Genomic DNA, 115,343 nt, shown 5'->3' with positions numbered 1-115,343 from the left:
TTATAATTAGACACAAATTAGAAACATTTTAAAGGCTATTTATTTTATTGAACGCAAATCGAGGAGCTATCCTAAAAAGAAAATAAAGCAACTTTACTTTAGCAATTCTTATTTCTGTTTGATTTCGAGATATACTTTTTAGCATTTCAGAAACTGCTTTTTGAGGAGAAATGGCAATCTTCGGAGGATTTCCTTTATGCCAAGGCGTATCAACTACAGGAAATAATATTTCGATAATTTTAACTTGCTCTTGTTTCAGTTGTTCTCTCAAAACTTGAGTAAAAGAATGCAATCCCGCTTTTGCAGCATTATAAAACGGATAAGTTGCTCTCGGAACGTAAACCAATCCAGTAGTAATATTGATAATTTTAGGATTCGGATTTTGAATTAAAAAAGGATACAGCAATTTTATCAGTCGTATTGGCGCATTTAAATTGACGGAGAATTCATCAACCATTTTTTCTAAAGAAAAGGGATCGTTCATAAAATGAATTTTATGTACAATAGCTGCATTATTGATCAAAACATTAATATGGGGATAATTAATTCGAAGCCATTCCGCAAAATCTTCGCATTCAGATTCCTTCGCAATATCACATTTGTAAACAACCAAATCGGGCAATTGCTTTTGAGCTTCTTTCAGTTTCTCTAAAGAACGGGAACAAGCAATTACTTTATTTCCTTTCTCTATCAGCTGACGGCACATTTCAAGTCCTAAGCCAGAACTTCCACCAGTAATGACAATGGTGCTATTTGAGATTTCCATAATTTCATTTTTTTAAAATTAGAAATCAAAAATAGTTTGCGTTGTAAAGAATTACATTGACCTATGTTAACTCTTGATTTTTCTTTTGAGTCGGCTAAGAGACTCTGGCTGAATGCCTAAATAAGAAGCTATAATTTGCTGTGAAACTCGATTTTCAACATCTAGAAATTCGGCAGTAAAAATTTCATATCGTTTTTCGGCATCTAGAAGAAGTAATTCTCTTTCTCGCTTTTCTTTTATATAAAATGCTTTTTCGAGAATTTGAATTAAAAAGAGATTCCAAAAAGGATTTCTTTCTTTCATTCCAATCCAATCTGAATATTCAATTTCTAAGATTTCAGAATCTTCTAAAGCTTCTATAGAAAAATAGGAAGGTGTATTATAAATCATAGCCGAATAAGAACTTATAAAATTCCCTTCGGCTATAATATTTTTAGTGAATTCGTTTCCGTTTTCGTGAGTGTAAACATATCGAAACAAACCTTTTACAAGAAAAGCCATTTTACGAGGCACTTGGCCTTCTTTTATAAAATAATCTCCTTTGGCTATTTTGTTAAACTGAGAAATAATCAATAACTCTTGTAATTCTTTTTCTGGAAGAGCTAAATGCTCCAAAAATGATTTTTTATCTTCATTTTCCATACTTGAATTATTTGTTTTTTTTAATGAATTCTGCTTCGAATAGCTCTGTCAAATGTTTGATAATTTTAGCTTTTACTTCGTCTTCATCTACTTTTTCTACACCAAGTTCTACATTCAAAGAAGTAACGCCTTTTCCGCGAATGCCACACGGGATAATATTATCAAAATATCCCAAATCGACATTTACGTTTAAAGCAAATCCGTGCATCGTTACCCATCTTGAAGCGCGAACGCCCATTGCACAAATTTTACGGGCAAACGGAGTTCCTACACCAAGCCAGACTCCAGTTTCGCCTTCGCTTCTGCCCGATTCCAAACCATACTCTGCTAAAGTTAGAATAATCGATTCTTCTAACAATCGCAGGTATTTATGAATATCGGTAAAGAAATTTTCTAAATCAAGAATCGGATAACCGACAATCTGTCCTGGTCCGTGATAAGTAATATCGCCACCGCGGTTGATTTTATAAAAAGTCGCTCCTTTGGCTTCGAGCTGTTTTTCGTTTAATAATAAGTTCTCCAAATCGCCACTTTTTCCTAACGTATAAACATGCGGATGTTCTACAAAAAGTAAATAATTTGGCGTTGGCAGATCTAGTTCTTCTCTTCTGTTCTTGATTTTTAAATCGACTATGTCTTTAAAGATTTCCTCTTGATATTCCCAAGTCGATTTATAGTCTTTTTTGCCAAGATCCTGAAGTTGGATTTTTTTGTTCATTTTAGTTATTTTTCAAACTCAACATCAAAGTTAAGTTTGTCAGGATTCTCCATATAATCCGTAAAAGAATATTGAATTGTAATTGATTTTCGATCGTCGCTAAACAAAGCATTCGGATTAGAGACTTTCTTTATCTTTTTTGGAAAATGATATTTTACAATATAATTAGAAGAAGCAAACATCATTTTTGACATATCGCCAGCCGTATCTTTTGCTTTTGCTGCCAGTTTTTGCTGATCGATTACTGCTTTTCTTGTAAATTTTTTTCCGTCGTACGTATAACTTAATTTACTTCCGTTGTCTCCAAAACCACTGCCAAGCGGCGTAGCATTTGCAGTTCCTTCTAATTTCTGTAATGTTCCTAGAGTTTGTAAAATATCTTGCAACTCATTTACATTTTTAAAATCAGTTCCCATAGTCATTAGAAACTGTTTTTTCTCTGAGCTCATTTTTGTGGCTACTACAAAATTTTCCAGTTTTTTAAGCTCTTTCTGCGTTTCTGGTGACAGCTTAGCAATACTGTCTTTTTTCTCTTCAAATATTTGTTTGAAAGTAAAAGTTGTATCAATATCTTTTTTAGCGTCTCCCATCTGACCGGCAATTTGATCTCCTGCCATTTCCATTAAAGCAGAACCGTCCATGTCTACAGAGAATTTTCCTGTTCCGTTTTCGTTGATCGTAATATTTTCGGTAAAAGTGCAGCTGGTTAATGTCGCTATTAAAAAAGAAAAACTAAGTAATTGATATAATTTCATCGTAGTATATTTTTTACCAAAGATACAAAGAGTATTTTCAATTGTTTTATTATGCCTTAAGTATCTTGATTAATTCTCAAATACTACTTTGAAATCCATATCTTTTTCATCGTCTGGAAGTTCTTTTATTGGAATATCCAGCGTAAAACTTTTTCTATCCTTTGAAATGACTGCATTCTTAAATGAAACCGTTTTTATCCTTTTTGGAAAATGATATTCCAAAGAATACTTACATTCCTTCATATATTCATCCATTTGTTTTGTAAAGATATTGTCTTCCTCTTTCTCCTTTTTCTTTTTTACTTTCTTTGATTTAACAGCATCTCCTTCTACCAATATCTTTTCAAAGACTTTTCCGTCATAGTTATAAGTAAATCTACTTTTTTTCTTTTCATCTTCTGGAACTGCACTTAAAGCTCCTAATTGTTTACCTGGTCCTAATTTTGGCATTGCTTCAAGCCCCTCAAGAGGCGAAACCATATTTTTAAGACTGTCTGATGATGGAAAATTATATTCCATATTAAATTCAAATTGTTTTTTATCTTCATTTACTTTGAATGCAACTTGAAACTTTTCAAGTGCCTTTATTTTTTGCTGATCCTCTTTTGATAGTTTTGCAATACTGTCCTTTGCTTTTGCAAAAACCTCTTTAAAAGTAAAAACAGTATCCAATACCTGCTTCTTTTTTATCGAATCATTGCTTTTAAATCCCATTTTAAACATTGGAGACATGTCAAATCCGTATGAAAAAGTCCCTGATCCATTTTCATTTATGGTCATCTTTTCTTTAAACATGCAGCTTGTCGTACAAATTAATACAATAAAACAGAGTAAATATTTTTTCATATTTTTAGATTTAGGTTGTTCGGGCGAAGATACTAAGTTTTTAGTCGCTACGCTCCAACTAAAACTTGTTCTGAAAACATAAACTTCTAAACTAGCCCCGATAGAAGCGGTATCCTTTTTCTTGCTTCTTTAGCAAGGAAAAGATACAAGCGGATAGCGGGACTAAAGTTGATTGAAACCCAATAATTTGATGCTGCAAAAAATCTAAAATCTGCATTCTAAAATCTACATTCTTTTTTTTATCTTTGCACACTTAAAAAATAAAGCAAAAATGGCATTATCAGAACAAGAAATCATTAGAAGAGAAAAACTTCAGAACTTACGCAACTTGGGTATCAACCCTTATCCGGCAAATCTTTTTCCTGTAGATCATACATCAAAGCAGATAAAGGAAACGTTTGAAGAAGGTAAGAAGGTTATTGTTGCTGGACGTTTGATGAGTGTTCGTGATCAAGGTAAAGCTTGTTTTGCTGAGTTACAAGACAGCGAAGGACGTATTCAATTGTACGTAAACCGCGATGTTTTGTGTGAAGGCGACGATAAAACTTTATACAACCAAGTTTTCAAAAAATTAACTGATTTAGGAGATTTTATTGGTGTTGAAGGTGAATTATTTACTACTCAAGTTGGGGCAAAATGTATTCGTGTAAACGGTTTTACATTTTTGAGCAAAACTTTACGCCCTCTTCCGTTACCAAAAGTGGACGAAGAAGGAAATGTACACGACGCTTTCAACGACGCCGAATTGCGTTACAGAATGCGTTACGTAGATTTAACGGTAAATCCGCAGGTTAAAGAAACTTTTATTAAACGTACAAAGTTATTTACTGCAATGCGTGGTTATTTTAACGACGCTGGATATTTGGAAGTTGATACTCCGGTTTTACAATCAATTCCTGGTGGAGCTTCTGCGCGTCCGTTTATTACGCATCACAACTCGCTTGACATTCCGCTTTACATGCGTATTGCAAACGAATTGTATTTAAAAAGATTAATTGTTGGTGGATTTGAAGGTGTTTATGAGTTCTCTAGAAACTTCCGTAATGAAGGTATGGACAGAACGCATAATCCTGAATTTACTGCAATGGAAATATATGTAGCCTATAAAGACTACAACTGGATGATGGAATTTGCTGAAGGTTTATTAGAGCATTGTGCAATTGCCGTAAATGGAACGAGTGAAGTTACTTTTGGCGAGCACACAATCAACTTTAAAGCGCCTTATGCTCGTGTTACCATGACGGATTCTATCAAGCATTTTACTGGTTTTGATATTTCTGGAAAAACAGAACAGGAATTATTCGAAGCTGCTAGAGGAATGGGAATTGAGGTTGACGAAACAATGGGTAAAGGAAAACTAATTGATGAGATTTTTGGAGCTAAATGCGAAGGAAATTATATTCAGCCAACTTTTATTACCGATTATCCGAAAGAAATGTCTCCGCTTTGTAAAGAGCACCGCGATAATCCAGATTTGACGGAGCGTTTTGAATTAATGGTTTGCGGAAAAGAAATCGCAAATGCATATTCTGAATTGAATGATCCAATTGACCAAAGAGAGCGTTTTGAAGATCAAATGCGTTTGGCTGCAAAAGGTGATGATGAAGCAAATGGAATTATCGACGAAGATTTCTTAAGAGCTCTTGAATACGGTATGCCTCCAACTTCTGGAATGGGAATTGGAATGGATCGTTTGATTATGTATTTAACTAATAATGCTTCTATTCAAGAGGTTTTATTGTTCCCACAAATGCGTCCAGAGAAAAAACAAGCACAAATTGAGTTGACTGAAGAAGAGAAAGTAATTATTACTCTTTTGAAAGGAAATGAAAATAAAATGGATTTATCTCAGCTAAAAGTTTCTGCTAACTTAAGCGGTAAAAAATGGGATGCTTCTATGAAAAATTTATCTAAACACGGTTTGACTAAGGTTGTCGTTGATGGTGAGTTTAAGTTTGTGGAACTAGTTGGGTAAATTCCTTTAAAATCATATAAAATTTAAAAAGGAGCTTTTATTGAAGCTCCTTTTTTTATTACTTGTCTTTTTGATTTTCCAAATAAACAACCAATTCATCTACATTAGTGAATGGATTTAAATTAAAAATTTCTATATCTTCATTATTTTGAACAACAGTTAACCTGCTCTTTTCAGTATTAGATTTTGCAATTGTTATTTTATCTTTTAAAATTGAATAATGTTTGAAATTGTTCTTTTCATAATTCTCCATTCCAGCACATTTCTTTAGTTCTCTTTCCAACTCTGCTTCTGATGCAAAAGCCTTCGTAGAGTTTTTATAATGAAAAAGATACCATAACTCAAAACAAATACTTGAAAAAACAACTTTGATATTTTTATCAGAAGCTAATTTAAAAGCCTCATCTCTCTTTGCTTGATTATCATGATCAAAAACTACAAATATTTCTTCAAAACCATCTCGTTTTGCTTTCTTTATTGCCTCTTCAACAACTCCTTTACAATCAACTTTATTACTTTGAAAAATATTTACTGCAATAGTTTTTGGCAAACCCAAATCTTCTTTAAAAGCGTTAAAGTAATTTTTCTCAGTTAACCCTTCACAAAGGATTAAAACTTTTGAATTGAAATTTCTAATTTTAAAATTATTCTTAGGTCTCTTAGCCATGATTATGAATTTATAAATTCAATTAATTCATGTCTAAAAGTTTCTTTTGCAATATTTGGAACTGCACCTAGCCTTCCTTCAACATACCACTTTTCAAAATTACCCTCTCTAATTCCTTTAATATCAGAAACTGTATATAATTCTGTTTCACCTTTTGAATTTTTCTCTACTAAATTAATCTGATCTCTTCGTAAATTATTTTCAGGGCTTAATAAGATTGTATCATGAGTTGCAAATATAAATTGTGCACCATTTTTATTTACTTCTGGGTCATTAAACAGACTTAATATATATTGCGCTATTTCGGGATGTAAACTTCTTTCAAATTCATCAACCACAATAACATCTCCATATCTTAAAGCCAAAAAAATCAATGGAGAGAAGGATATAGTTCGTTGTGTTCCTGAAGACTCATCTGAAAACTCGAATTCAATTCTCTCATTCTTATCATTCAAATGTATCGTTTTTATGCCCCCATCTTTTTCAACAAAATCAACAACTTGCGTATCTAACTTTTGTATTAAAGATCTTGACAAATCTAAAATTAAACTTTCTCCCTCAAAACTCCTGAATAGATGTCTGTTTGCTGCCTCATTGAATCTTTCTGAATGAAAAAGATCGGTTGTAAATATAAGTAACAAAGAAATTCTTTCATAAACACTTTTAGCTATTTCAACATTTTCAATAGCTGCCTTACCCAAAAACAATTGGTTTTCAGTAGTCCTCTGCTTTATTGTTTCAAAAATACCTTCATACCCATTACCCTTATTAAATGTTTGTTCATTCCTTTCAAAAACTTTAACTTTTAACCCTTTAGGATAAAAGAAAAGCGATTCGTTCATAACTTTTTTTTGAAAAACTTCAACAGAATAAGTATGTAAAACATTTTCAATTAAAATGTCAAGCGAGAAAGAAGATGGTTTTAACATGTTTGCCTCACATAAGTGAAATGGATTAAATAATTTGATAGTATCATTTGGTTTATTATCAGTGGAATTTCTGATATATTCTTTAAACTCATGAAGAGCTCTGATTATATTACTTTTTCCACTTGCATTTGGCCCGTATATAGCAGCAGATGTTAGGCCATAATAGTCTTTATTTTTAGTTGCATCAGGATTTATCTTCTTGATTACGTTTGCTGAATTTTTTAAATCAGCTGGTATCATTGACAATTCTATCATTTCATTTATGGAACGAAAATTAGATACTCTGAAGTTTAACAACATCACTTAAGGGTTTTATTTGTAAATATATTGCAAATATATGCTTTATTTAGACTCTAAGTACTTAACAAACTCTTAATTTCAAAAAGCATTTAAAACGAATACTTCTCCATTTTCTGCTCATAAATATCCAAAACCTTTGTACTTTCTTTTGGAACTTCGCCATTCCATTTTTCTTCTATCGAAGGATTTGAAGGGTATTTTCCGCTTTTCAATTTAACCAAATGATACAATCCTCCACTTTTCATTAAGAGATCAGAAAAATTTTCGGTTGAAGTTGGAGCAATCAAAATCGGAAAATCAGTTACGGAAAATTTATTGATTAAACTTACATTGTTATTTAAAATAAAGCCTGAGCAGCCACCGCTTCCGCAGAAATACGAATTGGAAAAACCGACGAAATATTCCTCTTTCTTGTCATTATTTAAATCGAAAGCATCATAAAAGAAAAAACGCTCTTCTTTTTTTAATGATGGTAGATCGCTTTTTAAAAGAACCAAAAGTTGCTCTCTTATCATATTTACCGTTTCTATATCTTTTACAGGTTTCTCGTTCAAATTTGCTGTGCCTGCAACTGTTTTAGACAATGTATCAAGGGCAATTGCTTTTACTATATTTTCTTTCCTTTTATCCTTATTTTCACAAGAACAAAGCACCAAAAATCCGATTATGGTTACGATTATATTTTTCATAATTTGAAAATTTAAATTTCATTCACTCCTTTTCATTCCTTTAAATTACAAAAAATATTCGACAAAGCGTTTTCTAAACCAAAAGAGCAGCTTTATTTTCAATATCGTTTTCTGCCAATAATGATTTTATATTATTGAAAGTCACTAATGCAATCTGCGTTAAAGCTTCGTTGGTAAAAAATGCCTGATGCGCCGTAACTAAAACATTTGGAAAGCTCATTAAGCGTTGAATGGCATCATCCTGAATAATATCTGCAGAAAGATCTCTGAAGAATAATTTTTCTTCTTGTTCGTAAACGTCAATTCCTAAATAACCAATTTTACTTTCTTTTAAACCTTCAATGACAGATGAAGTTTCTATTAATCCGCCACGGCTAGTATTGATGATCATAACGCTTTCTTTCATAAAAGAAATTGAAGTTGTATTGATTACATGTTTCGTCTGATCGTTTAGTGGACAATGAAGTGAAATAATATCACTCGATTTGAAAATCTCTTCTAAACCAACAAAAGAAATTCCGTCTTTTTTCATTTCTTCACTTTCTACAATATCATACGCCAAAACTTTACAGCCAAAGCCTATTGCTATTTTAGAAAATGCTTTTCCGATATTTCCAGTTCCGATAATTCCGATTGTTTTTCCGAACAAATCAAAACCCAACAATCCATTTAGAGAGAAATTCTGTTCACGAACACGATTATAGGCTTTATGCGTTTTTCTGTTTAAAGTTAAAATCATAGCCATTGCGTGTTCTGCAACTGCTTGCGGAGAATAGGCGGGAACACGGCAGACTTTTATATCATATTTTTTTGCTGCTTCTAAATCAACATTATTAAATCCAGCACAACGTAAAGCAATTATTTTTACCTTTTTTTCGGCCAGTTGTTTTATCACAATTTCGTTCACAATGTCATTTACAAACACACAAACAATTTCGCATTCTTCAATTAAAGCAACTGTTTGCGGGTTAAGCTGTGTTTCAAAAAAAATCAATTGAAAACCAAAATTTTCATTGTATTGATTAAAAAACGTTTTATCGTAAGGCTGGGTCGAGAAAAAAGCAATTTTGTTTGCGCCAAGATTTGAGCTCATAATTTTATGTTTTATTATTTCTAAAATTTCCTTTTGGCAGATAATACAGCCATCCAAAACCAATCAAAAATAAAGTAAGAGAACCTACAAATGCTGGAATTAAAATTTCTTTATTATGATCTAATGCATTATTTAAAGCGGCATACAATAACCAGATTTGAATACTTACATTTAAGATTAAAACAAATATTAAAGTAGACAGAATAACATTCAACTTATTCGGATTTGCCTGATTTTGACTTCTTCTAAATGTACTCATAATTTTTATTTTAAACGATTAACTTTCTTTATTTTCAAAAGCTTTCACAAAAATCTTTTCTCCTTTTAAAACTACTTCTAATTGAGGCAAAGCTCTCGGCGGAGGTCCAGCAATAACATCTCCAGTCAAAGCATCAAAAGAACCTTCATGGCACGGACAATGAATAATTCCCGAATTTGGTTTATAATAAACCGCACACGAAAGATGCGTACATTTTTGCTCGAAAGCTCTAAACATACCGCTCTCCAAATGCACCAAAATATACGGAATAGTGCTTCCTTCAATCACAAAACCTCTTGTTCCGCCTAACGGAATATCTTTTATTTCACATACAAAATGTTCGCCGACAACTTCTTCACCTGGCAATAGATACGCTTTTGCAGCCACCAACCCGCTGCCAACCATTAAACCGCCAGAAACCAGCGTTAGGAATTTGGCAAAATCGCGCCGGCTCACTTGCGTGGATTCTTGTTTTTTATATGGAAAATCCTTCTTCCAGTTTTCTTGTAAATTATCTTCTTTAGACATTGGATTTTAGATTTAGAATATTCGTAATTCCGTACTGCCTTTTGGCATCATGATATTTACTTTTGTATTTACGCGTTCTTTTCCAAAAACAAATGAGTTTACTGGAGTACTATTTGGACGCATTTCTTCTATCTGAGCGCGAGTTCCGTAAAACAATGCGCCACTCGGGCAAACCGTTGCACACATTGGTTTTTTGCCAACACTTGTTCTGTCGTAACACATGGTACATTTCATCATCAAATCGTATTCTTCCATTTTCTTCGGAACTCCAAACGGACAGGCCATTACACAGTTGGAACAGCCAATGCAGCGTTCTGTATTGGCAGTATGAACCACTCCAAATTCGTCTTGCGAAATTGCATCGGCTGGACAAACATTAGCACAAACTGGATCTTCGCAATGCATGCAAACCTGAACCGTGGTCTGAATGGTAACTTCACGTTCTACATAATTGACATGAATCATCGATTCCTGACCGTTGGTTTCACATTCTGCACAAGCCATTTCGCAAGCTTTACAGCCTATGCATCTTTGTAAGTCTACAAAAAACTCTTCGTTTTTATTATAATTGGTTACATTCATAATTACTTGTTTTTATAGATTAAACACTTGCATAAGCATTTGATTTCTCTGATGAATTTTCTATTTCTCCTAATGGTTCCAACTTACAGGCACAGACTTTAAATTCTGGAATTTTAGAAATCGGATCTAAAGTTCCAGGCGTTAACTGATTAGCCGATTTCTTCCCTGGCCAGTGATACGGAATAAAAACGGTATCTTTTCTAATCGTTTCTACAATATTCGCAGGAAAAATTCCTTCTCCTCTTCGAGTTGAAACTTTTACCAATTCTCTCTGCTGAATATTGTATTTCTGAGCCATTTCAGGATGAATTTCTAACATCGGTTCTGGAAACTGATCTACGAGTTTTCCAATTCTTCTAGTTTGAGTTCCGCTTAAATATTGCGAAACCACACGTCCTGTTGTTAAGGTTATCGGATATTCTTCGTCAGTAACTTCGCCCGGCAGTTTGTACGGTGCGGGATTGAAATGCGCTTTTCCGTCTGGAGTTTTAAATTTCCTGTCTTCCCACAATCTCGGTGTTCCTGGATGATCTTCTGTCGGACAGGGCCAAAAAACGCCCATATGATCTTCTACTTTTTTATACGTAATTCCAAAATAATCTGCTGTTCCTCCTTTTGAAGCTACACGAAGTTCATTAAAAATAGCTTCACTATTGGCATAAGTAAACTTGTCTTTTTCTCCCAATCTTTCAGCGATTTCCAATAAAATAGAAGTGTCTGTTCTTGCTTCTCCCGGAGGTGTCACTGCTTGTCTTATCCTAATTACTCTTCCTTCTGCAGAAGTTGTGGTTCCTTCTTCCTCCTCCTGTAAAGATCCAGCGAGAACAATATCGGCGTGGCGCGCGGTTTCATTCAAAAAGAAATCGATACAGACGTAAAACTCTAATTTTTCAAGAGCCGAACGCACATAATTATTGTTTGGAAGCGAAACCAGCGGATTGAAACAAATCGAAATCAATCCCTTAATTTCGTCTCTGTGAATCGCTTCAATAATTTCATAAGCCGTAAGCCCTTTTCCAGGAAGATCTTTTTCATCGATTCCCCAGACCTCAGAAATGTACTTTCTATGTTCCGGATTTTCAATGTCTCTATTTCCCGGCAATTGATCGCATTTGTGTCCATGTTCTCTTCCGCCCTGTCCGTTTCCTTGTCCCGTAATGGTTCCGTAACCGCAATAAGGTTTTCCAATTCTGCCTGTTGCCAAAACCAGATTAATACAGCCTACCACATTGTCTACACCTTTTGAATGGTGCTCAATTCCGCGAGCGTGAAGCAGAAAGCTTGTTTTTGCTTTTCCCCACAACTCGGCTGCAGCTTTTATTTTTTCTTTAGAAATACCTGTAATCTCTTCTGCCCATTCTAAAGTATACTCTTTTACAGCATCAATAGTTTCCTGAAATCCCGAAGTATAATTATCTATAAAATCATGATCGAGCATATCATGATCCACTAAATATTTCAGCATGGCACCGTATAAAGCCGAATCTGTTCCTGGTCTTACATCGAGATGAATATCAGCTGTTCTTGCCAATGGAATAACACGCGGATCGACTACAATAAGTTTTGCACCTCGATCTCTGGCCTTCCAAATCCAATGGGTTAAAGTTGGAAATGTCTCACTAATATTCGCTCCTGCGACAATGATAACCTCAGCATATTCTAAATCTGAATAATTATTAGAAGCGCGATCCAACCCAAATGCTTTTTTATTTCCCGCGCCCGCACTTACCATGCAGAGACGTCCGTTGTAATCTAAATTTCTGGTTTTTAAAGCGACTCTGGCAAATTTTCCAACCAAGTAGCTTTTTTCATTCGTAAGCGAAACTCCTGATAGCATCGAAAAAGCATGTTTTCCGTATTTTTCCTGAATTCTTTTGATTTCAGAAACGGTTTTATCCATCGCATCATCCCAAGACATTTTTTCAAAACCTTTACCTTCCTCTCTTTTTATTGGATGTAAAAGTCTGTCGGGATGATTATTTTGAAGATAGCGCTGAACCCCTTTTGGACACAGACGGCCTTCATTGAAAGGAAATTCCATCCAAGGTTCAAAACCGACCACTTTATTGTCTTTTACCGTTAATTGGATTCCACACTGCATGCCGCAGAAACAGCAATGTGTTTTTACCGTTTTGTCTGGCTCGTCACGCCCAGGGTATCCTTCTTTTGGTGAATAATTCAAATGCGGACCAAAATCTTCGATTATTTTTTCAGTTGATACGGGTAGTTTTGCCATGTCTAATTTTGTTTTTTTTGTTTCAAGTTTCAAGTTTCAGGTTCTGTGCGTGACTTTAAACTTTAAACCTGAAACTTTTTTTTCTATCCAAATAAATTTCCACCTTCTAATCTTGCTTTTAAATGTGCTTTTGCCAAACGGTCTCTTTTTCCTTCCGGACTTAAGTCAAGATGCGAATTGCCTTCATCATCGCTAAAATCAAAACCCAGCTGTTTTGTCACTATTTTTAAGTCATCAATATGAAGCTGTGTGGCAAAAGGTTTTCCTGTTTCGGGACAGATTGCCATTCCTTTTTTCATTCCTTCCTTTTTATATATATGTGCTCCAATCTGAGCTGGACGCTGAATAATGTGGAAGAATTTCCCAAACGGAATCCAGATCAAAAACATAATAACCGTAACGGCGTGAATTACAGCTAGGAAATCATACGCAAATCCTTTCATGAACTGATAGGAATATGTCAGGCATAAACCTGTTACTGAAATTGCTATTAATAAAAGAAGTGGCAGTAAGTCTCCTTCAAAGGTTTGTGTCGCAATTAATCCCGGATTGGTTAAACGGCGTCTTAAATAATAAAGAGAGCCAATAATAACCAAATAAGAAGACCAGTTTAAGGCATGAAAAGTCAAAAATGCCATTATGGAACCCAATTCAAAATCCATCACTTTAAAACCAAAAAAATGGGCTTCGTAAACTGAAATGGAATTTGGAGCCAAAGTAAAATGAATCCATCCAAATGTCAGCGGAAAAGTTATGGCAAAAGCAGATAAACAGCCAATTGCAATACAGAAATGCGCTATCCAACGGTATTTCCCTCTTGGGTAAATAATTTTTTGAAAAGCAATATTCTCAACCGATTCTTTCGTCAGAAACCATAAATGCGAGAATACTTTTCCTGTAAATAGAAAATTGATGCCGCGTTTAAAATACATCCACGTTGGCGGGCGCTGCAGCCAAACGGTATAGCGATAGACAACTCCAAAAAACGCAAATAGAGTTCCGAAGAGATAGGTTACTAGTGCCGCATCAAAATTCTGCAGTTTTCTTGATCCATAAAAAACCAATACAACCATAAAAACCGAAGCTGCCGTCGCAATTAATAACGCTTTCGTATTAAATGTTCTTTCTTTCATCTTAAATTAAAATTTAATGATTGCCTATTAACTTGGCTTCTCGCAATTTTTACGATTGTAAAACCACCAATTGATAGCCGTTGCCAATACTGTATATAAAGCAACGCCAATAAAAAACTGATTTACAGTGCCATTTGCAGAAATATTATTCCCTATCAATTTAGAAAAAATAAAAGGTCCAAAAGCCGCGATTGCCGCTGTCCAACCGATAACTCCTGCAGCTTGGCGCGCATTTTCTTTAAAAATGATTGGATATTGTCTAAAGGTTCCCGCATTTCCAATTCCTGTAAAAAAGAACATGGCTAAAATTACCGTTACAAAAAGAGGAAACTGCTCCATACTTGTAGGCGCAACTAATCCTTCTGTTACTAAAAGTATTGATCCCACTAAAATTCCCAGACCTGTAATGGTCGTTAAAATTGCTCCGCCAACTTTATCTGCAACAAATCCAAACGCAATTCGGCTGGCAGAACCTAATAATGGACCGTAGAATGCATACACTAAAGGATCTGGCGGATTTGGAAAATCTCCATAAAGATATTTTATCATCAAAGGAAAAGCTGCCGATAAACCTGCGAAAGTTCCAAAAGTCATGATATAGGTAATAGTGCAATACCACGTATGTTTATTGGAAAAAATATCCATTTGCTCTTTTACAGACGCCATCATTGGAATACTTTTTAAATAAAACCAGCTTAAAATTGCCATAATTATTAAAAAGGGAACATACCAAAATGCTGCCGACTGCAAGTAGATTTCTGATTTTTTAACTGCCGTATTATCAGGTTTAATATTATCTAAGATTTTTTCAGCCAATTTCGGATTTGCATTGGCAATGGCTTTTGCTTTTGCTTTTATAGGTAAAGCGTTAAAAATAGCTACATTATCAGTAGAGTTTACGGCATTACTTACTGAATCTTTGACATCTTGCTTTATGTTGGCAAGTATTTTTGATTGCATTTCTACATCAAAAGTGGCAAAAACTTCTTTTTGTTTTTCTAAACTTGATGTTTGCAAAAGAGCTAGTGTTTCTTTAGGATCAACGCTTGTAAAAGTAGAGGCCGCGCCATAAATTCCAACACCGATTATGAGAGGTGTTACGAATTGCGCGATTGAAACCCCAAAATTTCCAATTCCGGCCTGTAAACCCAAAGCCGTTCCTTTTAGTCGTTGCGGAAAAAACAGACTTGTACTGGGCATATAGGAAGAGAAATCTCCGCCTCCAAAACCTGTTGTAAAAGCTAAAACTGCAAAAACCCAAAATGGCGTATTTACATTCATAATAGCAAAACCAATTCCGATTACGGGAATTAATTTAAGCAGTGTTGCAAATGATATTACATGTCTTGTACCAAATATGGGTAATATAAAGGTGTGGATGATTCGAAGAAATCCTGCTGCTATCCCTGGAATTGCGGTTAGCCAAAACAGCTGATCTTTAGAAAAATTAAAGCCTAAGCCTGGTAATTTTACAGCAATAACGCTCATCATAAACCAAGAAGCAAATGACAAGGTTAGCGTTGCTGTAGTAATTATCAGCGTCCGCCATGCTATTTTACTTCCGCCATTATTCCAAAAGGTTTCATCTTCTGGTTCCCATTTGTCTAACCAAGTTTTCATTTTTTTCCTTTTTTATAATTAATGATCCTCTATATGTCTTGTAAAATCTGGTGATTTTCTTCTCATAGCCTTAATTATTGTCCTATGCATCCATAAAAGGCAGAGCACAGAAAGTATAAAAATGAAAATCCATGAACTGGTCCAAAGTCCAGTATAATCGAGTAAGTAGCCAAAGATTATCGGTCCAAAAAAACCGCCTAACCCGCCAATAAGACCGACCATTCCGCCCACTACTCCAATTTCATTAGGAAAATATTCGGGAATATGTTTATAGACAGCCGCTTTTCCAATTCCCCACGAAATACCGATAAGTATCACCAAAACAAGATATACCCAAAGATTAGCACTGAAGTTAATCTGGGTAATTCCTCGTGCTAATAATTCTTTCTTTTTAACTTCTTGATTTTGTTTGACAACGATTTCCTGCCAAGAGTTTTTTACGGGAAAAACAGCATTATTTTCTGTATCTGTTTTTTTCTTAGCCGTAATTTGATGGACTTTTCCATTTACAACAATTTTATCAGCAGCAATTTCTGTAACCGTTCCGTTATTTGATGCCAGAACGCCAGGTCCAGCAGTAAATATTTCCATCTTTGGAAACATGAGCAGAAAACTTATAATTATGGAAGATCCGAGTACCCAATACATCACTTTTCTTGCTCCAAATTTATCTGAAAGATAGCCTCCAAAAGCTCTAATGATACCAGAAGGCAGACTGAACATTGTAGCAAACATTCCACCCATTACTAAAGTTGTACCGTAAACATTCATAAAATTAGGAAGCAGCCATTGTGAATAGGCAACAAAAAAACCGAAAACTAAAAAGTAGTACGTTCCAAAACGCCAAACTCTAGTTTTCTTTAATGGAGATAGCAATTCGCCCATTGTTTTTGAAACGCCTTGATTGGTTTTATTTTTAGCAAAAACAATGAATAACAAACCTATAATTACGAGCGAAGCGCCATAAATGATCGGGAGCATTTTCCAGCCATTTACTGGATCTTTTTCTGAAAAATTATTCAATAAGGTAGGTGCAATGAAAGTAGTAATTGCTGCACCAGCGTTTCCCATTCCAAAGATTCCCAAAGCTCTACCTTGCCATTCTTTTGGATACCAAATTGAAGTATAGCCAATTCCTACTGCGAAACTCGTTCCTACTAATCCGAAGAAAAAACTCAGAACGGCAAAACTCCAGAATGAATTAGCAAAAGGCAAAAGAAAAAGCGGAATGGAACACAATAAAAGCAATACAGAAAATATTATTTTTCCTCCGTATTTATCAGTTAAAATTCCTACTGGCAATCTCATAATCGATCCTGTAAGCACAGGAATTCCTAAAAGCCATCCGATCTGCACAACATTCCAGTCAAAAATCTCCTTATCAACTAAAAAAGTGACCAGTACTCCGTTAAGTGTCCAGCAGGCAAAACAAATTGTAAATGCTAAAGTGTTTAAAAAAAGAATACGATGCGATAAGGAAAGATCTGCCATAGAATAAAGTATTAAATTATGTTTTTGAAAATCTATTACTGAAATATGGGATAACCTAAAAAAGCCATTCGTAAATAACTGAATAGCAATAGTTTTCTAAAATTATAAAAAATATCTTAAGTAAAACACTTACAATTCTATATTTAGCTAAATATTAATCTTATTTAAACTCATTCTTAAAAAGAACTGATCTTCAATTTGTTAAATAATCTATAATTTTAAAAGTCAGATTAAACCTGTTTCTATTCCTAAAGTCTAATCGGTATAACAATTAAAAAAACTTAACATGAAAAAATTATTTATCGCGGCTATGTTATTTGTTGGAATAGCAAGTTTTGCACAAGAAACAGATCAGAAACCATCACGTGAGCACAAAGAAAGAATGACTCCGGAACAACGTAATGAAAAACAGCTTCAAAAATTGACAACTGAATTAAGTTTAGATGCTAATCAGCAAGCTCAAGTGAAACAACTTTTGGCTGACAGAAGTGCTAAAGCAGAGAAATTTAAAGAAGCACGCAAAGAAAGAAAAGACAGCAATGTAAAACCTACTGCTGAAGAAAAAGCAGCTTTCAAAAAACAAATGGAAGATGAAGTTGCGGCTAACGATGCTAAAATGAAATCGATCTTAAAAGCTGATCAGTACACAAAATGGAAAAGCTTGCAAGAAGAAAAAAAAGACAAAATGCGAGAAAAAGCAAAAGAACATAGAAAAAGCAATGATTAATTTGCAGCAAAAAAAAGGAGGCTTAAAGCCTCCTTTTTGTATTAAAATGTTTTAGATACTTTATCAATCGCATTGATTGTAAAATCTAAATCTTCATAAGTCAATGCATCTGTAATAAACCACGTTTCGTATGCTGACGGCGCAATGTAAACACCTTCTTGCAATAATCCGTGGAAGAATTTTTTGAAGGTCTCGTTATCTCCTTTTGCTGCAGTTTGAAAATCAATAACTGGATCTGCATCAAAGTGAACCGAAATCATAGAACCCACTCTATTGATTGTAAACACAACATTGTTCGCTTTTAAAACTCTGTCAATTCCTGCTTCTAAATAAGCTGTTTTTTCTTCTAAACGAGTAAAGATTTCTCTATCAGAATCTAGTGCTTTTAACATTGCCAATCCAGCCGCCATTGCCAACGGATTTCCTGATAATGTTCCTGCTTGGTAAACTGGTCCAAGAGGCGCTAACTGATTCATGATTTCTTCGCGTGCAGCAAAAGCTCCTACTGGCAATCCGCCACCGATAACTTTTCCGAAAGTTACGATATCGGCATCAATGCCATATAATTCCTGAACACCGCCGCGAGCTAAACGGAAACCTGTCATGACCTCATCAAAAATCAATAAGATTCCGTTTGCAGTACACAAATCTCTTAAACCTTGCAAGAAACCTTCTTTTGGTACAATACATCCCATATTTCCGGCAACGGCTTCAATAATAATTGCAGCAATTTCTCCTTTATTAGCTTCAACCAATGTTTTTACATTTTCTAAATCATTGTATTTTGCTAACAAAGTATCTTTTGCAGTTCCTTCTGTCACTCCTGGACTGTTTGGCGAACCAAATGTTACAGCGCCACTTCCTGCCTGAATCAAGAATGAATCAGAATGTCCGTGATAACAGCCAGCAAATTTGATGATTTTATCTCTTTTTGTAAATCCGCGAGCCAAACGAATCGCGCTCATACATGCTTCTGTACCTGAATTTACAAAACGAATTTTATCGATATTTGGAACCATAGAAACGGCCAAAGCAGCGATTTCAGTTTCCAACTCAGTTGGCATTCCAAATGAAGTTCCCAACTTCGCTTTTTCAATCACAGCATCAACAACGGGCTGATACGCATGACCTAAAACCATTGGACCCCAAGAGTTGATATAATCGATTAATTTGTTTCCGTCTTCATCATATAAATAAGCACCTTTAGCACTTTTTACAAAAATCGGAGTTCCGCCAACGGCTTTAAATGCTCTTACTGGTGAATTTACTCCTCCTGGAATTACTTTTTCTGCTTCAGCAAAAAGCTGACTACTTCTTTTATATAACATTATAATATTAGATTTCTGATTTTAGATTTTAGATTGATTCAAACTGAATCTGAAAACTGCCACTGATACTGAACACTATCCCTAAGCTTCGGGACTGAACACTTATTTTACTTTCAGCCTCTGTCCTATCGAAATAGCATTATCTGTCAGATTGTTTTTTTTCTTTAAATCTTCAACCAATAAATTGAATTTTTTTGAAATTGAATATAGTGTATCTCCTTTTTGAACTTCGTATAAATTCGGATCATAAGGATTCATATTTATTTTAGGATCAGAAATAGCTACTGAAGATGAACTTCTTGTTGGAGCCGAAGTATTAATTGGCACATAGTTTTTTCCTGTAACCTGACAATCATATTGATGCAAGTTGTAACGCTCAATATAACTAATTAATTTGTCTGGATATTTTGGATCTGTTGCATAACCGCAAGCTCTTAAACCTTTTGCCCAAGCTTTGTAATCGTCTTTTTCATACGTAAAAAGCGATTCATATCTTTTTTTCCCAACTAAAAATAAAGCATGGTCTCTATACGATTCAGATGCCTGAGGGTATTTTCTAAAACATTCCTGAGCCGAATCATCGTCATGACGAACACTTTCGCCCAACCAATCTTTATGGCATTTAATTCCGAAGTGATTGTTAGCTTCAACAGCCAAATCACCGCGTCCTGCACCCGATTCTAAAATTCCCTGCGCTAGAATAATACTTGCCGGAATTCCATAAGTTTTCATGTTTCCTACCGCAATTTCTTTATACTGTAAAATGTAATTATTGATTAAATCGCTAGTTACAACTGTTTTTGAAGTTGACTGAATAACCTCTGTTGTATTATTTGTAGAAGGATAATTTTTACCGATTGGTTTTGCGGGAGTGCCTCTTTTTGTAGCAGCTGTTCTAGATTGAACTGCAGCCGCTTTTTTAGTCGTCGCGATGGCAGGCTTACTAGAAGAGCAGCTTGCTAAAGCTAATATTACGAGAAGTAATACAATTTTTTTAATCATTGGTTGTAAGTATTGGTAATTTCTTCTGCTTCAACTTTATATTCATTCCGTCAATTCCCTGCAATCCGCCTGTGTGAATGAGTAAAATTTTGGAATGTGCAGGAAAATAATTTTTACCGATTAAATCTATAACGCCAAAAACCATCTTTCCTGTATAAATTGGATCTAAAGGCACTTTTGTTTCTTCAAAAAAAGTATTGATAAATTCAATTAATTCTAAATTTATCTTGCCGTAACCTCCAAAATGATAGTCAGAAATTAAATTCCAGTTATCTTTTTTTGCAAAAATACGAATTTCATCTTGTAAAAAGTCACCTTTTAACGCTGGAAAGCCCAAAATTTTCTGATTTGGCAGCGAACTATTAATTAATCCCGAAATCGTTCCGCCTGTTCCAACCGCACAGCAAACGAAATCAAAAACAGAATCTTCGTCGGTCAAAATCTCTTCACAGCCTTTTATTGCCAGTTCGTTTGTACCGCCTTCTGGAACTAAATAGAAATCTCCAAACTTTTCTTTTAGTTTATCTATAAAAGAGTTTTCGCTTTTTAATCGATACTCTTCTCTCGAAACAAATTCAAATTTCATTCCGTTTTCTTGAGCAAATTTTAAGGTTGGATTTTCTTCAATTTTATCTAAAAGTTCATCTCCGCGAATAATTCCGATTGTGTTAAAATCTTGTTCTTTTCCGGCATAAGCAACCGCTGCAATATGATTGGAAAATGCACCGCCAAAAGTCAGCAAAGTGTTTTTATTATCGGCTTTCGCCTGAAGTAAATTGTACTTTAGTTTTCTGAATTTATTTCCCGATACAAACGGATGAATTAAATCTTCGCGCTTTATGGTCAAAGAAATAGCATTCGGAAACTGAATATTTATGAATTGATTGAAAACTGGATTCATTTTGATTTTATGTAATTCAGAAATTGGAAAAAAGATCTGTTTTTCAGATAATTTAAATCCGTTTCTTTAGTATAGGCTTCTCTTTCAAAACTAATATTTCGGTACGCTAAATCTTTGTTTTTGTATTGAATAAGTCGAATAAAAAATTCTAAAATGTACCAGATAAAAAACGGAAGAACTAGCATTTCAAGCTGTTGTCTGAGATGTATTTTTTCATGATTGACGAATGCACCGTTTGCTTTATCAAAATCATATTTAACCAAAACGAAAGGAAACAAAGCCATTCCTCGATATCCTTTCGGAATTAAATATTTAGCAACAATCAGAAACATTGGCTGTAAAATTTATAAATTTGTAGCTATAAAATTGTTCGATTTCAATAAAATCATAATCAAATATTTTTATTTTTGATTTTAGTTATTCGAAAAAGAACGCGAAGCAGATTTATGAAAGAGCAAAGTAATGAAAATAAATTAATCGAAGGCGAAGATTTTTACTATACGCCCGAAGGTTATAAATGCTTTACCGAAAAACACCATCTAAAACGGGGTTACTGCTGTAAAAGCGGCTGCCGACATTGTCCGTATGGATATGATAAAAAAACAGGACGAATAAATAAAAATTAGAATACCACAAAATGAAGGTTTTTATAAATAAAAATATACCCGAAGCCGGAATTAAACTGCTTGAGCAAAAAGGAATCAACCTTACGATAAACCCAACTGAAAATGCTTTGTCAAGAGAAGAATTTATAAAAATCTGTCAGGAAAACGATGCGCTTTTGAATGTTGGAACTAATAAATTGGATGAAGATTTTTTTGAGCAATGCCCGAATTTAAAAGGAATTTCTTTGTTTTCTGTCGGATTTGATTCGGTTCATATTCCGTCAGCGAATAAACGAAAAATTCCTGTTGGCAATACACCCGATGTATTAAGCCGTGCTACTTCTGATGTTGCTTTTTTATTGATGCAAAGTGTGGCAAGAAAATCATTTTTTAATCATAAAAGAATTCTAAATGACGATTGGGGAAGTTTCGATCCGTTAGCCAATTTAGGACAGGAACTTTATGGCAAAACGCTTGGATTTTTTGGTTTAGGAAGAATTGGTTTTGAAATGGCTAAAAAATGCAAAACCGCATTTGGAATGAATATTATTTACCATAATCGTTCTCACAGTGAAAATGCTGAAAAAGAATTGGATGCGAAATTAGTAGATTTTGAAACTTTACTTGCCGAAAGTGATGTTTTGAGCATTCATTCTAACTATAGCGAAGAAAATAATGAGCTTTTCAATAAAGATGCTTTCGCAAAAATGAAAAATAGTGCGATTTTCATCAACACAGCAAGAGGGAAATTTCAAAATGAAGAAGATTTATTCGAAGCTTTAACTAACAATATTATTTGGGGCGCTGGATTGGATGTGACCAATCCCGAACCTATGAAAGCGGATAATCCGTTATTATCGCTTCCGAATTGTTGTGTTTTACCGCATATCGGTTCAGCAACTTACGAAGCTAGAAACGGAATGGCGGTTTGTGCCGCACAAAATATAATTGCGCTTTTTGAAAATAAGAAAATGCCGTTTTGTGTTAATGAGGAAGTTTATTCTTAATTAGAAAATGTGCCAATTTGAGAATTGGATAATTATTTAAAATTCCAATTTTTTAAATTCCAAATTCCAATCTAAAACCAACAATCTAAAACCAACAATCTAAAAATCAACAATCTAAAATCTAAAATATAGACATGGATATTCGTTCAAGAAAGTTTAAGATTACGATTTATAAGTCGTATCACAGGTCGGATATCCGTTATCCCTAGTTTTTTAATTAGAAAAAGTGACAATTTGTGAATTAGATAATTATTGGAAAATTCCAATTTTGAAATTCCAAATCCCAATTAAAAATATAATATTTCGCTCCGCTGGAGCTTTATGTCAATGATTATAATTTCTCTATAAATATTTCGCCTTTCCAAGGCTGAGAAACTTCATTAGGAATTAATTTGCATAGAAGTTATTCACACAAAAAATTCAAGGATAAAAACTCCAGAGGAGTTTAATATTTATAGAATTACAACAGTCACATGTAGAAAAAACCCCAGCGGGGCGACATATTTTCAAACAACAATGAGTTAAGCGACAGTTAGGAAAATCTAAAATCTAAACTCATAAATCTAAAATTTAAAAAAAAATGACTTTCAGAGAACAAATACAACAAGGAATACCTTCTATATTACCGCCAAAGCAAACATTCGATCCCGCAATCAATCATGCTCCGAAACGAAAAGAAATTCTTTCGGCAGAAGAAAAAAAACTGGCTTTAAAAAATGCTTTGCGTTATTTCGATCCAAAACATCATGCCGAATTAATTCCTGAATTCTCAGAAGAATTAGAAACTTACGGGCGTATTTATATGTATCGTCTTCGTCCAGATTATAAAATGTACGCAAGACCAATCGATGAATATCCTGGAAAATCATTGCAAGCAAAAGCGATCATGCACATGATTCAGAACAATCTGGATTATGCCGTTGCGCAACATCCGCACGAATTGATTACGTATGGCGGAAATGGAGCGGTTTTCCAAAACTGGGCACAATATTTATTGACGATGCAATATTTGTCTGAAATGACAGATGAGCAGACTTTAACGATGTATTCTGGACATCCGATGGGATTATTTCCTTCGCATAAAGAAGCACCAAGAGTTGTGGTTACCAACGGAATGGTTATCCCTAATTATTCTAAACCTGACGATTGGGAAAAAATGAATGCATTAGGCGTTTCGCAATACGGACAAATGACAGCGGGAAGTTATATGTACATTGGTCCACAGGGAATCGTACACGGAACAACTATTACCGTTTTGAATGGTTTTAGAAAAATAAAACAAAATCCAGAAGGCAGTTTATTTGTAACTTCAGGTCTTGGCGGAATGTCTGGTGCGCAACCAAAAGCTGGAAATATTGCAGGCTGTATCACGGTTTGTGCTGAGGTAAATCCGAAGATTACTAAAATTCGTCACGAACAAGGATGGATTAATGAAGTGGTAACCTCAACTGAAGAATTGGTTACCAGAGTACATTCGGCGAAAGCCAAAAAAGAAACGGTTTCTATTGCTTATTTAGGAAATGTAGTAGATGTTTGGGAATGTTTCGATAAAGAAAATATCAAAATTGATTTAGGATCAGACCAGACTTCGCTTCATAATCCTTGGGCGGGAGGTTATTATCCGGTCGGAATTTCTTTTGAAGACGCCAACAACATGATGGCTGAAAATCCAGATTTATTCAAAGAAAAAGTTCAGAAATCTCTGCGCCGACATGCCGATGCGATTAACAAACATACTGCAAAAGGAACATACTTCTTTGATTATGGAAATGCCTTTTTATTAGAAGCTTCACGCGCTGGAGCTGATGTTATGGCAGCAAATAATATCGATTTTAAATATCCAAGTTATGTTCAGGATATTATGGGTCCAATGTGTTTCGATTACGGATTTGGGCCTTTCCGCTGGGTTTGTACTTCTGGAAAACCTGAAGATTTATTAAGAACAGATGCTATTGCGTGTGAGGTTTTAGAAGAAATGGCAAAAACGGCTCCAAATGAAATTCAGCAACAAATGCAGGATAACATTAAATGGATTAAAGGTGCGCAGGAAAACAAACTAGTTGTAGGTTCACAAGCTCGTATTTTATATGCTGATGCTGAAGGAAGAATCAAGATGGCCGAAGCTTTTAATCAGGCCATTGCAAAAGGAGAAATTGGTGCTGTGGTTTTAGGACGCGATCATCACGATGTTTCTGGAACCGATTCTCCGTATAGAGAAACTTCAAATATATATGACGGATCTCGCTTTACGGCCGATATGGCAATTCATAACGTAATTGGAGATAGTTTTAGAGGAGCAACTTGGGTTTCTATTCATAACGGCGGCGGAGTTGGCTGGGGAGAGGTTATAAACGGTGGCTTTGGTATGGTTCTTGATGGTTCTACTGAGGCTTCAAAGCGTTTAGCATCAATGCTTTTCTGGGATGTTAACAACGGAATTTCAAGAAGAAGCTGGGCTCGAAATGAAGGTGCTGTTTTTGCTATAAAACGTGCCATGGAAGTTGAGCCTTTATTAAAAGTAACTTTGCCGAATCTAGTCGACGAAAGTTTGCTTTAACTAAAACTGAACATTTAATTTTTGAATATATGAAAACACTAAAGTTAATTCCGATTTTACTGCTGCTGGTACTTACTTCATGCAGTACTGTGACTGTTTATTCTGATTATGACAAAACTGTCGATTTTGCACCTTATAAAACATACGCTTATTTTAAGCCCGGAATTGACAAGGTTGAAATATCAGATTTAGACAAAAGAAGAATTCTACGCGCTATCGATGATCAAATGCAGGCTAAAGGTTTTACGAAAAGCGAAAATCCTGATTTATTGATCAACATTTTTACTAAATCAAGGGAGCAAGTAGATGTAAACCAATTTAGTGCTGGCTGGGGTTACGGCTGGGGCTGGGGTTGGAATCCGTGGATGATGTACGGAGGAAACCAGACAACTGTTTCTACTTCTACTGAAGGGACTTTATACATTGATTTAATCGATGCTAAAAAGAAAGAAATGATCTGGCAAGGTGAAGGAATTGGAACTTTGACAAGAAACATCGATAAAAAAGATGAAAGAATTGCTGAGTTTGTAGGCAAAATTTTAGCACAATACCCGCCAGTAAAAAAATAATTATTTACATTTGCTTTTCAATCAGCTAGAAAAATGAAAAACTATACTAACATTATTATCGCTATTATTAGCATTATTGCAATTCAGCAGTAGTGGCGAGGTGTTATATAAGTATGTAAAATATAATCTATAGAAACCTCCCAATTGGGAGGTTTTTTATTTTTAATGATAAAAAAGTTAGCCACGAATTACACGAATGTTCACTAATTTTTATTCAGTTTGAGAATAAAAAATTCGTGCGTATTCGTGAAATTTGTGGCAAAAGAGAAAAGATATTTAACCACAAATTGCACAAATTTTCGCAAAATTATTTTTCTGCATATGAAAAAAATTAGTGAACATTCGTGCAATTCGTGGCAAAAAAACAATATTATCTGTGGCAAAAAAACCTAAACACTATGAATCTATTTAACGAAGTATTAAACGCAAAAAAGCAGCTCGAGGATGTCGTTGCTGCCACTCCCCTGACACAAAATTTAAATCTTTCAGACGAATTTGAATCGACTATTTTATTAAAAAGAGAAGATTTACAAATTGTTCGTTCGTATAAAATTCGGGGTGCGTACAATAAGATTTCTTCATTGAATGAAAAAGAAAGCACCAACGGAATTGTGTGCGCCAGTGCTGGAAATCATGCTCAAGGCGTTGCTTATTCCTGCAATCTTTTAAAGATTCCTGGTAAAATTTACATGCCAAAAACCACTCCGAAGCAAAAGGTAAAACAAGTACAGCTATTCGGAAAATCATTTGTCGAAATTGTTTTAACAGGAGATACTTTTGATGATGCTTATGCTTCTGCAACGGCAGATGCTATTAAAAACCATAAAACATTCATCCATCCTTTTGATGACGAAAAAGTAATTGCAGGGCAAGGAACTGTTGGCTTAGAAATCTTAGAAAGTTTTAAAGAACCAATCGATTATGTTTTTGTTCCCATCGGCGGCGGCGGACTGGCATCTGGTTTGTCTGAAGTTTTCAGGCATTTAAGTCCGCATACCAAAATAATTGGGGTTGAACCCAAAGGAGCGCCTTCTATGAAAACTTCAATCGAAGAGAATAAAAATACCGCTTTAAAAACAATTGACAAATTTGTCGATGGCGCAGCGGTAAAACAAGTTGGCGATAAAACTTTTGAAATCTGCCGATACAATCTAGAAGATATTATTCTGGTTCCAGAAGGCAAAGTTTGCACTACCATTTTAAGACTGTATAATGAAGAAGCAATGGTTGTGGAACCTGCAGGCGCTTTGACAATTGCTGCTTTGGATTTTTATAAAGAAAAAATTAAAGGCAAAAATGTAGTTTGCATTGTCAGCGGAAGTAATAATGATATTGAAAGAACTGCCGAAATAAAAGAGCGTTCTTTGCTTTACGAAGGCTTGATGCATTATTTTATGATTCAGTTTCCGCAGCGACCTGGAGCATTAAAAGAGTTTGTCAATAATATTTTAGGTCCAGATGATGACATCACTTATTTTCAATTTGCTAAGAAAAACAGCCGCGAAGTAGGTTCTGTTGTGGTTGGTTTAGAATTGAAAAACAAAAATGATATTATGCCAATCAAACTGAAAATGACCGAAAATGGCTTTGAATTTCAATACTTGAACGACAATCAGGATTTGTTTACACAATTAATTGGTTAAAATAAAAAACAAAGGCTGCCAGATGGGATGGCAGCCTTTTCAAATTCAATACAAATTACTAATTGAATTGTGGATGTAATTATTGTTTCAAGATTTTTTTCGAATAAGAGCCTTTACTATCATTCACTTTTACAATGTAAACGCCTTTTGGCAATCTAGAAATTTCGATTTTAGTTTGATTTCCTTTTACAAAATTTACATTCTTCTTTAAAACTGGCTGTCCAGTGATATTGAAAATCTGAACATCAGCATCTCCTTCGTGATTGGTATCAATTTTTAAAGAATCATCTGCTTCATCAACAAAAACCGTCATATCATTTGGACTTGTATTCTCAACTGCAACAGTTTCTACCGCCAAAGCACTTTTTGCAGCCGAAGATTCAACTTGCACCAATTGCCACTGCTGATTTAAACCTCCAGTATAAGCCCAAACCTGAATGTTAGCGCCATTTGCTGTAGAAACATTCTCCACATCTAGCGATTTGCCGCTGTTTACATTTATAATTTTATAATATCCAGTACCAAGACTTGTTACCGTCCATTTAAATTCGTTTGAAGCTGAGAAGCTTTTCTGCTGTACTTTTAAGCCATCGCCAGTTCCATTATTTTCAACAGCCAAATACATTCCTGTTGATTTTACGATGATGTAATAATTGCCGCTTCCGTCAGAAACAAATTTCCAACGCTGGTTACTTCCGCCTCCATTTGTAATATCGTATTGCTGAATTCTGCTTCCACTTGTTGTAGCATTATCGGCAACATCTAAACCTTTGTTACTATTTCTAGAAATAATGTTGTAATAACCTGGAAAACCTGTTGAACCTCCCGTTACAGTTATTGCACTTGTAGCCGTTTTAGCTCCATCAACAGTTGTTGCAGTAATAGTAGCATTTCCTGCGGCAATTGCAGACACCAATCCGTTTGAATTTACTGTTGCTACTGAAGTATTGCTTGAACTCCAATTTACAGCTGTATTCGTTGCATTGCTTGGCGAAACTGTAGCTGTCAATTGTTGTGACTGCCCTGCCGCAATTGTCGCTGAGGTTGGGCTTACACTAACTCCTGTAACTGCTATCGGATTAGAAGCTCCCCAATTAAATGTCACCGCAGAAGAAGCTGGAACCGCATAATTAAATGCTGACGATCCTGAAACCACTTTTATCGTATTGGCTGATCCGGCTGAATTGTAAACTACCAATGCGGTAGATCCATCAGGATTTTTAAAGCCGACAGAAAGAATGCTTCCGCTTGAACTTGAAGCTGCAATTCTAACTGCACCTGGTTTTACAAATTTTGAAATCTGCCCAATAATGTAATACGCCACATTTTTAGTATAACTGGTACTATTGTTTACGGTAATTGCTCCTAAACAAGTAGTGCAGCCTCCAGGTGTTCTCGGCCCCATACTTGGATTATTAGCAGCATTCCATTCTAAAACTGTTTTAGACCAGTTTGTTGTGCTTCCGATAACTACATTTTGCATGTGCCAGCCAAAATCACCGCCAAAGTTTCCTCCAGAACCTGTATATTGTTCTGTAAAATAAACGTTTTTATTAGTAGCATTTTTTACCGTTGACATTGCCGAAATGTTCCCTAAATACAAGTGAAATGCAGCGCCATCAACATAACTGCTGTTATTTAAAACATCAATTGGATAAGCTGTATTATCGCAATTATGATCGAAAGCAATAATTTTTACATTTCCGAAACCAGCTGCCGCCATTTGAGGCCCTAATTGCTGATTGATAAAATTCTTCTGTTCTGTAGAATTCATCAGCATACTCGGCTCGTTGTGCGGATTTTCAGGTTCGTTTTGAGGAGTAATGGCCCAAATCGGAATTCCCTGTGCCTGCATTGCCTGAAGGTATTTTACAAAATATTTTGCATAAGCCGCATAATATTGTGTCTGCAGACTCCCTCCTATCCATGAACCATTCGTTTTCATCCATCTTGGCGCTGACCATGGTGTTGCTAGAATTTTAATGTTTGGATTTATCAGCTGGATTTTTTTAATGATAGGAATTAAATAGGTCAAATCTGGCCCATTTAAACTAAAATTGTTCATATTTGTATCTCCAGAAGTTTCATTGTAACTATAGGAAGAACTGCTTAAGTCTGAAGCAGCGATACTAATACGAACTACACTAGCGTTTAATCCAGTAGTAGGATTGTATAAATCATTCAGTAATTGGTTTTGCTGAGTCGCAGCCATTCCAGCAATGACTTCACAGCTTCCTTCGGTAAGGGTGTATCCGAAGCCGTCCATAGTTTGATAAGTAGTTCCTGCATTTACTGTTACAGTGGAAGGATTGGTTCCTGAATTGGTTCCGAAACTTACTGTTGACTGTTGTTGAAGCAGTTTACTTTGATCTCCTGAGGTTATCCAAGGAGTTACCGTCTGAGCATTTAAGCTGTTCATAAATAAAAGCGTACTGCAACATACAAGTTTCAACGCTTTACATACCCGATCTGTAGGTGTTTTAGTAGTTTTGTGCATTTTTTGTGGTTTTGGTTTGATAATTAGTTTTTTCTTATTTAATCCGTTTTATTTTACTAAAACATCACAATATTAAGAGTATTTTTACAGCATTCTTATTTTTTAAACTTTACAAATACACATCAATTTAAAAAAATTGATATAACAAAAACTCATCGAATTGTTTTTCAAAAGACTGAAAAACAATATTTTAAAAAACAAAAAATCATAAAAAACTTACCCATAAAAACCGAAATAACTCATCATAAAATAAAAAATCTATACAAATCCTTACAAATTGTCATTTTACCAGCAATTAAAGGGTATATGACAATTATCAGTTAAGCAAAAGAAAGATAAATTGTATTTTTGCAGTTTACCTTAAATACAATAAAATGACAGCTTTAAAAGATATTTCTACTATAGAAGACATTCAGCAAATGGTAAACAGCTTTTATGCTAACGTTAGAAAAGACGATTTAATAGGTCCAATCTTTAATGACAAACTGCAAGACCGTTGGGAGCCGCATTTACAAAAAATGTATGGTTTCTGGCAAACCATTTTGTTTGATGTTCGCGCTTATTCTGGAACTCCATTTCCGCCACACAAGCAATTGCCTGTAGACAAAACCCATTTTGACCGCTGGATTGCCATTTTTAATTCTACAATTGATGCCCAGTTTGCAGGGCCAATTACGGAAGAAGCCAAAATGCGCGCAACCAATATGGCTTTTATGTTTAGCCATAAAATTGAATATTTTAGAAATGCAGAGAACGAGCTTAGGAACTCAACAAAAAAATCTTAGAAATTTTCTTTCAAATAACAACCAGAGCTTTATATTTGAATAAATGAATTAACCCAAATCTATATTCTTTTATTTATGAAAAAAGTAATCCTACTTATTATTATCTGTTTCTCTTTTTTAAGTCAATCAAAAGCACAATCTCAAACTCCTGCCTCTAATCTATACAAAGGAACTTTTGACGGAAAAACTCCCATTACATTATATATTCAAACAAGTGAAAACCAATGTAATGCCGAACTAGATTACGCCTCAATGTATCGTTACAAATCAAACAAATGGATTCAGGTTTATATTACTCAGAATAAAAAAATTGAAAATGAATTTGTTATGGTCGAACACGGTTTCAGCGGTGTTTTGATTTTAAAGAAGGTTGGCAATACTTTTTCTGGTTTATGGATTAGTCCCGACACCAAAAAACAGTTAAAAATTGAATTGAAAGAAGTTTCAATGACAAAAAAAGAGATTGAAAAATACACAAGCGAAATGGAAAGAGTAAGTTTTGATAATAACGATTGTTAAAAAGCACTTTACTGCTAAAACTTCAAAATCAATAAAAACGCAACAAAACTCACTTTCGAATAAAAATTTTGTGATAGATGGTAAAAAATCGAGCTGTAAATTCGTAATTTTACAATCTAATCTACATCGTTTGCGAAATGAATCCAAATATTGAAACCAATCCGTTATTAGAGCGATTGCCTAAACATTTACAGCAATTTATTAAACCTCAAGATTATAGCGATTACACTCCTATTAATCAGGCGGTTTGGCGATATGTTATGCGCAAAAATGTAGATTATCTCTCTAAAGTAGCGCATCATTCTTATTTGGAAGGTTTACGCAAAACAGGAATCGAAATTGATTCTATTCCGAGTATGTACGGCATGAACCGAATTCTGAGCGAAATTGGCTGGGCTGCGGTAGCCGTTGACGGATTTATTCCGCCAAATGCTTTTATGGAATTTCAAGCGTATAATGTTTTGGTTATTGCTTCAGACATCAGACAATTAGAACATATTGAATATACTCCAGCTCCAGATATTATTCACGAAGGTGCCGGTCACGCTCCTATTATTGCCAACCCTGAATATGCTGAATATTTGAGACGTTTTGGCGAAATTGGATGCAAAGCGATTTCTTCTCATAAAGATTATCAGATGTACGAAGCGATTCGTCTGCTTTCGATTTTAAAAGAAGCAGAAGATACACCGCAGGAAAAAATCGACGAAGCTGAAAAAGCAGTTGCCGATTTGCAAAATGATATGGGCGAATTATCTGAAATGGCTCAAATTAGAAACCTGCATTGGTGGACGGTTGAATATGGATTGATTGGAACTGTTGAAAATCCGAAAATTTACGGTGCAGGATTGCTTTCTTCAATTGGCGAAAGCGCCCATTGCATGACCGATAATGTGAAGAAAATCCCTTACGATATTTCGGCTGCCAATCAAAATTTTGATATTACGCAATTGCAGCCTCAGCTTTATGTAACGCCTACTTTTTCTTATTTGAGTTTGATTTTGGAAGAATTTGCCAATAAAATGGCTTTACGAACTGGAGGGCTTTCGGGAATTCAGAAATTGATTCAATCGAATGCTTTAGGAACGATTGAGTTAAGCACAGGTTTACAAATTTCAGGAGTTTTTACCAATGTAATTGAAGAAGATCACAAACCGGTTTATATTCAAACAACAGGAAAAACAGCACTTTCTTACCGCGAAAAAGAATTAGTCGGCCACGGAACTCTAACGCATCCACACGGATTTGGTAGTCCGATCGGGAAACTGAAAGGTTTTAATCTGGCTATTGAAGATATGAGTCCGAAAGATTTGCAAGCTTATAGCATTGTTGAAAATGAAACTGTAAAACTGGAATTTGAAGGCAATATTATTGTTGAAGGTGAAATCATTACAGGATCTCGAAATCTACACGGTGAAATCATTTTAATTAGTTTTAGAAATTGTACCGTAACCCATGGAGAAACTATTTTGTTCGAGCCAGAATGGGGCAATTATGATATGGCGATTGGTAAAAAAGTGATTTCTGCTTTTTCTGGCCCAGCCGATATGAATAGTTTTGATTTAATTAATATCGTTCCTTCAACAAAAACGATCAAAGCAAAACATACTGACGAACGCGACGAATTGGAGATTTTATATGCTTCTGTTCGCACCATTCGTGAAAACAAAGAAAACAAAACGGAGCTTCAAAATATCTTTCATAAATTAAAAGAAAATCATAAAAATGACTGGTTGCTTTCTGTCGAAATAGTTGAACTTCTAAGAGATTCTAATGAAACGGAATTATTACAAGAAGTTTTAAATCATTTAGAGCAATTGAAAGCAAAACGCCCTGAAGTCGCTCACTTAATTTCTGGCGGATTAGAATTGATTTTTTCTAAAGAAACGGTGTAAATTATTGCACGCAGATTTTACAGATTTAAGCGGATAAGCGCAGATTTTTTAATCTCACAGAGGCGCTAAAACGCAAAGATTTTATTTTTAGATGCCGTTTATTCGGTCTTTTTGTCATTTCGACGAAGGAGAAATCTTCACGAGAAACTCCACAAAGATTGACGATTCTGATTGTCGAGCTACTGGCGGAGATTTCTCCTTCGTCGAAATGACAAGATTAAGAGAAAACCTTTATAGCTCTGTTACTTTGCCCTTTATCCCTTAAAACTACAATTTAAGATCTTCTGTAAATTCTTTTTCAGATTCGATAGTTTTGCCGTTGTATTGGAGTTTCCAACCCATTGAATTGGTTAGAATTAAAATCTTAGACAACTCGCTGATTAGTCTGTTTTGGGCATTTTTTTTAAGTGTAGAATTTTCGATTTTTTTAGCCAGGTTTGCTTTTACCGATTTGTTGATTTTATTGTAATCGTCTCCCGTAAAAGGGTTCAGTTTGCTTTGTTCTACATCGTAAAACTTAATATCGGGATTGATTTTAATTTCTTCTTTAGGAATATTTAAAATCGTGATGGTTTTGTTTTTCTCATCAATATCATATTTCATTTGATGCAAATCGTAAGCAACTGTAACATCGGCATTGACCACAATTAGCGCTTTCTTTTCAAAAGAAATCATATCTAGAAAATACTTCTGCTGGTTTTTATACGTCACAACTTCAGAGAAATGACCTTCGGTAACTACTAGTTTCCCAACGTTAAGTATCTGCTGCTGAATCAAATTGGTATTATATTCCATATCAGAATCATCTTCTTTTTTGAATTGGCAATATTTAAAAGCCAGAACAATCAATAAAACAATAACACCAACACCTATAATTCTCTTGATCAAGTTTTGCATTCTCTAAAATATTTTAGACCAATTTAGTTATTTTTTAGTTTTTTTCGCCACGAAATTATTTCTTTTTCGCCACGAATTCACGAATTTTCGCTAATCTCTTTGCGATGAATATCTTCTTATTTCACAAAAATAAAATTTGAATAATTCGAATTTACATCTAAACATATTAAAAATAATTCGTGAATTCGTGGCTATAAAAAACCTAAAACGGATATCCAATTGCAATGTTCAAAATGAGATTATCTTTTCTCCAAGAACTGTTTCCAAAATTAATATCATCAATTACCCATCTTTGTCCGTCTGGCAATGCTGGATTTCGAAGCGGGATGGCTAAATCGGTTCTTAAAACTAAAAACGACAAATCGAATCTTAAACCAACTCCAGCTCCAATAGCAATTTCTTTCATAAAATCTTTTGAGATTTCTGCTCCTGGTTTGTCTGGATCGGCATGCAAAAGCCAAATATTTCCTGCATCAAAAAATACTGCACCTCTCACAATACTAAACAATTTAGCTCGATATTCGGTATTGAATTCCAACTTCAAATCGGCAGATTGATCGGGTGTATAATTAATATTTGTACTTTCTGGTATAACATAACTTCCAGGTCCCAATGTTCGCGCTCTAAAGGCACGAATACTGTTGGTTCCTCCTACAACAAATTGTTTGGATGTTGGCAGCGTTCGGGAATTTCCGTATGCAAATCCAGCACCAACAATCAATCTGCTGGCCAATTCACTTTCTTTTCCAAGCTTCATATAATGTCTAAAATCGGATCTTATTTTGACATATTGGCTAAATGGCACATCAAAAATTGTTTTTTGATTATTATTATAATCTGCTCCCGTAACCAAACCTGTAATATTTCCTGCTAAATCCAATTCGCCATTAAAATATATGGTATGCTTTCTTCTTTTCTGCATCGTATTGGTATACGTATAATTGTAAGTTGGGCCAAAAATCAATTGTTTTTCAATCACTTTTCCTAATGCTGGATCGTCATCAATATCTTGCTGATATTCTGGTGTCACATGATTTGGACTAACATAGGTCACATCGATTACATTCAATTGATGTTCTTTTCGAATGTTTTCTTTCCATAGATAACCAAACGAAGTATTAAAAGAATTCAACGCATAAAGCTGTGTTCTTTTTTGATATTCGTAACGAATTGTTGCTTTGGTTCTTGGCACATATTCGCTATTTCCCTCGATATTAAATGGCGTAATAAATCTTGGCCAAGTGAGGCTAACTTCAGCTCCAAGTTTATAAATATTTTTTCCTTTATTTGGTCCTCCAAGCTGGAAATCGGCACCTCCAAAAACTGAAGCTGTAAACACTTCTGCTCCTTTCAGAAAGTTTCTATTATTCCAATTCAGGTTCACTTCCGTTCCCGTATAACTTGCCGAATTTGTTTTCCCTAAAACTTCAACACGAATGAATTTCTTTGGTAAAAGTGTTAGGAAATAATACGAATCTAAAGCATTATCAATACTGTCAGAAGGTTTAAATTCGTTTTTAACAAAACTGAATGTTCCAAGATTGACGAAACGATTCAATGTTAGATTATGATCTTTTCTATTGTATAAATCGCCTTTTTTGAAATAAATGGTTCGGTCAAAAACTCTTGGTTTAAAAGTATCTGCGGTATCAATAATCGTGAAATCTTTGTATTGTTTAATGTCTCTCTGCCTGTAAACCATACTATCGTTTGCCAGCGAATAATTTGGGTACACAAATATTTTATTGATTTTATAAGCTCTGAGTGCTTTTGCAGGCGTTTCATTTTTGATTACGATTTTAATCTTCACTTCATGATCGCCCTTACTGCTGTCAACCTGCGCCAGAAGGTAATCTGGATTAAAATAATAATATCCCTTCTCTTTTAATCTCGCATCAATACGTTCTCTTTCGGCTTTTATTAGATCTAAATCATAAGGTTTTCCAACTTTTAAAAGACTTCTTCGGCTTGAACGACCAATTATTTTTGACATTTTAAGCGAATCATCTGGAAAAGTCACGCTTTTGATAATGTATTGTTTTCTTGGCGTTACAACATATTCTGCGGTTGCTCTTTTGTTTCTAACGGTAGAATCGGCACTGACACGGGTTTTAAAATAGCCTTTGTTTTCAGCATAATTTCGTAAAACCGATGCATTATAATCTAAATCGACTTTACTGAAAAGAACAGGTTCTTCTCCTACTTTATTTTTAAGCCAATATCTAAATCCTTTTTCTTTTTTAGGCGTTCCTGCAATATTATAAAACCATAATTTTGGACGTAAACCTAAGAAGGTTTTATTTGGTTTTGGACGCAATAAACCTTCCAATTCAGTCTCTAGTGCTTTTCTATCTTTCTTTTTAATGGCCGAATCTTTGACTTTTACTGAACCTCCAACATATAAAAAATCACCTTCTGGAAGATATTTTGTGTTGCTGCATCCTAAAACAAAAAATAAGGAAAACAGTGCCACACATTTTGTAAAATAGTTTGTTGAATGTTTATGTTTTTTGCTCATTACCTTCAATTTTGTTTTCTTCCTGATTTTCCTGCAGTTTCTCTTTTTCCTTTGCTTCCTTTTTTTTCTGCTTTTCTTTCTCTTTTCTTATTTTTTCTTCTTTAATCAATTCTTTCTCAGCCTCGGTACGGTGGAAAAGTTCTCTGAATTTATTGTAACTCATCGTGATAATAAATCCGACACCCGTTTCTACCACTTGACCCTCAACGGCAACCTGATATTGGTTTTTTCTGTAGGCACGAACAACATAACGCCCGTCCTTAGTCAACTGATAATCTAGAGCAACGTCGCCGGCAATATTGGTACTTTCTTCATTGGCGCGCTCCTGTCCTTCAACACCAAAACTGCTTCCTACGGTAACTTTCAATCGGTCGTCTAATAATCTTTTAGAAACTTCTACATTTAAATCGGTACGGTTTTCCATAGTTCCCGTTGTATAATCTTCCGTAGATTCTAAATCAAAATTGACTTCAAAACCTGTAATAAGATCACTTGCCAAATTGTTTAATTGCTGCGAAAGTATTTTACTCACACTCTGTCTTGCCAACGTTTCTGCACTTGTACCGCCACTCTCGCTCGCAAACGGATTTTCGCCTACAAATCGGTTTAATAATAAAAGTGCAAAAACCTGTTTGTTTAATTCTGCCGGATCTTGTTCGAGCTGTTTTAACTTGGTTTGCGTAGCTGAGACAACGTCTGAAGAAACATTATAATTTCCATCTGGAAGTTCAATTCCAAAAGAAATTTCTGGTTTCATCAATTCGCCATTCATTTTTAATAAAGTATTAAATGGCAATTTTTGTTTATACGTATTTCGAATTGCAGGTTCTACACTTGCCAATTGATTTCCAAGCAAATCAATTGGAGCTGTTTCTACTTTATAGATTGCCGTAATATTGACATTGGCAAGTGTCGGTTCGCCATTCCAAGTAATATAACTGCCTTTTTGAAGATCGAATTTTCTTTTAATTCCATTAAAGTTCATTTCGTAAGCACCTTCATTGAACTCATATTTCCCTGTCAAAGTAGTTTTACCCGACTGATCGATTCCTCCAACCAATTCTGCTTCACCTTTTAATCTTAGATAGTCACCATTTCCTTTATCGATAATCAAATTCAGTTCGGCTTCTTTGTTGATAGTAATGGCAACGTTCACGTTCATGCCTTTTAGCTCCGACTGATTCAGTTTGTTCTGCATTTCAACAGTTTGTTTCAGATACATATTATCTTCATCCACAAACTCTACAATTCCTTCACGATCTGCAATTGAAGGATCTGACTGAGGCAGCACCACTGTAAATTTGGTCTCTTTATTGATTTTAACTGTTCCGTCTACAACAGGACTGTCCAGATTACCTTTGATGTTTAATTTTGTATCTAAAAATAAATCTCCATAGAACAAATCGTTGTCTTTTGCTTTAGAATTTATCGCTCTAAAATCGTCTGCTTGAACTAATAAATCAAAATTGTATGCTTTAAAATCAGTCGTTTTAATGTCTCCGTCTACAAATAATTCGTTGTCATTTTCATCTAAAAGCGAGAATTTATCAAAAGAAATAGTTCCGTTGTTAATGGCTATTTTTTCTTGTTTTACCTTGAAATAAGAATTCAGCTGAGTCACTCTAAAACCAGCATCATTAAAATTTAATTCTCCATTAACTTGAGGTGCTGACGTATTTCCTGTGACTTTAAAATTTCCAGACAAATAGCCGGTTCCTTCTGTAATATTATCCATACTGAAACCTTGAATGCTTTTGATATTCAACTTATTGATTACTAAATCCAAATCAAAATTTCCTGCATCCAACTGATAATCCCCAGTTAATTTTAAGTCATTTCCTTCGTCACTCAATATTACATTTGCAGCAAGCGTATTGGCCGTTTTATTATCTACTTTTATTTCTAAATCACCAACTTTTGATCCTTTAAAAGTAAAATCATCAATTTTTAAATCTGAAGTAAAAGTCGGGCTCGTCATTACGTTTTCGACTACCGCATTTCCATTCAGCATACCTTGCATTAGTAATTCGTCTTTTTTAACCATGTTCATAATGGTCTCAATTTTGAAGTTTACAAAATCGACTTGCAAAGGTGCATTGTCCTGCGTTCCTTGAGACTGAATTTTTAACTCATTTCCGTCATTACTCAAAATAAATTTATTGACATAAAGTCGTTTATCTCCAATTTCAATTGTGTTTTCTGGATCGACATTCCATTTGTCGTAATTTAGAATAAAGCTCTCAGGATTCAGTTTTACAATGTTTTTAGAATCTTCAGCTTTAAATTCGCCCGCAATAAAATATTGCTGTTTTTGCTTGGCATCTTGAACCTCAAGCGCATAAGTCAAAATATTATTCTGAACTTGCCCGCTCAAACTTGTAAACGGAATTTTTAAAGAACCGCTTTCAATTGTAGCCACAGAAACGGAATATTCTAAAGCATTTTCTTTGGCTTCAATATTGATTTTCCCATCAGAAATAGTGTTGTTGGCATAAACAATTCTCGGAATCGTTCCTTTTACTTCTAAAGAATCTGTCTGATTATTATATTTTCCGCTGATTGTAAATGGTTCTAAACCTGTCAATTTTGGCAGTAATTTAAAAAGCACTGGATCGTTGTCAACCTTCAGCATAAAAGCCAATCTTTGCTCATCAGACTCTGCGTTGACTTTCGGGTTTTTCAAATCAATATATTTCGATAATGATTTTTGAATGGAATTGGCCAAAGTCGTCAATTTATATTTTCCAACCACTTCTGCTTTTAGAAACTGAGACGAAATTTTTATCGAATTGCTGTCCTTATCCGCGAAAGCAAAAACACGGATAGAATCTAAGACAATTGGTTCGGCAGCTTGCAGAATCTGAATATTAGATAGAAACACTTTTCCGTTTAAGAAATCAGGATTGCTATTGGTGATATCGGCGTCAACATTTCCGCGAAGTTTCATCGGGCCGGCATGCAGATTCAGTTTTTCCAAATCGGCAATATCCAAATTCAGTTTTAATTTTACAGTCGGGTATTTCTCTTTTGTATCTCCGCTAGCGGTTAATTCAAAATTCAAGTTTGGATCTTTCATTCCAGATTTTACTGCAAAAGAGCCATTTTCGATATTTCCTTTTAAAGCCAAATCTTTATAAGTATATCGATTAAAAACCGCTTTCTGTACCAAACCATCAATCGCTGCATTTGCGGTTTTTGGATCTAAACCATTTCCTTTAACTTTCGCTTTAAGCGTAATTTTTCCGATCGAATCGTTTTTTATTAAACGTCCTAAATCAAATTCTTGCAGCGAAACCGTTGCATCGTATTTTTCTCTTTTTTTAATGCGCTGATCAAACAAAGCATCGATTTTTGCATTTCCGAAACTGCTGTTTAAAGCTAAATTGGTTTTGAAATTTTGAACCGAACCTTTGAATTTTCCCTGAAGATTTAACTGCGAAGGCAATTGAATGTTTTTCGGAATTGTTCCTGCTGGCACAAACATATTAATGTCTTTTGAAGTACTCGAAATCTTCTCGATATTCAAATCATAATAGGCTTTTTGAGCATCAGGCAGTCCGGCAATCTTCCCCGAAAGGGAAACTTTTGTAGTACCGATTCCGCTCATTTCAAATTTCGAAATATCCAAATTATTTACTTTTCCACTTACGCGGCTATCCACATGCAGAATCGCATTTGGATTGCTTTTAAACGGATTCTGTTTTTGCAAATCTGGAACAAAAAGCAAAATATCTTTAAAACCAATTTTTGACTGTTTTAAATTGGCATCAATGGCAAGATTCCCCAAATCTTTCTGAAGCGATTCCAATGATTTGTATTGCGCCTTAACTTTATCTTGTACAAGCGTTTGTGGCGTTTTCAAATACAAATTCTCCAGCGAAGCATTTTTAGGTCCGTAAAAGAAATTGGTTTTTAAAGCTTGAATCTGCAAACCGCTTTTTTCGTTAGCGGTTAAGGCTTTGATATTTCCAGAAATTGTATCATTTCCGTAATATAATTTCTCTGCTTCGAAGTTGAATTTACTCAAATCCATGTGCGCATAATCAATCCCTTTTGAAACAGGTTTCGATTGCATGTCATCAAATTTGAAAGCAATATTTTCTAAATCAACTTGATTAAGTTTTACTTTCCAGCCTGCTTGTTTTATGGCTGTTGTGTCGAGGTTTGGTGCTTCGATTTGCTTATCTTTTGCACCCAAACGTAGATTTCCTTTAAGATTTTTAACTTCAAAAGTATCAAAATCCAAAAGCTGTTTTGTAAGATCGATTTCATTTACTGTTAAATTTAAGTTTCCTAATTTTATTCCAGAATCTAATCTGGAATCTTTATTATCATAAGCTATATCAATTTTCGACAAAGCAATTTTGTCTAGTTTTAATTTAAAATCTGGGCGTTTTGAAACGGTATCTACCGTTTGAATTGAAACTTCTGCAATTTTCTCGACAACATCTTGGTTTAAAATAACTTTCAGTCCATTCAAGTTGATATTCGGAATATTAAAATCCATTTTATCCAAATCGAATTTCTTGAATTTGGTATCAAAATGGGTCAAGTTTACTCGAATGTCGTTTTTAGAATAATCATCTTTGAAATTAAATTTAACCTGATCGAGATTTACTTTTACCACCGATATTTTAAATGGTTTTGCATCAGGATCTTCCACTTTCGGCTCTTTAGATTCGAATGCTTTTATGATGTAATCGAAATTGAAAACGCCGTCTTTGTTTCTCGAAATATTGGCTTTTACATTTTCTAGCGAAACCGAATTGATTTCCAATTCGCTGCTTACCAATTTAAAAAGGTCAACATCAACTTCTAATCGTTTACCTGCCAGTAAAGTATCTTTTTTTTGATCTTCAAAATAAAAACCTTCTAGCACTACATCTTTTGGAAATTTAATCAAGATTTTATCCAAAGAAACTTTGGTTTTTATCTTGCCTTGAAGATACGTTATGGCTTTGTCCTTAACGAAGTTTTGAACAGAAGGAACCTGAATTAAAATGATAAGAAGTAATAATAATGTAACCACAGAACCCACACACCAAAGCAGTATACGAAGTGTTTTTTTTAAATAATGAATGGATTTCTTATTCATACGTCAATAAAATCGTTTAAGATTAAATTGCTTCTGGAAAAAGCAGGGTTACACATCTTACAAAAATGTAAAATTTAAACCTTAACAATTTACATAATTATGAGGAATTATTCTAAAATTTTATGGAGAAATAGTTGTTTAATACAGCGAAGACGCGAGCGCGCAAAGTTTTTTTGCCATGAATTAGATTGATTAGAAAAATCTTTAGCCACAAATTACACCAATTATCACAAATTTTTTCTAATTAGATAACCATAAATGAATCACTCAACAAGGTATCTTGAAGAGTAAAAATTATTCTATACAGAATAAAAATTAATTTGTGATAATTTGTGTAATTCGTGGTTGAAAAAAAGCAATGGCAAAAAAACTAAAACTTAATATGTGGCAGTTTTTTTCCTAAAGCGTCAATTTTCTGCTGTAATTTGGCTAAGAATTTTTGATGTTGTTCTGAGTCTGGATTGAAGCTTCTGTGGCGTAGGCTTTTCTGGATTTCGTCGACTTCTTTCATTATAGGAAAACTATCTTCAGATATATTATTTTCGCTGAAAAGCTTCCAAATATAATCAACCGCGATTTGGTTAGGATGCAGCATATCTTCTGCATAAAAACGATAGTCGCGAAGTTCATCCATCATGATTTCGTAAGAAGGAAAGTATTCTAATTTTAGATTGTTGATTTTAGATTTTAGATTGGAATGGAGCGCTGTAAACAAATGCGATTTACTAAGCTGATTTTCTGCAAAACCATCTTTTATATGGCGTACAGGCGAAATGGTAAATATAAAATTGATATTTGGATTTAAAGTCTGAATCCACTCAATTGTATTTTGAATGCTTTTCTGAATCGCTTCTGCAGATAACAATTCTTTTGAAAACTGTTTTTGAGGCACTTTGTGGCAATTGGCTACAATTTGATCTTTCTCCAAGTTTCTATAAATCCAAGAAGTTCCAAAAGTGATGATAATATGAGTTGCTTCTTTTACCTGTTTGTAGGTTTCTGCAACTGCTTTGTTAAGTGTTTCTAGCAATTCCTGACGATCTGAATTGCTCAAATCAGAATGCACTTCGTAACTGTGCCAAAGCTCGTTAAAAAAGAAAACGTCTTTTTCTTCAAACCATTCTTGTTTCGAAATTCGATTAAATAATTTCTCAATAGAAACTGGATTGAAAATAATTCCAAATGGATTGGTTTCATTCTGAAATTTAAAATAATCAAACTTGTCCGCCATATTTTCTGCAAAACAAGAACCAAGAGAAAGTACTTTCGAATTGTAATCGATCGGATTGTTACTTTTTGAAATTGGGACTTGGGTTCTGAATTGCATGGATTTTTTATTCAAAAATACAGCTTAATACCCACTTATTCATCAAAAAAAATCCCCAATTAACTCAAAACAGCTAATTGGGGACTTTATTTTATTGAAAACTAATTAATAAGTAATTTGAACTTTGAAAGAATCATTTGCATCTCCAGCAAATATCTCACTTAAGAAATTACTAGAATTGTATTTCAATTTGTAATCTACACTAGCAGTTTGAACTGCTTTTCCGTCAGCATTATAAGTTACGGTTACACTTGTCAATGCATTATTTGCAGAATAGAAATCAAATTCATTGTCTAAGTCTAATAAAAGTTTTAGACCTGTAATGTTCACAAACGGGCTTTTCTTATCGTCATATGTACTAGTTATTTTTTCTTTCACTCCGTCTATAAATTCAGTAGAAATGATATTTCCATTTGCGAATGTGTATAGGGTCGTCGTATCGTATTTAATTTCCTGTCTGTTGATTATTTCTGACTCATTTACATTTACAGTTCCGTTTGCGTTATATACAAAAGTCAATTTTTCTTGAGATGTGGTATTAAAAGCATCTGTAGTAATTTTAGAAACTAGTTTTGTTCCCTCGTAAGCATAAACATCAGTCCATTGTAAAACTCCTGACTTAAAATACTCTACTTTAGTAATAAGATCTCCTGTGTAAGTGTAAACAGATTTTGAAGCATCTGATAGGGAAATTTGCTTTAATTTATTTCCATCATAAGTTAATGTGTAATCAAGAGTTCCAGATTTTCCGTTTTCAACAACTGTTTCGGTAATTTTTGTTGGTAATAATGCTGCAGATCCTTCTTCTGAACCATTATCATCACTAGAACAAGAAGTTAAAGAAAGTGTTAATGCACTAAAAAGGCATAAAAATTTTTTCATTTTGTTTATGGTATTAAATGTTATTACCGCAAACGTACTACAACAAAAAACCAAAACCTTACGTGATTCCGCATTCGCAACAAATATTTTTTTCTTTTTTTTTAGCATTCAATTTTCAAAAAACACCTTTTATAGAAAAAACTATAATCATCAACTTTTACTGCAACTTAACAGCGTTAAAAAATTACATTTTTAATAACAAAAAACGTAATCACAAACCCAAACAATTCCTTATTTTTGCATCTTCCATTATTTTTTAATCTTATATGAAATTATTATATACCTACATCATCAAGCATAAAATGCTTCTATTTTTTGCTTTGATAATGGCTACTATCAACATTTGTTTTAGTTTGTCAGATTCTGTAATTACAGGAAAATTAATGCAGGACTGCGGCGTTGGTCTCGCAAAATACAAAGGAAACGAAATCGGCTTTATTAAATCTCTGGCATTCTGGCTGGGACTTTCACTTGGAGCAGCCATGATTTCGAGAATTACCAAAAACTTTCAGGATTATTTTACCAATGTTGTCATTCAGCGTACTGGCGCCCAGATGTACACAGACGGAATCAAAAAATCTCTCGACCTTCCGTATGCTGAATTTGAAGATCAGCGAAGCGGTGAAACTTTAAGTAAATTAACCAAAGTGAGAATTGATTCTGAAAAACTGATTACGCTTTCGATTTCTTTGATTTTCCAGACCATAATCGGGTTTATTTTTGTTATCGTTTATGTTGCCCGAATTGACTTGAGAATTTCTATTATCTTTTTAATCACGGCTCCAATTATTGCTTTGGTGAGTTTGTATCTGGGAAAAAAGATTAAAATAGTTTCTAGAAAAATCGTAAACCAAACCAATGCTTTGGCCGGTTCTACAACTGAAAGTTTACGAAATATCGAATTGGTAAAAAGTCTTGGATTAACCTATCAGGAAGAAAAGCGTTTAAATCTGAATACATTTAAAATCCTTCAATTAGAATTACAGAAAATCCGATTTATTAGAAGTTTAAGTTTCATACAAGGAACTACTGTTCACTTTTTAAGAACTTGTGTGGTTTTTGCTTTGTATTATTTCTTATTCGGAGGAAAAATCATTGTTGGAGATTTATTGACTATGGTGTTTTTTACCTTCTTCATTTTTGGTCCTTTACAAGAACTTGGAAACTTTATTATTGCTTTGAACGAAACAAAAGTTTCGATGGAGAATTTCAAAAACTTACTGAATGCTCCAAAAGAATTTCGTCCAAAAACACCTAAACATATTGGAGCGATTCAGAAATTATTTTTTGAAAATGTTAGTTTTCAGCATAAAACAGCCAAATTCAAAGCGGTCGAAAATATTAATTTCGAAATTCAACAAGGACAAACTGTTGCTTTTGTCGGTCCGTCGGGATCTGGAAAAACAACTTTGGTAAAATTGTTAGTCGGATTATACACTCCGGCAGAAGGTCAGGTTTTATATAATGACATCGATTCGACAGAAATTGATTTATTAGATTTAAGAAAACAGCTTGGTTTTGTAACTCAGGATGCTCAATTATTCTCAGGAACAATTCGAGAAAACTTATTATTCGTTAAGCCAAATGCAACCGACGAAGATTTGTACGATGCGCTAAAAAGAGCTAGCTGTGACAAACTTTTAAGACGTGCAGAAGATGGTTTAAATACAACAATCGGCGAAGGCGGAATTAAAGTTTCAGGTGGAGAAAAACAGCGTTTGTCTATTGCCAGAGCCATCTTAAGAAATCCGAATTTATTGATTTTTGATGAAGCAACTTCAGCTTTGGATTCGATTACTGAGGAAGAAATTAATGATACAATCAGAAATATCTCCGACAAAAATAGAATTACCGTTTTAATCGCACACCGTTTATCAACTGTTATGCATGCAGATCGAATCTTTGTTTTAGAACAAGGTAAAATCATCGAGCAAGGTAAACATGATGATCTTATTGTGGAGAAAGGATTGTACTATGCTATGTGGCGCCAGCAAATTGGGGAGCGAAAATAGTTTTTTTTTAAGCTACTAAGATGCTAAGGTTCTAAGCTTCTAAGTTTTTCTGCTACTGATTAAAAGATTAATTAATGGCTACATAAAATAACCCGATAGATTTTTAATCTATCGGGTTATTTTTTGAAATAGACTTTACTTTTTGTTTAAAAATCTTTTTTAAACGCATCGTTTTGTCATTTCGACAAAGGAGAAATCTTCGTAAGTAGCTCCGTAAAGCATGTCAAATCTTTGGCGAGTTTCTCGCGAAGATTTCTCCTTCGTCGAAATGACATAAAATGAGGAAAAAACAAAACCCGACAGATTTTTTAAAATCTGTCGGGTTTATTTTTGAATTATAAAAAAACTTAGAACCTTAGTATCTTAGCTTCTTTTTTTTATTTAACAAAATCGGCAGCTTTAGAAAGTGCCTCAGCAATTCCCTCAGCGTTTTTACCTCCTGCAGTTGCGAAGAAAGGCTGACCTCCTCCGCCTCCTTGAATGTATTTACCCAATTCGCGAACTACTTGTCCTGCGTTTAGATTTTTGGTTGCAACAATTTCTTTAGAAACATAACAAGTCAACATTGGTTTTCCGTCGTTAACCGTTCCGAAAACTACAAATAGATTGTTGTATGCGTTTCCTAATTCGTAAGCTAAATCTTTTGCGCCTTCAGGGTTTAAATCAACTTGTTTTGCTAAAAACTGAACTCCGTTAATTTCTTGTAATTCTTTAGCTAAGTCAGCTTTCATATTTTTGGCTTTATCTTTTAACAAAGCTTCCAATTGTTTTTTCAACTGAGCATTCTCGTCTTGCAATGCGTGAATCGCTTTTACAGGATCCGGAGCATTTTTAAGCGCTTCTTTAATTTCGCCAAAAGAAAGCGCTTGAGACTCAAAATATTCTTTTGCCGCTTCGCTTGTAATCGCTTCAATTCTTCTAATTCCAGCTGCAACAGCTCCTTCAGAAACGATTTTAAAGTGCCAGATATCAGATGTATTGGCAACGTGTGTTCCTCCGCATAATTCGACAGAATCACCAAATTTAATCGTACGAACTAAATCTCCGTATTTTTCACCAAACAAAGCAATTGCTCCATCTTCAAGAGCCTGCTCTTTCGGAATTGCTCTTTTTTCGATTAATGGTAAACTTTCACGAATCCTTGCGTTTACAAAGTTTTCCACCTCTAGTAATTCTTCATCCGTAACTTTTGCAAAGTGTGAAAAGTCAAAACGCAATGAAGCGTTACGAACCATCGAACCTTTTTGCTCAATATGAGTTCCTAAAATCTTACGTAAAGCTTGGTGCAACAAGTGCGTAGCCGAGTGATTTGAAGAAGTTTTAGCTCTTTGAATGGCATCAACAACAGCATTAAAAGTTCCTGTAAGATTCTCTGGCAATGATTTCGCCAAATGTATCGTTTGGTTATTTTCTTTCTTAGTGTCAATGATGTAAATAATATCTCCGTTTTGCGCTTCTAAATATCCTTTATCTCCAGTTTGTCCTCCGCTCTCTCCGTAAAATGGAGTTGCATTGAAAACTAATTGGAAAATTTCTCCATCTTTTGCACTTTCAACTCTACGGTATTTTGTAATCTTAACTTGTTGTGATAATCTGTCATAACCAACAAATTCCTGAATATCATCTTCTACGATTACATTCCAGTCTCCAGCAGTTACTTTAGAAGCTGCACGAGATCTTTCTTTTTGTAATTGTAATTGCTCTTGGAAACCAGCTTCATCCAATTTTAATCCTTTTTCAGAAAGAATCAAAGCCGTTAAATCGATTGGGAATCCGTAGGTATCATACAATTCGAAAGCTTTTTTACCATCGATTGTATCGCCAGTATTATTTAAAATTACAGCATCTAAAAGAATCAATCCTTGATCTAATGTTTTTAGGAAAGAGTTTTCTTCTTCACGAATTACATTCGAACAAAGTGCTTTTTGCGTTCTGATTTCTGGGAAAGAATCTCCCATTTGCTCGCTTAGCGTTTCAACCAATTTAAAAATAAACGGTTCTTTAGTTCCTAAGAAAGTAAATCCGTAACGAATTGCACGACGTAAAATTCTACGAATTACATATCCTGCTCCTGTGTTAGAAGGCAACTGACCGTCAGCAATAGCAAAAGCAACCGCACGAACGTGATCTGCTACTACGCGAATCGCAATGTTTACTTTTTCTTCTGCCTCGTTTGAAGCTTTAACTGTATATTGAGCTCCAGTAATCGTTTCGATTTCTCTAATCAAAGGCATGAAAACATCGGTATCATAATTTGATGTTTTTCCTTGTAATGCCATACACAAACGCTCAAATCCCATTCCGGTATCTACGTGTTGTGCAGGAAGTTTTTCTAGAGAACCATCCGCTTTACGGTTGAATTCCATGAATACATTATTCCAGATTTCAACTACTTGCGGGTGATCATTATTCACTAAACTTTTTCCAGAAACCTGAGCTTTTTCTTCTGCAGAACGTAAATCCACATGAATTTCAGAACAAGGTCCGCATGGCCCTTGATCTCCCATTTCCCAAAAATTATCTTTTTTATTTCCTAAAATAATTCGGTCTTCATCGATTAATGTTTTCCAGATATCCCAAGCTTCTTGATCAAACGGAACATTATCTTCCTTACTTCCTTCAAAAACAGAAACGTAAAGATTTTCTTTTGGTATTTTATAAACCTCAGTCAATAATTCCCAAGCCCAGTTGATTGCCTCCTTTTTGAAGTAATCTCCAAAAGACCAGTTTCCTAACATTTCGAACATGGTATGATGATAAGTATCAATACCTACTTCTTCAAGGTCATTATGTTTTCCTGAAACACGAAGACATTTTTGCGTATCGGCTATTCTTGGACTTTTTGGAGTTCCGTTCCCTAAGAAAAATTCTTTAAACTGGGCCATTCCCGAGTTATTGAACATTAAGGTTGGGTCGTCTTTAAGGACAATAGGAGCCGATGGAACAATTGTATGCCCTTTACTCTCAAAAAAATCTAAAAATTGTTTACGTACGTCTTGTGATTTCATATTTTAATTAGAAAATGTGTCTGTTTAATGTGTCAATTTGATAATTAGACAATTAGATAATCTGTGAATTTGATAATGCGTTAATTTCGAAATCGATAATAAAAAACTAATCGTTTAAAACAATAAATTCCTTATTTTGCGCATTATATAATTACCCCAATTATATAATTAACCTATCTTCTTGTAAAAAGCCTTCATGACTGCAACATTTTGCAATATTGTTCGTCTAAGTTATTTTACAAGCTGCAAAAATAGCGTATTTTAAAATATGGCGAAAGTAAAATATTATTACGACTCAGAAAATCTGGCTTATACGAAAATAAAAACCAGAAAAAGAATAAAAATCGGTTACGCATTCCTGTTTTTAGTCGCTTCGGCACTATTTGGTTTTTTAGTTTTTGTCCTTTTAATAAACACTCCTTATTTCGAAACTCCCAAAGATCGTTTGCAAGCCCGAGAGATTGAAAATTTAAAACTGCAATATGCTATTTTGAATAAAAAATTAGACGAAATTGATGAAGCTGCAGATGCTTTAGAAGAACGTGACAATAATATTTACCGCATTTATTTTAATAAAGCCGAAATTCCAGATTCTATTCGAAAAGCAGGTTTTAAAAATTCTGATAGATATAAAATTTTAGAAGGATATAATAACTCGCAATTGGTTCTAAATACCACAAAAAGAATCGATAAGCTTTCGAAGCAATTGGCCATTCAATCCAAATCTTTGGATGAAATTTTAAAATTAGCTGGAGCTAAAGAAAACTTATTATTGGCAATTCCTGCCATTCAGCCTGTTCGAAATGAAAATTTAAAACGTGTTGCGTCAGGTTTTGGATACCGAATTGATCCTTTCACGAAAGTGCGAAAAATGCACAACGGAATGGATTTCACCGCAAATACAGGCGCTCCAATTTACGCAACAGGAGATGGCGTTGTAGAAAGAGCAGACAACACTGCTTCTGGATACGGAAATCATGTTGTGATCAGGCACGGTTTTGGATATGAAAGTTTGTATGCACATTTAAGCAAATACAACTGCCGTCTGGGACAGCGGGTAAAACGCGGCGATGTTATTGGTTATGTCGGAAGTACAGGAAGATCTGAAGGTCCGCATTGTCATTATGAAGTGCATAAAGACGGAAAAGTGGTAAATCCGCTGAATTTTTATTACGGAAATATTTCGGCTGTAGAATATGTGGCAATTTCACAAATGGCAAACCAAGAAAACCAATCATTAGATTAATAGTACAAAAAATACTATTTTTGAAATAAAATAGAAAAAAACGAACCATGCATATTGAACTTTCTAAAGACAAAAGATATTACAGTATTGGCGAAGTTGCCAAAGCTTTTAATGTCAATGCTTCTTTGATACGATTTTGGGACAGCGAATTTGATATTCTGAAACCTAAGAAAAATGCAAAGGGAAATAGAATGTTCACACCAGAAGATATTACCAATCTTCAATTAATCTATCACTTAGTAAAAGAAAGAGGATTTACGTTGGATGGTGCCAAAATACACTTAAAAGAAGGTCAGAAGAAAACGTTAGATAAATTCGAAATAATACGTAAATTAGAGTCGATAAAAACGCAACTGAACGACATCAAAAACGAATTGTAATTAAAAATTGAAATAAACCTAAATTAAACAAATATGAAAAAGTGGTTAATCCCTGTAGGAATTATTGTAGCACTTATTGCTATTATCGCATTTTGGTCGATTGGTATTAAAAATACTGCTTTGCAACACAGCCAAGCTGTAAATAAAGAATGGGGAAATGTTCAAACGGCTTACCAAAGACGTAATGATCTTATCGGGAATTTAGTAAACACTGTAAAAGGTGCTGCAGATTTTGAAAAAGGAACTTTAACGGCAGTAATCGAAGCTCGTGCAAAAGCTACTTCGGTAACTATTGATCCAAGTAATGTAACTCCAGAACAATTAGCAGCATTTAACCAAGCGCAAAGCGGAGTAAGTTCATCTTTATCAAGATTATTGGTTTCCGTTGAGCAATATCCAACTTTAAAAGCAAACGAAAACTTCTTGAAATTACAAGACGAATTGGCAAGTACTGAAAACCAGATTTTAACTGCTAGAACTCGTTTTAACGAAGCTGTACAAGTCTATAACGGATATGTATTGAAAATCCCGAACAACTGGTTCTTGAGCGAATACAAAGAAAAACCATACTTTGAAGCATCGACTGGAGCAGACAAACCTGTTGAAGTAAAATTCTAAAATAAGCATTTCAGATTTAGTGTTTACGTTAAATCTAAAATCTACAATCTAAACTCTAAAATTACCCAAATGTCAAAAGTAGAAGATTTTTTAACCAAAGAAGAAGAGCAAGAAATTGTTGAAGCTATTCGCATGGCCGAAAATAATACTTCTGGCGAAATTAGAGTTCATATAGAAAAAACAACTTCTAAAGTCCATTTTGACAGGGCTTTAGAAGTTTTTCATGAATTGCGAATGGACGAAACGAAACTAAAAAATGGCGTATTGCTCTATTTTGCAGTTGACGACAAAAACTTTGTAATTTGTGGAGACAAAGGAATTAATGATTTGGTAGCCAATGATTTTTGGGATTGTACCAAAGACATTATGACCAACCACTTTAAAGCTGGAAACTTTAAACAAGGAATTGTTGAGGGCATCTTAAATGCCGGTACACAGCTTAAAAAATATTTTCCTTCTCAGGAAGATGATGTAAACGAATTATCTAACGAAATCTCAAAAGGATAAATAATGAAAATTTCTAAAAACAAAATCACAAATTCCAATAGAATTTTTCAGATTACTTTTTTGTTTATCGCATTATTTATCAGCAATGCTATTTTTGCGCAATTTGAGATTCCGCCAAAACCAAGTTTTCAGACTTCTGTTTATGATTATGCCAACATTTTAAGTTCAACAGAAAAAGCACAATTAGAAGAAAAACTAGTTCGCTACTCCGATTCTACAACTACTCAAATTGTGGTAATTACTATTGAAAGTTTAAAAGGAGAAGATGTAAGCCAACTGGCAACAAAATGGGGACAAACTTGGGGAATTGGAGGAACAAAAGAAGACGATAATGGCGTTGTAATTCTTTTAGCTAAAAATGAAAAGAAAATTGCCATCAATCCAGGTTACGGTCTTGAAGATCGTTTAACGGCAGGTATTGGTGGAACTATTATTAGAAATATTATAATACCAGAATTCAAGGCGGGAAGTTTTTACAACGGTCTTGACAAAGGAACTGATGCTATTATTGATGTTTTTAAAGGAAAATTTAAAGGCGAACGCAAAACAACCAATAAAGGACAAGACTTTCCTATTCTTCCTTTTATCGTAATTGTTGTAATTGTTTTAATTCTACTTTCTCGAAATAAACGAGGCGGTGGAGGAAATTCTGGCAACAATGGCGGCGGTGGCCCTAGCCTGCTCGATGTCATCATTCTAAGTAATCTTGGAAGAAGCGGTGGAGGCGGCGGATTTGGAGGATTCGGTGGCGGATCTTCTGGAGGCGGTTTCGGCGGTGGCGGTGGCTTCGGCGGCGGATTTGGCGGTGGAGGTTTCTCTGGCGGAGGATCTAGCGGAGGCTGGTAATTAAATTTTGTTTCATGTTTTAAGTTTTGTTTAAAGTTTCAAGTTATCTTTGAAGATATTTTAAATTCAAAATTTAATTCATAATTTATAATTCATAATTAAAAAATAGATGTTATCACATAAAGCAAAATATGCCCTTAAGGCCTTACTTTATTTAGCAGAACAAGACGAAAATCACATTTCTAGAACAGTAGAAATTGCGGATGGCGCTAATATTCCTAAAAAGTTTTTGGAACAGATTTTATTAGATCTGAAACGCGGTCGTTTTGTAAGCAGTAAGCAGGGAAAATTTGGCGGATACTACCTGATAAAATCTAAAAATGACATTACATTGGCAGAAATTCACAGATTATTTGACGGTGCAATTGCACTTTTGCCATGTGCTTCTCTAAATTTTTACGAGCCTTGCTCTGATTGCAAAACCGAGGACGAATGCAGTCTGCGTCACGGTTTAATGCTGATTAGAGATAAAACTTTGAAGGCTATGGAAGGTATTACAATTGCTTCATTAGTGAAGAAATAAAAAAATATTTTCTAAATCCTAGTAAATCGATAGAATTAATTATATATATTTGCCAAAAATAATTAACTAATCATTTACAAAATTTTAACTCATGAAAGTACCTTCTAGTAAATCAGGTGGAAAAAATCTTTTGCAAAACTATAATAACAAATTCACAACTGTGAATACTGCTTCATTTATGATGTGTATGTGCTGGTAAAAAAAATTTAATTCTAAATTCTACTAATCACATATACTTAATATAAAAATGAAAACATCTATAAAAAATATATTTACAATACTTGCAGTTTTAACGTTCTCAATCTCATTCGCACAAAAAATTGAAGGAGTTGTAACTACAGATCAAAATATTCCTTTAGAAGCAGCCAATGTGGTAATTAAAGGAACAACATTTAGCACAATTACAGATTCTGAAGGACGTTTTTCGATAGAATCTCAAGGGAAATTGCCTATTACACTTTTAGTTCAATATATTGGATACAAAACCAACGAACTTGAAATTACAGCAATTCCTGCTTCTCCTTTATTGGTAACTTTACGCGAGGAAAACCAATTGGTAGAAGTTGTAGTTTCTTCAAGAAGAAGAATCGAAAAAGTACAGGACGTGCCAATTGCCGTTTCTGTTGTAACAGGAAAACAAGCAGAACAAGCGGGAGCGTTTAACGTAAACCGTATAAAAGAATTGGTTCCTTCTGTTCAATTATATTCTTCTAACCCAAGAAATACTGGAATCAACATTAGAAGTTTAGGTTCTCCATTCGGACTTACAAATGATGGTATCGATCCTGGAGTTGGTTTTTACGTTGACGGTGTTTATTATGCACGTCCAGCAGCGACAACTTTAGATTTTATTGACGTTGAACAAATCGAAGTTTTACGTGGACCACAAGGTTCTTTATTTGGAAAAAACACTACTTCTGGAGCTTTTAACATCACCTCTCGCAAACCAAGTTTTACATCGGGTGCCGATTTTGAAGTAAGTTATGGAAATTATGCCTTTTTGCAGGCTAAAGCTTCTATTACTGGAGCATTAGGAAAAAAAGTAGCTGGTCGTTTATCTTTTTCTGGAACTCAGCGTGACGGTTTAATTGATAACGTTGCTACAGGAAGACCAACCAACACTTTGAATAATCAAGGTTTTAGAGGACAACTATTATGGACTCCTACCGAAAATACAAACATTATTTTTGCAGGAGATCTTACAACACAGCGTCCTGACGGATATGCGCAGGTTGTTGCTGGTGTTGCCCCTACTCAAAGGGCTGCATACCGTCAGTTTGATGCTATTATTGCCGACTTAAATTATCAATTGCCAAGTTTAAACGCTTTTGACCGTAAAATAGATCATGATACGCCTTGGCGTTCTGGACAAGATTTAGGAGGAGTTTCATTAAACATTGATACTAAAATTGGCGGTGGAACATTGACTTCTACAACGGCTTGGCGTTTCTGGAACTGGGATCCGTCAAATGACAGAGATTTTACGGGATTGCAGGTTTTAGCTAAATCTCAAAACCCAACCAGACAAACTCAGATTACGCAAGAAGTTCGTTATGCTGGTCAGTTAACTTCAAAAATTAGCGGTGTTGCCGGAGTATTTTTTATCGATCAAACTTCTCAGACAGATGGTACAGAAGAATCTGGAAATGCACAATGGAGATTCTCTCAAAGCACAACAAGTCCATTATGGAAAACTCCTGGTCTTTTTGAAGGTTACGGAATTAAAACTGATGCAAGAATTAGAGCTTCTAGTGCTGCTGTATTCGGACAGATTGATTGGGCGATTACAGAAAGATTCCACATTTTACCAGGTTTGAGATATAATTTTGATAAAAAAGATGCAAGTTATTCTCGTAAAACATACGGAGGTCTTCAGACTACAGATCCAGCCTTATTGGCTTTAAAAAAATCAGTTTACTCCGATCAGGCATTTGATTCTGATACAGATAACACAGACTTTTCTGGAAACTTAACGCTTACTTACAAAGCATCAGACAAAATCAATGTTTATGCAACTTATGCTAAAAGTTACAAACCAGTTGGAGTTAACGTAGCTGGACTTCCAACAAATGCTGCAGGGCAGCCATTAACTGAACTTGCAGTAGTAAAACCAGAAAAAGTAAATCATTATGAAATTGGAGTAAAAACGTCTCCGTTTAAAAACTCAATTTTCAACTTAACGTTCTTTAATACCGATATCAAAGATTTTCAAACTAACGTTCAGGCAGCTGAGTTGGGTGTAAACCGTGGATATCTTGCCAATGCAGATAAAGTTCGTGTAAGAGGTGCAGAATTGGATGCTAGCTTTGTTATCAATTCACACTTGACAATAAATGGAGCTGCAACTTATACAGATGGTAAATATGTGAAATTTACAAATGCACCACTTCCGTTAGAAGAAACTGGAGCACCAGTTGCCTTCAAAGATGTTTCTGGAACTGAATTGCCAGGAGCTTCAAGATGGGCAGGTTCTCTTGGAGGTGAGCTTTCTGACAATGCAAGATTCTTTGGAAATGCTGGAAAAATCTATTTCGCTGCTGATGGTTATGCACGTTCTGAATTCTCGTCAAGTCCTTCAGCTTCAAAATATTTAATCGTACAAGGATATGCAATTTTCAATGCTCGTTTAGGTTTCCGTGCTTCGCAAGGTTTATCTGTTCAGTTTTGGGGACGCAATCTTTTAAATAAAGATTACTACGAGCAATTATTGCCTGCAGGTGGTAACTCAGGACAATATGCTGGAGTTATTGGTGATCAAAGAACTTATGGAGTTACATTGAAGTATTCTCTATAAGCGGTTAGTTAGTTTTAGTATTAAAACGAGATGTATCTTAAAAATACATCTCGTTTTTTTATTTATTTTTTAAACAAACCTTAAACTGTCATTTTAAAAACTTCCAGAGTCTTTTTTTGATTTTTAAAATATTGAAATTTAATGTTCTTTTTAAATTTTCAATAATTTGAACACTACAATACAGACTTACTACAATTTTACTATTTCAGAAAATGAAATTTCATTTGATCCTTATTGGTACAGTAAATCGAACAGCATTATAAATTCCATTTTAGGAATTTTAGTTTTAGCTATTGGCATTCTACTATTGGAATTTACTAATTCAACAATCGGTTTATATACTGCTTTTGTTATTATTTTTCTTTTAATTTCGAATAGTCTTTATTTGTTTTTAATTCGAAACAAAACCACTATCAAATTTGATAAAAAAATAGATTCTTTTTACAAGATTACACCCATCGCTAAAAAGAAAATCTGCAATCTCAGCAGTATTTTAGCCATTTCATCAAAATCGAAATCAAATTCTTTTTATTACCAATTGACTATTAAAAATGGAAAATCAAACAGATACTTACGTTTTACTTCTGTCATAAAAAGCGGTCATGGAAACAATCCAGAAATTCGTTTTTTACAAATGGAAATCATTCCGCAATTAGAATTATTTTTAAACACTAATAAGAATAAAGACCAGCTTTATGGTTTTGAAGATGCTTCGATTTAAGTGAAATAATTTTCAAAGAATAAAACTATCACAAAATCAAACAAAAAGCATCTTAAAAAACAAACCTAAATTCAATTCGTATATTCTGTTTTCTATATATTCGCAGCCTGAATTTATAGTATTGAAAAAGTATCAGAGAATATTTTTTGTTATAATCTTGACGAGTCAGCTTTTAAGCGGACAAAACCAAAGAAAAATCGACCAGCAGACTTTAACCTGGATTCGATACTATAATATTTTTCCGTTAAGCGAAAAATGGGCTATCCATTCTGAATTTGACAATCGAAGTTTTGTAAATCCCGTTCACGAAAATCTTTTTGTCATTCGTTCTCAAGCCCGCTTTAGGGCAAATAAAATGATCGATTTGGGCGTTGGATTTGCTTATTTTAATGTCAATACACAAAATCCGAATGTTGATCCTGATTACTCTGTACCCGAATATAGAGCACAGCAAGATATTACTTTGATTAATGATATTGCCAAAATCACTTTTCACAACCGTTTTCAGCTAGAAGAACGATTCATTCAAAAAGCAGATAAAAATGGACTTTTAGATGAGTTTTCATTTGCTTACAGATTTCGATACCGACTACAGTCTCAATTTATGATTTGGGAAAAGGAAAAACGAAGTATAAAAGGAACGATTTCTGACGAAGTTTTATTCAATTTCGGAAAAGACAATCGCAGAAATACTTTTGACCAAAATCGTATTTACTTTGCTTTACGCTATCATTTTAATCCAAATCTTGGATTAGAATTGGGCTATTTAAAAAACTTTCAAAGACGCGCCAGCGGAGTAGATTTTTACGATCGGGATATTATCAGGTTTACGGTTTACCATAGGATCAATCGAAAATTTTAGATTTTAGATTTTAGATTTTAGATTTTAGATTTTAGATTTTAGATTTTAGATTTTCCAATAAAAAAACCGAAAATCAAAAAATTGATTTTCGGTTTTTTTATTATTCCCTTTGTCTCTTTGTTTCTTTGTTTCTTTGTCACTTAGAAGCTCAGAACCTCAGCTCCTTAGCCCCTCAAAAAAACTACGATCCCCTTTGTCTTTTTCCTCCTTTTTTGCTTTCGGCGAAGTTTCCTATTTTATAAGCTAGAGAAAACATTACATATCGTTTTAAAACGGTGTTTTCTTCGTCTCTAATAGAAGTTGGCGAAATAGTTCTTGTTGCGCTTTGATTCTGATTTAAGACATCGTAGACTTTCACTTTTGCGTATAATTTTTTATCCAAAAATCCGTAAGACAAACTGGTGTTCCAAAGGAAGAAATCTTTTTTGAAATCATCTGAAATATTCGAATTATAAGTATATCCAAAATCATTTCCGAAAATCAAATTGGCTGGCCAGTAAGAAGTCGTCTGCATATTAATTCTATGAATTACGTTTGAAGTCGCATCTCTTGAAAAGTTTTCGTATCTCGTTTCGTTGTACGATAAACTATAAGACGGTGCGATCGAAAGCACTTCTCCATAATCGTACGAAGCATAAACGCTAGGCGTAATTACAACCGATTTGGCATAATACAAAACAGCATTTGTAAATCCTTTATCAAAATTGTAGTTACCGCTTAAACGCAAACCGTATCTAATCGTATGCGCATCTTTCTTAATCTGCTGATTCCAGTTTCCTCCAACCGAAGCCGAATACGTTCCTGAAATATTTACATAAGTAGTATTTCTTTTTCCGCTATCATCATAAATCGAAGTCGAAACGATATCATTATTATAATAATCTCCTTTAAGGAATAAACTATAGCCAGAACGTGTTCTAAAATCAAAATTTTTAAAATCAATTCCTGCTGTATTTTTCTCAATCGGATTCAAATCTGGATTACCAATTACACTATTCAGCGGATTATTCAAATCTGCAACTGGCATTAATTGCGTAGCCGACGGAAGCGCATTAGAATAATCGTATTTAAACGTTAAGTTTTTAGAACGATTAAATTTGTATCGAAGCTGCGCCGTTCCGTATGGAAGCATATATCTTTTATTTAAATCTGTAGCTTGATTTAAGTAAAAAGAATGGTTATCAAACTCTACGATTGAGGTTCTTGAGTTTACATTAAGCGAAAATTTGCTTTTCTGCCAGCTAATCCCAACTTTTGGGGTAATTGAGTTTTGTTTGGATGTTGTATAATTCGTCAGCGATAAATTCAAATCTGAATATTCCTGAGAGGCATCGTCAAAATTGAATGTCTTTTGATCGTTCATCGAACTCTGCCAGTCAAAATCGGTTCCAAAACGCACTCGAAGCGAATCTGTAATAGGTTCCGTATATTCTAAGTCAAGCGAATAAGCATCACTTTTTGAGGTATTTTTTGCATTCTGGTTTCTTTCATCATTTGGTTTTGAATCCTGATAAAAAATAGTCTCCGAAATATTAATTCCGTTCGAATCATTCTTTGTGTTATTGTTATTAAAAACAACACTTAAATTTCGAGATTTCTTTTCGAAAGTTTTGTTGAAATTAATACTGTTGGCAAAACTCGTATTTGAACTTTCTGTATGCGATGTCGCTGTACTTTCGTTCAATGCTTCTCCATTCTCATTTTCAGAAAAAGATGAAGACGAAGAATTACTGTTCGATTCAGACAAATTCAATTTAGGAGCCACAACAATCTGCATCGTAGGATTGATTTTATACTCTAATTCAAAATTGGCTTTATTTCCAGTATTTTCATTTCTAGTTTTAGAATCTGCTTCGGTCAAAATATTTCCTGTCGGCAATAAACTCAACTGATTGGATTTGCTATCGTTTTTGGTCACCGAATTGGTGAAGTTGTAACTGCTCATAAACTCCAAATCCTCTGTCCAATCATCGGAATAATTAATTCCAGCCAAAGTCGACTGTGTAATTCCTTTTCCTCCACTGCTAGCGCCTTGACTTCCTCCTCTTGCATTTCGACCGCCTCCCATATTATCAAACACGTCATCCATAGAAAATCCGGTTGAGTTGATATTATTTGACGACGCGAGAACACTAATTTTTTGTTTGTTTTTGAAGAAGTTCATCATCAAACTGCTTTCGTAGCGTTCGTCTGAACCATATCCGCCAAGGACTTTTCCGAAATATCCTTTATTTTTCTTTTCGTCAATGGTAATATTTATACTCGAATAATCTGAAGTCGATTCTTGTTTGGAAAGCTCTTCTTTTTTGGTTTTAAAATCAGAAACCTGAACTTTTTTAATAATATCGGCAGGAAGATTCTTTATGGCAATAGCGCCATCTTTATCAAAAAATGCTTTTCCATTTACTAAAACCTGATTGACTTCTCGCCCATTTACCGTAATTTTTCCTGTATTATCTACGTCAAATCCTGGAAGCTGTTTCAGTAATGTCTCCACATTGGCATCTGGACGCACTTTGTACGATCCAGCATTAAATTCTAAAGTATCTTTTTTGATCGTAATTGGCGGTGCTTCGCTCTTAATAATTACTTCGTTTAAGACATTTGCATTTTCAAGCATATACAATTTACCAAAATCTTTACTTTCAGTAAGATTTTTTTGCTCTTCGTAATACGCTTGATATCCAGTATAATTTACTTTTAAGAAAACTGGTTTATCATACTTTTTAGTATTGATAATAAAATTTCCGTTTTTATCTGTTGTAGCATATTCAATAATTGTAGAATCTTTTACAGTGGTAAAATAAACGGTTGCGAGTTCAAGAGGAAGCTGCGAATTAATATCTACTACAGTTCCTTTAACGACAATATTGTTTTGGGCATTTGCCGAATAAACAAAGGCTAAAAACAATAGAAATGAATAAATCTTGGTCATAAAATTAGGTTAGTTAGATCAGTAAGACTTAAAAAAATGCAAAAGGTTTAATTGTATTTTTTACATTTATTCAAATATAATGCCAATAAAAAATTGATCTTGTAATTATCTAGACACAAAACATAAAAAAGTCCCCTACTCTAGGGGACTTCTTTTTTTATTTCTCTCTTATATAAATATCGATTGGAACTCCTGCAAAATCCCATTTCTCACGAATTTTATTCTCAAGGTATCGCTTATAAGGCTCTTTAACATACTGGGGTAAATTAGCAAAAAATACAAACTGAGGCGTTTGAGTTGGCAATTGCATGCAATATTTAATTTTTACATATTTCCCTTTTGTAGCTGGTGGCGGATATGCTTCAATTACTTTCAACATATATTCGTTGAATTTTGAAGTCGAAATTCTTTGTTTTCTATTTTCGAAAACCTGAACTGTAGCTTCCAACGCTTTTAATAAACGCTGTTTCGTTAAAGCCGAAACGAAAAGAATTGGCACATCTGTAAATGGCATTAATTCCTTTTTGATTTTCTCTTCATAATCTCTTGTCGACATGGTATCTTTTTCTACCAAATCCCATTTATTCACCAAGATTACAACACCTTTACGGTTTTTCTCTGCCAACCAGAAAATACTCTGATCCTGACCTTCGAATCCGCGGGTTGCATCGATTACCAAAATACAAATATCAGCGTGTTCGATTGCACGCACAGAACGCATTACAGAATAAAACTCTAAATCTTCTTTTACTTTTGCTTTACGGCGAATTCCCGCAGTATCAACCAAGTTAAATTCGAAACCAAAACGGTCAAATTTAGTATCAATTGCATCACGAGTCGTTCCTGCAATATCAGTTACCATAAAACGATCTTGACCAATTAATGCATTGATAAAGCTAGATTTACCAGCATTTGGACGACCAACTACAGCAAAACGAGGCAGAACAACTTCTGGCTGAACTGGTTCTGGTTTTACCGGAAAAGATTCGATTAAAGCATCTAATAAATCTCCAGTTCCGCTTCCAGAAATACTGGCAAAAGTATAATAATCACCTAAACCAAGGTTATAAAACTCTACCGCATCTTTCTCACGCATTGCGTTGTCAACCTTATTTACGGCCAATAAAACTGGTTTTGTTACTTTACGAAGCAATTTTGCAACGGTTTCATCCATTGGCGTAATTCCTTCTTCAACATCAACCACAAAAATAATAACATCGGCTTCGTCAATAGCAAGCTCTACCTGTTTACGAATTTCACCTTCGAAAATGTCATCAGACCCTCGAACGTATCCACCTGTATCAATGACAGAAAATTCTTTTCCGTTCCACTCGCTTTTACCATAGTTTCTATCACGGGTAACCCCAGATACAGAATCTACAATAGCTTCTCTTCTTTGTATCAGCCTATTAAACAGGGTCGATTTCCCCACGTTAGGTCTTCCTACTATCGCAACAATGTTATTATTCATTTTTTTGAATTTTAGATTTTAGACTTCCGATTTCAGATTTCAATTTCCTTGAAATTCTGTCTCTTACCATCTAAAATGCTTATTTGAAATTTTTTGCAAAGGTAGTTAAAAAAAGATGCTAAGCTAGCAAGTTTCTAAGTACCTGAGTTTTTTATTTTTTTAGGAGCTATTTCCTGCTATCCGTTTCAATCTTTTTTATTGTAAAAAAACAATAAAAAAGGATTTCCACTTCTATCAGGGCTAGGGCTTTAAGGTTTCAAGAACATTTTGTTTCTATTTTTTTCTCAACCACCCTAAAATTCTGTCACTCTCGATTTTATAATTTCCTTCTTGAATTTTCAAACCAAAAACTTCTCTTGAACCGCTGAAAGGTCCTGGATTCTGCTGAATGATTTCAATTTCATTTTCTGAAACTTTCGAAATTATGGCCACATGACCAAACCTGTTTAACAGCGAACTAGAGAAAATAACCAAATCTCCTGTTTCTGGTTTTGACGTACTTGGATTTGTATATTGAATTAAATTTCGATTGCCGTTTAAGCTGCCGTCTTTAATTTTAGAATCAAAAAAATCTTTTGCGTGACCATAAGCATCTGGCATTTTATGATTATAATGCTCATAATAATACCTTTTTACAAACTCTACACATTGGTATTTCAGACCTAAATTATAATTGTCTTTGGTAACGTTTCTTCCCTCAACATTATCAACACCGCCATTATAATAAACTTTTACACCATTTAAACTGTCAAGTGCCTGCCCTATTTTGTAATCATTATTGAGATTAACTTTTTTAATAATTGTCATTCCTCCATAAACTAAAGCTAAAATCGTAATTATTAAAATTGTAATCTTTTTAATTTTCATAGAGTCTCATTTTCAAAAATCATTTTCGTTTAACGAATAAACAATTAAACGGTTAAACAAAAATTATTGATTATACCCGAAACGTTTCAGCATATTAGCATTACTTCTCCAGTTTTTGTTCACTTTTACATAAAGTTCAATGTGAATTTGTTTTCCGAAGAATTTCTCCAAATCGGCACGAGCGTCTGTTCCCACTTTCTTCAAAGCAGCACCTTTATGTCCGATAATAATTCCTTTTTGAGTATCGCGCTCGACCATAATTACAGAACGGATTCTGATAATTTTTTCGTCTTCATGAAATTCTTCTGTAACAATTTCAACTGCGTACGGAATCTCTTTACTGTAGTTCAATAAGATTTTCTCACGAATGGTTTCGTTAACAAAGAAACGTTCTGGCTTGTCTGTTAATTGATCTTTAGGATAATAAGCTGGAGATTCTGGCAATAATTCGATAATTCTTCCGAAAACTTCTGGAACGTTGAAATTCTGCAAAGCCGAAATCGGGAAAATTTCTGCATTTGGCACTTTTTCTTTCCAAAAAGAAACTTGCTCTTCTAATTGTTCTTGGTTCGAATTATCAATTTTATTTAGAAGCAATAAAACTGGAATCTTAGCATGAATGATTTTATTAAAGAAAGCTTCATCTTTAAGATCTTGCTCTCCTATTTCGACCATGTAGATTAAAATGTCAGCATCTTCAAAAGCCGATTTCACGAAATTCATCATCGATTCCTGCATTTCGTAAGCAGGTTTAATGATTCCAGGAGTATCCGACAAAACCAACTGAAAGTCTTCTCCGTTTACGATTCCTAAAATTCTATGACGTGTAGTTTGTGCTTTTGATGTAATGATCGACAATCGTTCTCCAACGAAAGCGTTCATCAATGTTGATTTTCCAACATTTGGATTTCCGATGATATTTACGAAACCTGCTTTGTGTGACATTTTATGTAAAATTTATTTTGCAAAGGTAGTCATATCAAGTTAATACAGAAAATAAAACATTTTTTAATATTTTCGTTGGAATTCTCAAAAAACGACGTATCTTTGCATCCGAAACATCGCGGGATAGAGCAGTAGGCAGCTCGTCGGGCTCATAACCCGAAGGTCACAGGTTCGAGTCCTGTTCCCGCTACTAAGTAAAACATCACTTAAGCAAGTGGTGTTTTTTTTTTTGAATAAATTTGAACGAAAGGCTCATATCCGCCGCCGCGGACACAGGTTCGAGTCCTGTTCCCGCTACTAAGACAAAAGCTTCAGAGAAATCTGGAGCTTTTTTGTTTAAAGTATTTTAATAACTCTCGTACTATAGAAAGTTTACTGTTTTCACAATCGAGACGCTCGCGTCAGCAGGGGAATCCTTCCGTAAGCAGATTTACTTCTCTAGCAAATCTTTGTAAGCTTTTCTTTCTAGATAGCTATTAAGCTTTTTTACATCTGCCAAATATGTTTTTAAATCTTCCCCTCCTTTTTTAATTCCTTCTTCTATTCTTGGAATATACATTTGAATAAACTCATTATAGACTTTTTCGTTATTGGCTAATTTTAAGATAACCTTGCCTTCAAATAGGTTTTACCAAATATTTAATCACTCCAGTTTAGCCACTCTTCTTTATTCAATATTTTATTATTTATATCTTCGAATGACTTGATTTCAGAAAAAAAGGGAGAGCGTGTCTTGAATAATGTTTTTTAAAAATATCTCCAACCATTAAAATACTATCTTCTTTAATCTCTTTCTGATTTAAAACCAAAACGCTTATATCTTCTCTTGTTTTTTGTGAGTCATAGCATTATTCTCTTCTAAATCTATTAATATATCTTCTAATTGATTAAAACCAGAATCCAGAAAAGACATTATCACATTGACCTCTGAAGATATAATGCTGAGAAAAAAGTGAAAGTACTATTTTATCAGAAATACTTTTTTCTGGTTTTAAAAATATAGCATAATAGTCATCAAATGAGCTTATGTGAAATCCTAAAGAATCAAGTCTTATTTGATACGATATTTTTTCTAGTACTTTTTTTATCCTTTGTCCATAATGATTTTTTATTTCTCTCCTCGCTGGTGATAGCATTTTTCTGGTGCATAATTATAAAAACATTACTATTTTGTTTCCAAAATCTCAATCAGTTCTTTTAATAAGCTATACTTTGCATTCCATTCGGTATCATTTTTCATTTCATCCTCTTTTTCCTTATAAATATTTAATAACCACTCTTTATAAGTATGATATTTAGGATTACGGCAAATTCTCATGATAATCAACTTTTTAAACGACATTAATCCTACACCAAAATAATCGGCCAAATTCATTTGATCTACTTTATCAACAATCTCATTATTAATGTATTGTATATCACTAAATTTTTCCCAAAACGGAATAAAATGTTTCACAATTACTTCTTTATAATGTTGACATAATGCATCCAGCTTTTCTTTGTCTATTGATAAATCATAACCATTGAATTGTCTAAATGAATCCCATATTTCATTATAATTTTTAATCGTAAATTCACTAAACCAAATAGTTGGAAATAATTGCTGTCGATGCAATCCATGTTTGACTATTAAGTCATACAACATATCTTCAACAATAGTTACTTGTGTCCAACAGTGAAATCCGCCATTTACTATCACTTCATTAGGATAAGTTAAATGCCCCAGACCCATATACAATACTCGTTTGTATCCATTTATACTAGTTTGATAATATAAATTATCCGGATTAATCTCTATCTTGAATCTTGACAACTCCGGAAAGTTATCTGACACATAATTGCTTATATAATCATTTACAAAATCTAACTTCTTACTCATTTATCTGATATTTTAGAACTTTTATATTATCTTCACAATCGAGACGCTCGCGCCAGCAGGGGGAAGCTTTTTTTGTCTTAAATTATCTTTACTTATTTTAAGTAGGGCGCTCATGTTAGCAGGAGATTGAAAAACATTCAATTAGAATCTTTATCGCATTTGCATCAAAATTATTTATCTCTGTAAATTTCAAATCCTCCACTTGCAACTTCTTCTATATACTCTTCTTCTGTTATTTTTTCAGTAGAAATAATCATTTCCCACGTTCCGAAAAATTTTTTCTCAGCTTGATCGTAAAACCCGAGGTATTCTATATTAGGGTGACTCAAATTTTTATCAACTAAAATTTCATCATTTTCGTCTTTATAGTAGTGATATGGATAATTTACTACGAAACTAATTTGATCATTTTCAATAAATCCTTTTACTAGAATCGGTTCTGTGATGATATTTTCAGATTCTGAATCGATTGTGGTTCCCACAAATGAATCACCATCAAAAGTCAAATTCATTTTGAATGACACATTTATATAACTATCAATAATATCATAACCTTCCAAGTATGAAAAGGAACCTTTCCAAGTTTGTTCATTATCGACAATTTTCATATTTTCTTTGTTACTTTTTATAATAAATTATTCCGTCAATTGATTATTATTTTCATTTCAAAAATATAGTTTTTTATCATCAATCATTAAAAGAAATTATTTCTCCGCAGCGATACAGATTCTACTCCTGCTCCCTCTAAAACAATAAAAGCTTCACAGAAATCCGAAGCTTTATTTGTTTACTTTGCTTGTTCACGAGCGAGACGCTCGCGTCAGCGTGTAATTTAACAAGGTTGTAGATTAGTTTGTTTCATCTTTTCTATAAAAAGGTTAATTTCTTTCAAGTTCCTATTCTTCAGCTTGAACGAATAAAATAGTTTTTGCTCTATTATTTTAGAAGACTTAATTGGTGTTTTAATTATTTTTTGTTTTAACTCTTCATCACATAAATATTTAGGAACTATACTAAATCCGCTATTACTTTTTAAAGTTTCTATTGTGTCCAAATAAGAGGGTAAAATATATCTTGGAACTATTCTAGGATTAGTATTAAATCTAGAATCCCAGAACTTTTTTATATCATTTTGGTCATTGTCATATGTAAACCAAGTTTGATTTTGTAGCCACGTGATGAATTGCTTGTCATTTTTTTCAATATTCTCTGGAATAACAATAGAATTGGAGCAAATTAATTCTAACTCTTCATTCTTTAAATATGTGAATTGATGGTCGTAAGTATCGTGTTTTTTTATTCCAACCAATAATTGAATTTTTTCCATTTCAAGAGCTTCAATCAATTCTTTTTCATTTCCAAATTGGGTCACTATATACATATCAAAAGTATAAATGTGATGTATTAATTCTTTCTTGAAAAAGTCTGTGGTACAACCAATTGTTATTGCAGATCGCTGTTTTTTTGTTCTTTGACTCGAATAATATTCTACTTTTTCTAATTCACTTAATGGATTGTTAATTTGTGAATATAAAAATTTCCCATATTCGGTAGGTGCTAATTTCCGAGTAGTTCGCTCAAATAGTTTTTTTCCAACATGACTTTCTAGGGCAGATAAATGTTTACTGACTCCAGGTTGAGTCATATTTAATTTTTTTGAAGCTTCTGTTATATTTTTACATTCATATATAGCGCTAAAAGTTCTCAACCATTCTAAATTAATCATAACATATATTATAAATAGGTAAACAAAAATAATTAAAATTATCAATGTGTTGATTCTATATTTGTAAAAAAAAGACAAATCATTAGTAATAAACTATTTAAATAATAAGAAATGACAAAAACACTAGCAATAAACTACACACCTAGAAAAGGCTCTTACACCCAAATTTTATTTGATGAGTTTGTGGAACTAGCAAAAGGAAAAACAGAAATAAAACATTTAAATTTAGCTGAAACTCCACCAGAATTATTATTAGAGAAAAATTTGAATTTAATAATGGAATGGAATATGGGCAAAAGAGACTTTTCAGAAATGGAACTCTTAACTCTATCTAATCATCATAAACTTATAGATGAAGTTATTGCTGCTGATAATATTGTATTGGCTTTTCCTATTTACAATTTTACAATGCCAGCAACAGTAAAGGCTTGGATAGATGCTATTGTCGTAAGTGATAAGACATTTTCTTTTAGTCCTGAAACAGGGTTTAGTGGTCTTTGTAAAGATAAAAAAGCTTTATCAATAGTGGTTAGTGGATTCGATTATAATAATTCCGACAATATCAAGGAATTTGCTTCACCTACAATAAAACAAAATTTTGATTTTATGGGTATCTATTCAGAACAGATTTCAGCTTTTGGGGTTGACCAAAATAGAGACCAATTAAATTCAATTCTTGAAAATGCGAAATTGGAAATAAAAACTTTGGTTAATAGATGGTACTAACTATTCAGAAAAGAAATACATAATGAATAACACTGGCATCTAAATTTCTTAAGCTTTAAAAGAAGATATTCTGTTCAAACCATATTTAAAGTTTCTGTTGGTTACTTCTTTTTCTAGAATATTAATCACAAAAAAATACCACTTACGAGTGGTGTTTTTTTTGTGATGATTAAAAATTATTCTAAGTTAAATATGTTTTAATAATAAAAACAGAACCATTATATATAGTATGCGCTACCAATGGCAATAATATTGCCTTTTTTTGATTATTGCCTTTTATATATAAAAATGCATACAATAAACCTCCTGTAAAAGCAAACAAAAAATAAAAAACATTATACAGATGGAATGATGCAAAAACAAAAGCAGATATGAAGCAACAATATTTCAATCTCATTTTAAAACTCTTACAAATCTCGATGACAAGGTACTGAAACAATAGAGTTTCAATAAGAGGAGCAACCACAACAAATAGAACTATTTTTTCTTTAATCGTGTAATTATCATCAAATCCTTTGCTTAAAGAAATATCGAAGAGATCTGAAACAACAGAGAATATATAATTATTTAAAAAATTCAGAAGAAGTATAAGCAAAACGAGTTCCCAATCTCTAAGTCCAAGAATACTATTTCTTATTTTTGAAATTGTGTATATATCTTTCATAAAGCAAACTATCGAAGTTGGCAAGTTCTAATGGGTTCAAGCCTTTAGGAACTATCATTACAAATTTTGCAATTATTTTGCCAAGGTGGCTCCCAAAAGTTCTCCTTTTTCAAACACCCATATTGAAACAATTAGACAAAACAACATTAGTCCCAATAGAAACCAAATTTTTCTTTTTTCGCTTTCTTTTATCATATTTAAATAATTTACATTAAACATTAATTTGTTATTAAAAAAGGCTAGTTCAGAATATCCTGAACATTACAATTACTTCAAAAATTGTCCAATTGCATATCCCGACAGATATGCAAATCCCAAAATGTAAATCGCAATCAGTATTGGCTTTAATCCAGAAGGCATTTCCATAAATTTTATTAATTAAAAATCAACTTGTTATTTTCCATTTATCAAAATATAACTCATATACAAATATTAATTATTTGACCGAAAATTCCTTACGTAAAACCACATTTTACAAAATTTAACGTTTGAATAGAAATATAGATGATTAGCAAACAGGAACAAGTAAACATAAATTTCGTTTTATCTATTTCGAAAATTCTACTAGATTTCTACTTATTTATTTATAAGTTTTATCTTTATTGAAATTTCAACGCAACCTTTTATACAACTGACCATCTGCATATTATAACCATAAAACAGCCAAAAAATGAAAAAGCAGATTTTACTTTTATTATGTATCGGAATTTTATTCTCTTGTAGCAATGAAGAGGAGAAATCATCTGAATCTACTGTGATAGGAACTTGGAAATTAATTGAAGTAAATGCTGATCCAGGAGACGGAAGCGGGACTTTTAGAGCAATAGAAAGTAATAAAACAATCGAATTTAAAAGTAATGGAATCATAACAACCAATAGCTCATTGTGTGATCCATATTCTGAAGAGATTAAAAGTTCTGGAAGTTATAGCTTGGCAAATAATTCTATAACTACCAATTGCCAGAACCCAAACATAGCAACGATCTCGTTTGAACTTGAAGACGAATATCTGATTTTAAATTTTATTTCTAATGAAGGATATTCTCAAAAATTTAAACGAGTTAATTAAATTTTTAAATACAATAACTGCAAACTCAATTGAAAACAAAAAAAGCTTCAGACTACCTGAAGCTTTTTGTTTGTTTGCGTACTTTAGATAAAACTTTTTCATTCAGAGAAAACACAAAATATAATGGTGTGAGCATTCAAAAAACACCCACACCATTTAAATAGAAATTAAAAATTTGTTTTGCGTTTCTTTACTTCATCTATGAGCTTTGAAAAAGATTTGTCTTTTTTACGCTTTTCATGATTTGAAGTCGAAAAATGCCATGCTTCCCGTTGAAGTTTCAAGTAACTTTCATATATCTTGCCATCTAACATGCCGTTATTCACTGCTTCTAGAACAGCACATTCAGGTTCATTGGTATGCGTACAATCTTTAAAACGGCACAATTCTGCATAGTCGGATATTTCTAACATTTCGGCAAGCGAATCGGAATTATCAATAGTCAATCCAAATTCGCGAACACCAGGAGTGTCAATTAAAACGCCAGAACCGTCCATCGATATCATTTCACGACGAGTCGAAGTGTGCCGTCCTTTTCCTGTAGATAAACTTATGTCAGACGTAAGCAGTAACGACTTTTCGCAAAGTGCATTAACCAAAGAACTTTTTCCCACACCCGAAGATCCGACAAAGACCACGGTTTCGCCTTCCTTAATAGATTCCCGCAACCGAACAATCGTTTGAGGTTCATGAATACTTGTAAAAAATACTGGTATCTGACGGGCGATATGTTTAATTGATTCATTCACTTTCTCTTCGTCAAAATCTAAATCGGCTTTATTTAGAACCAATACGGGACTAATATTTTCTTCCAATATCTGGATCATGAAGCGTTCTACTCGACGAACATTAAAATTATCGTCCAAACCCTGCACAATAAATGCCTTATCGACATACGACGCAATGACTTGTCTGTCGGCAATAGTTCCGCTTTTCTTGCGATGCAATGTCCGTTCACGAGGCAATAGATCGACTATAATTCCTTTATTCTCATCGAATGGCTGAAAAATAACCCAATCGCCTACGCAAGGCAATTCAAAATCTGATTTTCCAAACATCATATTTCCAGAGAGTTCACATTGAAATAGTCCATTTTCAGAAATAATTTCGTAGCATGTTCTGTGTACGATGGACACGCGACCATGAGAAAGATTTTTATATAAAGATTGTTGTTTGAGCTGGTTTAACTTATCGTTCCAGCCATAAATATGTAAATAATTCATTGTTATAACTTTTTTGTATTGTAAAACACATAGCCACAGCGTTCTTTATACTTAATAGTATAGCTTGGCTTCGTAAGTTCCTCATCAATATTTTCTTAACGTATATAGCATACACGTGAAAGCATAGCAATGCAATCATCGTTGTATGTAGAATTAAAATTTAATTGATATAATAGAGACTATCCTCGAATAGAGTTACCCGAGAATAAACGAAAGGACAATTTGTACATGAAATACAAATTGTTTACAATACAAAATCCGATTTAAATGAAGTATTTAACATCTTGCAAAGATAGTGAATATTTTGTTGAATCATCAATACTGGTTTTGAAATTGATTCATTACGGCTACTAAAAACAAAAGCTTCAGATTCTCTGAAGCTTTTTGTTTAATTATTCTAAAGTTTAGAAAACCCCAAAACTGCACAAGTATGTGACAGTAATGAGGCCCGCTAAAAACTATACATTAGCCGATTCAAATTGTTTAAGATCTCTGGTGTTTTTTTGTACAGCAAGTGCAGAAAATAGGCCCAATACAAATGACATTCCGAAGAATCCCTTTTCGCTTAGTAGTAGTTGGGCATTCCAAAGACCAATTATTAATAATACTATCGAAGCGATCGTACTAAACCAGCTTATACTATAATATAAATCGGTTACGGGTATTCCTTCTAGCCTGTCACGTACGCTTTTTTGGACTGAAATCACTGAGAAAAGACCAAAAAGAAGAATGGTAAAATAATATCCTTTTTCGTTGTAAGCCATATCCGAATTATAAAGTCCAATACAATATGAGGTCATCCCTATAAGTAAAGTCATCCACGATGCGCCCACAAAAGCGACACTCGGCTTTAAAGGATATCCATTGTTTAATCTTGCATTTTTTGATTCTAAATTGTTGTTTAATTCATTTGATTTTAGCGGTTCCATAATTTTATGTTTTATAATTATGAAGCAAATGTCTGAATGAATGAGAAGTTGTGAAAATCAATTTATTTAAAAAACTGACGATATAAAAATACATTTTACTATTTTTATCTTCATAAATCCGCACTTATGAATGCACTGCAAGAAATAGCCAATATGATGAATGAAATAGAAAAAAAGGCATTCATAAGTTATCTATCAAAAAAGAATAAACGTAAAGATACAGGAAATATAGAGTTATTCAATTCTCTAAAAACTGACGATATAAAAATTAAAAATAATTTTCTAGAAGGCAAAAAAAGTCTGGATGCTTATCATGCACTTCGAAAAAGGCTTTACGATAGCATGATTGATTTTATGGCGAATCGAAGTTTTGAAAATGATACTTCGCAAGAAAATGCAGTTCTTCGTCTTATAGTCGTAAGTCGGTTATTTTTTGAACATAAACTCACCAAAACGGCTTTTAAATGTTTGGCAAAAGCCGAAGAGATTGCAGCGAGTATTGAACATTTCAGCCTTCTCAACGAAATCTATCAGACTCAGATACAATTTGCACATTTTAATCTCTCAGAACCAATTGAAAAAATAATACAGAAGTTTAAAGCTAATAAAAAACAGCTCGAATATGAAGAACAGCTCAATTTAGGTTATGCGGTTTTGCGCCGTGAACTTGGAGCGATTTATCACGAAGGCCGAATAGTAGATTTTCAGGCACTTATAAAAAACACCATCGAAACGCATGGAATATCATTAAAACAGGGATTAACTTTTAAATCTCTGTACCAAATATTATTTATTGCTAACGAGTATGCCTCTATAAACAATGATTTTTCTCTCATACAGCCTTTTGTCATTAAAAGCTATCATTTTATCAGTAAAAAAAACGAACTAAAAGACCGACATTTATACTATCACATCTACATCTTGTATTTTATCGCAAACTTTTATTTTCGTAGCGGCCAGTTTACCGAATCTCTGAATTATCTTGATTTGATGTTTAACGAACTTCAGAAACAGTCTGGAAAATATTATCAGCGTTTCTGTCTCAGGCATTTTTTATTACTGGCTTTTAATCAAAATTATCTTGGCAATGCTGAAAAAGCTATAGAAATTGCTGAAAAAGCGCTTTCTTCAAACAAAAAAGCAGATCCTAATGATTTAAATGACATTCGTCTCATGCTTATTGTTTTTTATGTCCAGCAAAATGCAGGAGCTAAAGCTGCTAAAGAAATGGCAAAATTAAACCATACTGACAGTTGGTACGAAAAGAAAATGGGAATGGACTGGGCAATAAAAAAGTGTCTAGTCGAACTGCTTCTGCACATTCAGCAAGAAAATACAGAACTGGCTTTATCGCGAATAAAAAGCTTTAAACGACGCTATAAAAAATATCTTTTAACGGTGAATGAAGAACGTGTCGTACATTATCTTTTATTTGTAGAACAATACGTAATGAAACCCGAAATTATTCGAACTACAAAATTTCAAAAAGCGATAGAAGATTTTATAATTGTAGCACAAAACGGTCCTAAAGACATTTTGATTATGAGTTTCTTATCGTGGCTGGTTGCAAAAGTGAGACTGAAACCGACTTATGAAACAACTTTGAATCTTTTAGAAACATATTTTTTTACCGAGCATTCGTAAACAAAACATTAAAAATCCAAAATAGAAAACTCTGGCAAAATCTGGATTTTTTTTCGTTTTAAAGTAAGTTCTTATTTAACACAAAAAAACTTATTTTAAAGCAAATCTTTTAAATTTAGAAATTAAACACTACATTAGCTATATATCATCCTCTCCTTTAAACATTTGCATATTTATTTCTCAAAAGAAATCAAAACATAATCTTGTTAAGTTGAATGCTAATAGATGAACAAAATAGTACCCGCTTAATTACATTTATTGATACCGAAATTGAACAATTAAGAGGCAAAATTCTTGATTTGGGTGCAATGAAGGAAGACGGCAATTTATTTCATCAGACCTCTTTAGACAATTTTACTCAGTTTTTGAAAGGAAGCGAATATATCTGCGGCCACAACATTTTAAATCATGATATAAAATACATAGGAAACGCAGTTCAGCAAGCAGGCGTTAATCCTTCCAATATAATTGATACTTTACATCTATCTGCATTACTGTTTCCAACAATGCCTTATCATTCCTTAGTAAAAGATGACAAACTTCAAACCGATGAAAGAAACAACCCATTAAACGATTCTATAAAAGCACGTGATTTATTTAATAGCGAAGTTGCTGAATTTTGGCAAACAGATGAAACGCTTAAAGAAATCTTTTGGCTTTTATTAAATCCAACAAAAGAATTTGGCGCGTTTTTTCGGTTTATAAATTATAATAGTGTAAATTCTGAAACAGAAATTATTATTAGATCGAAATTCAGTAACGAAATTTGTGAACATTCAAATTTAACTAGAATAATAGCTGAACACCCTATCGAATTGGCCTATTGTCTTTCGCTGATTAATTCGTTTATAGTTCATAAAAAGCTTCACTCCATTACGCCTCCGTGGGTTCTTAAAAACTATCCCGAAGTAGAACGGATCATGTTATTATTACGAAGCAAACCCTGCTTAACTGGATGCAATTACTGCAACAATTCACTAGATATATTTAAAGGATTAAGTAAATTCTTTGGCTTTAATTCATACCGTACCTATGGTGGTGAACCGCTTCAAGAAAAAGCCGTTAGGGCTGCGGTTAATAATAAATCGGTATTAGCCGTTTTTCCCACTGGTGGCGGAAAATCAATTACATTTCAGGTTCCTGCTCTTATGAGCGCCGAAAACTATAAAGGGCTCACAATTATAATTTCCCCTCTTCAGTCGTTAATGAAAGACCAGGTTGACAATCTTGAAAAAAACGGAATAACCGAGGCGGTAACTATAAACGGACTATTGGACCCGATTGAAAGAGCGAAATCATTGGAAAGAATTGAAAATGGATCTGCTTCTATTCTATATATCTCTCCAGAATCATTGCGTTCCACAACTATCGAAAAACTAATTTTAGGAAGGACAGTTGCCCGATTTGTGATTGATGAAGCGCATTGTTTTTCATCTTGGGGACAAGATTTCAGAGTTGACTATCTCTACATTGGAGATTTTATAAAATTAATTCAAGAAAAGAAAAACCTTGAAGACAGCATACCCGTTTCGTGCTTTACCGCAACAGCAAAACAGAAAGTAATTGAAGATATTCGGGATTATTTTAATGACAAGTTATCGCTAAATCTTGAAGTATTCACTTCAAAAGCAGCGCGCACAAATCTTCATTACAAGGTTTTTAAAAGGCAAAACGAAGACGAAAAATATCTGACCGTCAGAGATTTGATTGAAGAGAAAAAATGTCCGACAATTATCTATGTCTCTAGAACCATCAGAGCTTATAAACTTGCCGAACAGCTGGTAAAAGATGGTTTTAATGCAAAACCATATCACGGCAAAATGGATAAAAAGGATAAAACCGAAAACCAGAATGCATTTTTAAGTGGAGAAACTCAAATTATGGTGGCTACTTCTGCATTTGGTATGGGAGTAGATAAAAAAGACGTGGGTTTGGTTATTCATTACGAAATTTCAGATTCACTCGAAAATTATATTCAGGAAGCGGGTCGCGCTGGTAGAGACGAAAATATTACAGCAGATTGTTTTGTGCTGTTTAATGAAGAAGATCTTAGTAAACACTTTATTCTGCTAAATCAAACCAAACTTTCTATAAGAGAAATTCAACAGGTTTGGAAAGCGATAAAAAATATTACACGATTTCGTTCTAAAATATCTAATTCTGCATTAGAAATAGCCAGAAAAGCTGGCTGGGATGATAGTGTTGTAGAAATAGAAACGCGAGTCACTACAGCAATAGCGGCCCTAGAAGAAGCTGGATATCTTAAACGCGGACAGAATATGCCAAGGATTTTTGCCAGCAGTATTTTATCTGAAAATGCTCAGAAAGCTATTGAAAAAATAAACTCTTCGAAAAAATTTGGAGAAAAACAAAAAGAACAAGGTGCACGAATTATAAAGAAACTTTTTTCAAGCCGAAGCAGAAAAGAGTCTAGCAATGAAACTGCCGAATCAAGGGTAGATTATATTAGCGATCATTTGGGAATTGTAAGAGAAGAAGTTATTAATATAATTAACTTATTACGAGAAGAAAACATTTTAGCCGATGCCAAAGATTTAACAGCTTTTATAAAGAAAACAGAACATAAAAACCGTTCTCTTGCCATTGTAGAAACATACAGTAAAATTGAAAGCTTTTTATTTCCACTCTTTAAGGAAGAAGAATGTAATTTTAATTTGAAAGAATTGAACGAAAATGCTGAAAAATATGGCTGTGAAAATGTAAGCACTAATAAAATAAAAACAATTATTAATTTTTGGTGTATTAAAAACTGGATTAAAAGGAAAAATTTAGAACACACCAAAAACCATATTGCCTTGCTCTGTCTTCAAAACAAGAAAGAGTTAAAAGAGAAGCTTGAAAAACGCCATGAACTCGCCAATTTCATTACTTCTTTCTTCTATGATAATAAAATGAAGAACATTGCAAAAGATCAGGAAGATAAAGAAGAAATTCTAGTTGAGTTCTCGGTTCATGAATTAAAGTCTGCTTATGAAAACAGCGACAACCTTTTCAAAAAAGAAATAAGTATTTATGATATTGAAGATACCCTGTTTTACCTTTCTCGAATCGAGGCAATAAAGATAGAAGGCGGTTTTCTTGTTGTTTACAATGCTTTAACCATTGAACGAACGGAACAAAATAATAAAAAACAATACACAAAAGACGATTATCAAAAGCTTGATCAATTTTACGAAAGTAAAGTGCAGCAAATTCATATTGTGGGCGAGTATGCTCAAAGAATGATTGACGATTACAAAAACGCGCTTCAGTTTGTGGAAGATTATTTCCATCTGAATTATGATTCATTTTTGAACAAATATTTTAAAGGCAGCAGACAAAATGAAATTAAACGGAATATTACTCCCGCAAAATTCAGGCAGCTATTTGGCGAATTATCTCCTACGCAATTGAAGATTATTAATGATAATGAAGCAAGGCATATAGTTGTAGCTGCTGGCCCAGGCAGTGGAAAAACAAAAGTTTTAGTTCACAAACTTGCCTCGCTATTGCTAATGGAAGACGTAAAGCATGAACAGTTGCTCATGCTTACTTTTTCAAGAGCTGCAGCTACCGAATTTAAAAAACGCTTATTAGATCTAATTGGCAATGCTGCAAATTTTATCGAAATCAAAACATTTCATTCTTACTGTTTCGATCTTTTAGGTAAAGTTGGTACTGTAGAAAAATCGACAGCTATTTTAAACACTACTGTTGAAAGAATTAAAAATGGTGATGTTGAAGCCAATAAAATCACCAAGACTGTTTTAGTGATTGATGAAGCTCAGGACATGAATGCAGATGAGTTCGCTCTCATAAACGCATTGATGGAACAGAATGATGAAATGAGAGTTATAGCAGTCGGAGATGATGACCAAAATATTTATGAGTTTAGAGGAGCTAGTTCTAAATATCTGGAACAGTTTATTAACGACAACAATGCCATCAAACATGAATTGGTTGAAAATTACCGTAGCAAGCGTAATTTAGTCGAATTTTCAAATCAATATGTCCGACAAATTCGACACCGTTTAAAAGAAACTCCGATTATTGCCACTCAAACCGATAACGGAAAAATCAAGATTGTTAAGTATCAAAACGCCAATCTGATTACGCCTCTGGTAACTGAGGCCGCCAACACAGATCTTTCTGGAACTACATGTATACTCACAAAAACCAACGAGGAATCTATAAAAGTTGCAGGACTGCTTTTAAAAAATGGCATTAAAGCAAAACTAATACAATCTAATGATGGTTTTAATTTATACAATCTAGTTGAGGTTCGATTTTTTTTAAGCAAAGTTGATTTAGGACCAGATATTTACACCATTAGTGATGATATCTGGAATACTGCCAAACAAGAGCTAAAAAACACTTTCCGAAATAGCAATAAACTAGACGTGTGCCTTAATCTCATTAAAGATTTTGAAAACACTAATCCTAATAAAAAATACAAATCTGATTTAAAAGTTTTAATACAGGAATCTAAACTGGAGGATTTTTATAGTCAAAATGGTGAAACAATGTTTGTATCAACGATCCATAAAGCCAAAGGAAAAGAGTTTGATAATGTATTCCTCTTACTTGAAAATTTTAATCAAGATACCGATGAAGCTAAACGTCAATTGTATGTTGCAATGACTAGAACTAAACGTAATTTACATGTTCATCTCAATGCAAATTATCTTCATCATTTGACCGCCGAAAATCTGGAACAAATAGACGATAATGAAGTGCATACTGCGCCAGATAAAATTGCTGTCCATACCACTCTAAAGGATATTTGGCTGGACTATTTTATTGACAGGCAAAATTTAGTTTCACAACTAATGTCTGGCGATAAACTGCATGTCAGTGGAAACGAATGCTTAAATTCAAATGGACAATCTGTATTAAAGTTTTCAAAACAATTTATTATCAAAATTGAAGAAATGAAAGCTAAAAATTACGAACTCAAAAGTGCAAATGTAAATTTCATATTGTTTTGGTTTAAAGAGGAAACTTCACAGGAATTTAAAATAATTTTGCCAGAACTTTATTTTGAAGTTATTACTAATACTTTAATTTAAATAATTATTTCAATATTTACTATCACTCTGTCTCGCACTTCTCCACACAAATTATTCTATTTCCGACAATAATTTTCAATATTTTGCATATTAGCACCTCTTTTCCTTGATTAAAATAATATTTTCTTAATCAGGAGCTTTCTATTTAGCAGATGTTTTTCATAAATTTGCAGCTTTAAAAATTAGTAGTTTATATTTTACGCCATCTCACCACTGGTAAGCGTATTCTTAAATTAAACGAACTAACAACTGTTGTACATTTTCAATTATTATAACCGCAAATCAATACAATGCAAAACAAACACAACCCCCAAATTTTACTTTTTACCCTTTTAACTTTATTTTTTTCTGTTACTTTATTCTCTCAAAAAAGTGTTTACGCCGGAATCGAAATCGGACGTAGAGCTATAAAAGTTTCTGTTATTGACGTAAGCAACATCAGAAAAGCTGATTATAAAATCCTTTCTTTCTGGACAGAGAGAATTCCTTTTGCTGACCATATTACTGCTAATGGCGAACTTACTCAGGAAGATATTACTAGAACTACTGTTACGGTTACCAACCAATTGCAAAAAATTAAAGCTGAAAACAAAATTCTTGAAGAGAACATTTTTGTTGTGGCCGCTCCTGTTTTTGCTTCTGCACGTAACGTAGATGTTTTAAAGAAAAAAATTGCTCTTTTAACTGGAAAACAATTAGAGATATTAGATGTTAATGAAGAGGCAAAAACGCTTGTTAAAGGTGCTATTCCGCCAGTTGACTTTGCTACCGCTTTCTTGCTTGATATTGGTGCTCAAACTACTAAAGGAGGTTATATCGACGAACTAAAAGACGATAAATTAGAGTTTATTCCTTTAGAACTTAATTTTGGAACAATGACGCTTACTGATGCTGTAGAAAAAACAGTGGTAAATAAAAGTCAGGTAAACGATATGTCAACTTATCAAGAAAAATCTTTTGACTACAATGTGATTCTACGTAAAAAGACCAAAGAATTATTTGATGCCAATCCTCCTTTAGCAAAAAAGAATAAATTATACTTATCTGGTGGAGCTGTTTGGGCGTTTTCTACTCTTTTCTTTGACGAAGAGGTTAACAAAGATCATTATGTTGCTTTAACTCTTCAAGACGTTATTGATTATGATGCTATTCTTAAAAACAACTTCAGTAAGTTTACGACTCTTGCAAAAACAAACAAAGAAGCTGCTAGAGTTTTAAGCACTTACGACCAAAAATACCTGATTTCTGCAAACAACATTCTTGTAACTTGTTTGGAAAGTATTCCAGATTTAGCAACAAAGAAAGTTTACTTTGTAAAAGAAGGACAGGTTATTTGGTTAATCTCTTTTATTGCTGACCGTTCAAAAAAGATCAATACTAATTTCTAAGTATTTTCTTTTCTAAAAATATAATAAAGCTTCAGAGAAATCTGAAGCTTTTGTTTTTTCAAATCAAATTAATCTCTTAAAAAATTTTCTCTTTCAAAACAATATCGTAATATTGCAATATTATAAAAACAAAAAAAATGGGGGCAACTAAGACAGAACATTTTACCGATGCACAAAATCAGATCGCTATTATTGCTAAAGCTTTAGGGCATCCTGCAAGAATTGCTATTATCGAATATTTATTAAAAGTAAACGAATGCATTTGTGGTGATATTGTGAATGAACTGCCTCTTGCCCAACCTACCATTTCTCAGCATTTAAAAGAATTGAAAAATGCTGGAATTATTAAAGGAAGCATTTCTGGAAATACCATTTGCTATTGCATTGATGAAAAAACAATTGATATTTTAAACTCCTATTTCTTAAAAATCACACAAACTATATCAAAATCAAAATGTTGCTAAAACATTTTTTTTGACAAAGTCTATCGTAATATTGCATTTAACCAATAAATAAAAACAAGATGAAATTATCAGAAATAAAACAGATTTTACCAACATTGGACAATGTTGAGTTTCAATTAGAAAATGGAACTTTTGTGCCCGAACATTTTCATGTTACAGAAGTTGGAATTGTCACAAAGCATTTTATTGATTGTGGAGGCGTTATTAGAACTGAAAAAGTTGTAAACTTTCAGCTTTGGAACGCCAATGATTTTGAACATCGATTGAAGCCTTCCAAATTATTACACATTATTAAACTTTCAGAAGACAAGTTAAATATAGAAGATTTTGAAATTGAAGTTGAATATCAAAATGATACAATTGGAAAATATGATTTAGGTTTTAACGGAAAATCGTTTCTCTTAAAAAACAAAACAACGGCTTGCTTAGCACAAGATTCATGCGGAATTCCAGCAGAAAAGCAAAAGCTTAATTTTATTGAATTGAATAATGAAAACGCTTCTTGCTGTACTCCAGATTCAGGATGCTGTTAAAAATGAAAAAGAAAATACTAATACTTTGTACTGGAAATAGCTGCAGAAGTCAGATTGCAGAAGGCTATATGAGATTTTTTGCTCAAAATAAAGCTGACGTATATAGCGCGGGAATCGAAACTCATGGAGTAAACCCAAAAGCTATTTCGATAATGAAAGAAGATGGAATAGACATTTCAAATCATACTTCTAATAATATTGATGAATACGCCAATATTGATTTCGATTTTGTAATTACGGTTTGCGATAATGCTAAAGAGCGCTGTCCATTTTTTCCAACAAAAGCGGCTAAATTTCATTACAACTTTCCTGATCCTGCCAAAGCAACAGGAACAGATGCTGAAATTACAGAACAATTTAGATCCGTTAGAGAATTGATAAAAGACTATTGTAAAAACTTTACTGCAGAGAATTTAGCTGCTTATAATTAAGCCGCTTTCTTTACTGAACGCTTTTTCTTTTCCAATAATTTAAGATGATTTTCGGCACAAAGAATTTTCTCGGTCGTGCCGTTTTTTTGTATTTCAATGAGATAATGAAAATCTCTTTCTTTTGAAGTCGATTTTATTATAAACCCCTTTTTAAAATCCATTTTTCTTTCGATAATGGTACCCTTATAAGATCTCCCACTCAATGCTGTGTAGGAAACATCTTGTCCTTTTACAAATTTCATTGTTTTAGCCGTTTGTTCTTAATTTCTGCTAATACTCCTAAATCTGAAAAACTAATGTTAAGGGGGGAAATCAGTTTTTCGATTGGGGCGAATGTAAATAGTTTTGACAATTTACGACCCCGTATTTATACCTGTTTTTCAGGGTTTTAAATTTAATTAAAATTTTAATACGAAAATGACTTCTTAAAAAAAATTGATACAATTTAGAACAGCCTCTCCAGCTTCTTTTTTAGCATGAATTCCTAGCTTTGAAAGATTGAATTTTCATTTCCAAAACAACTAAAAAAGAGCAAAATGGTACAGGACAGAGTAATGGAAAAATTGGCGATTTTAGCAGATGCAGCCAAATATGATGTTTCTTGTTCATCGGGACAGAGCACGCGCAAAAACAAAAACAAAGGGTTAGGCGACACTGGAGGTGGCATTTGTCATGCCTTTACCGAAGACGGACGCTGCGTTTCTCTGTTGAAAATTCTGCTTACCAATCATTGCATTTTTGACTGCGCTTATTGTGTGAGCCGAAAAAGTAACGACATCAAACGTGCCGCTTTTACTGTAGAGGAAGTTGTAGATTTGACGATTGGTTTTTACCGAAGAAATTATATAGAAGGCTTGTTTCTGAGTTCGGGTATTTTTGACAATCCCGATTATACGATGGAGCGTTTGGTGAGAATTGTAAAAAAACTTCGATTGGAAGAAAATTTTAATGGCTATATCCATTTAAAAGCAATTCCGGGCGCTAGTGAAGAATTGTTGAAAGAAGCAGGATTGTATGCCGATCGCTTAAGCGTAAATGTCGAAATGCCGACAGAACAAAGCCTTAAACTCTTGGCTCCAGATAAAAATCATGCCGACGTTATTAAGCCAATGGAATATCTTAAAAATGAAATCGTTGGCTATCAAGAAGAGAAAAAAGCCAATTATAAGACACCCCTTTTTGCTCCTGCAGGGCAAAGCACTCAAATGGTAATTGGAGCTACAAAAGAAAACGACATGGAAATTCTCGGAATGGCCAATTATTTTTACGAACAAATGAAAATGCGCCGCGTGTATTATTCTGGTTATGTGCCCATAAGCCATGACAATAGACTCCCCGCGATTGGAACTCCTGTTCCGATGATTCGAGAAAACCGTCTGTATCAGGCCGATTGGCTCATACGTTATTACGGATTTAATGTAAAAGAAATTGTGGGTTTTGATCAGCCGAATCTCGATCTGGATATTGATCCTAAATTAGGGTGGGCTTTACGAAATCTAGATCAATTTCCGGTTGATATCAATACGGCAGATTTAGAATTGATTCAGCGTATTCCTGGAATTGGTTTTCTGAGCGCTAAAAAAATAGTTGCGGCCAGAAATTTCAAAAGATTACAGCCCGAAGATTTAAAGAAATTAGGAATTGCCTATAACCGTTCCAAATATTTTTTAGCTTTTTCGTCGCCTTTTTATATGCAGAAAGATTTGACTTCGATCCAGATAAAAAGTCAGATTTTGAATTTGCAGAACAGTAAATACAAGAATGATTTTTCGAACCAGCTTTCTTTATTTTAATTCAAATGACACAGATAATTTACGACGGAAGTTTCGAAGGCTGGCTTACCGCCGTTTTTGAAATCTACGAATACAAACTAAAAGATGTTGTTTTTGCAAAACAAGAGAGCTCCAATTCGTTACTTTTTTCAAACATTCATTTTGTAACAAACGACAGCACTAAAGCAAATCGGGTGTTGAATGGTCTCGAGCAGCGTCTTTCTACAAACGGTTGTAAGAATATTTATTTTGCCTTTTTATCTGAATTGGATAAGATTGAAGAAATCTTATTTCGATTTGTCCAATATGCATTTTCAAGTCCTATTAATATTGAAGGAGATTTAAGCCGAAGCGAAGTTTTGAATGTAAAAAAAGCAGCCCATCTAACCGGAAAAGAAAGCCACAGAATGAAAGCTTTTGTTCGTTTTAAACTAACAAAAGACGATTTGTATTATGCCATTGTAGAACCAGACTGCGATGTTTTACCACTTATTGAACAACATTTTAAAAACCGTTACGCCGATCAGCGCTGGCTCATTTATGACTCCAAACGCCGATACGGAATTTATTATAATCTTGAAAATGTCTCAACAGTCGAAATGCAGTTTGAATCTAATTCTTCCAGTTTTTTAGCTGAAATAAATAATGAAAGCGAGGAATTTTTCCAGAATTTATGGCGCAACTATTTCAGCAGTGTCAATATAGAATCGAGAAAAAACACCAAACTTCATATCAAACACATGCCAAAACGATATTGGAAAAATCTAATTGAAAAAATTCCAAACCTCAACAAAAGGTAATAATACATTTAAACACATAGAAACATAGACTATAGCTCGAAAAAGGAGGCAAAAAGAAACAAATTTCCACACATGGATAAGCTATGTGAATTTAAATTAGTGAAACGCCTTTTTAATCCCGTCCTTTCGCGAATGGACTATGTTTCTATGTGTTTAAATCAAAGACGGTTTACTTACTTTTCTTAAGTGCATCCAGCAATTCTACTAAATCAACTACCGCATAAGTTGAGGAATAATCTGATACGGCATAAGGGAGAATTAAGCTGCTGTTATGAATTATTGCCCCGCAAGAATAAACCACATTTGGCACATAGCCTTCACGCTCATCCTCTAAAGGAGAAAGCAAAGGTTCCGAAAGTCTTCCTATTTCTTTTGAAGGATCGTCGAGATCAAACAGCGATGCACCAATACAATAACGTCTCATCGTTCCTACTCCATGCGAAATTACAAGCCAGCCTTCTTCTGTCCAAAGAGGCGATCCGCAATTTCCTATTTGTGTGAGTTCCCAAGTAAACTTAGGTTTTTGGAGTAAAACAGGCGTATTCCATTGCGTTACCCTATCAGAATACATAATGTAATTATTTACACCATCAATTCTCGCCAGCATGGCATATTTGCCTTTTATTTTTCTAGGAAATAAAGCCAGATTTTTATTCTGTGCTCCTTCTCCATGAAGTGGCATTACTCTAAAACTATAAAAATCTTCGGTAGAAATTAACTTCGGCAAAATCGTATGTCCGTTATATGCCGTATAAGTTGCCATAACTCGAACAGAATCATTATCATCAACAAAACGCACAAAACGAGCATCTTCTATTCCGCGACTTTCGGAGTCTGAAATCGGAAATATAACACGTTCTGTAATATCCGAATCGTGTTTAAACTGCAAATCGTAAAAAGAATTCGCCAGCCACAATATTTCTTGTAGCGCGACCTTTCTTTCTTCACGTATTAAAGGATCTTTTAAAGCTTCAATCAGTGTGTTTTTAAGTACTGCAAATTCAAACTCTTCGGGAAGATCCTGCATAATCTGAGCAATATATTTGTCCGTTGTATGCATTTCATACAATTTGGTTAAAAATCGCTCTTTATTAAATAAGGTTTTATGTTCAATCTCTGCCTGATCAATATGGCTTCCGATTTTCATAATGTGCAGATCATTGTTGCGATCCAAAATTCCTCTTCTAAAAACAATCGACGAAATATGGCCTTCACCAGTTGCTCGAAAAGAAATAATTACTCGTTTTTCTCCTGCTTCCAATCCAGTCTGATCAAAATCTTCTACAATAGAAGGATTAAAAATCGCAGCAGATTCGATTGCATATTCCATTGTGCAATAAGAACCAATCAGCATTTTTCGGTCTAAAGACAATCCATCATAATCAATCTGCATTCCTTCTATTATAGGTCTAATTCGCTCACAGTGTCTAAAAAATACCGCCGAAATATTTCGATGTCTTCTCGCAAATTCGCGAAGCGTCTGTTCCAAAGTCTGCAAGACTTGTTTTTCGTCCAGCATCATAATCCGAACCACCATTTGCTGGGTTCTTTCTTGCCCATTCATAAAATATCGGGCAACAACTCTTCTGGAATCTGGGGCAAATTTTATATTTTTTCGAACAACGGATACTCGCATAATTGGAAAATTTTATGACAATAACATTAAAGGAATAATTTATTTCACAACAAGTTAGTAATTTTTGTTAAAGAAAAAAACTTAATTTTTTATTAAAACTTCGAATTTGCCTGTAATTCCAAGGTTTTATTATGTTGTTTTCATCAAAAGTTTTTTTCATAATTTAGCTTCGATACCACAATTCAGAACAATGAAGAATAACGTTAAATTTTTGAGAGAAGAAAAAAACATGACTCAAAATGAACTTGCCGAAAAATCGGGTCTTTCATTGCGAACTATTCAGAGAATTGAGGCTGGAAACAGTCTAAAAGGTTTTACTCTAAAAACCATCGCCGAAGCGCTAGAAACCAATCCTGAAAATCTCATTTTCAAAAAAGAAAATACTCCAATCGAAAGAGCTAAAATCATTAATCTTTCAGTTTTGTCAGGACTTATTATTCCGTTCGGAAGTATTATTTTTCCTTTAATCTTAACGTATAAAACTACAGATGCTGCAAATAAAGAAATCGGAAAACAAATTGTAAGCATTCAGATTGTTTTAAGTCTGATTCTTTCTCTTTTACTGATTATAAGTCCGTTTCTTCAAAGTGCATTTTCGCTAAAATTTCCATTATTTTTAATTCCTCTGCTTGCTATTCTTTGTTTAAAATTAGTAATTGTAATTGTAAACGGAATCAGTTTAAACCAAAAACAGCAATTAGCTATCAAACTGAAAAACAATTTCTTATAAACACAGTCATAAAAATGGCGTAAAACTGTCGTATTGTTTTTGCACGAAAAACGGAAAGGAAACCCGAATCTTGCAGAAAAATTAGACATGAAATTAGTTAAGAAAATTACAGCCGCATTTTTAATTATTATCGTTTTCCTTTTTTTGGGAGGATATCTTTATTTTCAAAAGAAATTCACACCGCCAGAGAATTATTTGAAAGTTACTGGAATTGCCGAAAAAATTCCGATGAAATGGATTTCTAGCAATGAAAACTCACATTCCGCACTTCTTTTGCCAATAAAAATAAACGGAATCGATCAAACTTTTTACATGCAATTTGACTCGGGTTCGGCAACTACAGTTTTCTACAAAAAGTCATTAGAATCTATTTCTGAAAAATTTCCCAATCAGATTAAAATGAATTCCGAAAAAAATGAGATTTCAACAGCTTTCAAAATTAAAAATATGAATATTGTTTCTGAGACTTTTGAAATTCTGAATTATGGTGAAAAAGTCAATTTTGAGGATTCAAAAGCAGAAAATATAATCGGCACAATCGGAACCGATTTATTAGAAAAACGAATTACAGTTTTAGATTTTAAAAACAATCAATGTTCTTTTGTAAAAAAAATCAAAAAAGAAAATTTTACTGATTTTGAGTTCAAAAAACGTAAAATTTTAATTCCTTCAATTATCGAAAATGAAAATCTAAAATTATTATACGATACCGGAACAAGCGGTTATGAACTGATCACGACAAAAGAAATCTGGCAGAAATACCGCAATAAAAACAGCGTTATTAAAACCGAAAAAGGAAATTCATGGGGAAATACCTTGAGTGTTTATTCCGCTTCCGCGAAAAAGAAAATACAATTCGAAAAAGCAATCTTAGACCTTTCTGAAGTCACTTACATAGAAGGAACTTCAGAATTGCAAAAATTCTTAATGAAACGATCCGGAATGCAGGGAATGATTGGAAACAAACTTTTCCTAAACCACAAATTGATTCTAGATTGTAAAAACGAAAAATTTAAGTTGGAATAAAAGTAAAATTTTACAATAAAAAACTATTTTAAGAATTGATTTTAATAATGTTTTTGACGTTTTCAATAAAACTTTCAGTGTCTTTGATTTCTTGTTTTATCAATTGATGATGATCTGACAAACTATGCTGTTCTAGCATATCTTTTTTCAAATATTTAATCATCGATTCCAAGCTTCGCGTATCGTTTTGATCTTGTCTTTTTAATTCGCGCTGTTTTGTTTCCAGATACTTTAAAGTCTCTTGCAACTTTTGAACGTTTAATTTTCCCAACCTTTTATTTTTAATATTTATATAAAAAAATAGCTGGAAATGCAGTAAGATTCAATATGCTCCAAAAACCAATACCATTTGAATTTACCTCATTTCCCAGCCATTGTTAAGGACACTTACGAACAAATTGATTTTTTGGATTTAAGAAATCATCTTTTTTTTTGAACAATTGTTGTGCAATAATTTAAAATCTAAAATAGAGCCAGAATATTTTTATTTTTTGGTGATGAAAATAAATCATGTAACAAAAACACAACTTTCAGAACATCAAAACGTTATCAAAAATCTGCTAAAATTGTGAATATCTATTTGAAGATTTAACGGTTTATTTTGCTGTAAAATTTATCTTTGGCATCCTTAAAAATTTTAAAGAGATGAGCGCAACTTGGTACGAATGCAAAGTAAAATATAGAAAAACAGATGAAACTGGTGGGCAAAAAGTTTTAACCGAGCCTTATTTGGTTGACGCTTTGTCGTATACAGAAGCTGAAAAAAGAATGACCGAAGAAATGGCCGCTTATACTAGTGAAGAATTTAAAATCACGGCTATTAAAGTGGCAAATTATGCTGAAATTCATCCTTTTGAAAATGCAGACAGATGGTTTAAATCTAAAATCACTTTGATTGCTTATGATGAAGAAAGCGGAAAAGAGAGAAAAACAAGCATGTATATGCTAGTTCAGGCAAATGACGTGCGCGAAGCTTTTGACAACACACTTCATATAATGAAAAATACAATGGGCGAATATTCTATTCCGGCTATTACAGAAACGGCCATTATGGATGTTTTTCCTTATTTCAGCGGTGAAGAAGGCGAAACTGAAATGCTAGAAAGATTTAATGCTTTGAAAGCTTCTAAACCAGAAAAACCAGAGGCAGAAATTGTCGATCACATGGAATTTGAAACTGCTGTAGAGGAATAATTTTCTAAAAAGCATAAAAAAGCAAAAGCTTCAGAATGTTCTGAAGCTTTTTTTATTTCCCTACAATTCATCTGTTTACCTTTAATTCAAAATAAATAATATATTAGCTGTATATTATCAATCTCAATCAAAAAACAGAACCAAATGACCAAAAAGAACCTAATTCTATTCGGATTTATACTTTTAAAATTCATTTTGCAATATGTATTAATTAGTCCCGAATACGATTTGCAGCGCGATGAATATCTACATCTCGATCAAGCGCATCATTTGGCTTGGGGTTATTTATCTGTTCCGCCTGTTACTTCCTGGTTTTCGTATATTATTCTGCAACTTGGAAATTCAGTTTTCTGGATCAAGTTCTTCCCTGCCCTATTTGGTGCACTCACACTTTTAATTGTCTGGAAAACTATAGAACTTTTAAAAGGTAATCTATACGCTTTAATTCTTGGAGGAATATGTGTTTTGCTTTCGTGTCTTTTGCGTTTAAACATGCTTTATCAGCCCAACTCTTTTGACGTTTTATGCTGGACGGCACTTTATTATGTTTTGATTCAATATCTGACTTCCGAAAAAACGAAATGGCTTTATTTTGGAGGGGTAATTTTCGCCTTTGGTTTCCTGAACAAATATAATATTGTGTTTTCACTACTCGGATTAATTCCTGCTGTTTTACTTTCCAAGCAACGAAAAATACTCGCAAAAAAAGAGTTTTATTTTGCCTTGATTTTAGAACTGATACTCATTCTTCCCAATTTGTATTGGCAGTATAGCAATCATTTTCCGATTGTACATCACATGAAGGAATTGGCCGAAACACAATTAGTAAATGTTGATTTAGGTGATTTTCTAAAAGAACAGCTGCTATTCTTTATCGGCGGATTACCCGTTATTTTGTTCGGACTTTACGCAGTTTTATTTTATAAACCTTTCAAAAAATACCAACTCTTTTTTGCTTCATTTGTTTTCACACTTTTAATTTTCATTTATTTTAAAGCAAAAGCGTATTATGCCATCGGACTTTATCCTATTTATATTGCTTTTGGAGCGGTTTATATTGCAGAAATTCTAGATAAGGGATGGAAACGTTTTCTAAAACCTGTTTTTATTCTCATTCCATTGTTGCTTTTTATACCTCTTTACCATGTTGCTTTTCCTAATAAAAGTCCAGAATATATGGTGGCGCATTCAGAGCCTTACCAAAAACTGGGATTGCTTCGCTGGGAAGACGGAAAAGACCATCATTTACCTCAGGATTTTGCCGATATGCTGGGTTGGAAAGAATTGGCTAGAAAAACAGATTCGCTTTATGCTTTAGTGCCAAATCAGAAAGAAACTATTGTGCTTTGCGATAATTATGGACAAGCCGGAGCGATTAATTATTACACTAAAAAAGAAATCAAAGCAGTCTCTTTCAATGCCGATTATCTGAATTGGTTTGACCTCAGCATTCCGTACAAAAACCTTATACGTGTTAAGGATTTTGAAGAAAACGACAAAGAAATGAAAGAAACAAGTCCGTATTTTGAAACGGCTGTTATTGGCGGTCAAGTCACCAATCGATATGCTAGAGGATACCTCGCTACAATTTTCGTTTTCACGAATTCCAAAATCGATATCAATAAAAGATTGGAACAGGAAATAAACGAAGAAAAAAACAGCATTAGAAATGATTAATTTCAAAGATTTATCATATTTACAAACTGGAACACCAAAACAGCAAGCGGCATTTGATGTTTTAACCCATTATAAAGTTCTAGAAAATCTTGCTGAGTTTGATCCTATTTTAGTCGGCACCATTCCGATCAATATTGATATTGAAAACAGTGATTTGGATATTGTCTGCTATTGGAAAAACAAATCTGATTTTATAGAAAAGACAAAACAATTGTTCGAAAATGAAAATCGTTTTACAATTCGCGAAGATTTGATCAATAACCAAGAATCTGTTATTGCAAACTTCTTCATCGACGCTTTTGAAATTGAAATCTTCGGACAAAATATTCCGACAGAACTTCAAAATGGCTACAGACATATGGTGATTGAACACCAAATTTTAAGCTCAAGAGACGAAAACTTCCGATTACAGATTATTAATCTAAAAGAAAAAGGCATAAAAACCGAACCTGCTTTTGGCTTGCTATTAGGCTTAAAAGGAAATGTTTACGAAGAATTATTGGATTATAAAATCTAAGAAAAAACATCTCATTTTAAAATTTAAAAAAATAAAATCCTAAAATAACTTGCAAAACCGTATTTAGTGTGTATCTTTGCACCCGAAACATCGCGGGATAGAGCAGTAGGCAGCTCGTCGGGCTCATAACCCGAAGGTCACAGGTTCGAGTCCTGTTCCCGCTACTAACAGAACACCACTTTAAACAAAGTGGTGTTTTTTTTTTGAATTAATTTGAACGAAAGGCTCATATCCGCCGCAGCGGACACAGGTTCGAGTCCTGTTCCCGCTATTAAAGATAAAAGCTTCAGATCTCTCTGAAGCTTTTTTTGCTTTACTTTTGTTTTACTTGTTTGAAGGGTAAAAACTTGGAGATTTTTGCGAAGTATAAAAAATCATAAAATCCCAACTATTAAAATAAATATTTTTTACAAATAACTAATCTGCAAAGCAACAACCTCCACCAGCTAGAGGATATTCTGGAGGGCATGGTGCTCCATTTTTTAAGATGGCTTGTCCACTTGCAAGTGCTCTAGCACAAACTTCTGTCACTCCGCCTTTTACCGCTTTTAGCTCATTTTTAGTTAATTCTTGAGCTCCGTCTAATTTTAAAATTTTCTTCAACATAAAATAAGGTTTTAATCATTTAGTTAATAACCCAATCATTTAAAGACACTTGGGGGTTTGTCTATCCTTGCGCAAGAATTTTTTCTATATTTTATAAGAACTAAATATCTTTTCTCAAATCTTTCTTTCTCCAGAAATCATTTAAAAAACACTCTAATTCACTTATGTGATTTTTTTAGAAAACTATTAAACCTGTACGAATATACTTAATTCAAAAATCAAATCCTTACGTCTTTCCTCATTTTTAAAATTTTATTTAAGTATTCCCTCCAAACACTAAGAATACGGCAAAAAATTTATTTATCGATTAACGATTCAACAGAAAAACTTAATTAACTAAACTATAAAATAAAAAGCTCCAGATTTCTCTAAAGCTTTTGTTTACATAAATTTTTATTTTTTTTAAGTAATAGGCTTTTTTGCATTCTAAATATTAAATTTAAAACTATTAGGCTCATAATCCCTACATACTGTTGATTTTGTCACAAAGAAGTTGAACCATCAATCGCGTATGCTTTACCTTTAATGGAATCTTCAATAAAAATATTATCTTCATAACTTCTATACTCAAAAAAATCTATCTGATTTGTAATATTTCCAATTTTAACGATATCATTATAAGGAGAATATAATTCTAATTTGCCATTTTTAGTTCGTAAGAAAACACAAAAATAATCTTCACTATCTCCTTTGGGATATACATATGATGATGGCATTGAATCACATTTACCTTTTTCTAATGAAAAATAAACTTTTTCATCACAATGTATTTCATAAAGTTTAATTTGTTTAAAATTATGAATCTTGGTAAAACTATTATCTTTTTTATTGCAGCTAAATATCATTATCGTCGTCAATAGCAAGATTACCACTTTAAATTTACCCTTCATTTTTTAATCGTTAGATTCTTTCCTAGTTTTTAATTTGGTTATACTTTAATGCATCGTTTTTCAAAAACCTATATTTCCATTTTTTGGTGCATATAGTAATTTTAGATCAAGATAATATCTATCAAATTCTTTTTTAGAAATTGCTTCTACATTCAACAACCATTTTAAGTCATTTGCCTGAATCTCATTTAAATTAGGATCAAAATTTAGATATCTATCTATTAAATAGTTATCGCGCTCACTAAATAATGTTTCTATAAAACCATCAACAATCTTTTCATTAGGCTTTTTTTTAAACAAATAAAGATATCCTCCATTATGAGTTTTGATTTTCCATGAATTCTCATTCATCATTAGATACACACTCAACATTACAATAGACATAAAACTGAAAACTATCCACATATCTGGATCTGCGTCCTTTTCGTTTCGAAGAATAAACGAGATTCCTGCCATTCCCAAAATTAGAAATGCTATAACAAGTAAGACAGGATTCGTTGTTTTATGTGTCACCTTTTCTTTTGTTAAATTTTCAAAAGCTACAACACCTTCAGCTTCTCCACCAATATAGGATGTCTTATAGTGCAATTTGTTATCCAGAATATTGTATTCCCTTTTTGTAAATAATCGTCTCTGTTTTATTGTGTGCATGCTTTCTTTATATCTAAACTTATTTATTGATAGAAATTTATTTTCAAATATATTCTTTTTCTGTAATGTTTAAATAAAATCCAGAAGGTCTACAGCTTTTCTATTAAAAAGATTGCATTAGAACTTCAGATAAATCTTAATTTTTATTTTTTTTACAATATATAAACAACAGCTTTTCAGCTTTTTAAAAAATAATCCAAAAAAATCTCAAAAAATCCTTTGCACATCTCAAAAATAGTTGCATTTTTGCACCCGCAATAGCAAAGCAGGTCCGTTCGTCTATCGGTTAGGACGCCAGGTTTTCATCCTGGTAAGGGGGGTTCGATTCCCCCACGGACTACTTAGTAAAGACAAAAGCTTCAGAGAAATCTGGAGCTTTTTTTGTTTATATTTACTTCGTGAAATGTTTGAGAAAAAAGCAATCAAAAAATTCAACCCAAATCTTACAATGAAACAAAATCTAATAGCCCTTTTATTTGTATTCGCCTTTGCCAATATGTCTGGACAAGCACCCGCCAGCAAAACCAATTACACCAACAGCAAATTGCCGCCAGAAGAAGCCGTTACTAATAAATCTATAAAACCGCTTAAAAAAGAGTCTCTGGATGATACTTCAATTTTAATTTACGATTACGACGGTTCTCTTTTTTCATGGGATCTGGAAGTAGAAAGCATTGTTTGGACTTTAAAAACTGCTGATGCTCCTGCTGAAATGTGTGCCAACAAAATAACGATTCATGATGGAGTTGTATATATTCCGTTTGTTAATGGTGAAATTTATGCTGTAGATAACGGAACAGGCAATATTTTTTGGAAATCAAGATTAGGAAACATTACAGATCAGATTGTTTTAAAAGATCAAACTCCGATTATAGCTAACGGAAAATTATTTATTACAGCTCAAAACCAAAACCAAAGCAGTAATTTATATGCTTTAGATTTAAAAGATGGAAGTCTAGCTTGGAACTATAAATTGGACACACCAACCAACGATATTGAACCATTATTTTTCGACAATAAGATTTTTACTCAAAGCGGAAACAATGTCTACTGTTTTGAAGCCAATACTGGAAAATTGCTTAATCAAAAAACTTTTGACGAAACCATGAACGGAAAACCGACTACTGATGGTGAAAGTGTTTTTGTAGCAGGCGATAAAAATTGGCTGTACGCTTTAAAACCAAATAGCCTAGATGTTTTGTGGCAGTTTAAAATTGAAGAAAACCAAGGCAACGTTAAAGAACGCATTGTATGCCATGACAAAAAAATATATTTTGCAGCACAAGGCCCTGAAGTTTCATCGATATACGCTGTTGATTCTAAAACGGGAACGCAGCTTTGGAAAACCGATTTTAAAGCTGACAACGTAGAATACATTGTTAAAGAAGTGGAGAATCTTTGGGGATATACCAAAAAGAAGAAACTTTTTGAATTGGATTTATCAAACGGTGAAATCGCTTTTGAAGAAAAACTAACTACACTTCCGATTTCTAATATCGAATTTCCTGCAGATGAAAACTTGCTTTATTATTATTGTGATGCAGGCTTGATTCAGTTTGATTTAAAAGAAAAAGACGAAAACGTATATTATATGCGAACCTCGCTTAAAGACGATCCTTATAGCGCTTATATAAAGATAATCAGATAAAAGAAAAGAAGCTTCTTCAAATTAAAGAAGCTTCTTTTTTTTTTGAAGCAAGCAAATTAGATAACTTTAAAAATACCGAAATACAGCTATTTCTATAAATATCTTATTACCAAAAACTCATACAAAAAATCATAAAAAACTGTATATTAGATATTTAAAATCCAAAATATTAAGTTTTCATGTATACGATACCGCATACACAGATTTTTTTATTCGCTATTTAGAAAGCCAAAACATAGAAAAAAATCCTAAAAATCTATACAATTCCATTTCATACATGATGTTGCTAGGAGGAAAACGTCTGCGCCCTGTTCTTACCTTAATTGCAACAGAAATTTTTGGCTCCAATTTTAATCTGGCACTTCCTGCTGCTCTAGCTATAGAAACATTTCATAATTCGTCTTTAATTCATGATGACATTATAGATGACGATCCTATCAGAAGAGGAAAACCAACTGTACATAAAAAGTGGAGCACCAATACAGCCATTCTTTCTGGAGACGCAATGATTATCTTAACCTACAAGCACTTAGAAAAATACGCCCCTGACCTCGCTTTGCAATTGATTAAAGCAATTAACAAAATGGCCTTAGAAATCTGCGAAGGGCAGCAATTGGATGTTGATTTTGAAAGCAGACAAAACGTTTCTGTCTCAGAATACCTAAAAATGATAGAATATAAAACTGGTTCGCTTATAGCCACCTCTTTAAAAGTGGGCGCCATTATTGCGCAGGCTTCTCAGAAAAACTGTGATCTAATTTATGATTTCGGACTTAATTTGGGATTAGCATTTCAGCTTCAAGACGATTATCTAGATATTTATGGAGACACTCCTACTTTTGGCAGACGATTGTACGGCGATATTATTTCGAATAAAAAAACTTATTTATACCTGAAAACACTTGAGCTTTTAAACGAAACCGACAAAGAAAAATTGCTAAAACTGTTTGGCGTTCGCCTTGACGATAATACAGAAAAAATAAAAACGGTTAACAAATTGTATTTAGCTTCGGGTATTGCAGATATAACTCAAAAAGAAATTCAAAAATACACTTTCAAAGCTTTCGAATCTTTAGACAAGATCAACATACCAGAAAGCAAAAAAAAGCTACTGAAAGACCTCGGAAAAGAATTAATGAATAGAAGAATTTAACTTAGAGAATAAAAAAAGACCACTTTCAAATGGTCCTTTTTGCTATTTATTTTGAGAAAAATTATGCTCTAAACAAAGCATATTTATTATGGTTGTACAAAACTTTATCATAAGGAACATAAAGCGAAACTATTTTCTCTGTCGATTCATCAAATTTGATTCCGTTATGTTTTCTAAACAAATAAATTTCTTTCAGACAATTAGAAAGACTCTGGTGGATTTCACTTGTAAAAGTTGGCAGTTTTTTATCTCCTACCAAAAGATCAATTTGATAGTTAGAACTGCTTTTTGATAAGTTATTACCAATAATTCTAATTGTAAAAGTTGTCGATTTTCCGTGTTGCTCTCCCTGATATTGCAGTGTCATGATTTCTTCTTATTATTGATTAGTAATACCGCTTATTAATCGGTTTTTGGTTCTCTGGTTACTTCTATTAAAGTTATAAAAATTTTAGACAAACATAAAAAATCCTTTCTAAATTATATGTTATTTTTTTCAAGAAAGCTTTAAGCCTAAAAAAACGAAAACCGTAAGAAATTACGGTTTTAACAATTAACTAAATGTAAAATTCATTCATAAGCAGCGATCATTTTTGGGTAAACTATTGTAATTTATTTTCTTGGTTTATTTCTAATAAAAATGGATTTCCGTTCTCATCCATCATTGTCATATTCAAAGCGTCTAAAAGTGCTATATTTTTTGAAACTTCTCCTGTAAATTTATTGTACGAAAGATTCAATTCTGCCAAATTAGCCAACTTTTCAATTTCCAAAGGAATTGCGCCTGTAAAATCGTTATCAAACAAACTGAAATTTTGAAGTGCGTTCCAATTAATAATTTCACTTGTCAAATTTCCAGACAATTTGTTATGATTCAAAAGCAGTACTTTCAACCCAGCGATTTTATAAATCGAAACAGGCAATTTTCCTTGAATTTCATTATTAAAAACAGCTAGAATTTCCAACTGATGCAATTTTCCAATTTCTGACGGAATTTCTCCTGAAATCTGATTTCTAAAAAGCTCTAAATCTTTCAATTTTACTAATTGACAAATCGAAACCGGAATTGCACCAGATAACTTATTATCGGCAATATTAAGCACTTCCAATTCTTTCAAATTAAGAATTGACGAAGACAAGCTTCCTTCAATTTTATTGTTTTCCAGATTTAGCGATTCTAAATTTACAAGATCATAAAAAGCTTCTGGCAATTCTCCCTGCAGATTATTATCTGACAGATTCAGCGCAACGACTTTTCCGTTTTCGGCTTTAACACCGTACCAGGTAGAAACAGACAGACTTAAGTCCCACTTGTTTTTCCATTGCAAGCCATTTGTTGCGTGGTACAATTTTATAAGCGCTTCTTTTTCTTTATCCGAAACAGTATCTGCCAAAACACTTAGCGAAAACAGCCACGCAAAAAGAAAAGCGAGTAGATTTTTCATATTAGATTTGGGGAATTTAATATGCGACTAAATTATATAATTCATAGTTATAATGCACTATACATCGGCAAACTGTTGATAAAAATTTAATTTGTAAGATTTAATCCTGTATTTTAATTGTTTCCAAAAATCTATATTTTTTGATTACATTTGACTAACTAATTATAAAAACCTCATATTATGCAAATTAACTTCATCGCATTATTTCTTGCAGCAATTGTTTCATTAGTAACTGGATTTATCTGGTACAACCCAAAAGTATTCGGAACGATCTGGATGAGAGAAAATAATCTTACTCCAGAAGAGTTAAAAAAAGGGAATATGCTCAAAATCTTCGGATTAACGTACATTTTTTCTTTAATGATTACAATGACTTTAATGTCGCTAACTATTCACCAATCTGGTGCAGTCGGAATGGTTGGTGGACCGCCGATGCTGGATAGCGCAAAACCTTCTTTTGCTGCGTTTATGGCAGATTATGGAATGGCTTACAGAACTTTTAAACACGGAGCGCTTCACGGTTTTATGTCGGGATTATTTTTTGCTTTTCCTCTAATCGGAATTAATGGATTGTTCGAAAGAAAATCTTGGAAATATATTTTCATCCATAGCGGATACTGGATTCTTACACTGACTCTTATGGGCGGAATCATTTGTGGATTTGCTTAAATAAAACATACAAAAACCCGTTTGAAGAATTGATCTCAAACGGGTTTTTCTTAATAATAACTTAAACGCCATTAGTTATTGTAAATATTATCTAATTTTGAAGAAATTAGTCGACTCTTTTGAATACAACCTATTCTTTCCAGATTTACAAAAGCGCATCCTTACTGCCTTTAGAATGGAATTCGCTCGCATCAAATAATATTTTTTTGACACGAGAATATCTTGAAGTGCTGGAAAATTCTTCTCCAGTAAATATGACTTGCCATTTTATTGGTCTTTTTGAAGAAAAAAAACTAATCGGAATTGTTTTAACGCAATTCTTATTTGCCGAAAAACTAGAATCTTTTGGAGAACGCGATAAATGCTTAAAAACTTCGGTGCGTAATTTTGCTTTAAAGAATTTTGCTTCGCACGTTTTATTCGTAGGAAACAATATGCTTACGGGGCAGAATGCTTTTGTCTTTGATAAAAATATCAAAGAATCAAAAGCTATTAAAACGCTTCATAAAGCAATTAATGAGCTCAAAAAAGAGTTGAAAGAAAACGGAAAAAAAGTTCACATTACGAGCATAAAAGATTTTACTGCAAAAGAGATTGAACCGCTTCAGGCTGAATTCAAAAACAATTATACGTTTTCGACACAGCCGAATATGATTTTCGAAATCCATGAAAACTGGAAAACAGAACAAGATTACATCGACGCTTTATCCAAAAAATACCGCGATCAATACAAACGCGCACGCAAAAAATCGGAAGGAATTACAAAACAGCAATTGTCGCTTTCTGAGATTAAACAATATGAAGATGTTATTTACGATTTGTATTTTCATGTTGCTAAAAATGCCCCCTTCAACACCTTTTTTCTGGTAAGAAATCATTTTAGTTTCTTTAAAGAAATAATGGGAGAAAACTTTCTGCTTTATGGCTATTTCCTAGACGAAAAACTTATAGGTTTCAACACTCTAATCAAAAACGGAAACGTAATGGATACGTACTTTTTAGGTTATGACGAAAGTGTCCAACGCGAAAAAATGTTGTATTTAAACATGCTTTACGATATGATTGCGTATTCTATCAAGAAAGGTTTCCGAGAAATTGTTTTTGCCAGAACTGCGCTCGAAATCAAAAGTTCTGTTGGTGCAAAACCAGTTAAAATGTATGGTTTAATCACTCATAGCAATGCATTGATAAACCATAACATTTCAAGGTTTTTTAATTATCTGGAACCGAAAACAGAATGGCAGGAACGTAATCCGTTTAAATAAAGGTGTCGCTCCGCTGGAGCTTTGATAATTGTCAATCAAATAATTGCTATAAATATTAAGCTCTTCCAGAGCTATTTTACATAATCCCATTTTGATTGCTGCCTAAATAAACATTGCCGAAAAAACTCCATATTTTTAACAATTATTCCTCTATGAATATTAATCTCCGTGGAGCTTATTTTTCTTTATGCTAATTTTTTCTATAAATATTTCGCTCTTCCAGAGCTATTTGTCGCCTCTTATTTTGAATTGATTTCAAATATTTTTGACAATAAATACTAATTAAAAAGCTCTGGAGGAGCTTAATATTTATAGCAATTATTCCAACCTTAGAGTCCCAAAAGCTCCAGCGGAGCGACACATACACAAAGCATTCTTCAGAAAAAAATCTAAGGCACTGCCAATTTCATCTGTTTATGAAGAATATGAATTTCTAGAGAAGTCTGAGCACCACAATATTCTCCATCGATTTGGAAATTAACGGGATAATCGGTTTTGATTTGGGCTTTATCTGTCGAAATGATCACGATGTCATCAGAATCGATTGGCATATTTCCTGTAATTATTTTTCCAATTAAAAGTAGATCTAGGCTTTTTAAAATTACCAATTCAAACTTTCCGTCGTTCATAGTACCATTCGGATTGATGATTACACCCGTTCCGTACTTTTGCGAGTTGGCGATTACGATCATTCTTGCAACATGCTCTACCACTTTATTGTTTGCCGTAATGGTAGCCACAAATGGTTCTTCCGATTCTTTGAGCGTTGTAAAAGCTTGCAATGCATAACCCCAAAATCCGCGAACATCACTTTGTTCGTAATTTTTAACCAGATTGGCATTCAAACCAAGGTCGCTTAAATGAATGCTTTTTTTCCCGTTGATGCAAATCATATCCATTTCGATATAATGGTGCAAAAACGCTATTTTAAGGTTCTCCTCTATTCCTACTGGAAGATTCAAGTCAACAGAAAGTCCGTTGGCAGAACCAGCAGGCAGAATTCCGATAATAATGTCGTGTTCTTCCATAGCTTCGGCAACCATTTTTATAGTTCCGTCGCCACCAGCTACGACAATTCTCTCGGGAATATACTGATCGTATAATTTCTGAATTTCTTTCACATCATTCTTTCCGGTTGTTTCATACACTTCCAGATCAAAATGATTTGTGGCTGCAAATTCCTGAACAGCTTCTATTAAATCTGATTTGTCGAGATCGCCAGAGATAGGATTTACGACAAAGATGACGTTCTTTTTCAAAATTTTATTTTTAAAACCAATTATATTAAGTAAATTACAGTTACATAAATATACGTAATTAATGAAACCAATTTTACAATTATATCGAGGTTATGCAAATGAGCAAGAATTAATTGTAATGGGGCACGTTTTTAAAAGAGAGCATAATTATGATTTTGAAAAAAGGAAATTAAAAAATGCTACTTCAATTCTTAAATTGTTCCGAATAAAGACCATTCAAAATTTTGACGTTTACCTTCATTACAATGATCAAATAATTCACACGAAAACTCTAGACGACGGTTATTTTAAATTTTGTATTCCGTTGGACAAAGAAACTCAATTTGGCTGGATGCCTTACCAAGTAAGTCTTCAATATAATGATAAAACTGCGGTGTGTAAAGGCAGTTTTATTAGACCTCATAAAGGAAAATTAGGAATTATTTCAGATATTGACGACACTTTTCTGATTTCGCACACTAATAATTTCTTCCGGAAACTTTATATCTTACTTTTTAAAAACGTAAATGACCGTAAGGTTTTTAAGGATGTTGTACCTCATTACCAAGCATTAAGTTCGGCAGGCAGAACGAGCACCGAAGAAGTAAATGCTTTTTTCTACATTTCCAGCAGTGAGTGGAATTTGTATCGTTTTATTGCAAAGTTCACACGAATACATAAACTGCCAAAAGCGGTTTTTCTGTTAAAAGATATTAAACGCGGAATTACTGATTTTTTTATGAGCGGAAGAGGAAGCCATGATCATAAATTTGAAAAAATAAAACATGTTGTAGAGTTTTACCCCACTTTAAAATATGTTTTAATGGGCGATGATTCGCAGCACGATCCGATACTGTATGAGAGAATCTGCAAAATATTTCCAGTAACAGTCGTTGCGGTTTACATAAGACAGACTGGCAAAACCCAGAAAACAGAAGTAAAAAAAATCTTGAAGAATTTAGAAAGCTTAAATGTTGCTGTTTGCTATTTTAAAGAAAGCAGTAAAGCGATTGAACATTCTAGGTCGATTGGGATTATTGAATAATTCTTTTTATTTAAAATAAAATTACAATCATTTTTGTCATCCTGAGGAACGAAGGATCACATTCGGAATTCGTCACAGCTCGACAATATACTTTGTGGAGTTTCTAGTGTGATCCTTCGTTCCTCAGGATGACAAACAGAACGCAAAAACTCTTATAACAATTAAACTTTTTTTAGCCCAGATTGAAGTGGAAAGCCCGGAACTATAAACCCTCATTTTTCTTGCCTGAAAACAGCGACCGAAGGAAGCTCGTTTTATGGCTTAGAAAAATGAGGGTTTATAGTGAGGACTTGTAACGGAAAGCTGGATCAGCTCCTGAAAATATTATCCGTTAAAATTATCAATCTCTTCTTGAACTACTTCCCAGTCAATAAGTAATTGATCTAAATCGGCTTTCTTTTTGTTGTAAGCGGTAAAGAAAGAAGCATCTTCAACATGTTTGTCATAGTTGGTTTCTAGCATTTTATCGTCATTCTGAATGTCTTTTTCTAATTGCTGAATCTGACTTTCGATTTTGCTTAAACGGTTTTGAAGCGCTTTTGTTTTCTTCTGGTCTTCGTAAGAAACTTTGCTCGCTTCTTTTACTGGAGCAGCTGTTTTTACAACATCTTTTTTCTCGACTTCGCGCATGTTTTCAAGATTACGCTGTTCTAAGAAAAAGTTGATGTCTCCCAGATATTCTTTGATTTTCTGATCTTTAAATTCGTAAACGATATTTGACATTCCCTGAAGGAAATCCCTGTCGTGAGAAACTAATAATAAAGTTCCGCCGAATTTTTGAAGTGCTGCTTTCAGAACGTTTTTAGATTTAATGTCTAAGTGGTTCGTCGGCTCATCCATCAGCAAAACGTTGATTGGCTGTAGCAGCAATTTACAAAGTGCCAGACGGTTACGCTCGCCTCCAGAAAGTACTTTTACTTTTTTCTCTACATCGTCTCCGCGAAATAAAAACGAACCTAACATATCACGCACTTTCATACGATTGGTGTCGGTCGCCGCGTCTTCCATTGTTTGAAGCAAAGTGATTTCACCATCTAAATATTCGGCCTGATTTTGAGCAAAATATCCTAATTGTACATTGTGCCCTAACTTGATGTTTCCATCGTATTCGAATTCGTTTACCAAAGCTTTGATGAAAGTCGATTTTCCTTGTCCGTTTTGTCCAACGAAAGCAATTTTACTTCCTCTTTCGACCAATAGACTAATGTCTTTTAAAATCGTCTTATCGCCGTAAGCTTTTGTTACATGTTCAGCTTCGATTACTACTTTTCCTGGTTCTTTTGAAACGGGAAACGAAATATTCATTACAGAATTGTCGTCTTCATCAACTTCAATTCTTTCTACTTTATCTAATTTTTTAATCAGCGATTGTGCCATTGAAGCTTTTGAAGCTTTTGCACGGAATTTCTCGATTAATTTTTCTGTTTCTTCAATCTTTTTCTGCTGGTTCTTTTGTGTCGCCAATTGCTTTTCACGAATTTCATGACGCAGTTCTAAATATTGAGAGTAAGGTTTATTGAAATCGTATGCTTTTCCTAAAGAGATTTCGATTGTACGATTTGTAACGTTATCTAAGAACATTTTATCGTGCGATACAATCACTACAACTCCAGGATAATTGCGAAGGAAATTCTCTAGCCAAATGATACTTTCGATATCTAAGTGGTTGGTTGGCTCATCCAGAAGCAATACATCATTGGATTGCAATAGTAATTTAGCCAATTCGATACGCATTCTCCAGCCTCCAGAAAATGTTTCGGTTTGGTTATTGAAAACTTCTCTTTTAAAACCAAGTCCCAAAAGGATTTTTTCTGTGTCTCCAACATAATTATATCCTCCTAGAAGTTCAAAACGATGTGTATAATCAGAAAGGTCTTCAATGATTTGTCCGTATTCTTCGCTTTCATAATCGGTTCTGGTAACCAATTGATGGTTGATTTCTTCCAGCTTTTTTTCTACAACTTTAATTTCGGTAAAAGCCTCGTATGCTTCTTCCAAAACGGTTCTTCCTTGCTCAAAATCGATATCCTGGCGAAGGAATCCCATTCTGATATCTTTCTCTTGAGAAATAACTCCTGAATCTGGTTTAAAATCTCCTGCCAACATTTTTAGCATTGTAGATTTACCCGCTCCGTTTTTACCGACAAGACCTACGCGGTCGCCAGCGCCTAGACGAAAAGTAACTTCTTCAAATAAATAGGTTCCTCCAAAAGAAACGGAAAGATTGTGTATATTAAGCATAATTTTGTGACTGTTGTTACAAGAAATAAAGGCGCAAAAATGTACCTTTGATAAAATTTTTGCAAATGTTAAAAAAAGGATCCAAACTAAATAGCATTTTAACAGGAAGTTGTCCAAAATGCCAAAAAGAAAGCATGTATGAAGACAAAAATCCGCTCCATTTGAGTAAAGTTCTCAAAATGAATGAGCATTGCAGCCACTGCGGATTCAAATACCAGATTGAACCTTCCTTTTTTTACGGCGCCATGTACGTGAGTTACGGATTGAATGTTGCGGTCGGAATTGCTGCTTTTATTGTTTCGTTTGTCTTTTTTGGAGCAACTATCGAGCAGTCTTTTATTGCAATTATCTTGACACTGGTTGTTTTGTTTCCTTTTGTGTTACGACTTTCTAGAAACCTTTACATTAATATGTTTGTTTCCTACGATCCTAATGCCGGTCGGAAATAGATCTAAGATATCTTTTGTGGAAACGCTTAATATCGGCTTCTTTGTCAATTGGAGTCCCGTTTTCGATATGCTCAAATAACATTTTAGCCAAAGCCGGCCCGAGCATAACACCACGCGTTCCTAATCCGTTCAGGAGATGAATAGATTTATAGGCTTCGTGAGTTCCGATAATAGGCCTTCTGTCAGCAACCGTTGGACGAACGCCTGCAAAATGTTTCACTATCTCAAAATCGCACGTAATAATTTCTTTAATACGATCTAAAAGTTCTTTTTTACCTTCTTCGGTTGGCAGATCTGTCTTGTCATGCCAATTGTAAGTAGCACCAACTTTAAACAAATTACCACCTATTGGCAAAATAAAAACACTTGTATTGACAATAACATCCAGTTTTAAATCAGGAGCTTTTATTAAAAACAACTCCCCTTTTGTTCCATCTAAAGGAAGATAGTTAAAGTAAGGATTTTTATGCAGTCCAAAACCTTCTGCAAATATAATGTGGCGTGCTTTAATATTTTTATACTGAATTCCTGAATCAAGAAACTCTAAAAAAGAGCTGTGAAAAGATTCTTCCAATAGTAAATTGTTATCTTTTAAGTATTCTCTGTAGCTTTCTAACAATTGTCCTGTTTTAACGTAGCCTGTATGCAAAACTTCTCCATAATCGTGAGGCGAATCAATGCTCTGGTATTTTTTAGTTATCAGTTTTGTTGAAAGAAAAGGAGCCAAGTTAATTTTATCAGATGCTGCAAACCAATTGTTCTGTTCTTCAATAGAAAAGAATTTTCTAAGAATTGGCATTTTATAATTGAATTTTTCATTTAGCTTTTCTTCTACCTGATCATAGAATTCATTCATTAAAACCAAATGATCTTTTGCATTCCAAACTTCGCTGAAACGCTTTAAAATTACCGGATTATACAAACCTCCAGCAATCCTAGAAGAATTCTGTGACTTGTCATCAATAACTAAAATAGATTTATTGTTTTTTAGGGCGATTTCTGCGAAGGAAATTCCAGCTAGCCCAGATCCGACGATTAAATAATCAAGCATTGGTAAAATAGATAAAATAAAAAAACTCTTACTGCAAAGGTAGCAAGAGTTTTTTGATTATTAAGTTATTAATGGACTTAGTAATTCCACATATCTTGTTCAAAGTTGCGAATTTTTTCTTTTACTCTTTCAGCTTCTAACAACTGGTTTTGCGCATTGTCTTTCATGTAGTCTTTAATCTCACGATCGCCATATACATTTTCTTCTTTGTAAATAACCGAATTAAATCGTCGTGAATTTAAGATTTGATCAAACGAAATTGGAAGTGCTGAATTGTTGTCATTGAAAGCTTTGGCTTCATGAAGTACATCGCGGGCATTTGGGAAGAAAACCCAAAACAATTCTATATAATCTTTTTCGTCACTGTTCATTGTATAAACATCAGGAGTGACAGGGCAAATTCCGAGCAGACGATATTTTAAATCGCTTTGTCTTTTATCAAAATACCAAAACCCTTTAATTTTGTATTGACTTACATCTGCAGCAGTAAGATCTTGTTTCAAAATATATTCAGCAGGAACTGTTCTAGTTGGGCCAACAGTTTGGTCAACATAAGTCACTTTTTTGTTTTTTCCAGTACCGGTTACTACTTTCTTTTTCACAACACGTGTTCTATAATCATCCGGATATTGATTAATGAGCTCTCGTCCAGCATCGGTAGTATCCACACGAGATAATGCTCCTTCGACATCTTTCATTGATTTTTTAGTAGTAAAGTAACTGTCTGTATAAACTTCTGTTATCTTTCCACTTTTAATTCCTTTAGTCAAAACATCATAAAGCGAACGCCTATCACGGCCAATATTAGCAGTATCTACAGGAAAATACAACGGAAAATTGATTTTTTCATTTAAATCAATAATTTCCCAAACGGTTTTTCCCATCAAAATATCTCTGTCATCTACATAGCCGTAAGCTAATGGCTTATCATTATCGGCAATCATCTGAGCGGCCGTCTTAACACCAATTTCATCAACAGTTTTAGCATTAAGCAAATTAGACTGTGCCAAAGACAAAAAGCTCGTAGTTACAGTCAAAATAACAATTAAAAAATTTCTTAGTTTCATCATAATCATTTTTACAAGACATTAAACGAAGTTTTATTTTAAATATTGTTATTTTTCTTACATAAATAAAAATTATACATTTTAGCTTTCCCCTTTCTTTTAAAAAGGAGTATCTGAATTATCTACATAAAAAAAACTCTTACTACAAATGTAGTAAGAGTTTTTCATTATTGTACTATGTATCAACTTAGTAGTTCCACATATCTTGCTCGAAATTGCGAATTTTCTCTTTTACTCTTTCAGATTCTAACAACTGATTTTGTGCGTTGTCTTTCATGTAATCGCTAATTGCTCTGTCTCCGTAAAGGTTTTCCTCTTTGTAAACAACAGCATTAAAACGTCTTGAATTTAAAATCTGATCAAATGAGATTGGAAGTGCTGAGTTGTTGTCATTGAAAGCTTTTGCTTCATGCAGTGCTTCTCTGGCATTTGGGAAAAATACCCAAAACAATTCAATATAATCCTTTTCGTCACTATTCATTGTATAAACGTCTGGAGTTACTGGACAAATTCCTAGTAAACGATATTTCAATTCACTTTGACGTTTGTCAAAATACCAGTATCCTTTAATTTTATACTGAGTAACATCTGCTGCAGTAAGGTCTTGTTTCAAGATATATTCAGCAGGTACCGTTCTTGTTGGTCCAACTGTTTCTTCAACATAAGAAACAGACTTGTTTTTACCTTTACCAGAAACTACTTTTTTCTTCACTACACGTGATTTGTAGTCATCTGGATATTGGTTAATTAACTCTCTACCAGCATCAGTTGTATCAATACGAGATAATGATCCTTCGATGTCTTTCATAGATTTTTTAGTATTGAAATAACTATCAGTATAAACTTCAGTTACTTTTCCACCTTTAATAGCTTTAGTTAAAACGTCATAAAGAGAACGTCTATTAGGACCAATATTAGCTGTATCTACTGGAAAGTATAATGGAAAGTTGATTTTTTCATTCAAATCAATGATTTCCCAAGTTGTTTTCCCCATCAAGATATCTCTATCATCTACATAACCATAAGCTAATGGCTTATCGTTATCAGATATTAATTGAGCAGGAGTTTTAAGTCCAATCTGATCTGGTGTTTTTGCATTAAGCAAATTAGATTGCGCATAAGAAGCAAAACCTCCAGCGATAGAAACAATTGCTATTAAAAAATTTCTTACTTTCATCGTGGTATCGTTATAAGATATTGAATGTAGTTTACACTACTTTATTATTGTATTTCGTAAATTACAGGAGCAGTTCTTGGTAATAAATAGCTACCAGCTCCAACAAGTTTAGTTTTAATTTCAGAAATAGTAACTTGGTCTCCTTTACCTGCTCTTGAAAGTACTTGTTTACATTGTGCATTCATTTTGTTTCCTGAAACAACAACAGTAGGTTGTCCAGCAATTTTCATATTGAATCCAACAACATCTAAACCAACTTCAAAATCAAAATCAAGAAGTTTAGCTCCAATAGTAGCAATTTCTAGGTTAGATTTAGGACCTTTAACAACTCCCATTTCACCTCTAATTGTTCCTGTTGGACCAGGAATACCTTTAATTCTGAATGTTTTCTTATCTGTTACTTTGTCACCGTTTGGCAATGTACCAGTTACAGAAATTGTAGTTTCAGTACCTTGACCTGGGCTCATGTTATATTTCCCTGGTTTTCCAGCAGAAGCTAAACCTGGAGCGCTTGCAACAATTTTGTTAGCATCTACACCAGCAAAAGATACAGAGATTGGGTTAACAACTCCTCTATATACTACGTTCATTTTATCTGCAGAAATTGTAGCAGAGTTTGGTCTTGGAACTACAACATATTTTCCAGAGAATTTTAAAGGAATGTTTTTTCCATCCTCTAAGAATGTAAATTGTCCGTTGATGTCTTGTTCTCCAACTCCACCAGCAGTTAAAGAGATAACAGCTTGTCCGTTAACAATTTGTCCAGGACCTTGGAATGAAGTAGGTTTTGTATTTTCGTCATAACGACCTAAAACTACTTTACCTGTTACTTTTTCACCTTGGAAGTAAGCATTTTTATCTAAAACAACAATTGCTTGGTAGTTGCTGTAAGAAGCAGCAGCAACTGCAGCTTTACCTAAAGCACTGTTATAAACGTCTGCTTCAACTTTTTTAACGTCATTTTGCCAAGCTGAAAGTTTTGCAGCTGAAGCAATTGCAGGAAATCCTTTAAAGTGGTAAGCTAAGTATTTTTCTTTGATACCTTCTTTGTTTTTCACATCAGAAACATCAAATTTTTTCTCAACCTCAGAAATGATTCCAGCGTATTTTTTATCTGTACCTAAAGCTGCTTTGATATCAGCTTTGTATTTTTCGATTTTAGAAATAATTTCGTTACCTTTTTTAGTGTAACCGTCTCCTGTAAACCAGTCGTCGATATTATCTCCTCTATCCATAGATTCGTAAGGCATCTTTCCAGTTGCTTTATCAACTTCAAAACCTTTTACAGCCTGAGCTTTTAGAGTAGCTATATAATCATAAAAATCTTTTGTAATTGCTTCAACTTTATGAGCTGTTTCAGCAGCAATAGCAAATTCTCCTTTTGCCTCAGCTGCTTTTTGATCTAAAGCTGTTAATAAACCTGTATTTGTTTCTGTAGAAGTCGTATTTGCACTTTCGAATTTTTCGTTCATCAAACCAAAAGCAGAAATAACTTCTTTCGATACGTTCATTGCTAACATTGCGATGAAAACCAGATACATCAGGTTGATCATCTTCTGTCTAGGGGTTAATTTTCCTCCTGCCATTTTTTTCTAATTAGTTCTTATTAATAAATGTAATATCTAGTTAAAAACTAATTATCCTTTGTTACTCATTGCAGAAAGCATTCCACCGTAAACACTGTTTAATGAAGCAATGTTTGCAGTCATAGAAGCCATTTGTTCTTTTAATTTAGAAGCGTTTTCAGCGATTTCTTTGTTAGCCTCAGTATTTCTAGAAGCGCTCTCTAATTGTACTTTATATAAACTGTTTAATGATTCCATTTGTGCAGCAGCAATAGACATTTCTTCAGCATATTTCTTTTGTCCTGCAATAGAATCTACTGTCGGAGAAATTGCTTTAGCAGCTCCTTCGAAGTTTTTGATGCTGTTTCCTAAGCTAGCCATTAACTCACCGTCAACTTTAGCTTCTTTCAACATAGCATCTAATTTTTGAGATAATAATCCTTGTGCGTCAGTTGACTCAGCTTTAACTTCTTTTTTTCTAGCTTGTCCGTTAGCTAACTCTGGGTAAACTAAAGTCCAATCTAATTCTTCTTCAACTGGTTCGAAAGCAGAAAGCGCAAAAATTAACGCCTCAGTCACCAATCCTACTGAAAGCATAACTGTACCTGTTAATGGTCCAATCTCAAAGTGAGTAATTTTGAATAAAGCTCCAACGATTACCACTGCCGCTCCCATACCATAAGCGAAATTCATTGCTTTTTTACTTAATAATGCCATAATACTTTTTTTTTAGGTTTTAAAATAGATTTGTTGGATATTGATTTAATTATAAATTACTTTTTTCTGTTACCTGTTACTTGAGTACCCATGTAATCTTGTACAGTTCTGAATCCGATGTAGCTTCTAGCAGAATCAGCATATTCGTGGTCACGTGTACTTACCTGTAGGAAATAAGCAACGTCTTTCCAAGAACCACCGCGAACAACTTTTCTTTGGTTCTTACCATCAATTACGTTTGGATTCATTGTAGATACATACTCGTATGCGTTTGGATTGTAAGCTGAATCTGTCCACTCAGAAACGTTTCCTGCCATGTTGTATAATCCGTAACCATTAACATCGTATGATTTTGCTTCAACAGTATAAAGAGCTTCGTCAGCTGCATAATCCCCTCTACTTGGTTTAAAGTTTGCTAAGAAACAACCTCTATCACTCTTAGTATAAGGACCTCCCCAAGGGTAAGTAGCAGACTCAAGACCTCCTCTAGCAGCGTACTCCCACTCTGCTTCAGTTGGTAATCTGAATGAGTTAACTAAGTCACGCCCTTTTTTCTTAGATTTAATGTAACTGTTTTTATTTAGTGTTCTCCAAGCACAGAATGCTTTAGCTTGTTTCCAAGTCACACCTACTACAGGATAATCTCCATAAGCTTTGTGCCAGAAATAATCGTTATGCATTGGCTCATTATATGAATAAGCGAAATCTTTAATCCAAACTGCAGTATCTGGGTAAACATTTACTTGCTCTGTTTTTACGAAGTCACTTCTTTTTCCAACTTTTGCTTTTGCAGCAGCTTGAATATCCATCCAAGAATAACGGAATTTCAATTTATTTACGTCAATTGTTCTTAAACCATTATAAGATTCTTCAATTGGCAAATACATAGAATCCATTACTTCAGCGTAATATTCATCTGGATATGCTTTTGTATCTTTAATTAACTTAACTTTTCTGTTTAGTTTTCTTCCAGCATACGGATCATCTTTTGTACCAACACTATAATAGTTGTCATACATATATTTATCGTAAGCCGTCATTTTTTCTGGATCAGAATCGTTAAAAGCATAGTCAGCAATACTTCCGCCTTTGCTTCCTTTTCCGTCAGCAGGTTTTTGTCCTGTTTCGTCAGCTAAGATTGCTAAACGAACTCTCATTGTAGAATCTTTTACCCATTCCACAAATTGGCGATACTCACTGTTTGTAATTTCAGTTTCATCCATGTAAAATGAACGAACTGTTACAGTTTTAGTTGGAGCATCTTCTACATTAGCTAAATCAGCATCTGATTTACCCATAATAAAAGATCCGCCTGGAACCAAAGTCATTCCATAAGGTTTTTCAGGATGCCATTTCCCTCCTGTAACACCAACTAATTCACCTTTGTCACCTGACTTACCACAGCCGATTACTAGTGTTAACATTGCTGCAAATGCAATAAACTTCTTCATATAAATTTGGGATTATCTATTCATTATTAAAAGTCCGTAAACGTATTTATTATTTATCTAAAAAACAATACTACTTGCGAATTTATTTTACCGTTCAAAAATAATGTTAAATAAAATAAAAAAAAAATATTTTATCGATAAACTGTTCTAAAAAATCGATGTAAAACGTTAATTTTTATATATTATAATTATTTTCCTACTAATTTAATTTAACTATTTTCAACAACTTTTAAAAATTTAAGATTTCACTTAAATTTTCGATCTACAAAGCATTTTTTCGTTGCGCTTTCCACCATCTTTCTGGCAATTCTTGATTGCAAGCCGACAAATATTCGTCGTAAGAACATGGTAATAACGTATTTCTTTTCAATTTATTGTTGCCATTAGATTCAAATGGAATTTCGATCCACCAACGGTCTGTTTTATCACTTTTGTAAAATATCAATTCTTCATCATCTAGCGGAACTATATATTTTAAATAGTTTGCTCTGCTTCCAAATGGATATTCTTTTGAACGGTAATGATAACCTTCTATAAAATACCACACAATCTGAGCAATAATAACCGATTCGGCCAATGTGCTGTTATGATTAAATACACCAAAAGAAGAAACTTTATCACTGATACCTGCGTATCTAGCCAAAGCACAAATCTCTTTTCCGTTAAATCCGTTTGGCTCAAAAGTTACCATATTTGCTGAAGCAGAAGATTTTACAGAATTTAAATCTATACTAACTAAGTCTGCATCTCTAAAAACAGGTTCGGCCAATGAAATTTTATTCGAAATTTCGCCTAATCGATAAGCATCAAAAAACAGCTTTTCGATCAAATCGATTTCTTCTTGTGAATTATAGTAGGTTTGATACCCTATATTACAGTAGTTGAATAGGTTATTTGGCTCATCAATAATAATTTTTGTCAGATACGAATTAGCCGAAACTAATTCATTTTCTTTACCAAAATCAAATTTATTATCAACTGCAACCAGATTTACCATTTGCTCCAAATCATCGTAAGCACGATACAAAGCATAGGTCAAATCTTGAGAACCTCCTAGGACTATAGGAATAACTTTTCTTTTAATTAATGATGCGGTAACTTTCTTAACGGCAAAATAAGTATCCTCTACAGAATCACCTGCCAGTATATCTCCTAAGTCTGCAATTGAAGCATCCCAGTTACCTGGAAACATGCTATAAAGCTTTTTACGCAGATTCGAAAGATTAACTTCGTTAATCATATTGATGTTTGTACGGTCTTCTAAAACACCAATTATAGCAATATTAACCTGCTCGATATCAGGAAACTGATCTTGGGTATGAAAGACAACTTTACTCCCAAGCTCTTGTGAAGACAGTGCGCCGACGAATTTTACAATTGCATCATTAACTGGTTCTAGAAAATCAAATTCCATCTATATTATTTCTTTTTAGCAGCTGTTTTAGCTGGAGCTTTTTTAGCCGTTGTTGTTTTTTTGGCTGCTGTTGTCTTTTTAGCTACCGTTTTCTTTGCTGGAGTTTTTGCAGCAATCATTTCTTGAACTTGTGCTAATGTTAGTTTTGTAGCATCAACATCTTTACTCAACTCAATTTTGATTTTTCCTTTTAGGATCACAGAACGTCCCCAACGAGCTTTTTCCACTACGATTCCTTCTTCTTCCCAGTTATGAATAACTTTATCAATATTCTTTTGCAGTTTATCTTCGATCAACTCTTCAACATCTGCCTGCGATAAATTATCAAAATTGTATTTTTTGCTCACATTTACAAAAAGTCCATTCCATTTGATGAATGGTCCAAAACGCCCCACTCCTTTTTGAACAGCTTCTCCTTTATAAGTGGCAATTGGCGCATCAGCAAGTGCTTTTTCGTCAATTAGTTCTTGAGCTCTTTCTTTTGAAACCCCAAGCGGATCTTCTCCTCTTGGCAATGAAATAAAAACGCTCCCATGACGAACATAAGGACCATAACGGCCATTATTTACCTCTACTTCTTCTCCTTTATATTCACCTAAACTTTTTGGAAGCAAGAATAAATTCAAAGCTTCTTCAAGTGTAATGTTTCCAATATTCTGATCTGCCATTAAGCTGGCAAACTTTTTATCTTCATCATCTGCTTCTCCAATCTGCGCCATTGGGCCAAATTTTCCTAAACGAACAGAAACTTGTCTTCCGTCTGCATCTTTTCCTAAGATTCTTTCACCGCTTTCACGTTCAGCATTTGCTTCAACTTCTTTCACATTTGGATGAAACTGATTGTAGAAATCTTGCATCATTTTTGCCCAATCGATATTTCCTTCGGCAATTTCGTCAAAATCCTGTTCTACTTTTGCAGTGAAATTATAATCTAGAATATTACCGAAATTCTTCACTAAGAAATCCGTAACAATAGTTCCAATATCTGTAGGAACCAGTTTTCCTTTATCAGAACCTGTATTTTCTTTTAAAACTTTTTCACCTACTTTACTATTTTGCAAAGTAAGCTGTGTATAATTACGTTCTACACCTTCAAGAGTTCCTTTTTCAACATAATTTCTATTGATAATAGTTGAAATTGTCGGTGCATAAGTAGACGGACGCCCGATTCCAAGCTCCTCTAGTTTTTTAACTAAAGATGCCTCCGTGTAACGTGCAGGCGGTCTTGAATATCGTTCTGTGGCTGTAATATAGTTATTAGCCAGTTTTTCGTTTACTTTTAAAGCAGGAAGCATTCCTTCTTGTTCTTCTTCATCGTCATCGTGACCTTCTAAGTATACTTTTAAAAAACCTTCAAAAAGCAAAACTTCTCCAGAAGCTGTAAAAATTTCGTCGTGATTATCGGCTTCGATTTTTACATTTGTTCTTTCCAATTGCGCATCGCTCATTTGAGATGCCAAAGTTCTTTTCCAGATCAAATCGTACAGACGAGCTTGATCACGGTCAATATTTACGGTGTGACGAGACATATCTGTCGGACGAATTGCTTCGTGCGCTTCTTGTGCTCCTTTATTTTTGTTGGCAAAAACTCTCGGTTTTGAGAATTCTTTTCCGTAAGATTTAATGATTTCAGCTTCTGCGGCAGCCATCGCTTCCTGCGAAAGATTTACAGAGTCAGTTCTCATATAGGTAATAAGTCCTGCCTCGTATAAACGCTGTGCTAACTGCATGGTGATTCCAACTGGCAAATACAATTTTCTTGCTGCTTCCTGTTGCAATGTAGAAGTTGTAAAAGGTGCTGTTGGCGATTTTTTGGTAGGTTTAGTTTCTAAATCCCCTACCTTATATTTAGAACCGATGTTTTGATTTAAGAAATCTTCGGCTTCTTTTTTAGTATTGAAGTTTTTTGGCAGTTTTGCTTTGAAAGCTTTTCCTGCTTCGTTTACAAATTCTGCAACAATAGAATAAGTTGCAACTGCATTAAAATTCTGGATTTCGCGTTCTCTCTCTACAATTAAACGAACAGAAACCGATTGTACACGTCCAGCTGAAAGTCCGCCTTTGATTTTTCTCCATAAAACTGGAGACAATTCGTAACCTACTAAACGATCTAGAACACGACGTGCTTGCTGAGCATTTACTAAATTATAATCTATTTCTCTTGGATTGTCAATTGCTTTAAGAATCGCAGATTTTGTAATCTCGTGAAAAACAATTCGTTTGGTCTTTTTTGTATCAAGTTTTAATTCTTCCGCCAAGTGCCATGAAATAGCTTCTCCCTCGCGGTCCTCATCGCTCGCTAACCAAACCGTTTCGGCATTCTTAGAAAGTGATTTTAGTTTCGTTACCAAGGCTTTTTTATCTGGAGAAACTTCATATTTAGGTTTAAAACCGTTTTCTACATCTACTCCTATTTCCTTTGATGGTAAGTCGGCTATGTGACCATAACTTGACTCCACCTGAAAATCACTTCCGAGAAATTTCTCTATCGTTTTCGCCTTTGCAGGTGACTCCACTATTACTAAATTCTTTGCCATTGCTCTATTTTTCTGCAACAAAAGTATTTATTTTTTTTAAATATTAACCTTGCAGATGCATTTTTGAGGTATTTTGATATTATGAAACTTAAAATTGCAGATTTATCTGTAATAATCTCGATAATATATATAGGTATAACTTTTAATGATTTCTGACCGAGAAATCCCTTTTATTTTAGATTTTAGATTTTAGATTTTAGATTTTAGATTTTAGATTTTAGATTTTAGATTTTAGATTTTAGATTTTAG

General features: G+C 33.7%; 97 protein-coding genes and 3 tRNA genes. 44 read left to right on the top strand and 56 right to left on the bottom strand.

What is annotated here, in order from left to right:
• Window positions 1–28 precede the first annotated feature (28 nt).
• The 5 genes from Q9Q97_RS15195 to Q9Q97_RS15175 all read right to left on the bottom strand — a co-directional run bounded on the left by Q9Q97_RS15195 (window position 29) and on the right by Q9Q97_RS15175 (window position 3,727).
• Entirely contained in the window at window positions 29–766 is a 738-nt protein-coding gene (locus tag Q9Q97_RS15195; protein WP_306158568.1) for an SDR family oxidoreductase, read from the bottom strand.
• Window positions 767–832: 66 nt separating this feature from the next.
• The gene (locus Q9Q97_RS15190) at window positions 833–1,408 is read right to left on the bottom strand and encodes a Crp/Fnr family transcriptional regulator (RefSeq protein WP_306158566.1); all 576 of its coding nucleotides are present in this window, start codon (window positions 1,406–1,408) and stop codon (window positions 833–835) included.
• Between the two features lie 7 nt (window positions 1,409–1,415).
• The gene (gene lipB, locus Q9Q97_RS15185) at window positions 1,416–2,126 is read right to left on the bottom strand and encodes a lipoyl(octanoyl) transferase LipB (protein WP_306158564.1); all 711 of its coding nucleotides are present in this window, start codon (window positions 2,124–2,126) and stop codon (window positions 1,416–1,418) included.
• Window positions 2,127–2,131: 5 nt separating this feature from the next.
• The gene (locus tag Q9Q97_RS15180) at window positions 2,132–2,881 is read right to left on the bottom strand and encodes a hypothetical protein (RefSeq protein WP_306158562.1); all 750 of its coding nucleotides are present in this window, start codon (window positions 2,879–2,881) and stop codon (window positions 2,132–2,134) included.
• Window positions 2,882–2,950: 69 nt separating this feature from the next.
• On the bottom strand, window positions 2,951–3,727 hold the full coding sequence (locus tag Q9Q97_RS15175; RefSeq protein WP_306158560.1) for a hypothetical protein: 777 nt from the start codon (window positions 3,725–3,727) through the stop codon (window positions 2,951–2,953).
• Between the two features lie 271 nt (window positions 3,728–3,998).
• Between Q9Q97_RS15175 and lysS the strand changes: the two genes are divergently transcribed.
• The gene (lysS, locus tag Q9Q97_RS15170; protein WP_306158558.1) at window positions 3,999–5,702 is read left to right on the top strand and encodes a lysine--tRNA ligase; all 1,704 of its coding nucleotides are present in this window, start codon (window positions 3,999–4,001) and stop codon (window positions 5,700–5,702) included.
• Window positions 5,703–5,760: 58 nt separating this feature from the next.
• Here lysS and Q9Q97_RS15165 read toward each other — a convergent pair whose 3' ends face one another.
• From Q9Q97_RS15165 to Q9Q97_RS15115, 11 genes are all read right to left on the bottom strand, one after another.
• On the bottom strand, window positions 5,761–6,369 hold the full coding sequence (locus Q9Q97_RS15165; RefSeq protein WP_306158556.1) for an RloB family protein: 609 nt from the start codon (window positions 6,367–6,369) through the stop codon (window positions 5,761–5,763).
• Window positions 6,370–6,371: 2 nt separating this feature from the next.
• On the bottom strand, window positions 6,372–7,538 hold the full coding sequence (locus Q9Q97_RS15160; protein ID WP_306158554.1) for an ATP/GTP-binding protein: 1,167 nt from the start codon (window positions 7,536–7,538) through the stop codon (window positions 6,372–6,374).
• Window positions 7,539–7,687: 149 nt separating this feature from the next.
• Entirely contained in the window at window positions 7,688–8,287 is a 600-nt protein-coding gene (locus tag Q9Q97_RS15155; protein WP_306158552.1) for a hypothetical protein, read from the bottom strand.
• A 73-nt stretch (window positions 8,288–8,360) separates the two neighbouring features.
• Window positions 8,361–9,380 carry a 2-hydroxyacid dehydrogenase gene (locus Q9Q97_RS15150; RefSeq protein ID WP_306158550.1) on the bottom strand — a complete coding sequence of 340 codons (1,020 nt, stop codon included), beginning with the start codon at window positions 9,378–9,380 and terminating at the stop codon, window positions 8,361–8,363.
• Window positions 9,381–9,384: 4 nt separating this feature from the next.
• Window positions 9,385–9,639, bottom strand: coding sequence for a DUF6755 family protein (locus tag Q9Q97_RS15145; protein WP_306158548.1), 255 nt, complete (start codon window positions 9,637–9,639; stop codon window positions 9,385–9,387).
• Window positions 9,640–9,657: 18 nt separating this feature from the next.
• Entirely contained in the window at window positions 9,658–10,167 is a 510-nt protein-coding gene (locus Q9Q97_RS15140; RefSeq protein WP_306158546.1) for a ubiquinol-cytochrome c reductase iron-sulfur subunit, read from the bottom strand.
• 12 nt (window positions 10,168–10,179) lie between these two features.
• A complete protein-coding gene (locus Q9Q97_RS15135) occupies window positions 10,180–10,749 on the bottom strand; it encodes a 4Fe-4S dicluster domain-containing protein (RefSeq protein ID WP_144215177.1) in 570 nt (189 codons plus the stop codon).
• A 19-nt stretch (window positions 10,750–10,768) separates the two neighbouring features.
• Entirely contained in the window at window positions 10,769–12,985 is a 2,217-nt protein-coding gene (locus tag Q9Q97_RS15130; protein ID WP_306158544.1) for a molybdopterin oxidoreductase family protein, read from the bottom strand.
• Between the two features lie 83 nt (window positions 12,986–13,068).
• Window positions 13,069–14,118 carry an MFS transporter gene (locus Q9Q97_RS15125; protein WP_306158542.1) on the bottom strand — a complete coding sequence of 350 codons (1,050 nt, stop codon included), beginning with the start codon at window positions 14,116–14,118 and terminating at the stop codon, window positions 13,069–13,071.
• Between the two features lie 27 nt (window positions 14,119–14,145).
• On the bottom strand, window positions 14,146–15,738 hold the full coding sequence (locus Q9Q97_RS15120; protein ID WP_306158540.1) for a magnesium transporter MgtE N-terminal domain-containing protein: 1,593 nt from the start codon (window positions 15,736–15,738) through the stop codon (window positions 14,146–14,148).
• 18 nt (window positions 15,739–15,756) lie between these two features.
• Window positions 15,757–17,229, bottom strand: a complete 1,473-nt coding sequence (locus tag Q9Q97_RS15115; RefSeq protein ID WP_306158538.1) for a nitrate/nitrite transporter — start codon at window positions 17,227–17,229, stop codon at window positions 15,757–15,759.
• Between the two features lie 286 nt (window positions 17,230–17,515).
• Between Q9Q97_RS15115 and Q9Q97_RS15110 the strand changes: the two genes are divergently transcribed.
• Window positions 17,516–17,956, top strand: coding sequence for a hypothetical protein (locus Q9Q97_RS15110; protein ID WP_306158536.1), 441 nt, complete (start codon window positions 17,516–17,518; stop codon window positions 17,954–17,956).
• 41 nt (window positions 17,957–17,997) lie between these two features.
• On the opposite strand, the gene hemL is transcribed toward Q9Q97_RS15110, so the two are convergent.
• From hemL to Q9Q97_RS15090, 4 genes are all read right to left on the bottom strand, one after another.
• A complete protein-coding gene (gene hemL / locus Q9Q97_RS15105; RefSeq protein WP_306158534.1) occupies window positions 17,998–19,284 on the bottom strand; it encodes a glutamate-1-semialdehyde 2,1-aminomutase in 1,287 nt (428 codons plus the stop codon).
• Window positions 19,285–19,386: 102 nt separating this feature from the next.
• Window positions 19,387–20,286, bottom strand: coding sequence for a glucosaminidase domain-containing protein (locus Q9Q97_RS15100; RefSeq protein ID WP_306158532.1), 900 nt, complete (start codon window positions 20,284–20,286; stop codon window positions 19,387–19,389).
• The gene (locus tag Q9Q97_RS15095; RefSeq protein WP_306158530.1) at window positions 20,279–21,187 is read right to left on the bottom strand and encodes a 1-aminocyclopropane-1-carboxylate deaminase/D-cysteine desulfhydrase; all 909 of its coding nucleotides are present in this window, start codon (window positions 21,185–21,187) and stop codon (window positions 20,279–20,281) included. The genes Q9Q97_RS15100 and Q9Q97_RS15095 overlap by 8 nt, the downstream gene beginning before the upstream one ends.
• The gene (locus tag Q9Q97_RS15090) at window positions 21,184–21,519 is read right to left on the bottom strand and encodes a hypothetical protein (protein ID WP_306158528.1); all 336 of its coding nucleotides are present in this window, start codon (window positions 21,517–21,519) and stop codon (window positions 21,184–21,186) included. Before Q9Q97_RS15090 ends, Q9Q97_RS15095 begins: the two co-directional genes overlap by 4 nt.
• Before the next feature lie 114 nt (window positions 21,520–21,633).
• On the opposite strand from Q9Q97_RS15090, the gene Q9Q97_RS15085 reads away from it, so the two are divergent.
• The 5 genes from Q9Q97_RS15085 (at window position 21,634) to ilvA (ending at window position 27,568) form a co-directional block, all read left to right on the top strand.
• Window positions 21,634–21,813: a DUF5522 domain-containing protein gene (locus tag Q9Q97_RS15085; RefSeq protein WP_095928730.1), complete on the top strand. Its 180-nt coding sequence runs from the start codon at window positions 21,634–21,636 to the stop codon at window positions 21,811–21,813.
• 11 nt (window positions 21,814–21,824) lie between these two features.
• Window positions 21,825–22,799 (top strand): D-glycerate dehydrogenase, encoded by a 975-nt coding sequence (locus Q9Q97_RS15080; RefSeq protein WP_306158525.1) that lies wholly within the window; start codon window positions 21,825–21,827, stop codon window positions 22,797–22,799.
• Window positions 22,800–23,379: 580 nt separating this feature from the next.
• Complete coding sequence (locus Q9Q97_RS15075) at window positions 23,380–25,356, top strand: urocanate hydratase (RefSeq protein WP_306158523.1); 1,977 nt, start codon at window positions 23,380–23,382, stop codon at window positions 25,354–25,356.
• A gap of 29 nt (window positions 25,357–25,385) precedes the next feature.
• A complete protein-coding gene (locus Q9Q97_RS15070; RefSeq protein WP_306158521.1) occupies window positions 25,386–25,925 on the top strand; it encodes a DUF4136 domain-containing protein in 540 nt (179 codons plus the stop codon).
• 398 nt (window positions 25,926–26,323) lie between these two features.
• The gene (ilvA, locus tag Q9Q97_RS15065; protein ID WP_306158519.1) at window positions 26,324–27,568 is read left to right on the top strand and encodes a threonine ammonia-lyase IlvA; all 1,245 of its coding nucleotides are present in this window, start codon (window positions 26,324–26,326) and stop codon (window positions 27,566–27,568) included.
• 79 nt (window positions 27,569–27,647) lie between these two features.
• On the opposite strand, the gene Q9Q97_RS15060 is transcribed toward ilvA, so the two are convergent.
• Window positions 27,648–30,065, bottom strand: coding sequence for an RICIN domain-containing protein (locus Q9Q97_RS15060; protein ID WP_306158517.1), 2,418 nt, complete (start codon window positions 30,063–30,065; stop codon window positions 27,648–27,650).
• Window positions 30,066–30,439: 374 nt separating this feature from the next.
• On the opposite strand from Q9Q97_RS15060, the gene Q9Q97_RS15055 reads away from it, so the two are divergent.
• The 3 genes from Q9Q97_RS15055 to Q9Q97_RS15045 all read left to right on the top strand — a co-directional run bounded on the left by Q9Q97_RS15055 (window position 30,440) and on the right by Q9Q97_RS15045 (window position 33,264).
• Entirely contained in the window at window positions 30,440–30,850 is a 411-nt protein-coding gene (locus Q9Q97_RS15055) for a group III truncated hemoglobin (protein WP_306158515.1), read from the top strand.
• 75 nt (window positions 30,851–30,925) lie between these two features.
• On the top strand, window positions 30,926–31,369 hold the full coding sequence (locus Q9Q97_RS15050; protein ID WP_306158513.1) for a hypothetical protein: 444 nt from the start codon (window positions 30,926–30,928) through the stop codon (window positions 31,367–31,369).
• 137 nt (window positions 31,370–31,506) lie between these two features.
• The gene (locus tag Q9Q97_RS15045; RefSeq protein ID WP_306158511.1) at window positions 31,507–33,264 is read left to right on the top strand and encodes an aromatic amino acid hydroxylase; all 1,758 of its coding nucleotides are present in this window, start codon (window positions 31,507–31,509) and stop codon (window positions 33,262–33,264) included.
• Window positions 33,265–33,531: 267 nt separating this feature from the next.
• Here Q9Q97_RS15045 and Q9Q97_RS15040 read toward each other — a convergent pair whose 3' ends face one another.
• The 5 genes from Q9Q97_RS15040 to Q9Q97_RS15020 all read right to left on the bottom strand — a co-directional run bounded on the left by Q9Q97_RS15040 (window position 33,532) and on the right by Q9Q97_RS15020 (window position 43,983).
• Window positions 33,532–34,161, bottom strand: a complete 630-nt coding sequence (locus Q9Q97_RS15040; protein ID WP_306158510.1) for a DUF4230 domain-containing protein — start codon at window positions 34,159–34,161, stop codon at window positions 33,532–33,534.
• Between the two features lie 202 nt (window positions 34,162–34,363).
• On the bottom strand, window positions 34,364–36,679 hold the full coding sequence (locus Q9Q97_RS15035) for a BamA/TamA family outer membrane protein (protein ID WP_306158508.1): 2,316 nt from the start codon (window positions 36,677–36,679) through the stop codon (window positions 34,364–34,366).
• Window positions 36,663–41,774 (bottom strand): translocation/assembly module TamB, encoded by a 5,112-nt coding sequence (locus Q9Q97_RS15030; RefSeq protein ID WP_306158506.1) that lies wholly within the window; start codon window positions 41,772–41,774, stop codon window positions 36,663–36,665. The genes Q9Q97_RS15035 and Q9Q97_RS15030 overlap by 17 nt, the downstream gene beginning before the upstream one ends.
• A 370-nt stretch (window positions 41,775–42,144) precedes the next feature.
• Window positions 42,145–43,101 carry a GSCFA domain-containing protein gene (locus Q9Q97_RS15025; RefSeq protein WP_306158504.1) on the bottom strand — a complete coding sequence of 319 codons (957 nt, stop codon included), beginning with the start codon at window positions 43,099–43,101 and terminating at the stop codon, window positions 42,145–42,147.
• Between the two features lie 105 nt (window positions 43,102–43,206).
• On the bottom strand, window positions 43,207–43,983 hold the full coding sequence (locus Q9Q97_RS15020; RefSeq protein WP_306158503.1) for a hypothetical protein: 777 nt from the start codon (window positions 43,981–43,983) through the stop codon (window positions 43,207–43,209).
• Between the two features lie 266 nt (window positions 43,984–44,249).
• On the opposite strand from Q9Q97_RS15020, the gene Q9Q97_RS15015 reads away from it, so the two are divergent.
• A complete protein-coding gene (locus tag Q9Q97_RS15015; protein ID WP_306158501.1) occupies window positions 44,250–45,995 on the top strand; it encodes an ABC transporter ATP-binding protein in 1,746 nt (581 codons plus the stop codon).
• A gap of 377 nt (window positions 45,996–46,372) precedes the next feature.
• Here Q9Q97_RS15015 and alaS read toward each other — a convergent pair whose 3' ends face one another.
• Window positions 46,373–49,003, bottom strand: coding sequence for an alanine--tRNA ligase (gene alaS, locus Q9Q97_RS15010; RefSeq protein WP_306158499.1), 2,631 nt, complete (start codon window positions 49,001–49,003; stop codon window positions 46,373–46,375).
• 268 nt (window positions 49,004–49,271) lie between these two features.
• Here alaS and Q9Q97_RS15005 point away from each other — a divergent pair, with 268 nt between their 5' ends.
• The 9 genes from Q9Q97_RS15005 (at window position 49,272) to Q9Q97_RS14965 (ending at window position 57,500) form a co-directional block, all read left to right on the top strand.
• Window positions 49,272–50,249, top strand: coding sequence for a M23 family metallopeptidase (locus Q9Q97_RS15005; RefSeq protein WP_306158498.1), 978 nt, complete (start codon window positions 49,272–49,274; stop codon window positions 50,247–50,249).
• A 47-nt stretch (window positions 50,250–50,296) separates the two neighbouring features.
• Window positions 50,297–50,629: a MerR family transcriptional regulator gene (locus Q9Q97_RS15000; protein ID WP_125722513.1), complete on the top strand. Its 333-nt coding sequence runs from the start codon at window positions 50,297–50,299 to the stop codon at window positions 50,627–50,629.
• A gap of 33 nt (window positions 50,630–50,662) precedes the next feature.
• Window positions 50,663–51,247: a LemA family protein gene (locus tag Q9Q97_RS14995; RefSeq protein WP_095928713.1), complete on the top strand. Its 585-nt coding sequence runs from the start codon at window positions 50,663–50,665 to the stop codon at window positions 51,245–51,247.
• 69 nt (window positions 51,248–51,316) lie between these two features.
• A complete protein-coding gene (locus tag Q9Q97_RS14990) occupies window positions 51,317–51,754 on the top strand; it encodes a TPM domain-containing protein (protein WP_306158493.1) in 438 nt (145 codons plus the stop codon).
• A 3-nt stretch (window positions 51,755–51,757) separates the two neighbouring features.
• Complete coding sequence (locus tag Q9Q97_RS14985) at window positions 51,758–52,600, top strand: YgcG family protein (RefSeq protein ID WP_306158491.1); 843 nt, start codon at window positions 51,758–51,760, stop codon at window positions 52,598–52,600.
• Window positions 52,601–52,709: 109 nt separating this feature from the next.
• A complete protein-coding gene (locus tag Q9Q97_RS14980; protein WP_125722517.1) occupies window positions 52,710–53,123 on the top strand; it encodes an Rrf2 family transcriptional regulator in 414 nt (137 codons plus the stop codon).
• Between the two features lie 247 nt (window positions 53,124–53,370).
• Window positions 53,371–55,917, top strand: coding sequence for a TonB-dependent receptor (locus Q9Q97_RS14975; protein WP_306158489.1), 2,547 nt, complete (start codon window positions 53,371–53,373; stop codon window positions 55,915–55,917).
• 166 nt (window positions 55,918–56,083) lie between these two features.
• Window positions 56,084–56,638 (top strand): hypothetical protein, encoded by a 555-nt coding sequence (locus tag Q9Q97_RS14970; protein WP_306158487.1) that lies wholly within the window; start codon window positions 56,084–56,086, stop codon window positions 56,636–56,638.
• 121 nt (window positions 56,639–56,759) lie between these two features.
• Window positions 56,760–57,500, top strand: a complete 741-nt coding sequence (locus Q9Q97_RS14965) for a DUF2490 domain-containing protein (RefSeq protein ID WP_306158485.1) — start codon at window positions 56,760–56,762, stop codon at window positions 57,498–57,500.
• A 181-nt stretch (window positions 57,501–57,681) separates the two neighbouring features.
• Here the strand turns inward: Q9Q97_RS14965 and Q9Q97_RS14960 are convergent, their stop codons facing one another.
• The 4 genes from Q9Q97_RS14960 to era all read right to left on the bottom strand — a co-directional run bounded on the left by Q9Q97_RS14960 (window position 57,682) and on the right by era (window position 63,718).
• Window positions 57,682–60,435 carry an outer membrane beta-barrel protein gene (locus tag Q9Q97_RS14960; RefSeq protein ID WP_306158483.1) on the bottom strand — a complete coding sequence of 918 codons (2,754 nt, stop codon included), beginning with the start codon at window positions 60,433–60,435 and terminating at the stop codon, window positions 57,682–57,684.
• A gap of 157 nt (window positions 60,436–60,592) precedes the next feature.
• A complete protein-coding gene (gene der, locus Q9Q97_RS14955; RefSeq protein ID WP_306158481.1) occupies window positions 60,593–61,906 on the bottom strand; it encodes a ribosome biogenesis GTPase Der in 1,314 nt (437 codons plus the stop codon).
• A gap of 273 nt (window positions 61,907–62,179) precedes the next feature.
• Complete coding sequence (locus Q9Q97_RS14950; RefSeq protein WP_306158479.1) at window positions 62,180–62,773, bottom strand: CHAP domain-containing protein; 594 nt, start codon at window positions 62,771–62,773, stop codon at window positions 62,180–62,182.
• Between the two features lie 63 nt (window positions 62,774–62,836).
• Window positions 62,837–63,718, bottom strand: coding sequence for a GTPase Era (gene era / locus Q9Q97_RS14945; RefSeq protein WP_306158477.1), 882 nt, complete (start codon window positions 63,716–63,718; stop codon window positions 62,837–62,839).
• A gap of 117 nt (window positions 63,719–63,835) precedes the next feature.
• Here era and Q9Q97_RS14940 point away from each other — a divergent pair.
• Window positions 63,836–63,908: transfer RNA gene (locus Q9Q97_RS14940), tRNA-Met, on the top strand.
• A gap of 240 nt (window positions 63,909–64,148) precedes the next feature.
• Here the strand turns inward: Q9Q97_RS14940 and Q9Q97_RS14935 are convergent.
• The 4 genes from Q9Q97_RS14935 to Q9Q97_RS14920 all read right to left on the bottom strand — a co-directional run bounded on the left by Q9Q97_RS14935 (window position 64,149) and on the right by Q9Q97_RS14920 (window position 67,323).
• Window positions 64,149–64,277, bottom strand: a complete 129-nt coding sequence (locus Q9Q97_RS14935) for a hypothetical protein (protein WP_306158475.1) — start codon at window positions 64,275–64,277, stop codon at window positions 64,149–64,151.
• Between the two features lie 606 nt (window positions 64,278–64,883).
• On the bottom strand, window positions 64,884–65,597 hold the full coding sequence (locus Q9Q97_RS14930; protein WP_306158473.1) for a hypothetical protein: 714 nt from the start codon (window positions 65,595–65,597) through the stop codon (window positions 64,884–64,886).
• 170 nt (window positions 65,598–65,767) lie between these two features.
• Window positions 65,768–66,205: a hypothetical protein gene (locus tag Q9Q97_RS14925; RefSeq protein ID WP_306158471.1), complete on the bottom strand. Its 438-nt coding sequence runs from the start codon at window positions 66,203–66,205 to the stop codon at window positions 65,768–65,770.
• Window positions 66,206–66,429: 224 nt separating this feature from the next.
• A complete protein-coding gene (locus tag Q9Q97_RS14920) occupies window positions 66,430–67,323 on the bottom strand; it encodes a LysR family transcriptional regulator (protein WP_306158469.1) in 894 nt (297 codons plus the stop codon).
• 111 nt (window positions 67,324–67,434) lie between these two features.
• Here Q9Q97_RS14920 and Q9Q97_RS14915 point away from each other — a divergent pair, with 111 nt between their 5' ends.
• On the top strand, window positions 67,435–68,049 hold the full coding sequence (locus tag Q9Q97_RS14915; RefSeq protein ID WP_306158467.1) for an NAD(P)H-dependent oxidoreductase: 615 nt from the start codon (window positions 67,435–67,437) through the stop codon (window positions 68,047–68,049).
• 181 nt (window positions 68,050–68,230) lie between these two features.
• On the opposite strand, the gene Q9Q97_RS14910 is transcribed toward Q9Q97_RS14915, so the two are convergent.
• The gene (locus Q9Q97_RS14910; RefSeq protein ID WP_306158465.1) at window positions 68,231–68,713 is read right to left on the bottom strand and encodes a CPBP family intramembrane glutamic endopeptidase; all 483 of its coding nucleotides are present in this window, start codon (window positions 68,711–68,713) and stop codon (window positions 68,231–68,233) included.
• Between the two features lie 670 nt (window positions 68,714–69,383).
• On the opposite strand from Q9Q97_RS14910, the gene Q9Q97_RS14905 reads away from it, so the two are divergent.
• A complete protein-coding gene (locus tag Q9Q97_RS14905) occupies window positions 69,384–69,782 on the top strand; it encodes a lipocalin family protein (protein ID WP_306158463.1) in 399 nt (132 codons plus the stop codon).
• A 167-nt stretch (window positions 69,783–69,949) separates the two neighbouring features.
• On the opposite strand, the gene rsgA is transcribed toward Q9Q97_RS14905, so the two are convergent.
• On the bottom strand, window positions 69,950–71,005 hold the full coding sequence (gene rsgA, locus Q9Q97_RS14900) for a ribosome small subunit-dependent GTPase A (RefSeq protein WP_306158461.1): 1,056 nt from the start codon (window positions 71,003–71,005) through the stop codon (window positions 69,950–69,952).
• Between the two features lie 458 nt (window positions 71,006–71,463).
• Window positions 71,464–71,934, bottom strand: coding sequence for an inner membrane protein YiaA (yiaA, locus tag Q9Q97_RS14895; RefSeq protein WP_306158459.1), 471 nt, complete (start codon window positions 71,932–71,934; stop codon window positions 71,464–71,466).
• A 126-nt stretch (window positions 71,935–72,060) separates the two neighbouring features.
• Between yiaA and Q9Q97_RS14890 the strand changes: the two genes are divergently transcribed.
• From Q9Q97_RS14890 to Q9Q97_RS14865, 6 genes are all read left to right on the top strand, one after another.
• Complete coding sequence (locus Q9Q97_RS14890) at window positions 72,061–73,578, top strand: hypothetical protein (RefSeq protein WP_306158456.1); 1,518 nt, start codon at window positions 72,061–72,063, stop codon at window positions 73,576–73,578.
• Window positions 73,579–73,793: 215 nt separating this feature from the next.
• A complete protein-coding gene (locus tag Q9Q97_RS14885; RefSeq protein ID WP_306158454.1) occupies window positions 73,794–78,647 on the top strand; it encodes a RecQ family ATP-dependent DNA helicase in 4,854 nt (1,617 codons plus the stop codon).
• A 290-nt stretch (window positions 78,648–78,937) separates the two neighbouring features.
• Window positions 78,938–80,035, top strand: a complete 1,098-nt coding sequence (locus tag Q9Q97_RS14880) for an exopolyphosphatase (protein WP_306158452.1) — start codon at window positions 78,938–78,940, stop codon at window positions 80,033–80,035.
• Between the two features lie 137 nt (window positions 80,036–80,172).
• A complete protein-coding gene (locus Q9Q97_RS14875) occupies window positions 80,173–80,499 on the top strand; it encodes a helix-turn-helix transcriptional regulator (RefSeq protein ID WP_306158450.1) in 327 nt (108 codons plus the stop codon).
• A 59-nt stretch (window positions 80,500–80,558) separates the two neighbouring features.
• The gene (locus Q9Q97_RS14870; RefSeq protein WP_306158448.1) at window positions 80,559–81,032 is read left to right on the top strand and encodes a DUF6428 family protein; all 474 of its coding nucleotides are present in this window, start codon (window positions 80,559–80,561) and stop codon (window positions 81,030–81,032) included.
• A gap of 2 nt (window positions 81,033–81,034) precedes the next feature.
• Window positions 81,035–81,463 (top strand): arsenate reductase ArsC, encoded by a 429-nt coding sequence (locus Q9Q97_RS14865; protein ID WP_306158446.1) that lies wholly within the window; start codon window positions 81,035–81,037, stop codon window positions 81,461–81,463.
• Here the strand turns inward: Q9Q97_RS14865 and Q9Q97_RS14860 are convergent.
• Window positions 81,460–81,705 (bottom strand): hypothetical protein, encoded by a 246-nt coding sequence (locus tag Q9Q97_RS14860; protein WP_306158444.1) that lies wholly within the window; start codon window positions 81,703–81,705, stop codon window positions 81,460–81,462. The genes Q9Q97_RS14865 and Q9Q97_RS14860 overlap by 4 nt on opposite strands.
• Window positions 81,706–81,999: 294 nt before the next feature.
• Here Q9Q97_RS14860 and Q9Q97_RS14855 point away from each other — a divergent pair, with 294 nt between their 5' ends.
• Window positions 82,000–83,256: a putative DNA modification/repair radical SAM protein gene (locus Q9Q97_RS14855; protein WP_306158442.1), complete on the top strand. Its 1,257-nt coding sequence runs from the start codon at window positions 82,000–82,002 to the stop codon at window positions 83,254–83,256.
• Window positions 83,257–83,261: 5 nt separating this feature from the next.
• Window positions 83,262–84,035 carry a TIGR03915 family putative DNA repair protein gene (locus tag Q9Q97_RS14850; protein WP_306158440.1) on the top strand — a complete coding sequence of 258 codons (774 nt, stop codon included), beginning with the start codon at window positions 83,262–83,264 and terminating at the stop codon, window positions 84,033–84,035.
• Window positions 84,036–84,204: 169 nt separating this feature from the next.
• Here Q9Q97_RS14850 and Q9Q97_RS14845 read toward each other — a convergent pair whose 3' ends face one another.
• Window positions 84,205–85,671: a glycoside hydrolase family 130 protein gene (locus Q9Q97_RS14845; protein WP_306158439.1), complete on the bottom strand. Its 1,467-nt coding sequence runs from the start codon at window positions 85,669–85,671 to the stop codon at window positions 84,205–84,207.
• A gap of 190 nt (window positions 85,672–85,861) precedes the next feature.
• On the opposite strand from Q9Q97_RS14845, the gene Q9Q97_RS14840 reads away from it, so the two are divergent.
• Both Q9Q97_RS14840 and Q9Q97_RS14835 read left to right on the top strand, forming a co-directional pair.
• Complete coding sequence (locus Q9Q97_RS14840; protein ID WP_306158437.1) at window positions 85,862–86,401, top strand: helix-turn-helix domain-containing protein; 540 nt, start codon at window positions 85,862–85,864, stop codon at window positions 86,399–86,401.
• An 87-nt stretch (window positions 86,402–86,488) separates the two neighbouring features.
• Window positions 86,489–87,427: a hypothetical protein gene (locus Q9Q97_RS14835; RefSeq protein ID WP_306158435.1), complete on the top strand. Its 939-nt coding sequence runs from the start codon at window positions 86,489–86,491 to the stop codon at window positions 87,425–87,427.
• 28 nt (window positions 87,428–87,455) lie between these two features.
• Here the strand turns inward: Q9Q97_RS14835 and Q9Q97_RS14830 are convergent, their stop codons facing one another.
• The gene (locus Q9Q97_RS14830) at window positions 87,456–87,698 is read right to left on the bottom strand and encodes a hypothetical protein (RefSeq protein ID WP_306158433.1); all 243 of its coding nucleotides are present in this window, start codon (window positions 87,696–87,698) and stop codon (window positions 87,456–87,458) included.
• A 374-nt stretch (window positions 87,699–88,072) separates the two neighbouring features.
• Between Q9Q97_RS14830 and Q9Q97_RS14825 the strand changes: the two genes are divergently transcribed.
• From Q9Q97_RS14825 to Q9Q97_RS14810, 4 genes are all read left to right on the top strand, one after another.
• Complete coding sequence (locus Q9Q97_RS14825) at window positions 88,073–88,621, top strand: DUF4494 domain-containing protein (RefSeq protein WP_306158432.1); 549 nt, start codon at window positions 88,073–88,075, stop codon at window positions 88,619–88,621.
• 144 nt (window positions 88,622–88,765) lie between these two features.
• The gene (locus tag Q9Q97_RS14820) at window positions 88,766–90,298 is read left to right on the top strand and encodes a glycosyltransferase family 39 protein (RefSeq protein WP_306158430.1); all 1,533 of its coding nucleotides are present in this window, start codon (window positions 88,766–88,768) and stop codon (window positions 90,296–90,298) included.
• Window positions 90,291–90,815, top strand: coding sequence for a DUF4269 domain-containing protein (locus tag Q9Q97_RS14815; RefSeq protein WP_306158428.1), 525 nt, complete (start codon window positions 90,291–90,293; stop codon window positions 90,813–90,815). The genes Q9Q97_RS14820 and Q9Q97_RS14815 overlap by 8 nt, the downstream gene beginning before the upstream one ends.
• 91 nt (window positions 90,816–90,906) lie before the next feature.
• A tRNA-Met gene (locus Q9Q97_RS14810) sits at window positions 90,907–90,979 on the top strand.
• 253 nt (window positions 90,980–91,232) lie between these two features.
• On the opposite strand, the gene Q9Q97_RS14805 is transcribed toward Q9Q97_RS14810, so the two are convergent.
• From Q9Q97_RS14805 to Q9Q97_RS14795, 3 genes are all read right to left on the bottom strand, one after another.
• Window positions 91,233–91,421: a bacteriocin gene (locus Q9Q97_RS14805; protein WP_306158426.1), complete on the bottom strand. Its 189-nt coding sequence runs from the start codon at window positions 91,419–91,421 to the stop codon at window positions 91,233–91,235.
• 482 nt (window positions 91,422–91,903) lie between these two features.
• The gene (locus tag Q9Q97_RS14800) at window positions 91,904–92,311 is read right to left on the bottom strand and encodes a hypothetical protein (protein WP_306158423.1); all 408 of its coding nucleotides are present in this window, start codon (window positions 92,309–92,311) and stop codon (window positions 91,904–91,906) included.
• 60 nt (window positions 92,312–92,371) lie between these two features.
• The gene (locus Q9Q97_RS14795; RefSeq protein WP_306158422.1) at window positions 92,372–92,962 is read right to left on the bottom strand and encodes a hypothetical protein; all 591 of its coding nucleotides are present in this window, start codon (window positions 92,960–92,962) and stop codon (window positions 92,372–92,374) included.
• Window positions 92,963–93,230: 268 nt separating this feature from the next.
• Between Q9Q97_RS14795 and Q9Q97_RS14790 the strand changes: the two genes are divergently transcribed.
• From Q9Q97_RS14790 to Q9Q97_RS14780, 3 genes are all read left to right on the top strand, one after another.
• Window positions 93,231–93,302, top strand: a tRNA-Glu gene (locus Q9Q97_RS14790).
• A gap of 108 nt (window positions 93,303–93,410) precedes the next feature.
• Window positions 93,411–94,610 (top strand): PQQ-binding-like beta-propeller repeat protein, encoded by a 1,200-nt coding sequence (locus Q9Q97_RS14785; RefSeq protein WP_306158420.1) that lies wholly within the window; start codon window positions 93,411–93,413, stop codon window positions 94,608–94,610.
• A gap of 277 nt (window positions 94,611–94,887) precedes the next feature.
• On the top strand, window positions 94,888–95,763 hold the full coding sequence (locus tag Q9Q97_RS14780; RefSeq protein ID WP_371878220.1) for a polyprenyl synthetase family protein: 876 nt from the start codon (window positions 94,888–94,890) through the stop codon (window positions 95,761–95,763).
• 61 nt (window positions 95,764–95,824) lie between these two features.
• Here the strand turns inward: Q9Q97_RS14780 and Q9Q97_RS14775 are convergent, their stop codons facing one another.
• Together Q9Q97_RS14775 and Q9Q97_RS14770 are read right to left on the bottom strand one after the other, a co-directional pair.
• On the bottom strand, window positions 95,825–96,130 hold the full coding sequence (locus Q9Q97_RS14775; RefSeq protein WP_306158418.1) for a hypothetical protein: 306 nt from the start codon (window positions 96,128–96,130) through the stop codon (window positions 95,825–95,827).
• A 235-nt stretch (window positions 96,131–96,365) separates the two neighbouring features.
• Window positions 96,366–97,208 (bottom strand): Two component regulator three Y domain protein, encoded by an 843-nt coding sequence (locus tag Q9Q97_RS14770; RefSeq protein ID WP_306158417.1) that lies wholly within the window; start codon window positions 97,206–97,208, stop codon window positions 96,366–96,368.
• 180 nt (window positions 97,209–97,388) lie between these two features.
• Between Q9Q97_RS14770 and Q9Q97_RS14765 the strand changes: the two genes are divergently transcribed.
• Window positions 97,389–97,877 carry a DUF1761 domain-containing protein gene (locus tag Q9Q97_RS14765; RefSeq protein WP_306158415.1) on the top strand — a complete coding sequence of 163 codons (489 nt, stop codon included), beginning with the start codon at window positions 97,389–97,391 and terminating at the stop codon, window positions 97,875–97,877.
• A 119-nt stretch (window positions 97,878–97,996) separates the two neighbouring features.
• Window positions 97,997–99,142 (top strand): GNAT family N-acetyltransferase, encoded by a 1,146-nt coding sequence (locus Q9Q97_RS14760; protein WP_306158413.1) that lies wholly within the window; start codon window positions 97,997–97,999, stop codon window positions 99,140–99,142.
• A 389-nt stretch (window positions 99,143–99,531) separates the two neighbouring features.
• Here the strand turns inward: Q9Q97_RS14760 and Q9Q97_RS14755 are convergent, their stop codons facing one another.
• A complete protein-coding gene (locus Q9Q97_RS14755; protein ID WP_306158411.1) occupies window positions 99,532–100,401 on the bottom strand; it encodes a diacylglycerol kinase family protein in 870 nt (289 codons plus the stop codon).
• A 61-nt stretch (window positions 100,402–100,462) separates the two neighbouring features.
• On the opposite strand from Q9Q97_RS14755, the gene Q9Q97_RS14750 reads away from it, so the two are divergent.
• Complete coding sequence (locus Q9Q97_RS14750) at window positions 100,463–101,425, top strand: App1 family protein (RefSeq protein WP_306158409.1); 963 nt, start codon at window positions 100,463–100,465, stop codon at window positions 101,423–101,425.
• Between the two features lie 324 nt (window positions 101,426–101,749).
• Here the strand turns inward: Q9Q97_RS14750 and abc-f are convergent, their stop codons facing one another.
• Window positions 101,750–103,666, bottom strand: coding sequence for a ribosomal protection-like ABC-F family protein (gene abc-f / locus Q9Q97_RS14745; protein WP_306158407.1), 1,917 nt, complete (start codon window positions 103,664–103,666; stop codon window positions 101,750–101,752).
• A 65-nt stretch (window positions 103,667–103,731) separates the two neighbouring features.
• Between abc-f and Q9Q97_RS14740 the strand changes: the two genes are divergently transcribed.
• Complete coding sequence (locus Q9Q97_RS14740; protein ID WP_125722554.1) at window positions 103,732–104,115, top strand: DUF983 domain-containing protein; 384 nt, start codon at window positions 103,732–103,734, stop codon at window positions 104,113–104,115.
• On the opposite strand, the gene Q9Q97_RS14735 is transcribed toward Q9Q97_RS14740, so the two are convergent.
• The 8 genes from Q9Q97_RS14735 to topA all read right to left on the bottom strand — a co-directional run bounded on the left by Q9Q97_RS14735 (window position 104,096) and on the right by topA (window position 115,094).
• Complete coding sequence (locus Q9Q97_RS14735) at window positions 104,096–105,166, bottom strand: FAD-binding oxidoreductase (RefSeq protein ID WP_306158405.1); 1,071 nt, start codon at window positions 105,164–105,166, stop codon at window positions 104,096–104,098. The two genes, Q9Q97_RS14740 and Q9Q97_RS14735, sit on opposite strands and share 20 nt — an antisense overlap.
• 77 nt (window positions 105,167–105,243) lie before the next feature.
• Entirely contained in the window at window positions 105,244–106,233 is a 990-nt protein-coding gene (gene gldN / locus Q9Q97_RS14730) for a gliding motility protein GldN (RefSeq protein ID WP_306158696.1), read from the bottom strand.
• A 187-nt stretch (window positions 106,234–106,420) separates the two neighbouring features.
• On the bottom strand, window positions 106,421–107,410 hold the full coding sequence (gene gldN / locus Q9Q97_RS14725) for a gliding motility protein GldN (RefSeq protein ID WP_306158403.1): 990 nt from the start codon (window positions 107,408–107,410) through the stop codon (window positions 106,421–106,423).
• Window positions 107,411–107,454: 44 nt separating this feature from the next.
• Window positions 107,455–108,996 carry a gliding motility protein GldM gene (gene gldM / locus Q9Q97_RS14720; protein ID WP_306158401.1) on the bottom strand — a complete coding sequence of 514 codons (1,542 nt, stop codon included), beginning with the start codon at window positions 108,994–108,996 and terminating at the stop codon, window positions 107,455–107,457.
• 51 nt (window positions 108,997–109,047) lie between these two features.
• Entirely contained in the window at window positions 109,048–109,692 is a 645-nt protein-coding gene (gene gldL, locus Q9Q97_RS14715; protein ID WP_306158399.1) for a gliding motility protein GldL, read from the bottom strand.
• Between the two features lie 56 nt (window positions 109,693–109,748).
• Window positions 109,749–111,143: a gliding motility lipoprotein GldK gene (gene gldK, locus Q9Q97_RS14710; protein WP_306158397.1), complete on the bottom strand. Its 1,395-nt coding sequence runs from the start codon at window positions 111,141–111,143 to the stop codon at window positions 109,749–109,751.
• A 262-nt stretch (window positions 111,144–111,405) separates the two neighbouring features.
• Window positions 111,406–112,557, bottom strand: coding sequence for a formimidoylglutamase (locus Q9Q97_RS14705; RefSeq protein ID WP_306158395.1), 1,152 nt, complete (start codon window positions 112,555–112,557; stop codon window positions 111,406–111,408).
• Between the two features lie 5 nt (window positions 112,558–112,562).
• Window positions 112,563–115,094 (bottom strand): type I DNA topoisomerase, encoded by a 2,532-nt coding sequence (gene topA, locus Q9Q97_RS14700; RefSeq protein WP_306158392.1) that lies wholly within the window; start codon window positions 115,092–115,094, stop codon window positions 112,563–112,565.
• Window positions 115,095–115,343 lie beyond the last annotated feature (249 nt).

This window comes from Flavobacterium sp. DG2-3, assembly GCF_030730925.1.
Taxonomy (GTDB): Bacteria; Bacteroidota; Bacteroidia; order Flavobacteriales; family Flavobacteriaceae; genus Flavobacterium.
The sequence above is the reverse complement of the archived record's forward strand: the minus strand, read 5'-3'. Positions and strand labels throughout refer to the sequence as shown.

Bases quoted from the DNA above. Each gene is read 5' to 3' on its own strand.
- Q9Q97_RS14910 (WP_306158465.1), bottom strand. From the start codon at position 68,713: ATGAAAGATATATACACAATTTCAAAAATAAGAAATAGTATTCTTGGA.
- Q9Q97_RS14825 (WP_306158432.1), top strand. From the start codon at position 88,073: ATGAGCGCAACTTGGTACGAATGCAAAGTAAAATATAGAAAAACAGAT.
- Q9Q97_RS14750 (WP_306158409.1), top strand. From the start codon at position 100,463: ATGAAACCAATTTTACAATTATATCGAGGTTATGCAAATGAGCAAGAA.
- gldL (WP_306158399.1), bottom strand. From the start codon at position 109,692: ATGGCATTATTAAGTAAAAAAGCAATGAATTTCGCTTATGGTATGGGA.
- Q9Q97_RS14840 (WP_306158437.1), top strand. From the start codon at position 85,862: ATGAAGAATAACGTTAAATTTTTGAGAGAAGAAAAAAACATGACTCAA.
- Q9Q97_RS15160 (WP_306158554.1), bottom strand. From the start codon at position 7,538: ATGATACCAGCTGATTTAAAAAATTCAGCAAACGTAATCAAGAAGATA.
- Q9Q97_RS15090 (WP_306158528.1), bottom strand. From the start codon at position 21,519: ATGTTTCTGATTGTTGCTAAATATTTAATTCCGAAAGGATATCGAGGA.
- Q9Q97_RS14705 (WP_306158395.1), bottom strand. From the start codon at position 112,557: ATGGAATTTGATTTTCTAGAACCAGTTAATGATGCAATTGTAAAATTC.
- Q9Q97_RS15075 (WP_306158523.1), top strand. From the start codon at position 23,380: ATGACTTTCAGAGAACAAATACAACAAGGAATACCTTCTATATTACCG.
- Q9Q97_RS15125 (WP_306158542.1), bottom strand. From the start codon at position 14,118: ATGAAAGAAAGAACATTTAATACGAAAGCGTTATTAATTGCGACGGCA.
- Q9Q97_RS15000 (WP_125722513.1), top strand. From the start codon at position 50,297: ATGCATATTGAACTTTCTAAAGACAAAAGATATTACAGTATTGGCGAA.
- Q9Q97_RS15025 (WP_306158504.1), bottom strand. From the start codon at position 43,101: ATGCAATTCAGAACCCAAGTCCCAATTTCAAAAAGTAACAATCCGATC.
- Q9Q97_RS15155 (WP_306158552.1), bottom strand. From the start codon at position 8,287: ATGAAAAATATAATCGTAACCATAATCGGATTTTTGGTGCTTTGTTCT.
- abc-f (WP_306158407.1), bottom strand. From the start codon at position 103,666: ATGCTTAATATACACAATCTTTCCGTTTCTTTTGGAGGAACCTATTTA.
- Q9Q97_RS15115 (WP_306158538.1), bottom strand. From the start codon at position 17,229: ATGGCAGATCTTTCCTTATCGCATCGTATTCTTTTTTTAAACACTTTA.
- topA (WP_306158392.1), bottom strand. From the start codon at position 115,094: ATGGCAAAGAATTTAGTAATAGTGGAGTCACCTGCAAAGGCGAAAACG.
- Q9Q97_RS14935 (WP_306158475.1), bottom strand. From the start codon at position 64,277: ATGTATATTCCAAGAATAGAAGAAGGAATTAAAAAAGGAGGGGAAGAT.
- Q9Q97_RS14770 (WP_306158417.1), bottom strand. From the start codon at position 97,208: ATGAAAAATCTACTCGCTTTTCTTTTTGCGTGGCTGTTTTCGCTAAGT.
- Q9Q97_RS14990 (WP_306158493.1), top strand. From the start codon at position 51,317: ATGTCAAAAGTAGAAGATTTTTTAACCAAAGAAGAAGAGCAAGAAATT.
- Q9Q97_RS15040 (WP_306158510.1), bottom strand. From the start codon at position 34,161: ATGCAAAACTTGATCAAGAGAATTATAGGTGTTGGTGTTATTGTTTTA.
- Q9Q97_RS14865 (WP_306158446.1), top strand. From the start codon at position 81,035: ATGAAAAAGAAAATACTAATACTTTGTACTGGAAATAGCTGCAGAAGT.
- Q9Q97_RS15080 (WP_306158525.1), top strand. From the start codon at position 21,825: ATGAAGGTTTTTATAAATAAAAATATACCCGAAGCCGGAATTAAACTG.
- Q9Q97_RS15055 (WP_306158515.1), top strand. From the start codon at position 30,440: ATGACAGCTTTAAAAGATATTTCTACTATAGAAGACATTCAGCAAATG.
- gldN (WP_306158403.1), bottom strand. From the start codon at position 107,410: ATGAAAGTAAGAAATTTTTTAATAGCAATTGTTTCTATCGCTGGAGGT.
- era (WP_306158477.1), bottom strand. From the start codon at position 63,718: ATGTCACACAAAGCAGGTTTCGTAAATATCATCGGAAATCCAAATGTT.
- Q9Q97_RS14985 (WP_306158491.1), top strand. From the start codon at position 51,758: ATGAAAATTTCTAAAAACAAAATCACAAATTCCAATAGAATTTTTCAG.
- Q9Q97_RS14765 (WP_306158415.1), top strand. From the start codon at position 97,389: ATGCAAATTAACTTCATCGCATTATTTCTTGCAGCAATTGTTTCATTA.
- Q9Q97_RS14875 (WP_306158450.1), top strand. From the start codon at position 80,173: ATGGGGGCAACTAAGACAGAACATTTTACCGATGCACAAAATCAGATC.
- Q9Q97_RS15120 (WP_306158540.1), bottom strand. From the start codon at position 15,738: ATGAAAACTTGGTTAGACAAATGGGAACCAGAAGATGAAACCTTTTGG.
- Q9Q97_RS15035 (WP_306158508.1), bottom strand. From the start codon at position 36,679: ATGAGCAAAAAACATAAACATTCAACAAACTATTTTACAAAATGTGTG.
- Q9Q97_RS14735 (WP_306158405.1), bottom strand. From the start codon at position 105,166: ATGCTTGATTATTTAATCGTCGGATCTGGGCTAGCTGGAATTTCCTTC.
- Q9Q97_RS14920 (WP_306158469.1), bottom strand. From the start codon at position 67,323: ATGATTAATTTAGAATGGTTGAGAACTTTTAGCGCTATATATGAATGT.
- Q9Q97_RS14800 (WP_306158423.1), bottom strand. From the start codon at position 92,311: ATGAAGGGTAAATTTAAAGTGGTAATCTTGCTATTGACGACGATAATG.
- Q9Q97_RS15195 (WP_306158568.1), bottom strand. From the start codon at position 766: ATGGAAATCTCAAATAGCACCATTGTCATTACTGGTGGAAGTTCTGGC.
- Q9Q97_RS15135 (WP_144215177.1), bottom strand. From the start codon at position 10,749: ATGAATGTAACCAATTATAATAAAAACGAAGAGTTTTTTGTAGACTTA.
- rsgA (WP_306158461.1), bottom strand. From the start codon at position 71,005: ATGAATTATTTACATATTTATGGCTGGAACGATAAGTTAAACCAGCTC.
- Q9Q97_RS14885 (WP_306158454.1), top strand. From the start codon at position 73,794: ATGCTAATAGATGAACAAAATAGTACCCGCTTAATTACATTTATTGAT.
- lysS (WP_306158558.1), top strand. From the start codon at position 3,999: ATGGCATTATCAGAACAAGAAATCATTAGAAGAGAAAAACTTCAGAAC.
- yiaA (WP_306158459.1), bottom strand. From the start codon at position 71,934: ATGGAACCGCTAAAATCAAATGAATTAAACAACAATTTAGAATCAAAA.
- Q9Q97_RS15100 (WP_306158532.1), bottom strand. From the start codon at position 20,286: ATGATTAAAAAAATTGTATTACTTCTCGTAATATTAGCTTTAGCAAGC.
- Q9Q97_RS14880 (WP_306158452.1), top strand. From the start codon at position 78,938: ATGCAAAACAAACACAACCCCCAAATTTTACTTTTTACCCTTTTAACT.
- Q9Q97_RS14855 (WP_306158442.1), top strand. From the start codon at position 82,000: ATGGTACAGGACAGAGTAATGGAAAAATTGGCGATTTTAGCAGATGCA.
- Q9Q97_RS14905 (WP_306158463.1), top strand. From the start codon at position 69,384: ATGAAAAAGCAGATTTTACTTTTATTATGTATCGGAATTTTATTCTCT.
- Q9Q97_RS14960 (WP_306158483.1), bottom strand. From the start codon at position 60,435: ATGACCAAGATTTATTCATTTCTATTGTTTTTAGCCTTTGTTTATTCG.
- Q9Q97_RS15050 (WP_306158513.1), top strand. From the start codon at position 30,926: ATGAAAAAAGTAATCCTACTTATTATTATCTGTTTCTCTTTTTTAAGT.
- Q9Q97_RS14930 (WP_306158473.1), bottom strand. From the start codon at position 65,597: ATGAGTAAGAAGTTAGATTTTGTAAATGATTATATAAGCAATTATGTG.
- Q9Q97_RS15190 (WP_306158566.1), bottom strand. From the start codon at position 1,408: ATGGAAAATGAAGATAAAAAATCATTTTTGGAGCATTTAGCTCTTCCA.
- Q9Q97_RS14870 (WP_306158448.1), top strand. From the start codon at position 80,559: ATGAAATTATCAGAAATAAAACAGATTTTACCAACATTGGACAATGTT.
- Q9Q97_RS15030 (WP_306158506.1), bottom strand. From the start codon at position 41,774: ATGAATAAGAAATCCATTCATTATTTAAAAAAAACACTTCGTATACTG.
- Q9Q97_RS15145 (WP_306158548.1), bottom strand. From the start codon at position 9,639: ATGAGTACATTTAGAAGAAGTCAAAATCAGGCAAATCCGAATAAGTTG.
- gldM (WP_306158401.1), bottom strand. From the start codon at position 108,996: ATGGCAGGAGGAAAATTAACCCCTAGACAGAAGATGATCAACCTGATG.
- Q9Q97_RS15140 (WP_306158546.1), bottom strand. From the start codon at position 10,167: ATGTCTAAAGAAGATAATTTACAAGAAAACTGGAAGAAGGATTTTCCA.
- der (WP_306158481.1), bottom strand. From the start codon at position 61,906: ATGAATAATAACATTGTTGCGATAGTAGGAAGACCTAACGTGGGGAAA.
- Q9Q97_RS14835 (WP_306158435.1), top strand. From the start codon at position 86,489: ATGAAATTAGTTAAGAAAATTACAGCCGCATTTTTAATTATTATCGTT.
- Q9Q97_RS15095 (WP_306158530.1), bottom strand. From the start codon at position 21,187: ATGAATCCAGTTTTCAATCAATTCATAAATATTCAGTTTCCGAATGCT.
- Q9Q97_RS15005 (WP_306158498.1), top strand. From the start codon at position 49,272: ATGGCGAAAGTAAAATATTATTACGACTCAGAAAATCTGGCTTATACG.
- gldK (WP_306158397.1), bottom strand. From the start codon at position 111,143: ATGAAGAAGTTTATTGCATTTGCAGCAATGTTAACACTAGTAATCGGC.
- Q9Q97_RS14915 (WP_306158467.1), top strand. From the start codon at position 67,435: ATGACAAAAACACTAGCAATAAACTACACACCTAGAAAAGGCTCTTAC.
- Q9Q97_RS15015 (WP_306158501.1), top strand. From the start codon at position 44,250: ATGAAATTATTATATACCTACATCATCAAGCATAAAATGCTTCTATTT.
- Q9Q97_RS14785 (WP_306158420.1), top strand. From the start codon at position 93,411: ATGAAACAAAATCTAATAGCCCTTTTATTTGTATTCGCCTTTGCCAAT.
- Q9Q97_RS15165 (WP_306158556.1), bottom strand. From the start codon at position 6,369: ATGGCTAAGAGACCTAAGAATAATTTTAAAATTAGAAATTTCAATTCA.
- Q9Q97_RS15150 (WP_306158550.1), bottom strand. From the start codon at position 9,380: ATGAGCTCAAATCTTGGCGCAAACAAAATTGCTTTTTTCTCGACCCAG.
- Q9Q97_RS14890 (WP_306158456.1), top strand. From the start codon at position 72,061: ATGAATGCACTGCAAGAAATAGCCAATATGATGAATGAAATAGAAAAA.
- Q9Q97_RS15085 (WP_095928730.1), top strand. From the start codon at position 21,634: ATGAAAGAGCAAAGTAATGAAAATAAATTAATCGAAGGCGAAGATTTT.
- Q9Q97_RS14925 (WP_306158471.1), bottom strand. From the start codon at position 66,205: ATGAAAATTGTCGATAATGAACAAACTTGGAAAGGTTCCTTTTCATAC.
- Q9Q97_RS14820 (WP_306158430.1), top strand. From the start codon at position 88,766: ATGACCAAAAAGAACCTAATTCTATTCGGATTTATACTTTTAAAATTC.
- Q9Q97_RS15020 (WP_306158503.1), bottom strand. From the start codon at position 43,983: ATGAAAAAATTTTTATGCCTTTTTAGTGCATTAACACTTTCTTTAACT.
- hemL (WP_306158534.1), bottom strand. From the start codon at position 19,284: ATGTTATATAAAAGAAGTAGTCAGCTTTTTGCTGAAGCAGAAAAAGTA.
- alaS (WP_306158499.1), bottom strand. From the start codon at position 49,003: ATGAAATCACAAGACGTACGTAAACAATTTTTAGATTTTTTTGAGAGT.
- Q9Q97_RS15130 (WP_306158544.1), bottom strand. From the start codon at position 12,985: ATGGCAAAACTACCCGTATCAACTGAAAAAATAATCGAAGATTTTGGT.
- Q9Q97_RS15110 (WP_306158536.1), top strand. From the start codon at position 17,516: ATGAAAAAATTATTTATCGCGGCTATGTTATTTGTTGGAATAGCAAGT.
- Q9Q97_RS14795 (WP_306158422.1), bottom strand. From the start codon at position 92,962: ATGCACACAATAAAACAGAGACGATTATTTACAAAAAGGGAATACAAT.
- Q9Q97_RS14780 (WP_371878220.1), top strand. From the start codon at position 94,888: ATGATGTTGCTAGGAGGAAAACGTCTGCGCCCTGTTCTTACCTTAATT.
- Q9Q97_RS15045 (WP_306158511.1), top strand. From the start codon at position 31,507: ATGAATCCAAATATTGAAACCAATCCGTTATTAGAGCGATTGCCTAAA.
- Q9Q97_RS14950 (WP_306158479.1), bottom strand. From the start codon at position 62,773: ATGAAAATTAAAAAGATTACAATTTTAATAATTACGATTTTAGCTTTA.
- Q9Q97_RS14980 (WP_125722517.1), top strand. From the start codon at position 52,710: ATGTTATCACATAAAGCAAAATATGCCCTTAAGGCCTTACTTTATTTA.
- Q9Q97_RS14995 (WP_095928713.1), top strand. From the start codon at position 50,663: ATGAAAAAGTGGTTAATCCCTGTAGGAATTATTGTAGCACTTATTGCT.
- Q9Q97_RS14805 (WP_306158426.1), bottom strand. From the start codon at position 91,421: ATGTTGAAGAAAATTTTAAAATTAGACGGAGCTCAAGAATTAACTAAA.
- lipB (WP_306158564.1), bottom strand. From the start codon at position 2,126: ATGAACAAAAAAATCCAACTTCAGGATCTTGGCAAAAAAGACTATAAA.
- Q9Q97_RS14860 (WP_306158444.1), bottom strand. From the start codon at position 81,705: ATGAAATTTGTAAAAGGACAAGATGTTTCCTACACAGCATTGAGTGGG.
- gldN (WP_306158696.1), bottom strand. From the start codon at position 106,233: ATGAAACTAAGAAATTTTTTAATTGTTATTTTGACTGTAACTACGAGC.
- Q9Q97_RS15175 (WP_306158560.1), bottom strand. From the start codon at position 3,727: ATGAAAAAATATTTACTCTGTTTTATTGTATTAATTTGTACGACAAGC.
- Q9Q97_RS15180 (WP_306158562.1), bottom strand. From the start codon at position 2,881: ATGAAATTATATCAATTACTTAGTTTTTCTTTTTTAATAGCGACATTA.
- Q9Q97_RS14775 (WP_306158418.1), bottom strand. From the start codon at position 96,130: ATGACACTGCAATATCAGGGAGAGCAACACGGAAAATCGACAACTTTT.
- Q9Q97_RS15070 (WP_306158521.1), top strand. From the start codon at position 25,386: ATGAAAACACTAAAGTTAATTCCGATTTTACTGCTGCTGGTACTTACT.
- Q9Q97_RS15060 (WP_306158517.1), bottom strand. From the start codon at position 30,065: ATGCACAAAACTACTAAAACACCTACAGATCGGGTATGTAAAGCGTTG.
- Q9Q97_RS14850 (WP_306158440.1), top strand. From the start codon at position 83,262: ATGACACAGATAATTTACGACGGAAGTTTCGAAGGCTGGCTTACCGCC.
- Q9Q97_RS14845 (WP_306158439.1), bottom strand. From the start codon at position 85,671: ATGCGAGTATCCGTTGTTCGAAAAAATATAAAATTTGCCCCAGATTCC.
- Q9Q97_RS14975 (WP_306158489.1), top strand. From the start codon at position 53,371: ATGAAAACATCTATAAAAAATATATTTACAATACTTGCAGTTTTAACG.
- Q9Q97_RS14815 (WP_306158428.1), top strand. From the start codon at position 90,291: ATGATTAATTTCAAAGATTTATCATATTTACAAACTGGAACACCAAAA.
- ilvA (WP_306158519.1), top strand. From the start codon at position 26,324: ATGAATCTATTTAACGAAGTATTAAACGCAAAAAAGCAGCTCGAGGAT.
- Q9Q97_RS14740 (WP_125722554.1), top strand. From the start codon at position 103,732: ATGTTAAAAAAAGGATCCAAACTAAATAGCATTTTAACAGGAAGTTGT.